Source organism: Pseudomonas sp. RT6P73 (assembly GCF_054897715.1).
The window spans coordinates 2,502,812-2,618,154 of record NZ_JBUBUV010000002.1 but is presented as its reverse complement, the minus strand read 5'-3'; the positions used below and the strand labels follow the sequence as shown (position 1 = coordinate 2,618,154).

Below are 115,343 nucleotides of genomic sequence, written 5' to 3'. Positions count from 1 at the left end.
TGCCCTTCCCCTCTTGGGAAGCCTTGATCAACGTGGTTTCCGCCGCGCTGGTGTTGAGTTACGCCGTCGCTCCGGTGTCAGTGGCCGCGCTGCGCCGCAATGCGCCTGATATGCCGCGCCCGTTCAGGGTCAAGTGGATGAGCGTCCTCGGTCCCCTGTCATTCATCATCGCGGCGCTGATCGTCTACTGGTCGGGCTGGAGCACCGTGTCCTGGCTGCTCGGCCTGCAGATCCTGATGTTCGTGGTGTACCTGCTGTGTGGTCGTTTTGTGCCGACCCAGCATTTGAACCTGGGCCAACAAGTACGCTCGTCCGCATGGCTGATCGGTTTCTATGCCGTGACCATCGTGCTCTCCAAACTCGGCAGCTTCGGTGGTCTGGGCGTAATCAGCCACCCCTTCGACACCCTGGTCGTGGCGGTCTGCGCGATGGGTATCTATTGCTGGGGGGCGGCAACCGGCGTACCGGCGCACCTGATCCGTCTGGAAGACGAGGACGATGAAAGCGAAGCCGAGTTGACCCGCGTCGGCACCACGACAGCCCAGCGCCCTGCCCCTGCGCACTTCTAAAGGATAGGTCTATGAAACGGGTTCATGTCATTGACTCCCACACCGGTGGCGAACCGACTCGCCTGGTGATGAGCGGCTTCCCCCACCTGTCCGGCCAGACCATGGTCGAAAAGCGTGACGCCCTGCGCGATCAGCATGACCAATGGCGTCGGGCTTGCCTGCTGGAGCCACGAGGCAACGATGTGCTGGTCGGTGCCCTGTATTGCGAGCCGGTCTCGCCGGATGCCACCTGCGGGGTGATCTTCTTCAACAATGCCGGCTACCTCGGCATGTGCGGTCACGGCACCATCGGCCTGGTCAACTCCTTGCATTACCTGGGGCACATCGCTCCCGGTGTGCACAAGATCGACACCCCCGTCGGACCGGTCAGCGCCACGCTGCATGACGACGGCACGGTGACCCTGCGCAATGTGCCCGCCTACCGCTACCGTAAACAGGTGCCGGTGGAAGTCCCCGGGCATGGCCGCGTTTACGGCGATATCGCCTGGGGCGGCAACTGGTTTTTCCTGGTGTCCGACCACGGGCAGGCGTTGCAACTCGACAACGTCGAAATCCTCACCGAGTACACCTGGGCGATGCTCAAAGCCTTGGAAGCCCAAGGCATCCATGGCGAAGACGGCGCCCTCATCGACCATGTCGAGTTGTTTGCCGACGACGACCAGGCGGACAGCCGCAACTTCGTCATGTGCCCGGGCAAAGCCTACGACCGCTCGCCCTGCGGCACTGGCACCAGCGCCAAGCTGGCGTGCCTCGCGGCCGATGGAAAACTGGTCGCCGGTGAGCCCTGGGTACAAGCGAGTATCACCGCCAGTCAGTTTGTCGGCAGTTACGAATGGGAAGGCGAGCGCGTCCGCCCGTTCATTACCGGCCAGGCCTTCATGACCGCCGACAGCACGCTGCTGATCGACGAACAGGATCCCTTTGCGTGGGGCATTTGAGCGACCACGCAGTACTCCCCTCAATACATTTGAATGAACGCTTCAAGGAGTTACAACAATGAGCGATAGCATCTTCACTGGCTGCATTCCTGCACTGATGACCCCCTGCACCGCCGAGCGCAAACCCGATTTCGACGCGCTGGTGGCCAAAGGTCGCGAGCTGATTGATATCGGCATGAGTGCGGTCGTGTATTGCGGCTCCATGGGTGACTGGCCCCTGCTCACCGAAGCCGAGCGCCAAGAAGGCGTGGCGCGTCTGGTCGCGGCCGGCGTTCCGACCATTGTCGGCACCGGCGCCGTCAACAGCCGTGAAGCGATTTCCCACGCGGCCCATGCGGCCAAAGTCGGCGCCCATGGCCTGATGGTGATCCCCCGCGTCCTCTCCCGGGGTGCCTCTCCCGCTGCGCAAAAAGCTCACTTCGCCGCCATCTTAAAGGCCGCGCCGGAGCTGCCATCGGTGATCTACAACAGCCCTTACTATGGCTTCGCCACCCGTGCGGATCTGTTTTTCGAACTGCGTCGCGAACACCCGAACCTGATCGGTTTCAAAGAGTTCGGCGGTGCTGCCGACCTGCGCTATGCCGCCGAAAACATCACCTCCAAGGACGATAACGTCACCCTGATGGTCGGTGTCGATACGCAAGTGGTCCATGGTTTCGTCAACTGCAACGCCACCGGTGCCATCACCGGCATCGGCAACGCGCTGCCGCGCGAAGTGCTGCAATTGGTGGCCCTTAGCAAGCAGGCGGCCAAGGGCGATGCCAAGGCTCGGCGCCTGGCCAGAGAGCTGGAATCGGCGCTGGCCGTCTTGTCGTCCTTCGATGAGGGCTGCGACCTGGTGCTCTATTACAAGCACCTGATGGTGCTCAATGGCGACAAGGAATACACCCTGCATTTCAACGAGACCGATGCGCTCAGTGATGCCCAACGTCGTTACGCCGAGAACCAGTACACGTTGTTCCGCCAGTGGTACAAAAACTGGTCGGCCGAACAGAACGTTGCCTGATCTCAGCTTGTACGCGCCCGCTGTGAAACCACAGCGGGCCACTCTCTTTTCCAGGAAAGCACCATGACTCTGACAGGCCAGATGCTGATTGGTCAGCACGCTATTACCGGTACTCGCGAAGCAATCCGGGCGATCAATCCCGCCACCGACAAACCGCTCGAACCGGCCTATCCCGGTGGCACTGACGAGCATGTCGAACAAGCCTGCGCTCTGGCGTGTGCAGCCTTCGACAGCTATCGCGAAACACCACTGGCGGCACGCGCGAATTTCCTCGAAGCCATTGCAGATCAGATCGAAGCCCTTGGCGATGAGCTGATCGAGCGCGCTGTCGCCGAGACAGGCCTGCCGCGTCCACGCATCCAGGGTGAACGTGGCCGCACCTGCCAGCAACTGCGCACCTTCGCCCGCACCGTGCGGGCCGGCGAATGGCTGGATGTTCGGGTCGACTCTGCGCTACCGGAACGCCAACCCCTGCCGCGTCCGGACCTGCGTCAGCGTCAGGTCCCGCTGGGGCCGGTGGCCGTGTTCGGCGCGAGCAATTTTCCGTTGGCATTCTCGGTCGCTGGAGGTGACACCGCTTCGGCATTGGCTGCCGGTTGTCCGGTGGTCGTCAAAGCCCATGGCGCTCACCCCGGCACCAGCGAACTGGTGGGCCGCGCGGTAGCCCGTGCCGTGGAAACCTGCGGCCTGCACGAAGGCGTGTTCTCGCTGCTGTTCGGTTCCGGCCGCGAAGTGGGTATCGCCCTGGTCACCGACTCGCGTATCAAGGCCGTGGGTTTCACCGGCTCGCGCAGTGCCGGCATCGCATTGTGCCAAGCGGCCCAGGCGCGTCCCGAGCCGATTCCGGTGTATGCGGAAATGAGCTCGATCAACCCGGTCTTGCTGTTCCCGGCGGCGCTGCAAGCGCGAGCCGAAGCGTTGGCGCAGGGATTCGTCGCCTCCCTGACCCAGGGTGCCGGCCAGTTCTGCACCAACCCCGGTCTGGTGATCGCCCGTCAAGGCCCGGCCCTCGATCGTTTCATCGACGCGGCGGCGGACCTTGTTCAGCGCAGCCCGGCGCAGACCATGCTCACGCCCGGCATCTTCAATGCCTATGAGGCTGGCGTCGGCTCGATGCTTGAGCGTGCCCCAGTGTCCGCCACCGGCCTCAAGGGTGAAACGCCGAACCAATGCCAGGCCCATTTGTTCGTCACCCAGGCAGAGGATTTCCTCGCCGACGCCACGTTGCAGGCAGAAATGTTCGGTGCTGCATCGCTGATCGTGCAATGCGCCGACGACAACCAAATCCGTCAGGTCATCGAACACCTTGAAGGTCAGTTGACCGCCACCCTGCACCTGGACGACGCCGATCTCGATCGCGCCCGGGCGTTATTGCCGGCGCTGGAGCGCAAGGCCGGCCGTCTGCTGGTCAACGGTTGGCCCACCGGTGTCGAGGTGTGCGACGCCATGGTCCATGGCGGGCCCTTCCCGGCCACCTCCGACCCGCGCACGACTTCGGTCGGCACGGCGGCGATTCTGCGGTTCCTGCGCCCGGTCTGCTATCAGGACTTTCCGGACGCCCTGTTGCCTGCCGCGCTCAAGCACAGCAATCCGCTGCAGCTGCGCCGCCTGCTCGATGGCCAGAGAGAAGCCCAGGAAAATGTCTGACTCCCTTGCGACACACAACCCGCACGACAACGCGGACATTGCCGTGGTCGGCGCAGGCATCATCGGCGTCGCCTGCGCTCTGCGGCTGGCACGCCAAGGTCTGCGGGTGGTGGTCATCGACCAGCAGGACCCAGGCCGGGGCGCCTCGTTCGGGAATGCCGGGCATCTGGCAACCGAGCAGGTATTTCCTATCGCTGACCTGTCCATCCTCAAACGCCTGCCGGGCATGCTTATGGACCCGATGGGCCCCCTGCGTCTAGACTGGAAATACCTGCCGCGCGCCCTGCCCTGGTTCACGCGCTTGCTGCTGAATCTGCGCCCGGCCCCCTTTCAACGGACCGTGGCCGGCATCCGCGCGCTCAACGAAAGCAGCCTTGGCGCCTGGCACCGTCTGCTGGGGGACATTGCCCGCCCCGATCTGCTGCGCGAGGACGGCTCATTGCTGGTGTTCGAACGCCCCGAATCGCACTCGGTGATCGAAGCGCTACAGGCACGGATGCGTCAACAACACGTACCGGTCGACTACTGGCAGGCCAAGGCTGTCCGCGAGGCGGCTCCGCAACTCAACGAGGGGATACAGGGCGGGTTGTTCTTTCCGCGCACCGGGCATTTTCTCGACCCCTACCGGGTGGTCTGCGAACTGGTGCATGCCGCCAAAGCCAGCGGCGTGCATTTCCTCAAACAACGGGTGTTGGGCGCAAACCTGCATGAGCACGGCGTGTCGCTCATTACCGACAAGGGTCGTTTGACCGCTCGCCAGACCCTGATCGCCTGCGGCGCCCACTCCGCGAAGCTGACGGCAGCGCTGACCGGCAAAAAGGTGCCGCTGGATACCGAGCGCGGCTATCACCTGATGCTGCCCCATGAACACGGGCGGTTGCCTTTCGCCGTCACCTCACTGGAGCGCAAGTTCATCATGACCCCCATGACCGATGGACTGCGGTTGGCAGGCACCGTCGAATTCGCCGGCCTCGACCGCCCTCCGGCCATGGAACGCGCCTGGCAGTTGCACCGGCTGAGTGAAGGTCTGTTCAAGCGCGACTTGAACGCTGACGCGGCGACGCCCTGGATGGGTTTTCGCCCGTCATTGCCGGATTCCCTGCCGATCATCGACCGGGTGTGCGATGGCAAAGTACTGCTCGCCTTTGGGCACCAGCACCTGGGCCTGACGCAGGCAGCGGTCACTGCCGAACTCATCGCTCAACTGGCTTCGCCATTGACCACCCCCCATTCCCATGAGTTACCGGCCATTGAACCCTACCGGCTGGATCGATTCTGAGAAACACCCGCCGCCGGGCGGGTGTGGCAAGTTTTGAGCACTGACTTACACTGCGTACACCCAATGCACACGAATGACTGTTCAACGGATCGAGAGGTCCCACAGCAATCCGGGCATCACGAAATGATCTGGTTGAAGCCAGCATGAAAACGGTCACGGCCCCTTTCACCTGTCTACTCGCTGCCAGCCTGTGCGCGGCGGTGAGTCTCTGTGCGAATGCAGCGCCCCCTCCCAGTATCGACTGCGCCCAGGCCAAGGCATCCGTTGAGAAGCTGATCTGTCGCGATGCGCAACTGACGCAGATGGATAACGAACTGACGCGCCTTTATCGCCTGGCGCTCACGGATGAACGTTCAGTTCCGCCCCCGGACAAAGTCATCATCGACCAACAGTTCTGGATCGATGCCCGCAATGATTGCCCCTCCGGGCCGGAGCTCAAGACGTGCATCATCCGAAGTTATGCCGAGCGCGCGCACCAGCTACGCCAAGGCTCGGCCATTGTCAGGACCAAGGATCCGGACCGACTCACCGAAGGCCCGCTGGCTTTTCGTTGCGAAGGGTTCAACGCGCTGATTGCCGCCACCTTCTTCAACACGCAGCCGGGCGTCGTGTACCTGAAATGGGCGAACACCGCGATCACCCTGACCCAGGTGCAGAGTGAGTCGGGAAACCGATACATCGGCAAGGATTCCCAAGGGAACTACAGCTTCTGGCAAGACGGCGGCGTGGTGCTTTTCCAGAAGCCTGGCTCAAGGGAAATGAGTTGTACGGTCGAACCGGTTGGCTGATGGTTTTGGCGCAACTCAGTGCCCGCGAATGTAATGCTCCAGCTGCCGAATCAGATCGGCTTGCTCGACGATGGCTTCCTTGACCAGATCGCCAATCGACAGCAGGCCGATCAGTTCACCATCGTCCACCACCGGCAAATGACGCAAATGACTGTCGGTCATGACCGCCATGCAGCGCTCGATGCTCTGCTGACTCGGCGCAGTCACCACGGGCGCGCTCATGATGTCGCGTACCGGCGTACCCACCGAAGAACGCCCCAGCAGCACGACCTTGCGGGCATAGTCGCGCTCGCTGATCACCCCGACCACCTGCCCGTTTTCGATGACGGGAAGTGCCCCGACGTTCTTTTCGGCCATGATCTTCAGGGCCTCCAGAACCATTTCATCCGGCGCGATGCTATGCACCTGACGGTTTTGCACGACCTTGAGTTTGAGCAGCTGTGCGGCTGTTTTCATAAATGGCTCCAATTCTGTGGCGCGATGCCGTTAATGACCTTTAAGCCACTCCGACTTCCACCACCCCACCGTTCAACCGCACCGGCCAGACCCGCAAACGCTGTTGCGGGTACTCCAGGCAACTGCCGTCCTCAAGACGGAAATGCTGTTTGTAGATTGGCGACGCAACGACCAGATCACCCTTGATGCTGCCGACCAAGCCGCGGCCGATGACATTCGCCCCGGATTGCGGATCATGGTTGTCGATGGCGTACAGGGTCTTGCCCTCGGCACCCGGCAGGTAAAACAGCGCCACTTGCGCGCCGTCGAGCCACACGACCACGCCGGAGTTGTCGACCAGGTCCTGTTGCTCGCACACGATTTGCCAGGCGTCGGTGTTTTTCAGGGAAGCAATGCGGCGGGTAGTGGGCTGGCTCATCAGGCAATCTCCTCGGTGACAGGGATAAGGTTGAGTTCGGCGGCCATGATCGGGCGCCGCTGGCCGCGTTCCTGGACAAAGTGGATGTCCGGGTCCGGGCGTTTATCGTTGACGAAAGTGCGGAAACGCTTGAGTTTTTCCGGGTCCTTGAGGGCGTTGGCCCACTCGCATTCATAGCGGTCGACCACCAACTGCATCTGCGATTCGAGTTCTTCACCCAGGCCGAGGCTGTCGTGGATGATCACGTCCTTGAGGAAATCGAGACCGCCCTCCAGGCTTTCGCGCCAAACCGAGGTGCGCTGCAATTTGTCGGCGGTGCGGATGTAGAACATCAGGAAGCGGTCGATGTAGCGGATCAGGGTTTCATCGTCCAGGTCGGTGGCGAACAGCTCGGCGTGACGCGGGCGCATGCCGCCGTTGCCGGCGATGTAGAGGTTCCAGCCTTTCTCGGTGGCGATCACGCCAACGTCTTTGCTCTGGGCTTCGGCGCACTCGCGGGTGCAACCGGACACGGCGAACTTGAGCTTGTGCGGCGAACGCAGGCCCTTGTAGCGGTCCTCGATAGCCAGCGCCATTTTCACGCTGTCCTGCACGCCGTAACGGCACCAGGTGCTGCCGACACAGGACTTCACCGTGCGGGTGGATTTGCCGTAGGCATGCCCGGTTTCGAAGCCCGCTTCAATCAGCTCGGCCCAGATGTCCGGTAACTCGTGCAACTGCGCGCCGAACAGGTCGATCCGCTGGCCACCAGTGATTTTGGTGTAGAGGTCGTATTTCTTCGCCACCACGCCGATGGCGATCAGTTTGTCGGCGGTGATCTCACCACCGGGAATACGCGGCACCACCGAATAGGTACCGTTTTTCTGCATGTTGGCCATAAAAGTGTCGTTGGTGTCCTGCAGCGGCACCAGCGAGGCGTCCATGATCGGCTGGTTCCAGCACGACGCGAGGATCGAACCCACTGCGGGTTTGCACACGTCGCAACCGGTGTGGCCACGGCCGTGTTTGGCCAGCAGTTCTTCGAAGGTGATCACCCCTTCTACCCGCACCAGCGCATAAAGCTCCTGACGGGTGTACGCGAAGTGTTCGCACAGGCTTTTATCGACACTGACGCCACGGGCAATCAGTTCATGCTCGAAGACCTGTTTGAGCAGCCCGGCGCAACCGCCGCAGCCGGTGCAGGCCTTGGTCTGCGACTTGAGCAGGCCGAGGTCGGTGCAGCCGCCGTCGATGGCCGAGCAAATCGAGCCCTTGGTGACGTTGTGGCACGAGCACACCGTGGCCGACTCGGGCAATGCGCCCGGGCCCAAGGTCGGTGCGCCTTCGGGGGACGGCAGAATCAGACTGGCGGGTTCCGCTGGCAGCGCAATCGCGTTCTGCATGTATTGCAGCAGCGTGTCGTAATAGCTGTTGTCACCGACCAGCACCGCGCCGAGCACGTACTTGCCGGTCGCATCCACCACCAATCGGCGGTAGCTGGCGGTGGTTTCGTCGATGAATTGATAACTACGCGCGCCCGGCGTGCTGCCGTGCGCATCGCCGATGGAGCCGACATCGACGCCCAGCAGCTTGAGCTTGGTCGACATGTCCGCGCCCATGAACGGCTCGGCGGCCTCGTTGCACAACAGTGCGGCCACACCGCGCGCCATCTGGTAACCCGGGGCGACCAGGCCAAAAATGCTGCCGTTCCACGCAGCACACTCGCCGATGGCGTAGATGTGCGGATCGCTGCTCAGGCATTGGTCGTCAATCACGATGCCGCCACGCGGGCCGACTTCCAGCGAGCACTGGCGGGCCAAGGTGTCTTGGGCGCGGATACCGGCGGAGAACACGATCAGGTCGGTTTCGAGAAATTCGTCATTGGCGAAATTCATCCGGTAGCGATATTCCTCGCCGACACTGATCGATTGAGTGCCACATGACAGGTGAACACCGACGCCGAGACGTTCGATCTGTGCCTTGAGCGCACGACCGCCCTGCTCGTCCAGCTGCACCGGCATCAGACGCGGGGCAAACTCCACGACATGGGCTTCCAGGCCCAGGCTTTTCAGGGCGTTGGCGGCTTCCAGCCCAAGCAAGCCACCGCCGACCACCACGCCACGTCGGGCATTGGCCGCAGCGGCACGGATCGCATCGAGGTCTTCAAGGGTGCGGTACACCAAGCGCGAATCGCCCTCGGCGCCTTCGATCGGCGGCACAAACGGATAGGACCCGGTAGCCAGGACCAATTTGTCGTAGGCGACGCAACCTTGAGCGGTGATCACCTCGCGCCGGGTGCGGTCGATTTCCAGCACCGGCACACCCAGGTGCAAGGTCACGCCCGGCGTCTGGTACAGCGAGGCTTCACCCAAGGCGAGCGACTCGGCATCACGGCCGGTGAAGTATTCGGAAAGGTGCACGCGGTCGTAGGCACGCATCGGCTCCTCGCTGAACACGTGCAACTGATAGTGATCAAGGGCGCCGCGCTCTATCAGCTGTTCGACACAATGATGCCCGACCATGCCATTACCGATCACGATCAGCGTTTGCAGCTTGTTCAACGCGGCCACATTGGAATTCATAAGAAGCACCCGGCTCAGTTCAAAAAGCAAAAAAAAACGCCTGAAACCTTGCGGTTCCAGGCGTCTTTGCCTGTTCTTTTGCGGTGTTGAAACCAGACGTCTATGCCTGACCCACCGATGTTGCCCACGAATCGATCGTCGTTGACCGAGGGGGCTACCCACTCGACTGCGATTGCGGTGGGCCTGATCGATGTAATGCAGCGATTGTGCCAAGCGCTGATTGTCGCGGTTCTACGGCTCCCGTCGGCGCTTAAAGGGTATGAACTCTGCAGTTTCTGCCTTGGCTTAGTGCATGCAGCAGCACGAAAGCTTTATTAAAGTGCATCGGCATGCCTGGATTACAGATACCAGCGATACTCCCGCGCACTGATCTCCTGCATGAACGCCAGATGATCCTGGCGCTTGTTCTCGCAATACACATCCACGAACTCCGCGCCGAGCCCTTCGCGAAGGTGCGGTTGATGCTGCATGGCGCGCACCGCTTCGAGCATTTCCAGCGGGAAATCGACTCCACTGTTGCGGTCTTCGTTGAGCGGCTGGATCGGCTCGTTGCCCGCTTCCAGGCCATGTTCCAATCCCACCAGAATCGCCGCCAACACCAGGTATGGGTTGGCATCGGCGCCGGACAGGCGATGTTCAATGCGCAGGTTTTTCGCATCGGATTCCGGAATGCGCAGGCACGCATCACGATCCTCAAACCCCCAGCTCGCCCGCGTGGCGATGTTCGTCGTGCCGCCCAAACGGCGAAACGCGTTCTGGTTGGGCGCGAAGATCGGCATGCAATGCGGCAGCAGCTCCAGACAACCCGCCACGGCATGACGCAGCGATTGCTGCTGGTTCGCCGCGAGGATGTTATTGCCAGCCGCATCGTAAAGGCTGACATGCACGTGCATGCCGCTGCCGGGGTGCTGCAAGTAAGGTTTGGCCATGAAACTGGCGCGGTAACCGTGTTTCAGGGATACGCCACGGCTGCTGCGACAAAACAAGGCCGCCCAGTCCGCCGCGCGTAAGCCATCATCGAGATGACCGAAATTGATTTCGAACTGACCCGGGCCGAGTTCGGCAGTGATCACCGTGCTATCGATGCCTTGCGCCCGAGACGTCTCGACCATGTCATCGAGTACCGGGGCAAAGCGTGACAGGCGTTCGATGTGCATGTTCGGTTGATCATCGGCATCGTCGGTCAGGCCATCACGGGGAAATTGCGGCAGCCCGTCGCGCAGCTTTTTATCGAACAGATAGAACTCCAGCTCGAACGCCACCACCGGATGAATGCCTTTGCCCGCGAGCCGGTCCAGCACCTGCGCCAGAACCTGGCGCGGCTCGAAAACAATCGGATTGTCAGTGCCGTCGGAGGTGATCAGCATTTGCCCCAACGGTTGCCCCTCCCAGCTCACCGGTTTGAGTGTGCCCGGCACCAGCCGGCGCAGTGCATCCGGGTCGCCGTCGTTAAAGCAGTAATCGCCAATCTTGAACAACCCGCCCTGCACGCCCAGCAGCACACAGTTTTGCGGCAGTTTCAGCGCGCTGCCGGCCGCGACCTTTTCCAGCATGTCCACGGGGTAGCGCTTGCCGTAGAAGTGCCCCGGAATGTCCAGGGAAATCAGGTCGACGTAACGTACATCAGGGTAGCGTTGGCGGAAGGCTTGCACCTCGGCCAGCAGATCAGCGTCCATCATCGTTGGTCCTATTGTGGTTATCAGGTGTAAACCCAAAGCACTCGCGTGAGGTGCTCGGTGAGGTTGCCGTAACGGCATCGGGTATGGCTGTCGAACTGAAAGCTGTCGCCGGTCTGCAAGGTGACGGCGTCGTCATCACCCAACCACAGCGTCAACTCGCCTTCGAGCACGTAACCGCCCTGTTCCGAGCTGTCAGTCAAATGCCGCTCGCCACTGCTGGCGCCGGCTTCGAGGTGACTTTCGAGCATGGAGAATGAAGCGCGCATTTTCGGCGACACCAGGATGTCGGTGATGCCATTGGCGTAGTACAACGTGCGGCGTTCATCCGGCCGGGTGACCCACGGCAGTTCCTTGGGTTTTGGCAAGCTGTAGAAGTAAGTCGTCGGCACGCCCAGGGTTTCGCTGATCGCCGTCAGGTCGGCCACGGTGGGCCGTGACAGGCCGCGTTCGACTTGCGAGAGAAAGCCTACGGAGCGACCGATCTGGTCGGCCAGGTCCTTCAAGGTGTACTTCTTGTGCTTGCGCAGATCGTGAATAAGGATCGCCAGCGCAGCGATTTCTTCTTGCTTGTTCATGCCTGGATTTCCGCCAAGTAATTCATCAAATGCTGTCGCGCAGTCGATACCACGCCTTGCCGATGGCTTCCAGCGGCGCCGCCAGGTGTTTACCGCCGGGGAAGCTGGGGTTGCTCAACCCCTGATACAACGCCAATTCATCCGCTTGACCGAGAATCGCGTCGGACACGGCGCGGGCGGCGGCCAGCGTTGGCAGCACGCCATGCCCGGAGTAGCCCTGGAGCCAGTAGCGATCACCCCATCTGCCAATGTCCGGCGTGCGTTTGAGCGTCAGGTCAATATGCCCGCCCCAAGCGAATTCCAGCTCTACGCCTTTGAGCTGCGGAAAAACCCGCTCCAGAAACGGCCGGGTCGCGCCGGCAATGTCCTTGGGCATGCCGCCCAGATACGTGCAGCCACCGCCGAACAGCAGACGGTTGTCCGGCGTGCGACGGAAATAGTCGAGGACGAACTGGTTGTCGGTGACGCAGACGTTGCTCGGCAACAGCGCAGTGGCCTGTTCGGCCGTCAGCGGTGCGGTGGCAACTTGGTAAGTTCCCACCGGCAGCACGCAACTGGCCAGTTGCGGGTCGAGCCGGTCAAGGTAGGCATTGCAGGCCAGCACCAGCACATCTGCGCGAATCGACCCGCGTTCGGTGTTCACCAGGAACTGACCGCCCTCTTCTCGATAACTCAACGCCTTGCTTTGTTCATGGATACGGCCGCCCGCCCGTTCGATGGCGGCGGCCAGGCCGAGGGCCAGTTTCAGCGGGTTCAGGTGGGCGCCCTCGGGGTCGTAAAGCCCTGCCTGGTAGCGCTCGCTGGCCACCCATTCCGGCAACTGCTCACGGCGGATGAACTGCAAGCCATCGTGGCCCCACTTGTGACTGGCTTCGTGCTGCCACTCAGTCAGCAGACCGACCCGACGAGGCATGACCGACGTCCACAAATGGCCGGCGCGGTAGTCACAGTCAAAACCGTGGCGAGCCGGCAACTCCCGCAGTTCTTGCGCGGCCCAGCGCATGCCGTCCCACAACCGCCGCGCACGTTCATAGCCCAGCGCTGCTTCCAGCGGTGGCATGTCGCACGACCAGCCAAGAATGGCCTGACCGCCATTGCGCCCTGACGCTGCCCACGCCACGCGGCTGGCTTCCAGCAGTGTCACGCGTTTGCCGGCCAAGGCCAGACGCAACGCGGTGTGCAGGCCGCTGAAGCCGGCACCGATGATCACGATCTCGGTGTTTTGCTCACCGTCAAGCGCCGGCCGGTTGGTCAGGCGATCAGCGCAACTGTGGGCGTAATAGCTGGCGACATGCTGCGTGGACTGCTGAAACATACAAGCCTCATGAAATTATCTTTTTATAATTTCATGAAAAACTACAGCATAAATTTCATTCTGACAACTCACGCGTTTGGCGATTTGTGCCAGGGATAGCCTTTCGCGCTGAGTTGATAGGCGTAATCGAACAGACGTTTCATGTACTCGCCGTCGAATTTCTGATTGCGCGGACACATAAAATCGGCGCCGATGTACGCCAGATTGAACTCCGCCCCATCCTGCTGGGCGATGCGGTAAATGCGATCGAGGTCGCTGATCCCCTGGGTCTGGATCAAGGTGCTGATGGCGCGACCGCCAATGCTCAAGGTTCGGCGCTTGGTGCCGGACCATTGCGGCACCAGTTTGCCGTTGCGAATGACATAGAAATGCCGCTCCCGACGTATGCGCGCGCCGGTTACGCTGTTCAGCGCCACCACGGTGCCCGGCGGGTAAAGGAAAACCTGAGTGAGGACGCCTCCGTCCACGTGCATTTCCTGAAACTGTTTGCCGTCGACCTCCACATCGATCATCACTGGTGAGACGGCGCCGGGAATGCTCATCGACGCGATCATGATGTTGCGAAACAGGTGCAGCGCTCCCGGTGCTCCGCTGGACGCAATCGCGCCCATGTTCCAGGTGACAGGCCGTCCGGCATCCAGATCGGTGGTACCGATCATCAGCAGTCTTCCCTTGGCGTATTGCGCGGCGATAGCCGCGAGCACGTCGGCGGTGATGTACTTGGCAATGAGCCGTGCCAGTGGCTTGCTGTCCGCGATACCGTCGCTGGCCAGGCGAGTCAGCACACTTCGCGAATGGAACACGTCTTTGGGACCGATCGCGCTGCAGATCCCCAGAATGACGCTGTCGTACTCAGGCCCCAGGTAAGCGAACGGGGCGACCAGGGCGCCCGCGCTGATGCCGGTGACGACCTTGAAAGCAGGTCGGCTCCCATGCAAGGTCCAGCCCGCAATGATGCCTGCCGCGAAAGTGCCGGCGTCGCCGCCCCCCGAAATGGCCAGGTAATAGCCCCGTGGCAGCCTATCGGGCGGCAACGCTGAGTCGGCGAGCGCCTCGACCTCTCGATCATTGGCTAAAGTCGCGTCCCGAATGAACAGCGTCAGGTCCTGGTCCAGCCAGTAGCGCGCATTCGGGATGCCCGGGATGACCGCTTGTTCCGTCAGCGCTTGCGGCACCGCGTCACGGCGTTGCAGGCAGCCCTCACGCAGCATGTTCATCGTTGAGGCGCTGGGCCTGGGCAGAAATGGTTTCACAACGCTTCCTCCTGTCCCTGCCATCGACAGAGCACGCGCTTGACTGACTCGGTGAAATTGGCCTCAGCCATCATGCGCGCGCCCCACACACCCATGACTACTTTTCAGTCGGGCGGTGGTCTCCTGAAGACCAGCAGTTTGCCGGTGGCTCGCTGCACCACCTTGTCATTCTGATTGAGGGTTTCCATGAACATCGTCACCACGCCCCGGTCGGGCTTGGTGCTGGACGGGTCGATGGCCTGCACGGTGCATTGCAGGCGCAACAGGTCGTCGGGATAGGTCGGCGTCGGCCAGCTCAGTTCGATGCCCAACCCGATGATGCCGTCCGCCAGCGGTACGCTTTCCACCAGCAGCTTCATGGTCAGGGCGGCGGTGTTCCAGCCGCTGGCGGCCAGGCCGCGAAACAGACTCAGCTCGGCGGCTTCAGGATCGAGGTGGAACGGTTGCGGGTCATACTCCTGAGCGAAGGCCAGCATCGACGCTCGATGGACGCGCAGGCTGTCGCTTTCGAACTGCTGACCCAGGCTCAGGTCATCGAGGTAGAGTTTTTCCCAGGAATGTACGGTCATGATTCATCCCTCCGCGGAGTATTACGAATAGCCGAGTTCGCTGAGATCGATCGCCACCAGCAGGGCCTCCTTGTCAGCCTGGCCGTTCTCTGCGCGTCGGTAGGCACGCCGCTTGCCGGGCATGCGCAGCCCGTCAGCTTCGATGTAGTCAGACAAATATTGGGCAGCTGGCATACCACCACTGACGTCGACGGTGTAGTCGTGTCGGCGCAACAGGAAGTCTTCGCCGAAGTAGAAATCCTGTACGGCGCAGTGCGTGGCGATGCTTTCGGGAAAATGCACCCGCAAGCGGCGCCAGCGCTGTGCTGCCTCTTGCCAGGGTTCGATCTCCTCGGTCACCACACCCGGTAACATGAACAGGAACGGCATGGTCAGGTAGGACCAGAGCGCATAGCCGTTAAAGTACGCGCGATGCAGTGGATCCCAAGGGGTGTTTTCGTCGTGGTCGCGGAAGGATTCCCGGGGCGCCTGGCGCTCGGCAACCACCTTCCCGTCGGTGGTTTCGATGGCGATTCTGTCGGGTGTGTAGGCCGTACGTTTGTCCGGACCACCGAAGGGAGTCACCGAGGCTTTCTGTTCGTGCAGCCACACAGTCATCTGTCGGGGGGCGCTGTCCTGCGTCAGCCCTTTCGCGCCCCAGAGCGAACCACCGGTCACCAGCGTGGCGCGTACGGTGTTGAAGCTGTTCCAGCGGTCCAGACCACCGTGGGCGATCAGCACCTGATCCAGCAGTTGATATTCCTGCGCACTCACAGTGGCGGCCCTCCTTCCTCCAGTGGTCGATCCTGCACCCATTGCCAGAATAATTGATAGCCGACGGCAAGCACTACCGGCCCGATGAACAGCCCGATGATGCCGCTGGTGACCATGCCGCCCAGGGCGCCAATCAGCACCACCGGCATCGGCACATCGACACCGCGGCCCAACAGCAAGGGTTTGAGGACGTTGTCCACCAGGCCGGCAATGAACACATAAATGGCAAAGATGATGGTCGCCGTGCTGGCCCCTTCGGTGGCGAAGACAAAGCCAATCACCGGCAGCGTAATCAGCGACACAGGCAACTGCATGATCCCGAGCAGCAGCACCGCCAAGGCCAGCAAACCGGCACCGGGCACACCCTTGAAGACAAAACCGAGGCCCACCAGCAGCATCTGGATGAAGGCGATGCCGACCACGCCCAGTGCTACAGCACGAATCGTCGCGGTGCACAGTTCGGCGATTTTCGGCCCTCTGGCCGGACCACTGACTCTCGAGGCAATCTGGACCGCGGCGCGGCTGCCGCCTTCACCATGGGCCATGAAAATCCCGGCAATGATCAAGGCGAAGATAAACGTGAGGAAGCCCATGCCGACGCCGGCGAGTTTGCCCAACAGGCCCAGGCTGGCGTGTTTGATCTGCGGCACGTATTTCGCGGTCAGATCGGGAAGATTGGTAGAGGCCTGCAGCCATAAATCAGAGAGTGGCTGGCCTACCAGCGGCCAACTGGCGACTGAGTCGGCCGGCGGCGGAATGTGAAAGCCGCCGCCCTTGACGATTTCCATCGCATGCTCGACTGAATCGGCAATCGAGGTGCCCAGCAAGTAGATCGGCACCATCAGAATGACGATGGCGACCAGGATGATCAGCGTCGCGACGTGCCCCGGTTTGTGCGTCCCCCGAATCCGCTCTTGCAGCGGATAGAGGGTGATTGCCAGGATCAGCGACCACAGCATCAAGTCGCGGAACGGGCTGAATATCTCGAAGCAGAACAGCACCAGGACGGCGATCAGCCCGGCACGAATCAGCACATCGAGCAGCGTGTGAGTGAGCGTTTTCTCGGAAAAAGGCGTGGGCTCCACAAATGCCTCCTTGCAGGTCACTGCAACGGTAGCGGATCGGTTAGCCCAGCATAGACGCTCAAGACCCGACGCGAATCCTCATCGCAGTTTCAGCGGGTCGACCAGTTCGGCGGCAATGGCCATGCCGACCAGGTCCGGCAGGGTATTGGCCTGCATGCGCTTCATCACGCGCGAGCGATACAGGTCGACGGTTTTCGCGCTGACGCCCAGTTGCTCGGCGATTTCGCGGGTGGTGTAACCCTGCACCAGCGGCAGCAACACATCGCGCTCCCGCGGAGTCAGCGTCAGCAAGCGGGCCTGTAAGGCTTCATGGCCCTGATTGCCCGAACGGTTGGCGGCGCAGTTGCTGAGTGCCTGTTGCACGCTGTCCAGCAACAACTGCTCGTTGTAGGGTTTCTCGATGAAGTCGTGGGCGCCGGCCTTGAAGGCACGCACCACGATCGGCACATCGGCGTGGCCGCTGACGAAAATGATCGGCAGGTTCAGCTCACGTGCGCGCATTTCTTCCTGCACGTTCAAACCGCCCATGCCAGGCATGCGCACATCGAGCAGCACACAGGCATCGAGCGTGGCATCACAGGCACTGAGAAACTCCACGCCACTGGTAAACGGCAAGGCCTTGAGCCCGACCGATTCCAGTAGCCAGACCGTTGAATCGAGCATGCCCTGGTCATCGTCGACCACATACACCACGTGCTCCGTCACACCTGCCATTGCATTATTCCTGTTGTTGTTTTGTTGGGCCGGCAAGCGGCAAGCGGCAACTCATCAGCAACCCGACCGGCCGGCGTCGGGCCTGCAGTTCACCGCCAAAACCTTCGATGATGCTGCGGCTCATGGACAAGCCAAGGCCCAGCCCTTCGGCCTTGCTGGTATAGAACGGGGTAAATATCTGCTCCAGTTCGGGCTCGCTGACGCCCGGACCCTGGTCTTGCACACTGATTTCCACCGTTGCGCCACCGCCCTGCTCCGCCGCCATGACGATCAGCGATGGCTGCCCCGGATGTTGTTCGCGGTTGGCGTCGATGGCATTGCGCAACAGATTGAGCAGTACCTGCTCCAGCAACACCCGGTCGGCATAAACGGGCGGCAGATTATCCGGCAGTCGATCCTCGATTGTCACTTGGCAATTACTCGCCTCCCAGGCACACAAACGCACGGCTTCGCGGGCGACGTCGGTAAAATTCAGCGCCTGCATGCGGCGTTGGCCCTTGCGCAGAAACGCCCGTAGACGCTTGATCACTTCCGAGGCATGGGTGGCGTGATGGGTGATGCGTTGCAGCCCCTGGGCCACTCTTTCGGCGGCCTGCGGGTTGGTATCGAGTGTTAGTAGATAGCGCTGGCTGGCATTGGCGTAATTGACCACCGCGGCCAATGGCTGGTTGATTTCGTGGGCAATGCCCGAGGCCAGTTCACCCAGCGTGACCAGCCGCGCGGTGTGGGCCAATTCGTCTTGATGGCGGCGCTGTTGTACTTCACGCAGTTCATGCTCGGTCATGTCCCGCGCCACCAACGAGTAATAGCGCTCGCCGCCGGCCGAACGGTGCGCCAGCAGCACCAGTGACACCGGCACTGAAGTGCCGCCACCGGGTGGTTGCAACCGCGCATCGGTGCTCCACACGCCGTCGCGCTCGGCGCTGCTCCAGCCGTCACGTTGCAGGCGCGTCAGGTCTGCGCTGGAAAACAATTGCGCCAGGGCCGGCATCGGTTGTTCCTCGTCGATAACGAGGATGCGCCGCGCCGCCGGGTTGAGGTAAGTCACTTGCCCGTCAGGGTCGATGAACAGAACCGGATCGGTGTTGGCCTCGACGACTTCGGCCAGGCGCCGCTTGTTCTCCTCGGCTTGCACGCGGGCAGTGATGTCCCGGGAGACGCTGACCACTTCGACCACCGCGCCGGTGTAGGTTTCACGAATCGCCCGACTGGCGGTTTCGAACCACAGGTAATGACCGGCACGATGGCGGATGCGGTACGTCATGGTGTGATAACCGTCCTGCTCCAGAGCGTCTCGCGCGCGCTGCACCAGGTTGGCGAGGTCCTGGCCATGGAACAGACCCTGGGCCATTTGCCCGCGCAACTCCTCTGGCCAATAGCCGAGCAATGTCCAGGACGCCGGCGAGGCATCGAGAAAACGTCCGTCCGGGGTGTGCCGGGAAATCAGGTCGGTGGTGTTCTCGATGATCAGCCGATACAACCGGCGTGCCGTGGCTGCTTCACGTTCGGCCAGCACTTGGACCGTGGCATCGCGGCATCGAGCGAGCACGCGGTTGTCCTGGGGATCGGGGATAAAGGTCCAGATCAGAATCTGCGCCTCGAACTGAGCTTCCACCCCTTCGATGGCGCGCTGCTGGTCCAGGCAGGCGCGCACCAGCACCCGGTGATTCACTGGCAAAAAGCCCAGCACCTCGGTCAGTGATTTTTCTGCGAGTAAGGCCAGCAACGCCGCATTGAACTCCAGCGGCCGGCCCTGCGCATCGAGCAACAGGCTCGGTTGCGGGTCGTGACCCAACAGCGGCGAACCCCGCAGCATGCCATTGACGCTACTGAGCAAGGTCGTCAGCAAATCCTGCACCCAACCGAGCCAGTCAAGGCTCACGCCGTCACAGACTTCCACCAACAACAGGCCTGCCTGCCCCGCCTGCAAGGCCAGATCAAACACCTGGCCATGGCTGATTGCCGCCCGGCGCAACCGGCCGGACAGCCAGCAATCGAGCTGCCGCACTTGCGCCAGGTCCAGGCGCCCCGTCTCGATCAGCCGATCAAACAGCAACTGATCGCTGGCCAGCGACGGATCGCCCAGGCCGGGAGGAAAATGCTGGGCCGCGCCCTCGTGGCTGTAAATCCGCGCATTGGGTTGCCAGCTCAGGTAAACCGCCCTCCGCACCTCGGGACATTCCTGCAACGCACGGCACAACGCATCCGCCCGGGCGGCCAGAGACACGCCTTCGCGTTGCAGGCGCAACCAGCTGTGCAATCGAACGGGGGTCAGGGTCATCACGGGTCCGCTTTGTCGGGGGAGCCAAGAATATACTGGCTCTAGAGGTATCGCCGCATTCATTTGGAAGCCGAAGAATCAAATATAGTACATCTACTATACTGCGTAGGTTGTACTTCCATATGCGTGGCAGATTGTTATATAAAGCAAGCCTGACAAAAAGGATGACTTCAGCGGCTACGCTGAACAGGCCATCCATAGAGCTAACAATCAGCCACCGAGTACCCGTCATGTCGATCTATGAACAAGGGCTAGGCCCTTCGGCTGTCAATCACATTGCCTTGTCTCCGCTCAGCTTTATCGAGCGCACCGCCAGCGTTTACCCTCACTACCCGGCCGTCATCCACGGTTCGATTCGTCGTACCTGGGCGCAGACCTACACCCGTTGCCGACGTCTGGCCTCGGCGCTGGCCGGTCGCGGCATCGGCATCAACGACACCGTGGCGGTGATGCTGCCCAATATCCCCGAGATGCTTGAAGTGCATTTCGGCGTGCCGATGATCGGCGCCGTGCTCAATCCGCTCAACGTGCGCCTGGATGCCGAAGCCATTGCCTTCATGCTGCAGCATGGCGAGGCCAAGGTACTGATCACCGACCGTGAGTTCCACGACGTGATTCACGCGGCCATCGGCATGCTCGATCACCCGCCGCTGGTGATCGACGTCAATGACCCGGAATACGGTGAAGGCCAGGCCGTCAGCGACCTTGACTATGAAGCGCTGCTGGCCGAGGGCGATCCGGACTTCGCCTGGCAATGGCCGGCCAACGAGTGGCAAGCCATTTCGCTGAACTACACCTCCGGCACCACCGGCAATCCGAAAGGCGTGGTTTACCACCATCGCGGCGCGTACCTGAACTCGCTGGGCAACCAGATGACCTGGGCCATGGGCAACCATCCTGTGTACCTCTGGACCTTGCCGATGTTCCATTGCAACGGGTGGTGCTACCCGTGGGTCATTACCGCAATGGCCGGCGTGCATGTGTTCCTGCGCCGGGTCGATCCGCAGAAAATCCTCACCCTGATCCGCGAGCATCAAGTGACGCACCTGTGTGCTGCACCGATTGTGCTGAATGCCTTGGTCAACATGCCGGAATCGGCAAAAGCGGCCATCGATCACCCGGTCAACGCCATGGTGGCGGGTGCTGCACCGCCGGCCAAAGTGATCGGTGCCGTGGAAGAAATGGGCATCAAGGTCACTCACGTCTATGGCCTGACCGAAACCTACGGCCCGGTGACGCTCTGCGCCTGGCATGCCGAATGGGATGAGCTGCCGCTGGATGACCGAGCGCAAATCAAATCCCGTCAGGGCGTGCGCTACCCGACGCTCGAATGCGTGATGGTCGGCGATTCGAAAACGCTGGAACCCACTCCGCGTGACGGTCAGACCATCGGTGAGATCTTCATGCGCGGCAACACCGTAATGAAGGGCTACCTGAAGAACCCGACCGCCACCGCCGAAGCGTTCGAAGGCGGCTGGTTCCACACCGGTGACCTGGCGGTGTGTCATCCCAATGGTTATGTCGAGATCAAGGACCGACTCAAGGACATCATCATTTCCGGCGGCGAGAACATTTCCACCATCGAGCTAGAAGGCGTGCTGTATCGCCATCCGGGCGTGATGGAAGCGGCCGTGGTGGCCCGTCCCGATGAAAAATGGGGCGAAACCCCTTGCGCCTTTGTCACCTTGAAGGCTGATCACCAGGACGTTCGTGAGGCCGACATCATCAGTTTCTGCCGCGAGCATCTGGCCGGTTTCAAAGTCCCGCGCACGGTGATCTTTACCCTGTTGCCGAAAACATCCACCGGCAAGATCCAGAAGTACGTTCTGCGCGACAGGGCTAAAGCGCTCTAACCGAACCGACGTTTTACCCAACAAGCGGCAGGTGCCTTTACCTGCCGCTTAGGGTTCGTGCAGGCCGAATTCGGCGCTGCCCTGGCCCCGGACACATAACAAAAACAAGGTGGAGCCACCCATGATCGACATCCATTCAACCGATACCCAACGTTGCGAACGCATTCGGACCAACCCGAAATTCCTTCAATTGGTGAGCAGTCGTTCGCGCCTGGCCTGGTCGCTGAGTGCCGCCGTACTGTGCACTTACTACGGGTTCATGCTGGTGGTGGCGTTTGCCCCGCAGTGGCTGCATGCGCCGATCGCCGAGCATCGGATGTTGACCCTGGGCATGCCGGTGGGCGCGGCGATCATCATTTTTTCCTGGCTCCTGACCGGTTGGTACGTCTACCGCGCCAACACGCGCTTCGATGCACTGGGCGCCGCCATCCTCGAGGAGAGCAAGTGATGAACCTGTTCCGTACGCTCATCCTCGCCACTGCCGGTCTGTTGCCGGCCTCCGTCGCCCTCGCCGCCCCGGTCGTAGGCGCGGTGGAAAAACAACCGCTGAACCTGCATGCCATCGGCATGTTCTTCGTCTTCGTGCTGGGTACGCTGGCGATTACGTGGTGGGCCGCGCGGCAAACCAAATCCACGTCTGACTTCTACACCGCAGGCGGTGGCATTACCGGGTTCCAGAACGGTCTGGCGATTGCCGGCGACTACATGTCCGCGGCCACGCTGCTGGGGTTGTCCAGCCTGGTATTCGCCAAGGGCTACGACGGCTTCATCTACACCATCGGCTTCTTCGTCGGCTGGCCGATCATCACTTTCCTGATGGCCGAACGTCTGCGCAACCTGGGCCGCTACACCTTCGCCGACATCGTTTCCTATCGACTGGACCAGAACAAAGTGCGGATCTTCGCCGCGTTCGGTTCGCTGACGGTGGTGTGCTGCTACCTGATCGTGCAGATGGTCGGTGCCGGTCAGTTGATCAAGTTGCTGTTCGGTCTCGACTATCCGGTTGCCGTGGTGATCGTCGGTGCGTTGATGCTGGTCTACGTGATTTTCGGCGGCATGATCGCCACCACGTGGGTGCAGATCATCAAGGCTGTTTTGCTGCTTGCTGGCGGCACGACCCTCGCGGTCATGGCCATGTCGCAGTTCGGTTTCAGCTACGAAACCCTGGCGGACAAAGCCGTCCAGGCCCATGCCAGCGGCTGGAACATCATGGGCCCCGGCTCGATGCTCGCCGACCCGATCAACACCGCTTCGATGTCACTGGGCCTGGTGTTCGGGATTGCCGGTCTGCCGCACATCCTGATGCGCTTCTTCACCGTGCCGAACGCCAAGGAAGCGCGCAAGTCGGTGTTCTACGCCACCGGTTTCATCGGCTTCTTCTTCCTGGTTGTCTGCACCCTGGGCTTTGCCGCGATGGTGATCATCGGCACCGACCCGCAGTACTACGTCAATGGTGAAGTCGGCGGCGCCTTGATCGGCGGCGGCAACATGGTCGCCATGCACCTGGCCAAAGCGGTGGGTGGCAACCTGTTCTTCGGTTTCCTCTCGGCCGTGGCCTTCGCCACCATTCTTGCGGTGGTCTCCGGGCTGGCACTGGCCGGTGCTTCAGCGATTTCCCATGACCTCTACGCCACGGTGTTCAAGAAGGGCAAAGCCAGCCAGAAACAGGAAATGCGCGTGACCCGCATGGCCACGGTGGGCCTTGGCATCATCGCGATTCTGCTGGGCATTCTGTTCGAGAAGATGAACGTCGCTTTCCTGGTAGGCCTGACCTTCGGCATCGCCGCGTCGACCAACTTCCCGGTGCTGATCATGGCCATGTACTGGAAAGGCCTGACCACCAAAGGCGCGATCATCGGCGGTTTCGCCGGCCTGATCTGCGCGCTGGTACTGGTGATCCTGTCGCCAGCGGTGTGGGTCACCGTGCTCGGCCATGCCCACGCGATCTTCCCGTACGACCACCCGGCGCTGTTCTCCATGCCGCTGGCGTTCTTCGTGATCGTCATGGTGTCGAAACTCGACCGCAGCGTGCGGGCCGACAAGGAGCGCGATGCCTACGCTGATCAGTTCGTTCGCGCCCAGACCGGCCTCGGCGCCGCCAGCGCTTCCGCTCATTGATTGAAAGGGCACGGCCCGCCGTTGCTGCGCCGTGCCCATCGCACACCTTTTGAGGTTCACGTTATGCCCGAATTCAACGCCCCGCTGCGCGACATGCGCTTTGTGCTGCATGAAGTGTTCGACGCCCCGGCCCTGTGGGCACGCCTGCCGGCCCTGGCCGACAGCGTCGATGCCGCCACCGCTGACGCCATTCTTGAAGAGGCGGCGAAAGTCACCTCGCACCTGATTGCGCCGTTGAATCGCAGCGGCGACGAAGAAGGTGCCCAGTGGCTTGATGGCCAGGTCAGCACGCCGATCGGTTTCAAACAGGCTTATGCCACCTACATCAAAGGCGGTTGGGTGGGCCTTTCGGGTAACGCAGATTTTGGCGGCATGGGCATGCCGAAGATGCTCGCCGTGCAGTTCGAAGAAATGCTCTACGGCGCCAATTCCAGCTTCGCCCTGTATTCGGCGTTGAGTTCCGGTGCCTGCCTGGCGCTGGATGCCCACGCCAGCGAGACCCTGAAAAATCTGTATTTGCCTCCGATGTACGAAGGCCGTTGGGCCGGCTCCATGTGCCTGACCGAAGCCCACGCCGGCACCGACCTGGGGATCATCCGCACCCGCGCCGAACCTCAGGCCGACGGCAGCTTCAACATCACCGGCAGCAAGATCTTCATCACCGGTGGCGATCAGGACCTGACCGAAAACATCGTTCATCTGGTGCTGGCCAAACTGCCGGACGCGCCGGCCGGGCCGAAAGGCATTTCACTGTTCGTGGTGCCCAAAGTGCTGGTGAATGCCGACGGTTCCCTCGGCGAGGCCAACGCCGTGAGCTGCGGTTCGATCGAACACAAGATGGGCATCAAGGCCTCGGCCACCTGCGTGATGAACTTCGACGGCGCCAGTGGCTGGCTGGTCGGCGAAGCCAACAAAGGCCTGGCGGCGATGTTTACCATGATGAACTACGAACGCTTGTCCATCGGCATTCAGGGCATTGGCTGCGCCGAGGCGTCCTATCAGAGCGCCGTGGCTTACGCCCGCGAACGTGTTCAGAGTCGCGCGCCGACCGGTGCGATTGCCCCGGACAAAGTGGCGGACCCGATCATCGTCCACCCGGATGTGCGCCGCATGCTGCTGAGCATGAAAGCCATGACCGAAGGTGGCCGCGCGTTCGCCAGTTATGTCGGGCAGCAACTGGACCTGGCGAAGTTTTCCGATGACGCCAAGGAGCGGGACAACGCCCAAACCCTGGTCGCGCTGCTGACCCCGGTGGCCAAAGCGTTCTTTACCGACACTGGCCTGGAAAGCTGCATCAACGGTCAGCAAGTGTTCGGCGGCCATGGCTACATCCGCGAATGGGGCCAGGAACAATTGGTCCGTGACGTGCGCATCGCGCAGATCTACGAAGGCACCAACGGCATTCAGGCCCTGGACTTGCTGGGACGCAAAGTGCTCGCCGATAGCGGCGCCGCGTTGCGCCAGTTTACCGGTGAGATCCGTCATTTCGCCCATCAGCCCGATGCGCCCTACTCCGTCCAGTTGTTCGATGCCGTGCAGCGTCTGGAAGACCTGAGCGACTGGCTGCAGGATCAGGCGGCGACCAATCGCAACGAGGTCGGCGCGGCTTCGGTCGAGTATTTGCACCTGTTCGGTTACGTCGCTTACGCCTGGCTTTGGGCGCGCATGGCTCAGGTGGCCAAGCAAAAGCTGCACGAGGACCCGAGGTTCTACGGCGCGAAAATCGCCACCGCCGATTTCTACATCCATCGCCTGCTGCCGCGCATTTTGAGCCTGGAGCAATCCATTCGCGCGGGCAGCGCCTCCTTGTTTGGCCTGAGCGCCGAACAGTTCTAACGATTGAACCGCACGCGGCGCCACGCTCCTCTCGATTCGGCGTTCGCGTTTTTTTATTGATAAGCCCTCGCCCACTTGGCGAGGGCCGCGGGACCTGTCTTTCCATAATAAAAACAAAGGGGCTACACCATGGACCGCAACACCCGCACCCTCGCTACCCGACTGTTGCTGGCCGGCGGCGTCATCAGCCTCTCGGCCCCCGCCGCTGCTGACTTTGTCAAAGACAGCAAGGCCAGCCTCGAGCTGCGCAACTTCTATTTCAACCGTGATTATCGTCAGAACAACGCCGCCCAATCCAAACAAGAGGAATGGGCCCAGGGATTCCTGCTGCGCTATGAGTCGGGCTTCACCGACGGTTTGATCGGTGTCGGTTTCGATGCCATCGGCCTGGTTGGCGTCAAGCTCGATTCCAGCCCTGATCGCGCGGGTTCCGGCCTGCTCAAACGGCATCGCGACACGAGCAAAGGGGCGCAGGACGAGTACGGCGAACTGGGTTTGACCGCCAAACTGCGCGCCTCCAAAAGCACGCTGAAACTCGGCACGCTGCTGCCGAAACTGCCGACGGTGCTGGCCAACGATTCACGGCTGTTGCCGCAAGCCTTCAAGGGCGGTCAGTTGACCTCGCTGGAAATTGAAGGCCTGACCGTGGATGCCGGGCGGCTGACCCAGGTCAACCAGCGTGACTCTTCCGACTACGAGGACATGGGCATCACCCGAACCGGAGCCAAAGGCATCACCACGCGGCATGTCGACAGCGACAGCTTCGATTTCGCCAGCCTGAACTACAAATGGACCAACAATCTCGCCACCGGCTACAGCTACGGTCACCTCGACAACTTCTACAGCCAGCACTTGGTGAACCTGACCTACGTGATGCCGGTCACGACAGGCCAATCGCTCAAGACCGACCTGCGCTTTGCCCGTTCCACGGATGATGGCGGCAGCAATGTCGACAACAATGCCATTGGCGCGATGTTCACCTACAGCCTCGGCGGGCACGCGTTTGGCCTGGGTTATCAAGGCATGAGCGGCGACACCGGTTTTGCCTACGTCAACGGCACCGATGCGTTCCTGGTGAACTTCGTGCAGATCGGTGACTTCGCCAGCAAGGACGAAAAATCCTGGCAGGCGCGTTACGACTACAACTTTGCAGCCATGGGCGTGCCGGGGTTGACCTTCATGACTCGCTATATCACTGGCGACAATATTGACTTGGGTGGCAACCGTCCGGAAGGCAAGGAATGGGAGCGGGATACGGACATTGGTTATGTGGTTCAGAGCGGTCCGCTGAAAAATGTCGGGGTGAAATGGCGTAATGCGACGGTGCGTTCGACTAATTTTGGCAGCGATCTCGATGAGAATCGCTTGATCGTCAGCTACACCCTGCCGATTTGGTAAAACTGCATAACGGCCACCACCGCTTCGCCAGCAAGCCGGCTCCTACAAGGTTTGTGTCGTTCATAAAACATCGGCACACCGGGATTCTGTAGGAGCCGGCTTGCTGGCGAAGGGGCCTTCAACGACTCCCGGAATGTCGGCCCCGACCTCTCCCCCTCCCCGACACCATCCCGCGGCCGTAGCCATAGTAGGTTAAGATGCCTGCAAACCAGGCTCGCCACGAGACGCCCCGCATGCCAGATAACAGTCGGAACACGCCCCGTCTGATCAAGAAATACCCCAATCGCCGACTGTATGACACCCACACCAGCAGTCATTTGACGCTGGCGGATGTGCGCCAATTGGTCGTCGATAAAATTGCGTTTCAGGTGGTCGACGCCAAGAGCGGCGAAGACCTGACGCGCAGCATTCTGCTGCAAGTGATTCTGGAAGCCGAAAGCGGCGGTGAGCCGATCTTCACCAGCGAGATGCTGATGGGGATTATCCAGTTTTACGGTCCGTACCAAGGCGTGCTCGGCAGCTACCTGGATAAAAGCATCCAGACCGTCATCGACATCCAGTCCCAGACCGGCGCTCAGTCCTCCGAAGCCTGGAGCGACTTTATGCATCAGCAGGCCCCGGTCATGCAGGACCTGATGCGCCAGTATGTCGACCAGTCCAAGGCGTTGTATCTCAATACCCAGAACCTGTTCGGCATGTTCGGCGCCAAACCTGGCACCGATAGCGGGCCGAAAAAAAATGGCGATGGGGAATAAACCCATCGCCATTTTTTGTGCCGCTGGCCTGATCTGACTTACTTACCGCTGGTTGCCTTGGCGCCCGCTTCCGGCGCTGCTTTGGCGGCAGCGGCAGTGGCGGCGTCAAAATTGCTCTGAGCCACATCGGATGCCTGTTTCACCGCTTTCTGTGCGCTTTCAAACACGGTGCCGGCATTCGCCAGGCCCGACTTGAACGCAGCCACTACAGGCTCGGAGCCGGCCGGTGCATTCTTGCTGATCGCTTCAACAAACTCATTCACCTGCTGGGTGCCCGCCTCGACCTGACTCGACGTCAGTTTGGCAATGTCCGACTGCGTGCCCACGATCAGCGCTTGAACCTGACGATTGAACTCCGCCAGACGTTCGGTCTGCGCGCTCGGCTGGGTGAACGACGCCTGCAAATCAGCAAAACCTTGTGGATCACGCACGGCCAGCAGCTTGCGCACGCCTTCGAAGTGCTCTTCGGTGGAGTCGCGCAGTGCCTTGAACTGCAACTGGCTCAGCTGTTCAACGCTGGCGAAGACTTTGCCGCTGATTTGCTGCAAAAGATCGAGGTTGGCTTTCTGAGCGGTTTGCAGTTTTTCCGAATTGAAAAAAGACATGCTTGAATCTCCTGGTACTGGAAGGCCCGGATGGACCTGAGGACGCGATAGCGATCCTGCCAGACATCGCGTTAGCCTTGATATTGCAGTGCACAAAACCATTTGGCAACGTCTATTTTGTGCAGCGCACAATAAAACCCCTTCCTCGGCTGATATTCCCTATACACTCGTGAAAATCGAATGACCGGCCTGGCTTCTACTGGTCAGGGCGACATTCCCACGCATGGCGTCAGGAGTTCACGATGGGTCAGGAAGAAAATATTGCGCTGCAAGATGAAGGGCTTTCGTCTCCGTCCGGTTTATTCGAACACCTGAACCATCTGCAGCGCCTCAATACCCGCAATGTGCTCGACGCCGTGCAACAGCGCCAGGCCAAAACCTACGCGCCTTCAAGCCTTGGGCTGCTCAAACAGCCGACCGCCGCTGACTGGCAGGAATACCTCACCGACCTCGGCCAACGCAGCGTGCTGTTCTGGGACACCTTGCGTCAGCGCGGCGATAACACCCTGGCCCACGAACGCGCCGGGTATCCGCTGCTGCTCAAGTTCAATCATGAAACCCTGGTTGCCGGCGAAGACCTGCCTCGCCCGGTCAACTACTCGCTGCTGCAGATCCTCGCGGGCCCCGGGCAACGGCTCGACAGCAAAAAACAGCCGGTGATCATCATTGACCCACGGGGCGGCCACGGCTCGGGGATCGGCGGTTTCAAACAGGATTCGGTCATCGGCGAAAGCCTGCGCGCCGGGCACCCGACCTATTTCATCTCGTTCAGCCATTCGCCACGCCCGGGGCAAACCCTCGAGGACATCGTTGAAGCCCAGGCGCGGTTCATCGAAGACGTCAGCGCCCGACATCCCGCCAGCGCCAAACCCGTGGTGATCGGCAACTGCCAGGCCGGTTGGGCATTGATGGGCCTGGCGGCGACCCGTCCGGAACTGCCGGGACTGATCATCGTCAATGGCGCGCCGCTGTCGTACTGGGCTGGGGTCAATGGACGCAATCCGATGCGCTACACCGGCGGTTTGCTGGGTGGCGGCTGGATGGCACGACTGGGCAGCGACCTGGGCAATGACCGTTTCGACGGCACCTGGCTGGTGAGCAATTTCGAAAGCCTCGACCCGGCCAACGCCTTGTGGGGCAAGTACTACCACTTGTTCAGCGAAGTCGACAGCGAGGCCCCACGCTTCCTCGACTTCGAACGCTGGTGGGGCAGCCCGACGCTGCTCAATGGCGAAGAGATCGAGATGATTGTCGATGACCTGTTCATCGGTAATCAGCTGTCCGGCGGCCTCGGGCGCAAGAGCAGCGGGCTCGACCTCAAGCGCATCGAAGTGCCGGTGGTGGTGTTCTGCTCCTATGGCGACAACATCACCTCGCCGCAGCAGGCGCTGGACTGGATCACCGACGTCTATCCCAGCGATCTCGCCCTGCAAAATGCCGGGCGCACCATCGTGTACCTGCGGCACGCGAGCATCGGTCATCTGGGCATCTTCGTGTCCGGTGAAGTCGCTCGCCGTGAACACCGTGAGTTACTGGGCGCGGTCGACGCGATCAATGAACTGCCGGGCGGGCTGTATGAAATGCTCATCGAGGACCAGCCGGAAAACTCGCAAACGCCGTACGCCGTGCGTTTCGAGCCCCGGCGTATCGCCGACATCCATGGTGAGGTGCAACCGCCCCGTGACGACGATCGCGAATTCGCGCTGGTCGAGCGTGCCTCTGATTTCAACAATACGCTTTACGACGGATTTGTACGGCCGTGGTTGCGTCAGTTGATCAATGAACCGGCCGCCGAACTGATGCGCAAGGCCCATCCGTTTCACCAGCAACAAGTGATGTGGAACAGCCTGAACCCGGCGCTCTGGTGGCTGGCTGGTAGTGCCGCGCAAGTGAGCAAGGATCGCCATCGCGCCAGCCCGGCCAATCCATTGCTGGCCTGGCAGGATCTGTTTTCCAACCAGATACAGGACGCCTTGAACGCCTATCGGGACCTGCGGGATGCCGCTCAGGAAATGAGTTTTTACGGCGTGTATGGCGTGCTCAACAGCCTCACCGGCAATACATCGGGGCGAAATCTCCAGGCCCATGCCGAACAGCACGATAAAGTCCTGATCGAACGCCTTCAGGACGCCCTGCCCCTGGGCGGTTTGATGGAGGCCTTGATCCGGATCCTGTTCCTGCTGGGCCGCGACAGCGATGAGCCGGGCAAGCAAAGCGTCGAGAGGCTGATCCTGCAATTGCAGGTGCTGCTCCAGGATTACAGCGCCGAGCCGCTGGACCTGCGCGAAACCCTGCGACTGCAAAAACTGCTGGTCGCCACCCACCCGCAGGAAAGCCTGCACAGCCTGCCCCTGATGCTGTCCGAGGTCGAAGAACGCCAACAAGTGTTGGCGGCCGTCGCCAATTTGCTGCCGGAATTGTTGACCAGCGGCGCAGATAACCCGTTCTGGTGTGAGCTGCACACGCTGCTCGATGTGCCGCTGCCGGGTTTCAATCTGACTCAGCCTCCTGGCGAAACCGATGTGGTCGAGGAGAACGTCCCGGCGATAACCCCGGAGCCGATCACCCCGATAACGCAGGTGAAAACACGCAAACCTGCCAAGGGCAAAAAAGGTTCAAAAAAACCGCCAGCACCATGATGAGCAACCTGTGGGAGCGGGCTTGCCCGCGATAGCGGTGGGTCAGGCGACATCAATGTTGAATGTGAAGCCGCTATCGCGGGCAAGCCCGCTCCCACAGGGGATTCGTTGCTCACAAAATGGTGGAGCCGGCTCAAGCGCTGACAAGCACCGCGTCAAACCGGCGCGGCTTCCTCGAGTTCAAACGATTCATCGGAGCGATATTGCCCCGGTGTCATGCCAAACCAGCGGCTACAAGCTTTGTTGAAGCTGCTGTGGTCATGAAAACCAAGGAGATACGCGACATGCTTCATGTTGAAGTGAGAATGGCGCAGGTAGAAATCGGCCAGTTGCCGGCGCACCGCGTTCAGCACGTCCTTGAATTGCGTCCCTTCCTTTTCCAGGGCGCGTTGCAGCGTGCGCTTGCTGATGTTCAACGCCGCCGCGATCGACTCCATGTCGCACTGCCCCTGGCTCTGACTCAATCGCTCGGTAATCAGCGCGCGAATCCTGCCGACAATGCAAAAACCAAACAACAGGTCCAGTTGCGCCTCGGCAAAACTGTCATGCAGCACCGCCAACGCTTCGTTGGCCATGCTCAACGGCCGCATCAATTCCTGCCCGTCAAACAAAATGCTGTCGTAAGGCGCGTCGAAATGCAGATTGCAGCCAAACAGCCGCCGATGCTCGGAGATGTCTTCAGGCTCGGGATAAGTGAACTCAACGCTCAAGGGATGCGGTGCGTCGCCGCCCAACAGCTTGCGGCAGAAACCCAGCAATGACGCCAGACCGGCATCGGTGTACTGGCGCGGTTTGACCGAACCATGCTGTTGATGGTCGAGGCCGGACAGGCGGTAATGTTGCTGTTCGGCGGTAAAGAAAAGGCTGAACCCGGTGCCAATCAACGGACTGAAACGGACCAGGCGTTCAAGGGCCTTTTTCAGATTCAGGCTGGACATCATGGTGTAGCCGACGATCTGAAAGCTGCCGGGGTGGAAACTGCCATAGGCCCGTAAGCCAATGTCCGGATCGCCCGAGGCCTGTGCGGCCAGGTCCCATAATCGATAGATGGCCTTTCGCTCGCAAAACGCTCCTGGTTTGTTCGCGAGATTAATGTCTAGTCCAGCCTCCCGACACAGACTGGCAACTTCCAGTCCTTGAGCCGAGAGCGTATTTACCAGCACGCTGGCATAGCCTGAACTCATTCTATACATGGCGTCCTCAATGACCTGTGGAACCGAACATCCTGTCCGGAGCCATGACTGATCTGCGATGAATCAACACTCTAACGGGGTGTTTCGTTGCCAATATTGATCCCAGTATAGGTAACTCTCATTTTTAGCCACTGCTTGCGGCCATTCGTCGCTTTGTAGCAGCTGCCGAGCAACGCGAGGCTGCGTTCGGCTGCGAAGCAGTCGTGAAGTCATGCGCTGCGGTGTATCAGGAAAAACGTGCATTCAGGGTTTACGACTGCTGCGCAGCCGAACGCAGCCTCGCAGGCTCGGCAGCTGCTACACAAGCCAGCGGCGAAGGCGCATGGCACCGTTGGACACCACACCGTCACCTCCCAACACTTCCGCATCCCCCGCCAATACCGAACAATCCTTGCATCTTGCAGCGCAAAAACCAAAAAGGAACGAAGCTTATGAAGTCGCTTGGTCGTATTGCGTTGGTCACGGGTGGTATGGGTGGGATTGGTACGGCGATTAGCCAGCGCCTGTACAAGGAAGGATTCAAGGTCATCGTCGGTTGCAGCGCGGATTCCGCCCGCAAGAATGACTGGATTGCCACTCAATTGGCGGCGGGTTATCAGTTCGAATGTATCTACGGCGACATCACCGATTGGGAGTCGACGCGCAAGGCCTTCGAGATGGCGCGTGAACAATTCGGCCCGGTCGATGTGCTGGTCAACAACGCCGGCATCACTCGCGATGCCTCCTTTCGCAAGCTGACGCCCGAAGACTGGAACGCGGTCATCGGCACCAACCTGACGGGCCTGTTCAACACCACCAAGCAGGTGATCGAGGGGATGTTGGCCAAGGGTTGGGGACGGGTGATCAATATCTCCTCGATCAACGGTCAGCGTGGCCAGTTCGGCCAGACCAATTACAGCGCGGCCAAGGCCGGCATCCATGGCTTCACCATGGCACTGGCGCGGGAAGTGTCCGGCAAGGGCGTGACCGTCAACACCGTCTCCCCGGGTTACATCCAGACCAGCATGACCGCGGCCATCCGCCCGGACATTCTCGACACCATGATCGCGGCGACCCCGGTCGGGCGCCTCGGCCAACCTGAAGAAATCGCCTCGATCGTCGCCTGGCTGGCTTCCGATGAATCGGGCTACAGCACCGGCGCCGACTTCTCGGTGAACGGCGGCATGAACATGCAGTAGACCTATCAGGGCATGGACGCCCTGCTCCCGCTCGACAACATTTTAATGAGGTCACGCATGAACGAAGTCGTAATCGTTGCCGCTACTCGTACCGCCATCGGCAGTTTTCAAGGTGCCCTGTCCGCGATTCCAGCCACTGAACTGGGCGCAGCAGTCATTCGCCGTCTGCTGGAAGAGACCGGTCTGGACGGCGCGCAGATCGATGAAGTGATCCTCGGCCAGGTGCTCACCGCAGGTTCCGGGCAAAACCCGGCACGCCAGACGGCAATCAAGGCCGGCCTGCCGTTCACCACCCCGGCCCTGACCCTGAACAAGGTCTGTGGCTCAGGCCTCAAGGCTGTGCAACTGGCCGTCCAGGCGATCCGTTGCGGCGACGCCGAACTGGTGATTGCCGGCGGTCAGGAAAACATGAGCCTGGCGCCCTATGTGTTGCCCAAGGCACGCACCGGTCTGCGTCTGGGTCATGCGCAATTGCAAGACAGCGTGATTCAGGATGGTTTGTGGGACGCCTTCAACGATTACCACATGGGCATCACCGCGGAGAATCTGGCTCACCAATACAGCATCAGCCGAGAGGCACAGGACGTCTTCGCCGCCGCCTCGCAACAAAAAGCTGCCGCGGCCATCGAAGCAGGCTATTTCAAACGTGAAATCACCCCGATCCTGATTCCCCAGCGCAAGGGCGACCCGCTGGTGTTCGACACGGATGAACAACCGCGCCCGGACAGCACGCTGCAAGCCTTGGGCAACCTCAAGCCGGCGTTCCAGAAAAACGGCAGCGTGACTGCCGGCAACTCGTCGACCCTCAACGATGGCGCCGCCGTGTTGCTGCTGGCCAGCGCCGCCAAGGCCCAGGCCCTCGGCTTGCCGGTACTGGCGCGCATCAAGGCTAACGCCAGCGCGGGCGTGGACCCGTCGATCATGGGCATCGGCCCGGTCCCGGCCACCCGCCTGGTGCTGGAGAAAGCCGGCTGGAGCCTGGACGAACTCGACCTGATCGAAGCCAACGAAGCGTTCGCCGCGCAATCCTTGGCGGTCGGCAAAGAACTGGGCTGGGACACCGCCAAGGTCAACGTCAACGGTGGCGCCATTGCCCTGGGTCACCCGATCGGTGCCTCGGGCGCGCGGATTCTGGTGTCGCTGGTGCACGAACTGATTCGCCGTGACGGCAAAAAAGGCCTGGCCACGTTGTGCATCGGTGGCGGCCAAGGCGTCAGCCTGGTCATCGAACGATAACAAGAAACACAGGACTGCTTGCTTGACTGCTGACGCGGTGCCGAATTGCGGCACCGCGGTTTTTTTCTGCCCGGTTTACCGATGTGGGCAAGGAGTTCCATGGACAATAACGCGCACACTTTCAACACCTTCTGGTCCGGCCAGGTCCCGTTCATTGCCTCCTTTGCAGTGCAACAATTACGCCTGTGGGTCAGCACCAATCCATGGTTCACCGGCCAGGCCTACGACGAGTGGTTCGACCTGCCGCGAACTACGCTGGAAAGCCTGCAAGCCGAGTATCAAACCCAATGGGGTGATCTGGGCCAGCGTTTGCTGACCGGCCAGCCGTTCTCCTTTGAAGATCGACGTTTTTCCAGCGGCAACTGGAGCACGCCGCTGTTCGGCTCCCTTGCGGCGTTCTACCTGCTCAACGCCGGTTTCCTGCTGAAGCTGCTCGACAAACTGCCGATCAAAGACAAGAAACCCCGCCAGCGCCTGCTGTACCTGGTGGAACAAGCGATTGCCGCCGGAGCGCCCAGCAACTTTTTGGCGAGCAACCCCGATGCCTTGCAGCGCGTCGTCGACACTCAGGGCGGCAGCCTGTTCACCGGTTTGTTGCACCTGGCCAGCGACCTGCAAGAAGGCAAGATGCGCCAGTGCGACAGCGGCGCTTTCAAGGTCGGCGTCGATCTGGCCAACACCCCCGGCGAAGTGGTGTTCGAGAACGAACTGTTCCAGCTGATTCAGTACTACCCGCAAAGCGAAACCCAGTACCGGCGCCCGGTGTTCATCGTCCCGCCGTCGATCAACAAGTACTACATCCTCGACCTGCGCCCGGACAACTCGATGGTTCGCCATCTGCTGCAACAAGGCCACCCGGTGTACCTGATGTCGTGGCGCAACTTCGATCAGGCGCACGCCGGTACTACCTGGGATGATCTGATCGAAACCGGCATCATCAAAGGCCTGCAAGTGACCCGCGAGATCAGCGGCGAGCAACGCCCCAACTGCGTAGGTTTCTGCATCGGCGGCACGTTGTTGAGTTCGGCGCTGGCGGTTCTGGCGGCGCGCGGCGACAAGGACATCGCCAGCGTGAGCTTGCTGACCACGTTCCTCGATTACCTCGACACCGGTCCCATCGACATCTTCGTCGACGAGCAACTGGTGGCCTACCGCGAACGCACCATCGGCGGCCTGGATGGCCCCATCGGCTTGTTCAAGGGCGAGGACATGGGCAATACGTTCTCGCTGCTGCGCCCCAACGATTTGTGGTGGAACTACAACGTCGACAAATACCTCAAGGGCCAGAAGCCGATCCCCCTCGACCTGCTGTTCTGGAACAACGACAGCACCAATCTTCCGGGGCCGATGTACTGCTGGTATCTGCGCCACACCTACCTGCAAAACGACCTGAAATCCGGCGAGCTGGACTGCTGCGGGGTCAAGCTGGACCTGCGCGCCATCGATGCGCCGGCGTACATCCTGGCCACCCATGACGATCACATCGTGCCGTGGCGCAGCGCTTATGCCAGCACCCAATTGCTCTCCGGGACCAAGCGCTTTGTGCTGGGTGCCTCGGGGCATATCGCCGGGGTAATCAATCCGCCAGCCAAGGAAAAACGCCATTACTGGACCAACAACCGGGTCACGAAGGACCCTGAGTCCTGGTTCATGAATGCCCAAGAGCATGCCGGCAGCTGGTGGAATGACTGGTTCGTCTGGCTCGCGGAACAGGCCGGCGAGCGCCAGCCTTCGGTGCTGCACACTGGTAACACGCAATACCCGGCGCTGGAATCGGCACCCGGGCGTTATGTGATGCAATGACGGACAGCCCCGCGCGGCGAAAAACCCGGGCTCAGCGCCTACCTTGTAGCAGCCTGCGCCCGGCTCTGTAGCAGCTGTCGAGCTTGCGAGGCTGCGTTCGGCTCTGTAGCAGCTGTCGAGCTTGCGAGGCTGCGTTCGGCTCGGTCCGCGCTCGGGCGCAGCAGTCGTAAGGTCAGACAATGCGGTGCATCAGACTCACCGCGTACTCAGGTTTTTACGACTGCTGCGCCCGAGCGCGGACCGAGCCGAACGCAGCCTCGCAAGCTCGACAGCTGCTACAGAAGTGGCGTTCCGAAAAGCTCCCTCGCTCTCCGCAAAAAAGCGCCAAACACAGCACACCGACTCAATATTCCCGACACAATCCCGGCGACCATGGCCTCCTCACTCACCCCGTAAGGACCTCGCCATGGCCACCGCCAAAGCTGTTCCCGGCAAAACCCTGCTGACCCCGACCGACCACACCCTGATCATGATCGATCACCAGTCGCAGATGTCCTTTGCAACCAAGTCGATCGACGCCGTAACCCTGCGCAACAACGCTGCGCTCGTGGCCAAGGCTGCGCGTGGCTTCAAGGTTTCGACGATCCTGACCACCGTCGCCGAGAAGAGCTTTTCCGGCCCGATCTTCGACGAAATCAAGTCGGTGTTCCCGGAACACAACGTCATCGACCGCACCAGCATGAACACCTGGGAAGACGAGCGCATTGCCGTCGAAGTCAACGCCTTCGGCAAACAGAAAATCGTCCTCGCCGGCCTGTGGACCTCGGTGTGCATCGTCGGCCCGGCGCTGTCGGCCATCGACCAGGGTTTCGAGGTCTACGTGATTGCCGATGCCTGTGGCGACGTCAGCACCGAAGCTCATGAAATGGCGATGCAGCGCATGATCCAGATCGGCGCCCGTCCGATGACTTCGCTGCAATACTTGCTGGAACTGCAGCGCGACTGGGCACGTACCGAAACCTACGAAGAAACCGTGAAAACCTCGATTGCCAACGGTGGCTCCTACGGCCTTGGCCTGATCTACGCCAAAACCATGTTCGGTGCCTCGGAAGGCCACTAAGGTTTTCCTATAAAAGCGCGGCTGCGGACATTGCGCAGTCGCTGCTGCATGGTGATTGACGATGAAGTTTCGCAAGCAAGACCTTCCCTTTTGGTTGTCGATGCTATTCGCCGGGACAGCCTTGGCTGATGAACCCGCACAAGGGTTTCTGGACGGTGCGACGCTTGAAGTGCTCAGCCGCAACTTCTACCTCAACAGCGACTACCGATCCCCTTCGCCCACAGGAAAAAGCTATAAAGCCGAGTGGGCTCAAGGCTTTATCAGCGCTTTTGAATCTGGTTTCACACCCGGCACACTTGGCTTTGGCCTGGATGCCCACACCTTTCTGGGATTGAAACTGGACGGTGGCAAAGGACATTCCGGGACAGGATTGCTGCCGGTCGACGATGACGGTCGTAGCGAAGACAACTATTCCAGTGGCGGCGGCGCACTGAAAATCAGAGCCTCCCGAACCAGCCTGGCCTTCGGCGAAATGATGGTGGAAACCCCGGTGTTCGACACCGCGGACAAACGCCTGCAACCGGAGTACGCCACAGGCTTCCTGCTGAACAGCCACGAAATCGACGGCATGAATCTGGTTGCCGGGCATTTCACGGCGTTCAAAAATCAGGACAGTTCTTCGGGCAAGGGCAACTTCTACGGCTACGGCGCCAGCACCGAAGCCGGCGGCATTACCTTTCTCGGCACCGACCTGTTCACTCAAAGCCCTGTCGGCGGCGCGCTCTACGCCTCAGAACTGACCGACACCTGGCATCAGTACTACGCCAACCTGCACCTGAAGCAGCCCGGGGTGTTGCTCGACGCCAATCTCTACCACACGCAAAACACCAGCAAAGCGCTGGCCGGCGCCATCGATACCACCGCATTCAGCCTGTCGGGCAAGTACACCGTCGATGCGTATGCCTTCACCCTGGCTTATCAAAAAATCAATGGCGACACGCCGTTCGATTTTGTCGGCGGCGACTCGATCTACCTCGCCAACTCGATCAAGTACGCCGACTTCAACGGCGCCCACGAACGCTCATGGCAGGCGCGTTACGACCTCGATTTAAGCACCTTCGGGATTCCCGGCCTGACATTCATGACGCGATACGTCATGGGCAGCCAGATCGACGGCACCCATGCGCCCAAGGGCGGCGCCTACAACCCTTTTGATGAGTCAGTCGGTGAATACGTGCCGCAACAAGGCGATGGCGGCCGGCATTGGGAGCGCGACATAGACCTGCACTACATCGTGCAGTCCGGCGCGGCCAAGGGCTTGTCCGTGCAACTGTCCCACGTGTCGCATCGGGCCAACACGGCGCAGGCGGGGGATGATATTGACCGGGTGTACGTGGTCATCCAGTACCCGCTGAACTTCGGGCATCTCTGAAGGGAATGTGATGCAGTGACCACCGTCCCAGTGTGGGAGCGAGCCGGCTCCGGGCGGCGTTCCGACGATGGCGTCAGCTCATTCGACATCGATGCAAACTGACCCACCGCCATCGCGAGCAGGCTCGCTCCCACAGGAGATAAAGGGTGCACGGGATAATGGCGGAAGGCAGCCGGAGTCGAACCTGCCCGGGAACGGATGCCGTCCCCAACCGGGTTTGAAGCCCGGCCGCGCCACCGGGCGCGATTGCCTTCCTTGAAGTCAGTGTTCTGATGCTTGGGCCAGGGCATTATCGAGACGGAGATGACGCGTGTCGCCAAAGCGTCGGGTCAGGCCCAGTCGGTCGAAGTATTCGAGAATCTGGATGCTGCGCTTGCGCCCCAGGCCCACCGCATCGCGAAACGCTGCGACCTGAATCACCGGGTTCTGGGCCGCCAGTTGCACAAGCATAGCCGCCAATCGGCGGATGACTGCGTCGGTGTAGAACAGGTCGCGGACGATCTGGTGCACCAGTCCCAGCCTCGCCATTTTGCGCAGCAGCAGGCGCACCGCCGCTTCGTCATGGCCAAGATCACGTACCCACGGCGCATTGAAACCGGCCTGTTCGAACAACGGCTGCACCTGATGCCACAGGGCTTCATCGTCTTCACTCAAGCGCACCTGATGCTCGGGTAAATGCAGCCACGGCCCGCTGGCAGCCATGGCGCCGCTGGCCAGTAATTCGTCGAGCAGGCTGATGAACGTCGGCCGATCCAGCGCGGTACCGGTGAAGCGGCGCAGGCGATCCCGGTCGGGCCCCATCTGATCCGGTTCGAGTTGATGGAAACGTGCCAGATGCTCCAGCAACGGCGCTTTCAGGGATTCCCAACGCACGGCGCTAAACAGCAACGGGCCTTGGCGCGTGTTGATCAAGCGCACATCGGCGGGCAGGACCCAGGTGTCACGCGGCCGATTGAACTGTCGCTCCAGGTGCTGCGGATCGAGCCCGGTTTCGCTGTTCACCAATAACGCGGGCAACACGGCTTCCAGATCACTGCATGTGGCGAGCGCCTGCAGTTGCGCCAATCGCTCGGGGCTGCGACGGTGTCGGGTCGGCGCGAACGGGTCGAGCACCCGACCACCGCCGAGGGTCCGTTGGGCGCTCTGGTCACGCAGAATCAAAGGGTCGCCCTTCACCGCCTGCACCGGCACATTCAACAGGATCTGCGCAAGCATTCGCTCACCCGGCGCAACGCCGGAACCTTCTAACAGCGCCACTCGCCCCGTGACGTCCTGAGTCCCTAAGTGAACATGCACCGGCTGAAAATGCTCGAAGGGCTTGGGTTCGCTGACCAACAATTGCATCTCGATATCCAGGCGCTGGGTCGGTGCATACAGCCATTCGGCCACCAGCCAGTGACCACGGTGAATCTGCTCCAGTGCCAAGCGCTCGGCACTCAGGTTCAGCGCGACTCGCTGACCTGCAAACCCAGTGTCAGCGGCTTGATTCTGCGCATGCAAGCCACGCACCCGCACGGCTTTGCCCAGCGGACCGAGCGTCAGTGTGTCGCCCACGGCAACCTGTCCGGACAGCGCCGTGCCGGTCACCACAATGCCGGCGCCGGCCACGCTGAACGCACGATCAATCGCCAGACGAAAACCGCCGCTCGTGCTGCGCGAAAGGACATCACGCTGCGCGTCCAGCAACGCCTGTCGCAATGTCTCGACGCCCTCCCCGGTCACGCTCGACAGCGCGATCTGCGGCGCGCTGGCAAAAGGACCGGGAGCCAACAAGGTTTCGATCTGTTCGCGTACGGCTTGCACCCGAGCCTGATCGACGCGATCGCATTTGCTGATCGCCACCAAGGCCCGAGGGATGCCCAGCAGTTCGACGATCGCCAGATGTTCGCGGGTCTGAGGCATGACGCCGTCATCCGCGGCGACCACCAGCAACACCAGATCGATGCCCTGAGCCCCGGCCAGCATGTTGTGGGTGAAGCGTTCATGACCGGGCACGTCGATAAACCCGGTCAGTGCCGCACCCGGCTCCAGCGCTGCGTAGAGATAACCGAGGTCGATGGTCATGCCGCGTTCGCGCTCTTCCCGCCGGCGGTCGCCGGCCTGGCCGGTCAACGCCTGGAGCAACGCTGTCTTGCCGTGGTCGATGTGCCCGGCAGTGCCGACAATCACCCTGGCACCTGCAATTGATCGAGCTGCTCCAGCCACGCGGCTTCGTCATCCAGTTGGCGCAAGTCCAGCCACAGCGCGTCGTCGTCAAGTCGGCCCAGCACCGGAATGGCCAACTGACGAAATGCGGCCTCCAGCCCCAGTAATTGCCGTCCGCGCAAGCGTTTGGACACATTGGGCCGCAGGCATAACGCCGCGCTCGGCAGGCGAGCCACCGGTTGGCTGCCGCTGCCAATCATGCCCAACGCCGGCACCGCGCTGACGTTCCAGCCGTCGCCCACGGCCTGCGCCAATGACGGTTGCAGGCGCTCTGCCTGGGCGAGGATGTCGGCTTGCGCTCGGGTCAGTAGGCGCAGACTCGGCAGCCGTTCGGCCAGTCGGTCGGGATTGCGGTACAACCCCAACACCGCTTCCAGGGCCGCCAAGGTCAACTTGTCGACCCGCAACGCACGCTTGAGCGGGTTCTTTTTGATCTTCGCGATCAGGTCTTTGCGGCCAACGATCAACCCGGCCTGAGGCCCCCCGAGTAACTTGTCGCCGCTGAAGGTGACGATGTCCGCACCATCGATCAGCGCCTGACGCACCGTGGGCTCGGCGGGCAAACCCCAACGAGTCAGGTCCAGCAGACTGCCGCTGCCGAGGTCCTCGAGCAGCGGCAGCCCGTGTTTATGCGCTAGGTCAGCCAATTCGGCTGTCGGCACGCGAGCGGTGAAACCTTCAATGGCGTAATTGCTCGCATGCACCCGCATCACCAACCCACTGCGCGGGCCGATGGCCGCCTCGTAATCCCGGGCATGGGTGCGGTTGGTGGTGCCGACCTCATGCAGCCGGACGCCGGCCCGGGCCATGATGTCGGGAATGCGGAACGCGCCGCCGATTTCGATCAGCTCGCCCCGGGAAATGATCCCTTCCTTGCGCGCGCCCAGACTGTTGAGCGTCAGCAGCACCGCGGCAGCATTGTTGTTGACCACGGTCACCGCTTCGGCACCGGTCAATTCGCGGATCAGGCCTTCGATCAAGTCGTCGCGATCGCCGCGTTTGCCGCTGTGCAGGTCGAATTCCAGATTGAGCGGGTAGCGGGCGGCCATTTGTACGGCTTCGATGGCTTCGTCCGGCAGCAATGCTCGACCGAGGTTGGTGTGCAGCACCGTGCCGGTCAGGTTGAACACCCGGCGCACGTGGCGGCGATGCTGGAGGGCCAGGCGCTCGCCCGCTCTGCCGGCCAAGACTTCGGGGGTGATTTCAACGGCGTCGAGCTGGCTCAAAAGCACCGGTTCGCGCAGGTCATCCAGCAGTTGCCGCAGACTCGCCAGCAGCGCGTCACGCCCATACCGTTCGGCCAATGGCTGACACGCCGGATGGCGCAACAAACTGTCGATGGAAGGCAGCCGCAAGGCTGGGCTGGCGGATCTGGCAGACATCAGGCGCTCCCGCAAACGTTGACCGTCGCGCCTGAGTGTAGCCGCTGTACTTATTCGCCTCCGGGAGCCAGCAGAAGATTCGGTGCGGGGCGCACGTAACCTTCCTGTTCCAGACGCATGTCCAGCATCAGGCTGGTCAGGTCGGTCGAGAGCGCTTCGGCCTCGGCGTCGTTTTCCAGGTACAACAGTTTCAGGTAGCTGTGGCAACCGGGGCAGGTTTCGGCGCGCAACGGCGCCTGATTGGCGGCATGACGGTCGTCATCGAGGCTGACGTATTCCAGTCCTTTGCTTTGTTCGCAATACACGCATTTGACCCGCACCACATGCCATTCGCAGGCGCACAACGAGCACACCAGATAACGCAAACCGTTGTGTTTGCCGCGATGACGAATCACCCCGACCATCGCAGGTGAACCACAGGCCGGGCATTGGCTGAGGCTGTCGCCGGGTTTCAGTGCCAGGCCTGGCCTGTTCAGCAGCCAATGACTGAAGGCGGCCTGCAACGCCGCGCCGAGAAACGGCACCAGCGCCGCCGGCAGCAGTGAATACTGGCCGCTGACCAGGGCAATCGCCCAGGCTTTGCGTTGGCCGTTATTGGCGTTGCGCAAGGATGCGACGGCTTTCTCGACAGCAGAGTTTGTCGGTGGCGAATATCGCTGCAACAAGGCGTCGAGATACGGCAACCAAGTGTCCTCGCGCACCAGGCTGTCGGCGGCGAACGGTGGCAAGCCGTGTTGCTGGCACACTCTTAGGCGGTCGCGATCAAGCGGCGCAGCATTCGGTGGATCGTCCAACAGGTTCTGCTGAACACGGCACAGTTCGACCACCAGTCGCAGGTAATCGGCCAGTGGGTGCCCGTCCGCCAGTTTTTCCAGACGCAGCGCCCGCAACGCGAACAGGTTGTTCGGTGGCAGGTGCAGGAACGGCGGTGAACCGGCCGCCGCTTCGATCTCTCCAGGCTCAAGAATGGTTGCCAAGGGGTCATCCTTTTTTGCGGATCGGGTGATCAGGGTTTTCGTCCCGGGTCACTTCCCGATACCAGAGTGCATGGTGCTTCCTCGCCCAGGCGCGGCTGACCCAGCCATGCACCATGGCGCTGACCGAGCCTTTGATCCAGATGCCAGCGTAGATGTGGATGATGATGCTCAGCACCAGCACAAACCCCGCCAAGGCATGCAGCAACATCGCCCAGCGAATCGAGGTGATGCCGAAGTATTCGCTGAAATACGCACGCCAGATCACCAGCCCGCTGAACAGCAACACCAGCATGCAAAGCAGCAAGATCCAGAACAGTAACTTCTGTCCTGGGTTGTACTTGCCAATCGGCGGCACGCCCTCCTCCTCGTTGCGCATGACCCGCCCGACGCGCCGGAGCCACAACCGGTCATTGCTGATAAAGAAGTTCGCCCGAAAGAACTGAATCACCAGGCCGAGGAACAGCACAAACATCACCACGCCCATGAACGGGTGCAGGATGCGCGTCCACGACCCGCCGCCGAACAGGTGGCTGAGCCAGAACAACGCCGGATGAAACAGGGCCAGCCCTGACAGCGCGGCCATGAAAAACAGGATCGCCACCAGCCAGTGGTTGGTGCGCTGGTTCGAGGTATAGCGCAGGATCTGTCTGCGGATCATGGTCTGTCCTCCCCACGCGGATCAAAGGTGTGCACCGATGGATCGACTTCATGCACCGCCGGGTCCTTGAGCGGCGGCAATTCATCCTCTTCAACCAACTGCGGCCCGACGCGCACGTAATGGAAGAACCCGGCCAGCACCGCCAGGCCCATGGCCAATAATCCCAAGGGCTTGCTCACGCCCTTCCACAATTCCACCAACGGACTGATCGTCGGACTGCTCGGCAAACCGGCGTAGAGCGTCGGCGTGTCCGCGTGATGCAGCACGTACATGACATGCGTGCCGCCCACGCCTTCGGGGTCGTACAGGCCGGGGTGATCGAAGCCACGGCTTTTCAGGTCGACGATGCGTTCGGCGGCATGTTCCTTCATGTCTTCCTTGCTGCCGAACACGATCGCGCCGGTCGGGCAGGTTTTCACGCAGGCCGGTTCCAGCCCCACTGCCACCCGGTCCGAACACAAGGTGCATTTGTAGGCCTTGTGATCCTTTTGCGAAATCCGCGGAATGTTGAACGGGCAGCCAGTGATGCAATAACCGCAGCCGATGCAATGGTCCTGATCGAAATCGACGATGCCATTGGCGTGCTTGATGATCGCCCCCGGGCTTGGGCACGCCGCCAGGCAACCCGGCTCGGCGCAGTGCATGCAGCCGTCCTTGCGGATCAGCCACTCAAGGTTTCCGGCGACGGTTTCATGCTCGGTGAAGCGCATCAAGGTCCAGGTTTCTGCGCTGAGGTCTTGAGGGTTGTCGTAGGTGCCGAGGTTGTGGCCGACATCGTCGCGCAACTCGTTCCATTCCGAGCAGGCGACCTGGCAGGCCTTGCAGCCGATGCACTTGGTGGTGTCGATCAGCTTGGCCACTTCCTCTTGATTGCGCACCGATGGCGAGACCGTGGTAGTGGCCGAACGGGCGATGATGTCTTGGCTGGCCATTTAGACTTTCTCCACGTTGACCAGGAATGACTTGGATTCCGGGGTCTGTGTGTTGCCATCGCCGAGGAACGGCACCAGTGTGTTAGTCAGGTAACCGTGGCGCGTGAGGCCGGTAAACCCCCAGTGCAGCGGGATGCCGATCTGATGCACCACTTGATTGTTGACCTGCAGCGGACGGATCCGCTTGGTCACCACCGCCACCGCTTCGATGTGCCCGCGCTTGGAGCTGACGCGAACCCGGTCGCCGGCCACGATGCCTTTCTCCTTGGCCAACACTTCACCGATCTCGACGAATTGCTCGGGTTGGGAAATCGCGTTGAGCTTGCAATGCTTGCTCCAGAAGTGGAAATGCTCGGTCAGCCGATAACTCGTCGCCGCGTACGGATAATCCTTGGCCAAGCCGAGGGAATCCCACACCGAATCGAAGATCCGCGCCGCCGGGTTGCTGGTGGCTTTCTTGTTTTCCGGGTGCAGCGGGTTGATGCCGATCGGGGTCTCGAACGGCTCGTAGTGCTCGGGGAATGGGCCCTCGTTCATCTTGTCGACGGCGAAGAATCGCGCCACGCCTTCGGGGTTCATGATGAACGGATTCATCCCGGCTTCCGGAGGCGTGTCGGCCTTGAAGTCCGGCACGTCGGTGCCGCCCCAGGCTTTGCCGTTCCACCACACCAGGCGTTTTTTCTCGTCCCACGGTTTGCCTTGCGGGTCGGCCGAAGCGCGGTTGTAGAGAATCCGTCGGTTGGCCGGCCAGGCCCAGGCCCACCCTTGATGTTGATGCATGCCATAAGGGTCGTTGTTGTCGCGCCGGGCCATCTGGTTGCCGGTCTCGGTCCAGCTGCCGCAGAAAATCCAGCAACCGGAAGCCGTGCTGCCATCGTCCTTGAGCTGACCGAAACCGGCCAGTTGCGCGTTGCTCTTGATCGTCGCGCCGGTGGCATCGGTGAAGTCAGCGGTGGCATAACCGTTGATTTCCCGCGCCAGTTCTTCCGGCGTGGGTTCGTCGGCGATCTTGTACGGCCACGACAGTTTGAGGATCGGATCGGGATAGGCGCCGCCCTTGGCTTGATAGCGTTGACGCAGACGCAGGAACAGCTCGCTCATGATCGCCACGTCGGTGCGCGCTTCGCCCGGCCCGTCGGCGCCTTTCCAGTGCCATTGCAGCCAGCGGCTGCTGTTGACCAGCGAGCCGTCCTCCTCGGCGAAACAGGTGGTGGGCAGGCGAATCACTTCGGTCTGGATACCGGCGGTTTCCACGTCGTTGTACGGCCCGACATTGCGCCAGAACTCCGAGGTTTCGGTGGACAGCGGGTCCATCACCACCAGCCATTTCAACTTGGCCAGCGCCGCCATCACGCGGTTCTTGTCGGGCAGCGCCGCGATGGGGTTGAAGCCCTGGCAAAAGTAGCCGTTGACCTTGCCCTGGCCCATCAGGTCGAACACTTTGAGGATGTCGTAGTTGGGAATGTCCAGTTTCGGCAAATAGTCGTAAGCCCAGTTGTTCTCGAGCGTGGCGTTGTCGCGGTACCAGGCTTTCATCAGGCTGACATGGAATTTGCTGTAGTTCTGCCAGTAGGACAGTTGCCCCGGACGCAATGGCATTTGCGTGCGCTTGGTGATGTAGGCGGTGTAATCCTGCTCGGCGTCGCCCGGCAAGGTCAGGTAGCCCGGCAGCGAGTTGGACAGCAGCCCGAGGTCGGTCAGGCCCTGAATGTTGGAGTGCCCGCGCAAGGCATTGACCCCCCCGCCCGGCATGCCGACGTTGCCCAACAACAGTTGCACCATCGCTGCGCTGCGGATGATTTGCGAGCCGATCGAGTGCTGGGTCCAGCCCAGCGCATAGAGAATCGTCATGGTCTTGCCCGGTTGCGAGCAGGTGGCGATTTCTTCCCAGATTTTCTGCATGGCATCGACCGGCATGCCGCAAATCTGGCTGGCCAACTGGATGTTGTAGCGGCTGTAATGCTGCTTCATCAATTGATAGACGCAGTGCGGGTCGTGCAGGGACGGGTCGACCTTGACGAAACCGTCCTCACCGAGTTCATAACCCCAGCCGGATTTGTCGGTATAGGTGCGCTTGGCGGCGTCGTAACCGCTGAAGATGCCGTCCTCGAAGCCATACCCGGCTTTGACGATGAACGACACGTCGGTGTAATTGCGCACGTATTCGTGCTGGATCTTGTCCTCGGTCAGCAGGTAATTGATTAACCCGCCCATGAAGGCAATGTCGGTGCCGGTGCGAATCGGCGCGTAATAGTCGGCCACCGAGGCAGTCCGGGTAAAACGCGGATCGACCACGATCAGCCGCGCCTTGTTGTGCGCCTTGGCTTCGGTCACCCATTTGAAACCGCACGGGTGCGCTTCTGCTGCGTTGCCGCCCATCACCAGGATCAGATTCGCATTGGCGATATCGGTCCAGTGATTGGTCATGGCACCACGGCCGTACGTCGGGGCAAGACTTGCCACCGTCGGGCCGTGTCAGACACGCGCCTGGTTATCAAACCCCAGCATGCCGAGACTGCGAATGACCTTGTGGGTGATGTAACCCGCTTCGTTGGATGCCGCCGAAGCCGCGAGGAAACCGGTGGTCAACCAGCGGTTGACCGTTTCGCCCTTGTCGTTCTTCTCGATGAAGTTTGCATCGCGGTCGGCCTTCATCAGGTCGGCAACACGATCCAGCGCTTCATTCCAGGAGAGGCGGGTCCACTCGGTGCTGCCCGGTTTGCGCACTTGCGGGCATTGCAGGCGGCCGGGGCTATGAATGAAGTCCAACAGGCCTGCGCCTTTGGGGCACAGGGTGCCGCGGTTGACCGGGTGATCGGCATCGCCTTCGATGTGGATGATGCTTTGCGCGACGTTCTTGGCGTTATCGCCCTGGCTGTACATGATCAATCCGCAGCCGACCGAGCAGTACGGGCAGGTGTTGCGGGTTTCATGGGTGTGGGCGAGTTTGAAATGGCGTACTTGCTCGGCGAAGGCAGGCGCGGGAAGCATGCCCAGCGCGCCGAGGCTCGAGCCCGCAAGGCCGATACCGGCGACCTTGAAGAACTGACGACGGTTGAGGTCCATCGTGCACTCCTGATCAGGTGGAGACCCGGTACTTTTGCCGGGTTTTTCTGGACGATCACGGTGGCGGCAGCGTGGCTACCGACCTTTGAAACTTTAGCCAATGGGAGAACTGACTGCATGAAAACCGACCATCGGACAACACAGCAATATCAGCCATCACCCCGAACCTGTGGGAGCGGGCTTGCCCGCGATGGCGTCGGCACAGCCAGCACTAATATTGACTGCCCCTCCGCTATCGCGGGCAAGCCCGCTCCCACAGGTTTTATGATGTTCGGGCGATTACCGTCTCGCTCCCACCGGGGCTTGGCGATTATCATGGGCGCCATACCCAACCGGCCTTTATGAGACTGAGCATGACCTTCGATTTTGATCAGGTGTTCGACCGCCACGACACCGGCAGTACCAAGTGGAGCCGCTACCCGGCCGACGTGTTGCCGATGTGGGTCGCCGACATGGACTTCGCCGCGCCGCCGGTCATCCTGGAAGCCCTGCGCAAACGCCTGGAACACCCGATGGTCGGTTACAGCGTGCCTCAGGAAAATTTGCTCGCTGCCATCGTGGCCGACCTCTGGAACAAATACGCCTGGCGCGTATTGCCTGAAGAACTGATCTTCCTGCCGGGCGTAGAGTCGGGTTTCAACATGGCCCTGAAAGCGCTGATCGAGCCGCAACAGAACGTTGTGGTCCAGGTGCCGAACTACCCGCCGTTGCGCCATGCACCGAGTCATTGGGGTTTGAACAAGGTTGAACTCGAATTCGACGCGTCGGCTGACGGCACGTATGACACGCCGCTCGCGGCCTTGAGCCAGGCATTGACCGGCGGCGGTGCGTTGCTGCTAAGCAACCCGCATAACCCGTTGGGCAAAGTTTTCCCACGGGAAGAACTGCAAGCGGTGGCCGACATCTGCCTGGAACAGAACGCCTGGATCATCTCCGACGAGATTCATGCCGAGTTGTGCTTCGACGGGCGTGTGCACATTCCCACGGCATCGCTCAGCCCGCAGATCGCCAAGCGCACCATCACCCTGATGTCGGCGAGCAAGGCTTACAACATTGCCGGCCTGAAAACCTCCTTCATGATCATTCAGGACGCGGCGTTGCGAGCGAAGGTCAACCACGCCCGCTGCGGCATGGTCGACAGCGTCAACCCATTGGGCATGGAAGCGACCCGCGTTGCCTACAGCGAAGGCGGCCCGTGGCTGGCCGGGTTGAAGGCGTACCTGCAAAGCAATCGTGATTACCTGGTGGAAGCGGTTCGCAGCCGTTTGCCGGGTGTGACGATCAACATCCCGCAAGGTACGTACCTGGCATGGCTCGATTGCTCCGCCCTGGGGCTGGACAATCCGCAGCAGTTCTTCCTCAACCAGGCCAAGGTAGGCCTGAGCCCCGGCCTGGATTTCGGCGACAACGCCCGGCAATTCGTGCGCCTGAACTTCGGCTGCCCAAGGGCGTTGCTTGAAGAAGGTTTGGCGCGTATGGAGCAAAGCTTGCGTACTCTAAAAATCTGAATAAATCCCTGTAGGAGCGAAGCTTGCTCGCGAAGGCGGCGTACCAGTCGACACATGTATGACTGACACACCGCCTTCGCGAGCAAGCTTCGCTCCTACAGGGGATTTGGGTGGGGTCGGGTATTCGGGAACTCGCTGAAATCCAACCGAACTCAAGGCAAAACACCAGGGTCAACCCTTTGAATCCTGTGCCCAGAGATCGGAGATTTCCCATGACTGACTATCCAAAACCACCCTTCCCCAAGCAAGGCCAGCCTGTTCCCGGCTCCCAAAAGAAAATGGACCCGTACCCGGACTGTGGCGAACAAAGCTACAAAGGCTCGGGCCGGCTGGACGGCAAGATCGCGCTGATCACCGGGGGCGACAGCGGCATCGGCCGAGCGGTCGCCATCGCCTTCGCCCGTGAAGGGGCCGACGTCGCGATCGCCTACCTCAATGAACATGAAGACGCGCAGGAAACCGCACGCTGGGTCGAACAGGCCGGTCGTCAATCCCTGCTACTGCCCGGCGACCTGGCGCAAAAAGTGGAATGCCAGGCCCTGGTGGACAAGACGGTCGAGCGCTTTGGCCGGATCGATATTCTGGTCAATAACGCCGCGTTCCAGATGACTCACGAGAATTTTGAAGACATCCCGGACGAAGAGTGGGTGATGACCTTCGACGTGAACATCACCGCCATGTTCAGAATCTGCCAGGCCGCGCTGAAGCACATGAAGTCGGGCAGTTCGATCATCAATACCAGTTCGGTCAACTCGGACATGCCCAAGCCCACCCTCCTCGCTTACGCGACGACCAAGGGCGCGATCGCCAACTTCACCGGCGGTCTGGCGCAGCTGCTCGGGCCGAAAAACATTCGGGTGAACTGCGTGGCACCGGGGCCCATCTGGACGCCGCTGATCGTCTCGACCATGCCCGATGAAGAGGTGCAGAATTTCGGCTCGCAAACCCCGCTGGGCCGCCCGGGACAACCGGTGGAAGTGGCGCCGATTTACGTGCTGCTGGCGTCGGACGAGGCCAGTTACATCACCGGGCAGCGCTACGGAGTGACCGGCGGTAAACCGATGTTGTGACCAACCGCTTGTAGCAGCTGCCGAGCAACGCGAGGCTGCGTTCGGCTGCGCAGCAGTCGTAAATCCGGCATACACGGTTTTTCTGATACTCCGTGGTTGAATGGTTTTACGACTGCTGCGCAGCCGAACGCAGCCTCGCGTTGCTCGGCAGCTGCTACAAGGATCTCAGCGGAATAGCGAAAAAATGAACCCCCGACAAATCTCCCCGCTCAATACCTTTAGGGCCCCATCACGGGCCGCTCGAGGAGGTCGTCATGTCCGCACCTATCGTCAAACTCTTCACTCAGCCCAACTTCGCCTGGACGGATATTCGCCGCGAAGAGGAAGCGCACCCGCGCCATTACCTCGCGCACTTGCTGCTGCTCGCGTTGATCCCCGCCGTCTGCCTGTTTATCGGGACCACCTATGTAGGCTGGAGCCTGGCCGAGAACGAAACCGTCAAACTCAGTACCCATAGCGCGCTGCAACTCTGCGTGCTGCTGTACGTCACTATCCTCGCGGGCGTGGCGGTGATGGGGGGATTCATCCGCTGGATGTCGCGCAGCTTCGACGCGCGGCCGACCCTTAATCAATGCATCGGTTTTGCTGCCTACACCGCGACGCCGTTCTTCCTGGCCGGGTTTGCCGGGCTGTACCCGAGTCGTTGGCTGGCGATCATTGTGCTGATGGCGGCTTCGGCCTATTCGACGTTTTTGCTGTTTGTCGGCCTGCCGACGTTCATGCACGAGCGCAAGGAACAAGGCTTGCTCAACGCCACGTGCATTTGGGGCGTTGGGCTTCTGGTATTGGTGACTATGCTGGTGACGATGATTCTGCTGTGGTTCAACGTGCTCACGCCTGAATACCTGCGCGCGACAGTCGGTTGATTCCCAGAGGCCCACAAACGCGGCCCACCCCCAGCGAGAACCGAGCATGAGTTTCATTTTATGGGTGGCCGTATTGGGTGCCGTACTGCTGACGCTGGCGCTGACCTCGTCATACCTGCGATGGATGCCGGTGACCACGTCGGCGGTGTGCCTGGTGCTGGGTGTCGGCATCGGGCCGTCCGGGCTCGGGCTGTTGAAGCTGGACACCGGTGACGCCTCGATCTGGATGGAGCACCTGACGGAAGTCGCGGTGCTCTTTTCTTTGTTTGTCTGTGGCTTGAAATTGCGCTCGCCACTCAAGGATAAAAAATGGCGGGTCGCCTTCGGCCTGGCCGGCCCGGTCATGCTGCTGACCATTGGTGGCATCTGCCTGTTGCTGCATTACGGACTGCAATTATCGTGGGGCGCGTCGATGCTGATCGGCTCGATCCTCGCGCCTACCGATCCGGTGCTCGCCGCCCTGGTCCAGGTCAACGACGCGCGGGATGACGACAGCGTGCGGTTTGGCCTTTCCGGTGAAGCCGGGCTCAATGACGGGATTGCGTTTCCGTTCGTGATCCTTGGCCTGCTCCTGCTGCAACACGACGGCAACCCCGGCTGGTTTGGCGACTGGGTGCTGCTCAGTCTGCTCTGGGCGGTCCCGGCCGGTTTGCTGACGGGTTACTGGATGGGACGCGGCATTGGGCGTCTGACATTGGTCCTGCGGATCAAGAACGATGACAGTACGCTGTCCCCGAATGATTACCTCGCCCTCGCCTTGATTGCCTTGGCGTATGTCGGGGCCGAGTCAATCCATGCTTACGGCTTTCTGTCGGTATTCGCCGCCGGCCTCGGACTGCGGCAGGAAGAAGTCAAGTCAACGGGCAATGCCGAGCTACCTGCCGAGCATTTGGTCCAGCCCGTCGTCGGGCACCAGAACGTCGAGCCGCAGCACGCGGTACATGGCGATACCGAACACCTTGAAGACACCCAAGTCGCTGCAGGCATCATGATGGGAGACATGCTCGCCTTCGGCAGTCTCGTGGAACGGGCCATGGAAGTGTTTCTGGTGACGCTGCTTGGCGTTGTACTGGTCGCTCATTGGGACTGGCGCGCCCTGCTGGTCGGCGGGGTGTTGTTTTGCGTTATTCGTCCTTTAAGTGTCGTCGTTATGCCCTGGGGTCGATTGCTCGATTGGCGCCAGCGACTGTTGATTGGCTGGTTCGGCATACGCGGCATCGGCAGCCTTTATTACCTGTTCTATGCCTTGAATCACGGGCTGGGCCAGTCGGTCGCGACCCTGTGCACCGACCTGACTTTGTCCGTGGTCGCGTTAAGCATCCTGATCCACGGAATCAGCACGCAACCCACCCTCGCCCGTTATGAACGGCGCAAGAAACAAATTATTTGATTATTTATCCAAGCATTTATGGGCGGATCAAACGAATTTTCGCCTTCAAAAATTTGAAATCCCTGCACAACCCGGTAGTCACAACCTTAATTCCGCCTGGTTTTCTTGCACGGCGGGACCCGACAGGTTCGGTTCCACTGTGGCAACGACGCCGTTCAAAAGGGACCTCGGAAAAGATTAAGGTGCCGGTCATGATTCATTGTTCAACCCCCGATCAAATCAAAGCCTGCCGGGCGTTCGCCCTGGAATCCAATCGCCTTATGTTCGAAGAAGCCCAGTCGCTGAGCCGCTGCGCCTTTGAAATGCTTGAGGCCGGCGATATGGACCTGGAACTGTTTGATCGCTATCAGGCCATGCGCAGGAAGGCTGATCTGAAATTCCAGGAAGCGATTGAGCACCTGCGATTGCTCAACGAAGACTTTCCGCCGATCCCGATGTCCGTGAACAACTCCCACCGGTTGCACCAGCAGCTCGAAGAGCGGGTTTGAGCCCGGCTATTCGCCGTTACGCAATCTCTGTAGCAGCTGGCGAAGCCTGCGTTCGGCTGCGTAGCAGTCGTGAAATCAGACGATGCGGTGTATCAGGAAAACCGCATTCTCAGGATGTACGACTGCTTCGCAGCCGAACACAGGCTTCGCCAGCTGCTACAGAAATCGCGTTGCCGCAGAAAGCACTCTCTGCAACCCCATTTTTTACGAGACATAACACCACGCCGCGAACTGCATGAGTCAATTTCCGGACTCATGCAGCCTGCACGACCTCAATGCGCCATCAACCGTCTCAACTTATTGGTTTATATAGCGTTACTGAAACTACAAAAGTAGGCACGACAAATGCTCCAGGTCTATGAGCGACCTACGGCGATGAGACCGTTTGCGCCCACCCCCGTGACTACTATTTGAGAGACTCGACCATGAACGCCATCGACCTGTTGAAAGCCGACCATGAACGCGTGAAGGGCATCCTGACTCAGTTAAGCGAGTCCACCGAGCGTGGTGTTAAAAAACGCACCGAGCTGCTGGCCAAGCTTGAAATGGAAATCGCCATCCATACTCGCCTCGAAGAGGAAATCTTGTATCCGGCGTACAAAAAGGCCGGAGGCAAGGAACAGGAGGTCATGTACTACGAAGCCAAGGAAGAACACCGCACCGTGGATTCGCTGGTGCTGCCGGACCTGAAAGCCACCGACCCTTCCACCCCGGAATTTTCGGGTCGAGTGAAAGTTGTCAAGGAGCTGCTGGAACACCACATCGAAGAAGAGGAAACAGAAATGTTCCCAGAAGCCAAAAAGCTGCTGGGCAAAGCCACGCTGGAAGAGTTGGGTGCACAGATGGAAACGCTTAAGGCGCAGTACAAGAAAGAAATGGGCACGTCTAATATGGCGGCTTGATTCGGTTGTCTGACGTAAAAAAGCCCGGCGTTTGCCGGGCTTTTTGTTTTTGCGTGTCAGCCACCGGGGTTGGTGACCTGGATGTAAACCGCGTAGCTGCCCAGCAACACCCAGAAAGTTGCGAAGATCCACGGCGTGCGCACCGAAAACAGCAGTGATTTACGGTAACCCTTGTGCGACGACTCCATTTCGCTGAACAGTGGCGATTCATCGTAAGCCAGGCCCATCAATGGCTCGCTGCGCAGCAACTCACTTTGCTTGAAGTGCCAGTGATCGATGATGTCGTAGGCCGCACGAATGCCCGGCCAGGCGTTCAGCGAACTGAGTAACCCGAGCAGTGCAAGGAACGGTGGCACCACCAGGGTGAAGAGTTTTCCCCACTCGGGATTGAGGTTGGACATGCAGGAGGCGAAGGCAATCACCAGAAACGATTGCGCTGCCAGGTAAGCATCGGTTCGATTGGCGAGGATGCTGGTTTCGTACTGTATTTCACGACGGTAGAAATCCAGGCGCTCCTTGGGCGAGCCGAACATCTTGGCATTGTGTTGGGACAAGGCTTCTTCGGCAGTGGGTTCGGTCAGTATTCTGGGCACGGGACATACGCATGGGCTGGGAAAGCGTTTAGAAGAAACCTTCCCGGGCAAAGTTCAGCCGGATTCAATGCGCCTCGCTCGAACGCTACTTCGCCGCCGTGGTCCTTCAGATACAGACTCTGATTTTAAGGACCGCGAATGGACGCTCTCGATTGGGTGCAATGGCCAGCGATGTTGGTCACGGTGCTGGCGGCGTGGCTGATCGGCTCGCAAAAACCTTCGCACAGGGTGTGGGGGTTCAGTTGCTTTATCGTCAGCAACCTCTTGTGGGTGATTTGGGGTTACCACACCCACGCCTATGCATTGATCGTGTTGCAATTTTGCCTGTGTGCCATGAACCTGCGCGGTTTCAAGAAGAACGCGGACGGCTGAGCGCGACGCCAGTCACTTCATCGCCAAGGCAATGACTTCTACCAGATTGAGTTGGGTAAAGGGTTTGGACAAGCGCGGGAGTTTGGTGGCGAAACCTTCGAGGCGCTCGGCATAACCCGTGGCGAGGACAATTGGCAGGTCTGGCTTTAAGGTCCGGATGGCCTGCGCCAATTGCGCACCGTTCATTTTTGGCATCGCCATGTCGGTAATGACCAGGTCAATATTCTGCTCGGTGTCAAACAGCTCAAGCGCTTGTGCACCGGACACCGCGGTGACCACCCGGTGGCCGAGGTCCTCCAGCAACAGGCCGGTACTGGTCAACACCAGGCTGTCATCGTCCACCACCAATACGCACAGTTGAGCCACCGGCGGCGCTTCCACTTCCGCTGCTGCGGGCTTGGCGACCGAGTCAGCCGTGGCGACCGGTATCCACAGTTCGGCGACAGTACCGATGTCCTTCTGGCTCTTGAGAATGAATCGCCCGCCCAACTGCTCGATGAAGCCATGAACCATCGACAACCCCAGCCCCGTGCCTTTACCGACCCCTTTTGTGGTGAAAAACGGGTCCATCGCCGAGGCCAGGATGAGTTCATCCATGCCCTCGCCCGTATCGGTGACACTCAGGCAGACATATTGGCCAGCCGGCAGCAGCAAACTTGATTGGTCGAGGACGTCTTCGGTCCTGGCGCTGATGACGATTTTACCGCCGTTGGGCATGGCATCCCGGGCGTTGGTTGCCAGGTTCAGCACCGCCAGTTCCAGTTGATTGACGTCGGCCATGACCGGTACGAGATTGGGGAAAAATCGTGTTTCGAGCTGCACGGCTGGCCCGAGGGAGCTGCGCAGGAGCCCAGTGATCCCTTCCACCAGCGCGGGGATCTCGACGGATTCGGACTTGAGTTCCTGACGCCGGGCGAACGCCAGCATGCGTTGGGTCAGGGATACACCGCGCAAGGCACCCTGGGTGGCGTTGTCCACCAATCGAGTGACTTTCGGATCTTCGCCCACGCGTTTGCGCACGATTTCCAGGTTGCCAAGAATAACCGTCAGCAGATTATTGAAGTCGTGGGCAATCCCTCCACTGAGTTGGCCGATGGCCTGCATCTTCTGCGCCTGGAACAGCGCCTCTCGAGTTTTTTCCAGATCCTTCTGAGCTTGCGTAGCTTCGGTGATGTCACGGGTAATTTTGGCAAAGCCCAACAACGTGCCGGTTTCACCCCAAATCGGATCGACCACGACATGGGCAAAAAACCGCGTACCGTCCTTGCGCACGCGCCAGGCCCTGTTTTCAAAGCGCCCCTCGCGCATAGCCGTTTCCAACGCGCGTTGCGGTTCCCCGGCTTCGCGGTCTTCGGGGGTGTAGAAGATCGAAAAATGCTGACCGATGACTTCTTCGGGCCGGTAGCCCTTGATCCGCTGGGCCCCCAGATTCCAGTTGGTCAGGCGTCCATCCGGGGCAAGCATGTAGATGGCATAGTCAGTGACGCTTTGAACCAGCAAACGAAACTGCTGCTCGCTTTGCTTGAGGGTTTCTTCGGCCATTTTGCGGTCGGTAAGATCCCGGGTGATCTTGGCAAAACCCAACAGCTTGCCTGTCGGATCGATGATCGGATCGATCACCACATGGCACCAGAAGTGCGTACCGTCCTTGCGAACCCGCCAGCCTTCGCCCTCGAAACGACCTTCGCGAATCGCCGTATCCAGCGCACGCTGGGGCATACCGACACGGCGATCCTCTTCGGTATAAAACCGCGAAAAATGCTCACCGAGGATCTCCGCCTCCTCATACCCCTTGAAACGCCTGGCGCCAGAGTTCCAACTGGTGATGATGCCGTCTGGATCAATCATATAGATCGCATAGTCCACCACGGCATCAATCAGCAGGCGAAAACGCATTTCCTCGATGGAGTAGGTTTTAGACTTGTTATCACTCATCGATCACACCTGTGATTGTTGTTTTTATGGAGTATGCGACAAACCGTCGGTTTGGAAAGCCAGAAAACGGCCGCACACTGGAGCATAACGCTCTGACCACCTATTCTCGACGCCAATCGCCACTCCTGGCCGATTCAAGGCGCCCCGATGATCCTCATTCTGTTGCCCACCTCTGACTACGATCCCACTGAGAGCAGCGTTCCATGGCAAGCCATGCGCGAGGCCGGCATCGAGGTGCGCTTCGCGTCTCCCGAGGGCCTGCCCGCCTACGCCGACTCGCGCCTGGTGGATATCGGCTTCGGCCCATTGAACCCGTTGCTGATGACGCGCAAGGCCGACCTTGCAAGCTACGCCCGGATGATCGAAGACCCGTCATTTCGCAAACCGCTGTGCTATGACGAGATTGACCCCAGCGAGTTCCAAGGGCTGCTGATTCCTGGCGGGCATGCCAAGGGCATGCGCAGCCTGTTGGAGTCCGAGCAGGCCCGGCGGATCGCCCTGCACTTTTTCAAGGCCGACAAACCGGTGGCAGCGGTCTGTCATGGCGTGCTGTTGCTCGCCCGCACGCTCGACCCCGTTTCCGGGCTTTCGGTATTGCAGGGACGTAAGGTCACCGCACTGGTGGCCAACACCATGGAGCTGCCTGCCTGGGCAATCACCGCCGCCTGGCTCGGGCGCTACTACCGAACTTATCCTCAAACCGTCGAAGCGGAAGTCACCGCCGCCCTGTCCAGCTCGACGGACTTTCTGCGAGGGCCAGTCCTGGCAATGCGTGATTCGGCGGACCAGCCACAACGAGGTTTCGTCGTCCGCGATGGACAGTTTCTGACCGCTCGCTGGCCAGGAGACTGTCATCGCTTCGCCGCCGAATGGGTTCGAATGCTTAGCGGTTTACGTATTTGACGATGTAGGCGTACAGATCGTTGTAGACAAAGTCAGGGACAACCTGGGCATACGTTTGAATTTTGAGTAACGCCAAGTGGCATTCTTTTACCACCTCATTACGATCACTCAGGGTGCAGACCTGATTATTAATGATGCTGCCATAAGCGCTGTACACCGTCGGCGCCGTCGAAGGCGTCACGCCAGCGGTTGTGGTGTAGGTGATATGAGCACGTGAGACTCGTTCTTTCAGCGCGCCGTACCCGCGTTCATACACAGTGATTTGGGAACAGTCGACAGCCTTCGAGGCGGTTTCGAAGGCCAGGATGATCGCCTGCACATGACTCATGCCGGCCTCCAGCGCCGATAACGGGACAAACCTTTCGAGTTCGCGATTTTCCAGGCTTTTGAAGGCTCTCTTGATGCTCGAAACATGAGCAAACTCCAGGGTGCAGCCAACAATATGCGTCTCGAACTGATAGCCGGCCGCTGTCGCCAACGGCGGAAACGCGGCGAAATCGAGGCTGTCGAACGCACACTCCATAATGATGTTGTATTTGAGGGTAAAGGCTTCGGTGAAGATTTTGGCGCTGACTTCTCGGACGAAGGCTTCCGTATGTTCGTACGCATGCAGGACGCCGAGTTTGATCATCTCCGCGTATTGGGGGTGTTTTTGTCGGTATTCGGGCAGGTAGAGACGAACATATTTGTCGTAGCGCCGGGTCGGCAGGAGTTTGTTTTCCAGCAAAAAGGTTTTGCCCGACCCTTGCAGCCCGGCAACTACCAGGATCCTAGGCGTTACCTCGGCCGTGATACCGCGGAACAGCGTGGTTTTGATTTCATTGAACGCTGCAGTGACCTGCTCTGGGGTGTAAGCGTAATTCGGTGCGGGGGACATGCCTTGATTTCCTTATCAAAGAGCCGGCTGAATTTGAGTGCCTGCCCTTTGAATAAAGCTGTGTTTCGCCCTTTGTTCAAATGAGCGTGTTTTTCAAGGTATGTCACTGTTTTAAAAGGTAAAGGATCCTACGTAGCAGAGTGAAAATGCGTCTGCTCAACCGACCACCAGCGCGGCAGCAAATTTTTCACTTTGCTGTCGCCGAACCGGTCATCAATCAACATCACCACCCCTTGATCCTGCTGAGTGCGGATCACCCGTCCTGCCGCCTGCACCACTTTCTGCACGCCGGGATACAGGTAGGTGTAGTCATAACCGGTACCGAAAATCGCCGCCATCCGATGCTTCAACTGCTCGTTGACCGGATTGAGCTGCGCCAGCCCCAGGGTGGCGATGAACGCACCGATCAGGCGGGCGCCGGGCAAGTCGATGCCTTCACCGAACGCTCCGCCCAGTACCGCAAAACCGACGCCCTGGCTGTGCGCGGTGAACTGATCGAGAAAGGCCTGACGCTGCCCTTCCGCCATACCCCGGGACTGCGACCACAGGTTGATCTGCGGGTGTCGTTCAGCCAGCAACTGTGCCACCTGCTGCAAATAATCGAAGCTGCTGAAAAACGCCAGGTAGTTGCCGGGGCGTTGGCTGAATTGCCGGGCGATCAGTTCGACAATCGGCTCGAGGGACGCTTGCCGGTGAACGAATCGGGTCGATATCTGGCTGACGATGTGCACCTTCAACTGGTCGGCATGGAACGGGGATTCCACATCGATGCACACCGTGTTCGGCGGTGTACCCAGCAGGTCCGCGTAGTAATGCCGAGGGCTCAGCGTCGCGGAAAACAGCACCGTGCTGCGCGCAGCGCTCAGGCGCGGGCGGATGAAACCGGCCGGCACCACGTTGCGCAGGCACAGTTGCGACAGGTTCTGTTTGCGTTCGAGGTCGCGCTTGCTGATGTCGAACAGGAACTGCTCATCGAAGAGCTCGGCCACGCGACAGAACTGCAGCATGTCGAAGTAAAATCCCTGCAACGCGCTGTCCAGGCCTTGAGGATGATCGTTGAGATAATCACCGATGCTCGCGCTGCACGAAGACAGGGCTTGGAGGAGTTTTTCCGGGGCCTTGGCGTACGCCTGATACGCGGCCAGTTGCAGATTGTGCAGGGCATTCCACTCTCGATTGACCCGCTGCAACGGTTTTTTCAGCGCGTCCGGGGCGGTTTTTCGCACCCCGTTGAGGGTCGACTGGTCGAGCGTGGCGCTGTACATCTGCCGGCCGCGCTCCACGAGGTTATGCGCCTCATCCACCAACACCGCGACTTTCCAGTTGTTGGCCTGAGCCAACCCGAACAGCAGCGCACTGAAATCGAAGTAATAGTTGTAGTCGGCGACCACCACGTCTGCCCAGCGAGCCATTTCCTGACTCAGGTAATAAGGGCAAACCTCATGCGCCAATGCCACCTCGCGCAATGCGCTCTGGTTCAGCAGGCTCAGCTCACTGGCGGCCTGGCGAGCGGCCGGCAAACGATCATAAAAACCCTGGGCCAACGGGCACGATTCGCCGTGACAGGCTTTGTCCGGGTGCTCGCAGGCCTTGTCCCGGGCGATCATCTCCAACACCCGCAGTGGCGGCGCATCGGCGCTTTCAAGAATCACTTGCGCAGCGTCCAGTGCCAGTTTGCGCCCCGGCGTTTTCGCCGTGAGAAAGAACACCTTGTCCAATTGCTGCGGCGCCAGCGCCTTGAGCATCGGAAACAGCGTGCCGACGGTTTTACCAATGCCGGTCGGCGCCTGGGCCATCAAGCAACGACCGGTGCTGACCGCTTTGAACACCGACTCCGCCAGGTGCCGTTGCCCCGGACGAAAGTCGGCATGGGGAAACGCCAATTGCTGCGCCGCGCGATTGCGTCCTTCGCGATGAGCCATTTCCTGCTCGGCCCACTGCAGGAACATCTCGCAATGATGCTCGAAGAACTGCTCCAGCTCGCCGGCGCTGAAGGCCTCGACCAGACAGGTTTCCTTTTCGCTGACGATATCGAAGTACACCAGCGCCAGATTGATCTGCGCCAGCTCCAGCTTCTGGCACATCAGCCAACCGTAGACTTTGGCCTGCGCCCAGTGCAGTTGCCGGTGGTTGGCCGGTTGCTTGCTCAAGTCGCCGCGATAGGTTTTGACTTCTTCCAGGCAGTGTTGCGCCGGGTCGTAGCCGTCCGCCCTGCCCTTGACCTTCAAGGTTTTGTACAGGCCTTCGAGGGCGACTTCGCTTTGATAGCCCTCGCTTCGGCGCGAAGCAACGGTACGGTGACCGACGATGCCCTCCAGCGCGGTCGGCGACGGTGTGAATCGCAGGTCGAGGTCGCCGACCTTGGCGGTGAACTCACACAGCGCCCGCACCGCAATGCTGTAGCTCAAGCGCTCTGCTCCGCCCATTGCACATAGCAGACGGCGATGGGCATCTGATGTTCATGACAGAACTCCAGCCAACGCAATTGGTTGTCTTGCAGGCGATCGCCGGGGCCTTTGACTTCGATCATGCGGTAGGTCTTGTGCTGCGGCCAGAACTGGATCAGGTCCGGCATGCCGGCACGGTTGGACTTGATGTCCAGCAGCAGACGATTGAACCAGTGCTTGAGGTGTTCGGCCGGCAGGCAGTCGAGTGCCTGGTCCAGCAGTTCTTCGCTCAGCGCACCCCAGAACACGAAGGGCGACTGCACACCCCACTTGGCGACGTAACGTTCACGGATGGTCTGGAGGTAGCGGCCGTCATCGAGTTCGTCGAGACAGGCCTGAAACAAATCCGCCCGACGCCCATGGAAGTCTTCATTGAGCAAGTCCACCGGTCCGCGCTGGAACGGGTGGAAAAACGCTCCCGGCAACGGTGCAAAGATCGCCGGCCAGCACAGCAGCCCGAACAGCGAGTTGATCAGACTGTTCTCGACGTAATGCACGGGCGCCGAATCCTCCGCCAGATGCGCCTGGACGTAAAACTCAACCGACAACGCCAAATCGGTCCTGGGCAATTGGAGGTCCAGTCGCAGCATTTCCCGAGGGGATGGCCGCTTCATCGCCGGGCCCCCCAGTTTGCGCCGCAACCTGGGCAATACACGCAGTACATGCTGATGCTCGGTGGCACTTTCCGGCGATTGCTCCGCGTGCGTGGCCAGATGCAGGGCCAACTGATATTCACCGCAGCGCTCCAGCACACGAATAAGGCGCGCGCGTGCACCGGGGTAAGCGCAATCGCGGTAAATGGTCAGCGCCGTGGAGAAATCCGCCATGCGTTCGCAGTGCTGGCCAATCTGGAACAACAGCTTGCCCCGACGTCGTTGCAGCCACGGGTTGTCGAGTGCCAGTCCGTTGACCTGCTCGACAATGGTCGCCACCGCCTCGCCGGCCTCGAAACGCTGCTGGCAGTGATGCAGGAACAGGCAGGCCTCCACGTCTTCACGGCAGCGCAGGCCCCGGGACTCGGCGCAGAATTCGACTTTTTCATAGGTAAAGATGCCGAGATCGGCCAGCACAAACTCCGACCAGTCCTGATAAAGGTTGCCGAAGAACATCAGCCGCAAGCGGTCACACAGGTCCATGATGGTCAGCGTGAACAGCCGGTCGTTCAGTTGCGGGCACCACTGCGCGAAGCTTTGCTCCTCGCACAACTGCTCGCTCAGGGACGCCAGCCATTCGGTCTTTTTGCCGTTCGGTTGCTCGATGGCAGCACCGAAGCAGTGAAGAATCTCGGCCTTGAGCAGAACGTCGAACAGTTCGCCGATCGGCAAGGGTGACTGCTCATCAATCCAGCCTGCCGCCAGCAACGGCTCGGCAGCCCGGGCGATCTCACCGATTTCGACGTAACTCAATTTGCCGGCCCTGAAATGCACCCCCTTGCGCATCACCATCCTCACCAGCAGCGCCCGGGACTCGCGGGGTTGCCGACTGAAATCGCGGATGAAGGCCTGCTCCTCGACGCTCAGCACATCGGCGTAGCGATGCTCAAGCCAATCAAGCACTTGCATGAAGTTGTTCAGGTAGTAGAACGGGTCGTCGAGAGGATTTACAGTCACAGGGAAAATGGGCCATGGCGAGCGAGTACTGGTTATGCGTACAGATACCAGCTACGGCGTATCCGGTGCAAACGGAAAAAGATAAGCGGCGGCGCTATTTGGCTATTTTCGCGTGGCCATCGAACTTTCTGCCGATCCATGGCACCAACCGGCATAGCGGCTTTTTTTAGCATTTTTTGAGAGGTGGGTATGAATATCAAGACTCTGGGTTTGCCCTTGGCAGCGGCGGCCTTCCTGGCCCTGGCCGGTTGCTCGACGCCAACGGTCGTGACGCTGCAGAACGGCACCCAGTATTTGACCAAGGACATGCCGAAAACCAAGACCAAGGACGGGTTTTACGAGTTTGAGGATATTTCTGGCGCGAAAGTGAAGGTCAATGCCAACGACGTGGCCACGGTTCGCGAGGAAGACTGAAGACCGAGTTATCGTTATTCGCGGGCAAGCCTCGCTCCTACAAGGACTCGTACAACTCTGTAGGAGCGAGCGGTTCGGCGTCCCGACTTGCCCGCGAAGAGGCCCTCACAAATACCGGAAATCTACGGCATCCACGGCGTACCGTTATCGCAGGAGATGAACTTCCCTCCCCGCAGCCTCAATTCTTCATGAATCTTCCGGCAGCGGTCGTAATCCTGCTGCATCGCGTGATCGATGCTGATGTTGCCGGTGATCTCCGGTTGCTTTTCCCCCGAACGCAATGTCAAAAAGGGCTCTTCCGGCTGGAGCTGGAAACGGCTTTTCTCTTCCAGGGGCTCGACGGTTTCCGGCGATGCCGGTGCCGGCAGTTGATCTGGCGTCATGCCATAGCGGCTCAAAATCGAGCTGTGAGGCAATTCTGCGGCGGCACTTGCCGAAAAAAGAGCCAGTGCCAAACCGATGATGTGCCTCTTGCGGTTACTCACGTTCCTTAATCTCCTGATCCAGTACTTAATCCTGTTGTTGCAAGGTATTGGAGTCCGCAGGTGACTGTCGGGTCACGTGTTCCAGGCAGGTTTACGCGTTATCGTTCATCGCGGGCAAGCCCGCTCCCACAAGGATTTGCGAACGACGAAGATCCTGTGGGAGCGGGCTTGCCCGCGATGGGGACCTTACAAACGCCAGATTACTTTCAGGCGATTATGATCCCTGAGCCAGACAAGCTATCCAGCCCAACCCCCACCAACGTCACCGAATCCCCACCAAACGTCAGCACCGTATCCTGCCCCACCGCGCTGGCATGAGCCCGAAAGTCATCATTCGGCGCCACCCCCTGAACCCCGACAAATACCAGCTTGTCGTTCACCTGATAACCAAGAACCCGGTCCTGACCAAACGCACCGCTGAACAGAAACGTATCAACCCCGCCCCCCGATTCCATCAGGTCATTCCCCGCCCCGCCCACAAACACATCATTGCCTTTGCCGCCGATCAAATGATCGTTGCCGTCCAGGCCGAACACCCAGTCGCCCGTCACATGCGCCATGAGCGTATCGCCCCCCGCGCCGCCCTTTACCGATGACGCGTACTGGGTCAGGTTGTTGCCGACTGCAAGGCCATTAGCCGTGATGCTGTGCGTCACGTCATCCTTGAACAGCCCCCACAAGAACCCCGGTTCCTTGGTGACAATGCTGCCGATGTCCCGGGTGATGCTGATGCCGCCGCTGGCATCACGGACGTAGAGGTTACCGGCGCCGTCATTGGCAAAGTCGAAGCTTTTCACTGACTGCTGCAAGTCCAGCACGTTGCTGCCCTTGCCACCCAACAGGATGTTGTAGCCGCCACCGTCACGGAAACTGTCGTTGCCGTCGCGACCCTCCAGGTAGTCATTGCCCTTGCTGCCCTGAATCAGGTCGTTGCCGTCGCTGCCGATGATGAACGTGCTGCCCTTGTGGGTTTCAGCGTTGCGATTGAGGTCCTGAACCCAGGTGTTGGCGCGCGCCGGGTCCGAGAGATTGGCAACGACAATCGTCGAGTCTTTGCTGGTGAGGTCGTAGAACTTCGATTCGATCACCCGGTTCATGCCCTCGCCATAGGCGGTCGGCAAGTGCGAGATCCAGGTCGGGATGTTGAGGATGGAGAACGGCAGCACATTCCACGCCGTCGAGGCGTAGTGGTCGTTGAAGCTGACGATGTTATCGGTCGCCGAGGCCTTGGCGGCATCGTGCACGCCTACCGACGACAGGTTGAAGGATGAACCGTCTAGGGCTCGAAACACCGGGTCGTTTTCATAGCCGACGTTGAGCACTTTGTCGGTGCCGCTCTGGGTCGGGGACGCGTACGCGATGTAGTTCGAATCCTTGTAGAACCCGGACCACTTGTTCGTGCTCAAATCCGCCAGGCTGTTGACCGCCAACCCGCCAAGGCTATGGCCGCTGACCAGCACGTTTTTGCCCGACAGGCCATTGGCCTGGGCAAACGCCATGACGTCGCCGAGCAGATTGCCGAAGGCTTCGCCCACATAGTTTTTCGCATAATCCTTGGGACCGAACGCCGCCAGCAGATCGTTGATCACGTCGCCGAACGAATCGCCGATCAAGGTTTCCCGTGGGCCGCTGGTGCCGCGAAAGGCGATGCCGATTTCGGTCAGATGGCCCTGAGCATCGTACTTGCCGAGGATCTCGACCTGCGCGCTGGTGTACCCGGCCTTCTCGCCGAAGAACGTTCCGCGAGCGTCGACCTTGCCGTCATAGCCCAGCTGCGAGGCCGTGATGGGCGTCCAGCCGGCTTTTTGCACGGCCTCCAGTGCGGCTTTTTCCGAATCGGGGTTCCAGGGAATACCGGGAATCACCCCCTGGGAATCGGTGCCGCCCAGCAGTGCAGTGACCAGGGTCGCCGGCAAGCCAAGGCCGAAGCCGTTGTGCTGGTAACCCGTGGCAAAGCCATTGTCGAGGTTGTGGTAGGAATACAGCGTGATCGCCATCGCGTCGGTAAACAACGCTTTGGAATCGGCTGTGCCGAAGTTTTTGTAGTCATACACACCCATTGGTATTGCCTCTCTTTTGTTGGAATTGTCAGAGATAGCTCACAACCAGGACGCCTCGCTCCCGAGGCGCCCCGGAGCATCTAGTGCATGCAGCCTTTACGCAAACGTAATGCCTGAAGCCGACAGGTTGTCCAGCCCCACTCCCACCAGGGTCACGGCAAAGTCGCCCACCTTCAGCACCGTGTCATGGCCCGACTGCGAAGCGTGTTGCTTGTAGTCATAACCCTGCCCCGCGCCCTGAACGCCCAAAAACACCAGTTTGTCGTTGCCCTGGTAGCCATTGATCGCGTCGAAACCGAAGGCGCCGCTGAACAGGAACGTGTTGTTGCCACCCGAGGCGTGCAACACGTCATTGCCTGCGCCACCGACGAAGGTCACCTGGCTTTTGTCGCTGCGCAGCAGGTCGTCACCGGCATTGCCGAACAGCCAGTCGCCGTCGACGCTGGCCGCCAGCGTGTTGCCGTAGGCGTCCCCGTTCAGCGAGTGGTTGTAGTGGGTCAGTTCATTGCCGTTGAGCAAACCGTTGGCGGTGACGCTGTAAGTCACCTCCTTGCTTCCCCACCACGAACCCGACTCCTTGCTGACCAGCGCGCCGATGTCGCGGGTCATGCTGATGCCGCCATAGGCATCACGCACGTACAGCGTGCCGTCGCCATCGTTGGCAACGCTGAAGTTCTGCAACGGCTTCTGCAATTCGAAGGTGTTGCTGCCCTTGCCGCCCAGCAGGAAGTTGTAGCCACCGTCATCGCGGAAGCGGTCGTTGCCGTCGCGGCCTTCAATGAAGTCATTGCCGGCATCGCCCTTAAGCAAGTCGTTGCTGTCGGTGCCGATGATGAAGGTGCTGCCGGTGTGGGGCTCGCCGCTGCGACCAAGGTCCTCGACCCAGGTCGTGCCCCGGGACGATTCCGCCAGGTTGGAGACGATCAGCGTCGAGTCCTTGTCGGTGAGGTCGTAGAAACGCGAGTCGAGCACCCGGTTCAGACCGTCGGCATAGCCCAACGAGCCATGGGCCGACCAGTTCAGCGGATTGACGATGCTGAACGGCACAAGGTTCTGCGCAGTGGACGCGTACTGATCATTGAAGTTGACGATATTGTTGGTCGCCGATTCCTGATGACCGTCGTGCTTGCCCAGGGAACCGCTGCTGAACGTGGTGCCATTGAGCACCCGGAATACCGGGTCGTTCTCGTAGCCGATGTTCAACACGTTGTTGCCGGTGGCGCTCTGGGTCGGTGAGGCGAACGCGATGTAGTTGGCGTCCTTGTAGAAACCGCCCCAGTTGCTGCCGCTCAGCTCGGCGAGGCTGTTGACCCCCAGCCCGCCGAGGCTATGGCCGCTGATCATGACGTCCTTGGCGCTCAGACCGTGGGCGATCGAAAACGCGGCAACGTCCTTGAGCAAGGTGTCGAAGGCGTTTTTCGCATAGTTCGTCGCGTAATCCACCGGGCCGACGGCGGCCAACAGGTTGTTTTTCATGTCGCCGAAGGTGTCGCTGTAACCCAGGCCGCCGGTGCCACGGAAGGCAATGCCGATACCGATCAGCTTGCCCGCCCCGTCGTACTTGCCGAGTACTTCGGCCTCGGCGCTGGTGAAGCCATCCTTCTCACCATAGAAGGTGCCCGGAGCACCGACCTTGCCTTGATAACCCAGCTGCGTAGCGCCAATCGGCGCCCAAGCGGTGGCCGGCAGCGGCTGACCGGTTGGCGTGTACGCATACAGCGTCAGCGCGATGGCGTCGCTGTACAACGCCTTGCCGTCCGCATTTTTGTAATCAAACAGTCCCATAGACTTGCTTTCCTTTGCGTTAAATCAGAACTGCCAGTCGAGTGTCAGACCTACACCGTGGTCTTTCTCGTTGGAGCCCAGCAGTCCGTTGTAATCCAGGCTCACCCGCGCATTCTGAGTCACAGACAGACCGGCGCGCGCACCCACAATGGCGGCGTTTCGATCCAGGGACACGCTCTGCACGCTGAACCCGGTGTTGCCGTTGGCGAAGGCCAGATGATCTTCGGAACGGGTGTTGCTCAGGTTGTGCTGCCAGCCCAGCGTGCCGGACAGTTCCAGCTGCTGTTTGTCCGACAGCGCAACAGCTTTGCTTGCCCGCACACCGAGGGTCGAGAGCACGGCGTCACGGTTGTCTTCGCCACCCTTGAGCGCTGCGGCATCGCCTTTCTCGGTGAAGCTGTCGCGGTTCAGGTGCACGTAAGCCAGGTTGGCGAACGGCTCCAGTGCCAGCGGTTGCAGGTCCAGGCGATACGCCGCTTCGGTAAACAGTTGCGCGGTTGTCGCATCGCGTTTGGATTTCTGCTTGCCGCTGACGTCGCCGAATTGCAGGTCACGTTTCACGTCGATGCGATGCCAGCTGTACGCGCCGCCGACACTCAAACGCAGTGCATCGATTTCATGGCCCAGGTAGGCACCCAAGTGATAGCTGTCGACAGAGGTCGATGAATGCGTGCCATCGCCCATGCTCAACGAACTGTCGCTATAACCGGTAACGAAACCCAGCCGCGTATCTTCAGTGATCAGACCATCGACACCGGCCAGCAAACCGCCGATGGAGCTGTTGGAACTGGCGTTGTCATGCCCGCCATCGCTCTTGCCCCAGGCGCCGAGGACTTTGACCCAGGCGTTGCTGCGGTCATCGGTCGGTGCTGCGGCATCGAACAGATCACGCTCACGCAAACGTTCGCCAACGGCATCGCGCAGGTAACGGCTGTCGTTGATCAGCAACGTGCCGATCGCCGGGTGAATCTCACCGGACAGTTGCTGGAAGGCTTGTTGCGCGACGGCGGCGGTCGGCGACAGCAGCAGGGTTTCATAGAGCGGATTGCCCACGCCCAGTTGCTCGGCGGCGGCGGCGACAGCGCGTTGGTTCGGGGTTTGGCCAACGCTGGCGAAGGACGCTGCGTTGCGTTCTACCGCCAACTGGATGCCAGTGGCCGAGTAGTCGAGTGTGCCGCCGATGAACAGGTAATCCGGCAGCACCGCGCCGAAACGCCCTTCGATGCCGCCGGCTGCTTGCAGAATGTTGTATTGATTGCCAAGCAGGGATTGCACTTCGCTGGTGGTCAGCAAAGTCAGGCTGTTTTCCAGGGACAGGCTGACAGTCGCGCCGTCGATCACGGCTTTACCGCCCGCGATGATCTGGTCACTGCTGGTCGGCGACAATTCCACGGCGTAAGTCGAGCCTGGCTCGAAGATTACGTCGCCCGCCACTTGCAAGGTGCCGATCGAATTGCCGGGCGCCACGGTGCCGCCGCTTTTCGCGGTCAATGCGCCGATGCGGCCGTTACCGCCGAGAATCCCGCTGTCGTTGACGGTGACCGCCGAGAGCAGCGAGCCGTTGATGGCCAACCGGCCCTGATTGACCAGGGTCGGGCCGGCGTAGGTGTTGGCGCCGGTCAGCACCAGTGTGCCGATGCCCTGTTTGGTCAGGCCGCCATGGCCGGAAATGTCGTTGCGCCAGACGTCCCGTCCGCACTGCACGTCGTTGCACACGCGTTCGGTGGGTTTGCCCGCATCGATAATCGCGCCGATGCCCGGCAAGTCCGCCACAAACTGGCTGGAACCGTAGGCCCCCTGGATGCGGAATTCCTCGGGTATGTCTTGCTCGGTGACAAACATCCCCGGGCCATCGATGCCTTTGCGCAGGTTGATCATGCCCCAGCCGTACAGCGCGTCGACACCCGGTGCGCCCATGTCGGTGGCCGTGGTGCGCAGCACGCTGGCAACCTGGGCACCGGTCATGTACGGAAAGCGTTCCATCAGCACCGCCACCGCGCCCGCGACGTGCGGTGCTGCCATGGAGGTGCCGTTTTTGTTGGCGTAGCCGATGGTCATGTTATCGGCATTGGTGCCGCCGATGACGGCGCTGAAGATCTTGCTGCCCGGTGCCGACACGCAGAAACTCGCGGTGTAGCCGCAGCGCGACGAGAAGATGCTGATGTTGTAGAGGTCCGGGCTGTTGAGGTCCGGGTTCTTCTGCAAGGCCGCGACAGTCATCCAGTTCGGCGCAATTTCCGGGACGAAATAACCCAGGCCGGCAATCGCGTCCGGGTTATTCAGGTTGTAGTCGTTGCCGGCGGCGAAGATCGTCACGATGCCGCTGCGAGCGGCCGCGATGGCACCGTCGTAGGCGCCGCCCTGGCGCGTGCCGAGGATGGGCTGGATCTGATTGAACTGCAGCTGCGCGTCCTGCACGGTGAAATGCGGATACGCCGGGTCGCGCCCGCCCAGATCGAAGCGATCGGTGATGCCGATGCCCCAACTGTTGTTGATGATCCGCGCACCGCTGGCGATCAACGCATCCCAACCGGCCTTGTATACCGCGCCGTCGTTGCCGAGGATGATGCCGTCTTCCGGGCCCGGGTCGCCGTTGTCGGCGCTGATGATTTGCGCGCTGTACGCGACGCCGTGCATCGGGTTGCCGTCGCGGCTGCCGGCGGCGATCCCGCCAACGTGAGTGCCGTGGGAACCGAGCTTGCCGTCGTAGCCGACCGTGGGCGAACCGTCATACAAAAACGCATCGCCGGCTTTGACCGGAATGTAGGGGTCGGTGTATTCGCGGATACCGCTGGTGACCAAGGTGACCACTTTGTTGGCACCGGAAAATTCCGGGTGCTGGGCGTAAACCGGTTGATCGAAGATCCCCAACTTCACGCCTTTGCCACTGTAACCGGCGGCGTAGGCATCCTGCGCGTTGATGGCGCCCAAGCCCCAGTCAGCGTTGAATTCAGCGCTGCGCCAGCTGTTAGGATCGCCTGCTCGACCGTTTTCCACGTAGGGTGCGGCTTGCGCGGTGCCTGCCGAGGCTAATGCGCAGAGCAAGGCAAGGTTGTTGTACTTCTTATTCATCCAGCTACCGTCCTTAGTTGTGTTGCGAAAATTCTTGTGGCCGAGGCGCGCAACTTGTAGGAGCGAGGCTTGCCCGCGAAGGCGGTGTGTCAGCCAACGTCAATGCTGAATGTCACGGCCCTTTCGCGGGCAAGCCACGCTCCTACAGGGGGTGCGGTGTTCCAGCCCTTTACCGCGTTAAAACTGCCAATTGAGGCTCAGCCCTACGCCATGGCTTTTCTCGCGGCTGGCCAGTTGGCCGGTGTAATCGAGGTTCACGCGAATATCCCGGCTCAGGGCCAGGCTGGCATGGGCGCCTACCAGCGCCGCATCACGCACCATGGGCGAACTCTCTACCGAGAACGCCGTGCTGCCGCTGGCAAACGCCAGGTGCTGTTCGGCATCGGTGTTACTCAGGTTGTGCTGCCAGCCGAGACTTCCTCCCAGCTCAAGCTGCTGCTGGCCGGACAGGTTCACGGTTTTCAACGCGCGCACGCCCAATGTGCTGAGCACCGCATCCCGAGTGTCGCCGCTGCTTTTCAGTGCGGCGGCATCACCTTTCTCAGTGAAACCTTCGGTGTCGAGGTGTACGTAGGCCAGGTTGGCGAAGGGTTCGATCGCCAGCGGTTGCAAGTTCAGGCGATACGCCGCCTCGCCGAAAACCTGGGTGGTGCCGGCATCGACCTTGGCTTTCTGCTTGGCGCTGACGTCGCCGTATTGCAGGTCACGTTTGACGTCGGCGCGATGCCAGCTGTAAGCGCCGCCGGCACTCAGGCGCCAGGCGCCCAACTCGCGGCCCGCATAAGCGCCAAGGTGATAGCTGTCGACCTTGGCCGATGAATGAGTGCCCGAGCCCATGCTCACCGAACTGTCGCTGTAGCCGGTGACCAGGCCGATCCGGGTTTGCTCGTCGATCGCGCCATCGACACCGGCGAGCAAGCCACCAATCGAGGTGGTGTAACCGGCAGTGTCATGGCGATCATCGGTCTTGCCCCAGGCACCCAGCGCCTTGATCCAGCCATTGCTTTGATTGCCTCTGGCGTCGACCAGTCGCTCGCCGACCGCGTCACGCAGGTAACGACTGTCGTTGATCAGCACCGAGCCCAACGCCGGATAAATTTCTCCCGACAACTGCTGGAACGCCTGCTGTGCAGACGTCGCGGTGGGCGACAGCAACAGACTTTCGTAAACCGGATTCCCTGCCCCAAGCCCTTCCACGACGGAGGCGACGGCGCGCTGGTTCGGCGTCTGGCCGACGCTGGCGAAAGTCGTGTCGTTGCGCTCCACACTCAGTTGAACACCGGTGGCGGCGTAATCGAGGCTACCGCCGATGAACAGATAATTGGGCAGCACCGCACCAAACTGGCCTTGGATACCGCCGGACGCTTGCAGGATGTTGTATTGATGACCGAGCAAGCTTTGCACTTGTTGAGCGCTGAGCAAGGTCGGGCTGTTTTCCAGCGACAGGCTGACCGTCGCGCCGCTGACCGTGGCCGTGCCACCTGCGATGATCCGGTCGCTGGCGGTCGGCGACAGCTCCACCGCGTAGGTCGAGCCGGGTGCAAACGTGACATCGCCCGCGACCTGCAAGGTGCCAATGGAATTGCCCGGCGCGACGGTAGCGCCGCGGTTGGCCGTCAGTGCGCCGATTCGTCCCGACCCACCCAGCGTGCCGCTGTCATTGACGGTCACCGCTGATGAAAGCGAACCGTTGACCGAGAGCAGGCCGCCATTCACCGTGGTCGACCCGCGCCAGGTGTTGTCGCCGATCAGCATCAGCCGTCCGGCACCGGATTTGATCAAACTGCCTTCGTAGATTCGGCTTGCAGCGGCTGAATCGCGAGCCATGCCGACGGCGTAATCCGTCTGATCCTGCTGGCTGGCACCGACCGGCACGCCGTTCTGCCAACCTTTGGTGCTCAAGGTCTGTTGCCAGGCACTGCGTTCGGCCGCGTCTTCGCCCTGCCGCTGGATCAGCGCGTTGTCCGAAATGTCATTGCTCCAGACATCGCTCTGCCCTGCCCCCAGATTGGCATCAAAGCGCCCGAGCAATTGCCCCGGCCCGCGCATCGCCCGTTGGAGGTTGGCCACTCCCCAGCCGATGCGGGTATTCGGTGCCTGGGTGATTGAACCGTCGAGTTGAGTGGCGGTGGTCAGCAGGGTTTCCAGCGCCTGCTGGTTGGTCATGTACGGATAGCGTTCCATCACCAGTGCCAGGGCGCCGGTGGCATGCGGCGCGGACATGGAGGTGCCGGACTTGATCGCATAACCGCCGTCTGGAATGGTGCTGTCGATCTTCGCGCCGGGGGTGGTGATGCACCAATACTTGGCGATCCCGCACTGGTTGTACTTCTGCTGGTTGCTTTGATCCAGCCCGGACACCGCCAGCCAATGACCTTCCAAATCCGGCTGGAAATACGGCAAGGCCGAACGCACGCTGGCGTTGGGGTAACCGCTGTTGCCGGCACTGAACACGTTGATTACGCCGCGTCGGGAAACGCCCGCCGCCTTATCGAGCCAGGTGCCTTTGTTCCAGTGTTGCGCGTAAGCGGCGTGCAGATCGCCGAGGGTGCGGTAACTGACGTCCGGTGGTTGGCTGCCCCAGCTGTTATTGATCGCCCGCACGCCAGCGTCGGCCAAGGCGTTATAGACCGCTTTGAAGTAGCGCGGATCGGGGTTGGGACCGAACAGGAAACTGTCGTTCTTGTTGGTGTTGCCGACGTAGACCTGCGCGTTATACGCGACACCGTGCATGCCGGTGCCATCGCGGGAGGCACCGATGGTGCCGGCGACATGGGTGCCGTGAGAATCGTTGTTGGTGTTTAGGGTGCCGTCGACATTGAACTGTGAACCGTCGACGTAACTGCCGCGGGCCAGCACCGCGTGATAACGGTCGGTGGCGAATTCGGGATGGGCCGCATCGAAGCCTGAATCGAGCTCGCCGATTTTCACGCCTTTACCGGTGACGCCGACGGCGTAGGCTTGGTCGGCCTGCATGCGGGCCAGTCCCCAGTCGCGCTGGAATTCCGCGGTACGCCAACTGGCGGCATCACCCAGGGTGCCGGTTTCCTGATAAAGCGCCTGGGCCGAGCCGGGCGCTACTGAAATCCAGAGCAACAACGTGCCGACCGACATCGGCTTGATCTGTACATCCATGTTTATCACTTCTCGCATTTTTGGCGTTTTTAGAATTCTGGTTGCCCATCAGGGACCGCAACGCATACCCCTGTAGCAGCTGGCGAAGCCTGCGTTCGGCTGCGAAGCAGTCGTAAAACCTGACAACGCGGTTTGTCAGATAGACCGAATGGCGACTGCTGCGCAGCCGAACGCAGGCTTCGCCAGCTGCTATGTATGGACTCGCCCCCACTGTCTACCCGCTTTTGAAAAACCGCCGCCCCGTTGCATCTATGTATTAGGCCTATTCGAGGAAGCCGTCTTCGGCTTCTGGCCAAAATTGGAAGAGCTCGTGGTATGCCGATTACAGTCAGGCCTCGAAGGCCAGTAGCAGCTTAGGCATCAATCCACGCCGGTCTTACCTGGGGTCAATTTTTTTTCAGCAAAGGGCCGGACAGTTAGTACCTCGGTGGCAGAACTCTGTCGCTCAGTGGCTCATCGTCGCTTGCTGGCCATCACCCGCCTGGCGACGATAAGTCTGGTCATTCTGTAGAAGCACCCAGACGATTCGCAGGTTGCGGTTGGCCAACCTGACCGCAGCCTCCTTACGGCCCAGTCGGCTCATCCAGCGCAACAAGCGGCGGTCATCGGGTTGCTGGGAATCAGGTCGTAGTTGTTGCAGCACGGCATGGGCTCCCTGGATCATCAGGCTGCGTAAATAAACATCGCCTCGCTTGGTCATGTCCCCCAGCCGGACCGTCTGCCCGCTGCTGTGCTGGTCAGGCACCATGCCAAAGTACGCGGCAAACTTGCGGGCATTGGGAAATCGCTCAGGCTTGGTTTCCTTGGCCACCAGTGCCGTGGCAGTGACTGGGCCGATGCCGCGCACAGTCATCAGTCGCTTCGCCGTCATGTCGGCGTTGGCGGCCACTTCCAGGCGCCCCGTCAGCACGCTGATGCGTTCGCCCAAATGGCGCCACTCGGCCAACAGTTCGTCGATCAGTTCACGCAGCACGCCCGGCACCGGCTGGGTGGCATCTTCCAGTACCCGCGGAATTTTCTGGCTGATCGCAACATCGCCCTGCGCCAAGGCCACGCCATGCTCGAGCAGCAGGCCGCGCATCTGATTGCTCACCGCCGTGCGTCGACGCACATAGCCCTGGCGGGCGCGATGCAACGCCTGCATTGCCAGCGCCGCAACGCTTTTGACCGGCACTGCGTAGATCTTTTCATCGCGACCAGCCCGCAGAATCGCCAGCGCATCGTTGCGATCATTTTTAGGCCCGCTGCGATGTGTGGCCACCAAACGGGCTGGAAGAATCCGCGCCAGATTGCCTTGGTCTTGCAGCTGCCGGGCCCAGGCTTGAGCACCCGGACCGGTCTCCATCAGAACCACGACATGAGGCGGCAACTGGCGGAGAAACGCATAAAACGCCTCGCGCGACTTGATCCGCTGCTCGTAGTGCACCTGGCCGAGGACATCCTCCCCGGCGACCTGAAAGACCTGCTTGGCCAGATCGACCGCTACGGTTGTGCAGGCCGACAAATCGGAAGAAGACAGGGATTGATCAACCGAAGTATGCTTTTTCATGGACTCGCCCTCGCTGTCGTTGGCTGTTTAGACTGCCACCGTGGCGCATTGACGCCTCGGCTTGGGCGAGTCCATCCAATTACACGTTCATCATTAAGTCCGTGGGCCTTGGCCGAACGCTTCGTCCACCTTGGCCAGATCCTGCTCGGTCAAGGTCCCGGCGTAGTAATGCAATTTGGTCCAGGCCATCAGGTAGTCATACCTTGCCTGCGCCAAATCCCGGCGGGTGGTAAATAGTTGTTGTTCGGCATTCAACGCATCCAGGTTCACCCGCTCACCGCCCAGGATGCTTTGTTTGGTCGAGACCACCAGCGCTTCGGCCGACTTCAGGGCTTTCTGATAAGCCCGAAGTTTGTTCACCCCCGACAGGCAGGCACTGAATTGCCGCCGCAGTTCGATCAGTGTTTCCCGGGTCTTGCCATCCAGTTCGTACTCGGCCTGCTCCATGGTCCGGCTGGCCTGACGGGTCGACGCCGACACCCCACCACCCGCGTACAACGGCACGCTGACTTCAATGCCGATGGTGTTGGTGTCGTAACGCTGGTTGTAGGTGTTGCCGCTTTCCGATTCGTTCTGGCGCACCGACGCGTAGGCACTGACTTTCGGGAAGTGCCCGGCGCGGTTACGTTCGACTTCATACCGCGCGACGTCCACCGCCTGGCGCTGGGAAGCCAGGTTCGGGTTGTTGGCCACGGCCATCTCGTGCCAAGTGTCGTAGTTGGCCGGCTGCAGGCTGAAGGTCTGGAAATTCTGGTCCAGCGGCGCCAGGTCCGTGATGTCGACGGCGGGCACACCAATCAGCGCTCCCAGTTCGCGCAAGGACGCGTCCTGCTCGTTGCGTGCCTCGATTTCCTCGGCGGTCGCCAGTTCGTAACGGGACTCGGCCTCGAGAATATCGGTGCGCGTGCCCTCGCCCTGACGGAACATCTGCTCGTTCTGGCGGAACTGCTGTTCGAAGGCTTTCTTCTTGGCCAGCGCGATGTCGATCTGATCCTGGGCGAACAGCGCATTGGTGTAGTTTTCCAGCACACGGACCAGCAGTTCCTGGCTTTTGCCGCGGAAGGCTTCGTCGGCAAACAACGATTGCGCCACGCCTTTGCGGTACGCCGCGTAGGCTTCGTAATCGAGCAACGGCTGCTGCAAAGTCAGGTTCGAGCCGTAGCTGCTGTAATTGCGGTCCTCGGTGAAGTCCGGCCGTCCTTCATTGAGTTGGGTCACCTTGGAGGTGTTCCGCCCCTTGTTGTAGGTGTAACCGATCCTCGGCAACAGCCCGGACCGGCCAATGATGCGGTTTTCCAGGCCGGCATCGCGCTCCTTCATCGCCCCCAGGAACACCGGGTCATTGCGCAACGCTTGCTCGTAGATATCGAACGGCCCCATGGCAGCCATCACACTGTTGCACGTCAGCAACGCCAGGGTGGCGGCGAGCATTGAAAACTTATTCATACAGCCGAACATCCTTATTCCTCGGTCAACGCGGAGCCTGCCCGGTCGAGCAGCGGTTTGAACAAATAGTTGAGGAGTGAACGTTCACCGGTCCGCACGAACATTTCCGCCGGCATGCCGGGCTTGATCACCAGGCCGTTGAGTTTTTCCATGGCCTGGTCGCTGACGCTGCTGCGCAGCACGTAGTACGGCGCGCCGGTTTTCTCGTCGATCATCTGGTCGGCAGAGATCAGGCTGACTTCGCCCGGCACACGGGGTGTACGGCTCTGGTTGAACGCGGTGAACAGAATGTCCACCGGCAAGTGAGTGCCGACCTTGTCGATCAGGTTGATCGGCAGGTGCCCTTCCACTTCCAGGCGAGTGCCTTGCGGCACGATCTCCAGCAAGGTTTCGCCCTGGCGGACCACCGCGCCTTCAGTGTGAACCCCGAGGTTGACCGCAATGCCGTCGGCGGTGGCGATGATTTCGCTGTGTTGCAGATCGAACCCGGCGGAGGTCAGTTGCTCCTCAAGGGTCACGCTCTTGAGTTGCGCGTCGGCCAGTTGGGTGCGGACTTCTTTCTGGTATTCCTCGATGTGCTGTTGCACCTTCAGGCGCGATTCGAGGATGCCCTGCTCGACCCGGCCGCTTTCACCACTGTTTTCCGCCAATTGCTGTTGCACCTGCGACAGTTGCCGCTGGAACTCCATCAACCGGTTGCGCGGGATATAGCCGTTGTCCGCCAGCGGCTGCAGATTACTCAGTTGTTGTTGCAAGGAGCTGGCCTGAGCCGTCAGGTCCGTACGCGCGCGGCGCATACCCGCCAGTTGCGCGCCGGCGCCTTCGATACTGGCGCGCAAGCCAGCCTGCTCGCGGGAAAACGCTTCGCGGCGGCTGCTGAACAATTGCCGCTGGCCTTCAAGCACCAGGGCCAGGCGTGGGTCGGGATCGTTGCTCAGTTCGGCGGGGAAATTCACCTGCTTGAGGTTGTCCCGTTCGCTCTGCCAACGCGCCAGGCTGGCCCAGGCCATGCGGTATTGCGCTTGCAGCGATTGCACGTCGGCCGCGACCTGGGTCTGGTCGAGTTGAAACAGCGGCTGGCCTTGCTTCACCACTTGACCCTCGCGCACCAGAATCCGGCTGACCACGCCGTTGCTCATCGATTGCACGGCTTTGCGCTTGCCCGATACCACGACCGTGCCTTGCACCGGAATGCCTTGGTCGAGCGGCGCCAGGCTTGCCCAGGTAAAGAAACTGCCGGCGCCGACGATCGCCAGAATCCAGCCCATGCGGGCGAAGAAACGCGCGTCACGCTCCGGTCGTTCGGCGATGTAATCGTGTTCCATCGTCGCTTCGTTTTCAGTGTTCATGCGAGCGCTGCTCATACACCCGAATTCCTTGTCGTGGGCTGATACTGACGACTCATGCTGAGCCCGCCCGGTGCTTGCGGGGTTCTTTCACGTTGCTGTTCCTGAGCGCCTGACGGGTTACCGGCAAGTGCCTTGAGCACTTCCTGGCTTGGGCCGAACGCCTGCAAACGGCCGTCGTTGAGCACCAACAGTTTGTCGGCCTGGGCCAAGGCCGAGGAACGATGGGTCACCAGAATCACGCTGGTGCCTTGGGCTTTCATCTGAGCAATGGCGCCGGCCAGTGCCGCTTCGCCCACGGTGTCGAGGTTGGAATTGGGTTCATCCAGCACCACCAGGCTTGGTTTGCCGTACAGCGCGCGGGCCAATGCCACCCGTTGCTTCTGGCCGCCGGACAAACCACTGCCGTCCTCGCCAAGCAGCGTGTCGTAGCCTTGCGGCATGCGCAGGATCAATTCATGGACGCCCGCCTGTTGCGCGGCTTCGACGACTTTTTGCGGATCGGCCTCGCGAAACCGGGCGATGTTTTCGGCGATGCTGCCGCTGAACAATTCGATGTCCTGAGGCAAGTAACCAATGTATGGACCGAGGTCGTCGCGGTTCCAGCGGTGGATGTCCGCGCCGTCGAGCCGCACGGTGCCACCGAGGGTTGGCCAGACGCCGACCAGCACCCGGGCCAGAGTCGATTTGCCGGAACCGGAGGCGCCGAGCACGCCCAACACTTCGCCGGCGCCGAGGCTGAAATTGACCAGGTGCAGGGTCGCCGCACGCTGCCCCGGTGGGCCGGCGCTGACTTGTTCGAAGGTGATCTGCCCCTTCGGCGCCGGCAGCGCCATGGCCTCGTCACTCGGCGGAAAGGCTTGCAGCAGCGAATCAAGACGACGGTAAGCGAGCTTGGCGCCGCTCCACTGTTTCCAGACCGCAATCAGCTGATCGATGGGGCTCAGGACGCGGCCCATCAGGATGGAACCGGCGATCATCATCCCGGCGGTCATGTCGCCCTTGATCACCAGCAACGCGCCGAGACCCAGGACCAGGGATTGCAGGCACAGCCGCAAGGTCTTGCTCAGGGAACTGATAATGGCGCCAGTGTCGCTGGCCTGATTCTGCAGGCCGAGGAAACGCGAATGCACCTGGAACCAGCGCTTGCGCAACACCCCGAGCATGCCCATTGCCTGAATGGTTTCGGCGTTGTGCAGGTGACTGGTGGCCAGTTGGCTGGACTTCTGAGAGAACCCGGCAGCTTCGCCCAAGGGCTTTTTGGTCATCGCCTCGTTGAGGCAAGCGAGGCCAATCAACACCATCGCGCCCACGGTCGCGAACACGCCGAGCCAGACATTGAACAGGTAAATCACGAAGAGGTAGACCGGAAACCACGGCGCATCGAAGAACGCGAACAGCGCAGGTCCAGTGACGAATTGGCGAATGTGGGTCAGGTCCCCGAGCGACTGCCCGGCGTTGCCCTCGCCCTTGAGCAGGTTGCGCTCGAACGCGGCCTGATACACCCGCAGGTTGAAACGGCGCTCCAGTTGGCTGCCGATGCGGATGACGATGAAGCTGCGCACGATCTCGAGCAAACCGATGAAGGCGAAAAATCCGACCACCATCAGCGACAACATGGCCAGGGTGGTTTCGTTTTGCGAAGACAGCACGCGGTCGTAGACCTGGAGCATGTAAATCGACGGGACCAGCATCAGCACGTTAATTAACGCAGTGAAACAACCGACGCTGATCAGGATGCTTTTATAGTCGCCCAATGCCTTGAATAACGGTGCGGTGGCCGGGCTCTTTGCCATCTTCATGGGTTCTTCCTGAGGTGTTATTCCTCGTCATGCCTGACGAAGTTTGCGTTAACTTTCCGCGCAGACGCGGATACAGGTTTGGCGCACTAGCGCTTACAAACCAATCACAACTTTTAATCTGGTTTGGTGCTTATAACGATAATGGCCGTCGCTCTTTTAGCCGTAGCCTGTTAATTACTGCGCCTGGCGCACAAGTGTTATGACCAGAGCGGATTTCAATGTGGCTTTATATGAGCCATCACGCTGCCGGCTGAGAAACATAATCTTCGAACCTTCTTTGCCGGTGATCGCAATGCCGTCTGGTTCCGGGAACCAACCGATAGCGGTTTCGCCGTTCAACCAGGCGCTGAGGCAACTGGCGCCCTCGCCCAGTGTTTGGTTGTTTTGAAAATTGATGACGCACACATTGGACGGTTTGTCCTGCAACGCCTGAGATTCTGGAGAGTCGTCCTTGGCGCTCAGGGTCGCCTGCCATTGGCCGGCCAGTTCCGAGGGATCTGCTAATTTCAGGCTGCTCGCCATGGCTGTCTCTCCAAAAAAAATCATCAACGTCGCCAGAAGCCACGCGGTTGTTCGGTGGGAAAAGGCGTTTTGAACCATCACTTGTTTTACTCCGGCTTGCGGACTTTGGCACAGAGGGCGGCGCATCGGCGCCACCCTCCTTGTCGCGTTACATCACGCAGCGATGTCCGAGAACGCCGCCTGGCCAACGGTGCTGACCAGGAAATCAGCCACGCCGTGCCCAGAGAAGTCCACCGACAACTGGCTGTTACCACCCGAAGAGGTCAACACTGCATCGCCTGCCGCACCGGTGAACGAGTTCACGAAGTGCAGGCCCGCGCCTTTGGTGATGGCGGTCAGGTCGATCTTGTCCAGGCCGCTGACAAAATCGAGGATCTGATCCGCTACGCCCGGCTTGGAATCGCTGCTGGCCGCGAACACAAAGGTGTCCGAGCCCGCACCGCCCCACAGCTTGTCCGCACCGCCCGCGCCGAAGAGGATGTCGTTGCCGGCACCGCCCTTCAGTTCGTTGGACACGCCATTACCAATCAGCAGGTCGCTGCCCGAACCGCCAATCGCGTTCTCAATCGTGGCGCCCTTGGCAATGGACACGTTGCCAACCAGGCCGCCAACGTCAGAGAACGAGGCCTCATTGAGGTTGATCTTCTGGTTTTGGGTAAAACCGGAGAAGTCCAGCGTGTCCTTGCCGCCCGCATCCCACACCGAAAACACAACCTTGTCCGACGACGAAGACGCGCTCAGGAAATCGCGACCGGCGTTGGAGTTGAAACCGTAAGTAGTGTCACCGGTGCGGGTGGTGGTATTGGCACCGTAGAGCTTCTGGATCGCGGCGATATCGTCCAGCAGCGGACCGGACGCATAGGCCTCGACGCCGGCCTTGCTGAAGTTCTGGTCGGTATTGCTCTCACTCCAGTAGCTCATGAGACTGTAACCGCGGGTGTCTTCCGCGTAGGTCGCGTCGTTGTAAGTCGGCGCGCCCTCACCGGCGTTGTAGTCGCCGGGGTGGGCTAGGCCCAGGCTGTGACCGATTTCGTGGGTCAGGGTTTGACGACCGTAGTTGTTCAGGTCCGGCGTCTTGTTTGGCGTGTAGCTGCTGTTGGTCAGATACCAGGAAGTACCGTCATAACCAGCACCGGTGCCCGGCAGGTAGGCGAATGCCGCTGCGCCGTCCTGGCCGCTGCTGTAGTTGCCGAAGGTCATGTGACCATCGCCGCCTGTGGCTTTCTCGGTGAAAGTGACTTTGGCCACATCGGCCCAGGATTGCATGGCGAGCGCGGCCTGGGCTTTCTGCTGGGCGCTGAACTGACTGAAGCCGGAAATCCCGTGCTTGTTCATGGTGCTCGACGACGCCGAGGTCAGGAACGTGTAGGTCAGTTCGATTTTGCCGCTGCCGTCCTTGTCCTGGTAGGCAGCCCCGTCGCGCAGCAATTGAGTCGCTGCCTCGTCGACGGAGTATGAGGGTTTGCCATTGACCGTGAGATTGCCACCCCGGTCATACTGATGGCTGAAGCTGTCGATCTGGTTGTACGCGGAACTGGGCGCAGCCAATGCTTGCAATGGCGAAAAAGCCTGTTCGGCAAGATCAATAGCGTTATTTTTAACTTTCGACATAAACACACTTCCTTGTTTAGCAATGGAACAGTTTTTGTCAGATAGCGACAATCTCTGGCGAGATCGTCCTATCACTCGCCCAATGAAGGCGAAAGAAAACTGACACAATTCGAAATCAAACGTCTACATTTTTTTTGACGTCAAATTGTGCAACTCCAGCAAGTACCCGGAAACAATGCCTGCGCTGGCGAAATATAGTTTGAAGTTGAGGGTTTCGGACTAATTGTCTGACAATTGTGTATTTAAATATTAAATATGGGTAAGTTGTTTTTTGTCGAAGGCGTCTCGTTTTTTTGGACTTATTAGTATGAGTGCCAGTGGATTGATATCAGACGGATTTGTGTTGGATTTTAAATTTTAACGACTGCTTCGCAGCCGAACGCAGCCTCGCGTTGCTCGGCAGCTGCTACAAAGATTGCGGTGTCCACGGATCCTGTAGCAGCTGCCGAGCCCGCGAGGCTGCGTTCGGCTGCGAAGCAGTCGTCAGATACTCACAACCAACACGCATCCCACAGCGGATAATCATGAACCCGCGTCACTAGCCCCGCTCGTATTGGGTTGGCCACGACATACCTCGCAAGATCTTTCACATCCTCCTCCCGCCGGACTGCGCGGTCGTGATAGCCCTTTTGCCACAACCGCCCTCGCCGACCTAATGCCTGATTGACCGCCAAACTGCTACGAGACTTGATTCGGCACATCAACTCCGCCAGCGTCTTGTCGTGCAGTTGCACCACGCAATGCATATGATCCGGCATCACAACCCACGTCAAAAAATCGGCCCAACCTTCCTCCTGCGCCATGCGCAGCTCCTGAACAACCAACCTTCCCAATCGCCAATCAATAAAAAACGGCCGTCGTTGGTCAACGACAGCCGTTAGCAGATAAATACGTCCTGACTCAGAGAAGCGACCGACACGTAGCTGGCCCGCATTTGTACAAACAGGCATTCCATTGCCTCCTGACCCATTGAAAGGAGGCCTGGAAGCTACAGCGTTGCCGGAGAGCCCGACATGTCGCAACGACGACAAAATATGACCCTCAACTCCCCGTCCGAATTCTGTTCCACTCCCGCGTCCAAATCCGGTCAATGTTCAGAGAAATCGCCTTCAGCGCGAACAGGCACCGATCATTTCCGATGCTTCAATGCTTTATCGCTGACGCGATCAGGTCGCAGGTAACCATAAACGCCCACGCTCAGCGGTCGATGACGCTGAAGCTTGAGGGTAGCCTGTGATCGCAAATGTCACGTCTACGGCGTAGTGAACATCGCCGATAGTTTTCGTTTTGAAGAGTAATCGGCCGTTAATTTCGTCCTGGCCCTCGCCTCTCTGAAACACGACGTTTCCCGATGCAGCGTCGAAATAAACGTCCTTATCGTATTGCATGTAGAAGAGATGCAAAATTCTTGGGTCACCCACCTCAAATTCGCCGCTTGCCTCATCGTGTTTACTCAGTTGAAGCCCCACAGATACATATTTTTCCGGTATTTCCGGATTCTTCATTGATCCATGAAATCGCAGTGTCCCACCTTGTTTATCGCGGTAGATGTATGTTGCAAAATAGTCGTACGATTCGGCCGTCCGAAGGTTTATCAGCGTTCCCTTCATGGTTCCGGTGGGTTCTGTGTTTGAGCCGCTTTCCCGCTCAGTAGGCAATAGATTTTTGCTGGACATTATTTATCTCCCTGATATTGGAAGGGCGACCTCTCACCCCTCCTCGCCCAGCTAGTTAACTGTAATTCCAAACCCATGTAACCTGTCATAAATGACAGGTATAAGAAGTTAATTTTTATTACTATCAGCTATTAGCAGCCCCAATTCCGAATAGCCCACAGCTAACAAGGATTAGCACCCTCCAACACGGTCTACGCCCTCAACTCCCCGTCCGAATCTTGTTCCAAACCCGCGTCCGAATCCGGTCAATATTCAGCGGCATCGCCTCAAGAGCAAACAGCTTGCCCATCATTTCCGGGCTCGGATAAACCTTGGTGTCGTTCTTGATGGCCGGGTCGATCAGGCTGTCGGCCTGTTGGTTACCGTTGGCGTAGTGCACGTGGTTGCTGATGCTGGCCATGACGTCCGGGCGCAGCAGGTAGTTCATGAATGCGTAGCCGGCCTTTTCGTCTGGGGCGTCGGCGGGCATGGCGACCATGTCGAACCAGATGGCGGCGCCTTCCTTGGGGATGGCATAGCCGATGTCGATGCCATTGTTGGCTTCTTTGGCACGGTTTTCGGCTTGCAGGATGTCGCCGGAGAAGCCGACGGCCACGCAGATGTCACCGTTGGCCAGGTCGCTGGTGTATTTGGACGAGTGGAAATAGCTGATGTACGGCCGGACTTTCATCAGCAGCGCTTCAGCTTTTTTGTAGTCTTCCGGGTTCTTGCTGTGATGCGGCAGCCCCAGGTAGTTCAGCGCGGCCGGCAGCAGTTCGGGTCCGTTGTCGAGGATGGCGACGCCGCACTTTTGCAGTTTTGCCATGTTCTCGGGCTTGAAGATCAGGTCCCAGGAATCCACTGGCGCGTTGTCGCCGAGTACGGCCTTGACCTTGGCGATGTTGTAGCCGATGCCGGTGCTGCCCCACAGGTACGGGAAACCGTGCTCGTTGCCCGGATCGTTGGTCTGCAACGCGGTGAGCAACACCGGGTTGAGGTTCTTCCAGTTCGGCAACTGGCTCTTGTCGAGCTTCTTCAGTGCCCCACCCTGAATCTGCCGCGCCATGAAATGGTTGGACGGGAACACCACGTCGTACCCGGATTTGCCGGTCATCAACTTGCCATCAAGGGTTTCGTTACTGTCGTAGACGTCGTAGCTGAAGGCAATGCCGGTTTCTTTCTGGAAGTTTTTGGTGGTGTCCGGGGCGATATAGTCCGACCAGTTGTAAATCTTGACGGTCTCGGCGGCGTGGCTGAGGGACGCGACGAGCGCAAGGGGTGCCAGGGTCAGTGTCTTTCGGATCATGAGTCGATTCCTGTATGGGCTTTTGTGCTTTTTATTGGAGGGCGGGCAGGCAATCAAAAGATCAAAATTCAAGCAGTCAGAAAATCAAAACGTAGGTCTTGCGCACGGTTTCCTGGATGTCCCAGATGCCGAGGCTGTTGGCCGGCAACATCAATGCATCGCCTGCTTCGATGTAGAGGGTTTCACCGTCGTCCGGGGTGAAGGTGCAGCGGCCCTGGATGAAGTGACAGAACTCCTGCGCAACGATCTGTCGGCGCCAGCGGCCGGGCGTGCATTCCCAGACGCCGGTTTCGACGCCATCGTCGCGTTCGACGCTGGTGGTCGAAGCCACCGCCACCGGCGTTCCCAGCGGCACGGCGACGGGGTTCGACTCTTCCAGTTCCAATATTGCGGTGTTCTTGAATTGCGTGATGCCCATGGGAGTACCTGTCGATTGAGCCTATAGATGAAGAGCGCGCCGTTTACTGCATGAAACCTTCCATGAACCCCGCCACCTTGCTCGCCAGTTTGCGGCGCCAAGGGGCCGTGGTCGGGTTGGCCAGGGTCTGGTCTTCGTGGACGAAGCTGCGGATGATCGCGTTGTAACCCAGCCAGCGACAGGGTTCTGGCTCCCAGGCCCTGAGCGTGTCGAGACCGCCCTGGGGGATAACCCAAGGTTGGTGAACCAGTTCGGTATCGCGCTCGAGAATCAGATCCGCCAGGGTTCTGCCACCCAGGTTGCTGGCGCCCACGCCCTCCCCGCCATAACCGCCGGACAAGGCAATGCCGCTGGCCTGATCACAAAGCATGTGCGGCTTGAAGTGCCGGGACATGCCCAGGTTGCCGCCCCACGCGTGGGTAATCCGCACGTTCTTCAGTTGCGGGAAGAGTTCGCCGAACAGGTACCGCCGCAACTCCACTTCGCTGGTGGTCAGGTCAAAGTCATGGCGCAACTTGCCAGCAAACTGATAGCCGCCCCGGGCGCCGAACACCAGGCGGTTGTCCGCAGTGCGCTGGCCGTAGGTGACCTGCCGGCTGCTTTCGCTGAACGCCTGGCCGCGGCTCAGGCCGATTTCATCCCAGGTCGCGGCGGACAGTGGTTCAGTGGCCACAATCAGGCTTTGTACCGGTAGCTGATAGCGCCCAAGTGGTGGCAGAGTGACCGAATATCCCTCCACCGCCGGCACGATCCAGCGGCTGCGAACATGGGCCTTGGCAGTACGCAAACTCCCCGACTGCCACTGCGTGACCGCGCTGTTTTCGTAGATGTTGACGCCCATGCGCTCGACCGTTTCTGCCAGACTTCGCACCAACTTTGCCGGGTGAATGGTCGCAACGTGCGGTGCATAAATACCGCCATAAGGCTTCGCAACTCTGATCTGTTGCGCCAGCTGCTCCGGGCTGAGCCAGCGATAATCGCTTTCGGTCAGGCCTTGGCTGTAAAGCTTGTCGAGGTAGCTCCGCAGACTGGCTTCCTGCTCGGGATAGCGTGCGGCGCAATACAGCACGCCACCTTTGCGATAATCACAGTCGATGCCCTCACGTTCGATGACAATCTCGACCTCATCAGGAATGCTGTGCAGCAGATCGAAAGATGCGCGGCGTTGCTCCGGCGGCAAACTGGCCAGCAGACGGTCTTCGCCCAGCAGGTTACCCATCAGCCAGCCGCCGTTACGGCCCGAAGCGCCAAAACCGGCGGTTTGCGCTTCGATGATGGCGATGTCCAGGCCTGGTGCCAGGCGCTTGAGGTAGTACGCGGTCCAGAGCCCGGTGTATCCCGCGCCGATGATTGCCACGTCGACGTCCAGGTCCTGTTCCAGCGCCGGACGCGCCAACAAGGGCTCGTCGAGTTGATCCATCCACAAACTGATAGTGCGCCACGCCGACATGCAAGACTCCGCCACTCAAACTTCGTTGGCGTCGATCCTAGTGCGTGGGCTCAGGGGCTGTCGTGCGCGCGTGCACGCAAAGAAATTTGTTTGACGTAAGCCTTGGGCGACAGCCCCGTGTGCTGACGGAAACAACTGTAGAAAGCCGATAACGAATTGAAGCCGGCGGCAAACGCCAGTTCATCAATGCGCAACGGTGACGTGGCGGCGTCCAGCGCCTGGAGCAAATGCTGCAGTCGCGCCTGGTTCACGTAGCGATAGAAACTCTGGCCCAACACTTGATTCAGCAGGTAGGAAATCTGATTGCGGCTGTACCCGCACTCCTTCGCCACCCGTTGCAGGTCGAGTTCGGGGTCCAGATAAGGCTGCTGACGCTGGAAGTACTGTTGCAGGTCCTCAGCCATGAAACTCAACTGTCGTGGTGAAAGCCCGAGGCGGCTGACGGCCGGGCGCAGATTCGCGGCAGTGCTTGTTTGCGGCTGTTCGCGCACCAGGGACGCGTATTCGTTGACGCGCCAGATCAACCCGTCGCGCACCGTGATCGCCTCACTGGAACGGAACGACACCAGCCCCTCACCGCCGCGCAACGTCATCTGGTACTGGATGAACGCGGTGTTGCCGTCCAGGCGTATGCGATCCGAATGCTCCAGCGCTTCGTCCGGGTTACGCGGCATGCTGCCACGCACGTACTCGCGCAACTCGTCCAGGCCCATGACCCGGTTCTGGAAAAAATCGTTGTACTGAATGTCCGGGTGATACAGCGCCATGACACCGTCCAGATCCCGGTGTTTCCAGCACAGGTGGTAGCGCATGACCGTCTCGCCCGTAGCCTGGGTTTGCAGCGGGCCATCATCATCGGCGTGCATAAAGGACTCGACGAAAAAAACCGAGCTTGCCCAAGTTCGGCCACCGCTTCAATGACCAGACCGAATCGGCAGAAGAGCGAGCCAGCCCCGGCACGTGACCCACATCAAAAAAACGCAAGCAATCGCCAAACGGACTGAAAAAAATCACATGGCTTTCACATCTGGATGCTACTTTTAAAGGCAGTCACCGGTTGAGCCATTGAAGGCTCTTCCCTCCTAACATGAGCTAAAGGAAGCGCTCGATGAAGAAGGCGGGCAACACATGAATAAAGGGTCTTTCAGCAAAGTTACGTTTCCAAACGCCTGCCAGCTGATGCGCTGGCATTTTCATCCCATGGGATTCGAGGCGAGCATGGACGCGCCGGGCAGCATGATTGCCCGCCTGTTTGACCGCGCCAGTGGCGAGACCATGATCGCCATTGCAGGCATTCCTTGCGCTACCGTGATGAATGCCGCGGACGTAGAACGAATAATCGAAGCCGTGGAAGACGAACTTGAGTCTTTCATTCCTCCAGTGGCCCTCAAGAGTTATGCCTGAAGGTCAATGCCCAGCAAAAAGCCCACATCTTGTGGGCTTTTTTGTGGGGCTCGGGTTCAAGCCAGTTTTTGACCCTGGCGGTGATCCGCGAAGAACGGTTTGTCCTTGCCAACCCGGTCAGACGCCTTCGGCATATTCGCCGCCTGAGCGTCCTGCCCATCGACATACCAATAGCAATGACTCACCGCCCGAGTGATGCCGACGTAAGCAAGTCGCAGGATTTCGTCTTTCTGTGCGTTGTCATACGGCTCGTTGTCACCCGACTTGCCCAGTCCGGCCATCCGATAGACCTGGTTCTTGTAAGGAGAGCTGGTCAGGTGCTGGCAATCACCGAGCAAAAACACCGCGTCAGCTTGCAGGCCTTTAGCGCTGTGATACGTCAGTTGTTTGATCCGGCGTGCTTCATACGGCAAGCTAGAATCAACATTAACTACAGACTGAATATGCTGTTCTATCAATAACTTATCGCTGCTTTTTCGATACAGCATCAAGATTGAATCGCCCTGTCTGTAATGCTGGATCAGGCGCTGGGCCATTCCTTGATCGTCCCTATCCATGACGTTCACCGGCAACAGTGCCTTGGGTTCACCGCTGGCCTTGGCCTTCTTTCCTGCGATCGATGGTGCTGCGCGGACGATATGCTCGGCAGCATCAATAATGTGCTGATGACTTCGATAGTTGTCGCTGAGCATCACCTTCGTCGTGCTCGGAGACGGGAATTCCTTATTGAACTCCATGAAGTACGACGGGGAACTGCCGCGCCAGCCATAAATCGACTGCCAGTCATCGCCGACGCAGAGCAAAGATGACCGTTGCGCGCCACGCCCCACGTGCATCGCCGGGCCACGACTGCGGATCTCGGCCAAGCTGGCGCGGATCCACGAGACAATTTGCGGCGATACGTCTTGAAATTCGTCGATCATCAGATGAGACATAGGCCTCAGCAGTTCATCGCTCAGCAATTTCAGGTTTTCCGGGGAATGTTCGCTGAACAGGGCAAACATCCGGTTGTAGGTCATTACCGGTGGTTTTTGGTCGAGCAAGTGATCTTCCAGGGCGCGCCAGAACAGGCTCAAGGCCTCGAAGAAAAACCGGTCCGGGTCATCTTTGGCGAAACTCATCTGGCCGACGGCATTCGGCACGTCCAGCCCCAGGTTCTCGATAAACCCCGCGGCAGCCACAAAACAGTCCAGCAAGGGAGCCGATCCCAGCTCCCCTTTGACCTTGTAATTAAAGCCAGGCCCGGCACTGGCATCGCCTGCGAGGGAGGCTAAAACGCGCTTCGATGATTCATAACTATCGAACCATATCAATGGCTTATGGCAGAAAGCTTGAAACAAGGTTCGCTTTACTGCCCATTCCGCACGAACGGTTAACTTTGCATTCGGGCGGCTGACCTGCGGATTTTCCCGAGGGTCAAACCCCAGCACCACCCAGGCATCCAGCGTCGGGATGTAGCCGTGACAATGGAAGGTCGCACCATTGATGTCGAAGGTCTGCCGATTGGGCTCGATGCCTTTGATCGGCCAAGCGCCGGCGCGAAACCACAGATCTTCAATGGTGTCGCACAGCTCCTCGTCACGTTTGGCCGCCAACTCTGTCACGGCCATGCGCTTCTGCACGTCGGGGTGATCGCGCTCCAACTCCTTGAGTTGCAAAGCGTGACGGGACAATGGCTTGATCAGTTCGCGAAAACGCTCATCGCGGGTGTGCAGGCCGTGAAAACAGGCATTGAGTTGCTGACGCTGGGCCTCGTTGATGCGCAGGTCGAAAGGATTGCTGTCGACCTCCTCATCGCCGTTGTGCGCACGATTGCTGAGGTTTTCGAACGCTTGCAGACGCTCGAAGCCCGGCAGGCTGCGAACCATCGGCAGAATTCGCGAGTGGAAGGTGCGTACCAGATCCCGCGCCTCTTTGAGGCTCAACGCCCGGCCCCACAGTGCAAACAATTCGATCAGCTTATTAATGAAGTCTTTGCGCGACTCGCGGGTGAAGGTCACCACGGTCATCGAACTCAGCTCGAACCCTAGATAATGGGTCAGCAGCAGGATACGCAGTACCAAAGTCGTCGACTTGCCTGCTCCGGCCCCGGCAATCACCGACGTCGAAGGCGTTTCGCTGAAAATCATCTTCCACTGGGCAGCGCTTGGCTGGGCGTGCGGTGGCAGCAGTCGGGCGACATCGGCCTTCATGCGCTTCTTCAGCTCGACGCTCAATGGCAGGCGCCAATCATCGAACAAGCTGTCGTCCACGTTAGGTGGCCGGTGCTCGGTTGAGCGCGAGTCGCGAATCAACAGAACTTGCCGACCTTCTTCCAAACCCTCGGCTTTCCCTTCTTTATAGCCGTAATCCACCCCGGCGCTGTGACCACTGCGAAAGCCGTCGGCTTGCCCGTGCAGCCACGACGCACGGTGTTGCGCTCGCAGTCGGGTAAGGCCATGACCGAAGAACCGGGCGGCCAGGCGCTTGAGCAATGGCATCTCGGCCAGGGGACGAAGTTCGGGAGGAAGATCGGGGGTGTGTTGCGGCACGCGGACTGACTCCAGGGTGTGAGGCTGTTGAGGGCTATGGTGTCCGTATTTGCCTTTGAGTTCTAGTGAAATGCTTACAGGTCATTGGCTTATACGATGAAGTGAAGGCTGGGTGAGAATGTTTCGAGGTTATTTGTTATCGATTTATTCGATCATGATGAGGCATTTTTTACGCTTTTTATCGATTAGTGCCTGATAGATGATGCCCGCCATCAACCACCGGTTCTCGTTTCGTGGCTCAGGCGCTATGCCCCATGACGAACCTTTTCAGGAGACGATCATGCTTGAACTCAGACCTTTCAACTCGCTGGGCGGCGCCCACCATGGCTGGTTGGATGCGCATCACCACTTTTCGTTCGCCGAGTACCACGACCCGAAACGAATGAATTGGGGCAACCTGCGAGTATGGAACGACGACGTGATCGCCTCGGGCACCGGGTTCCCGAAGCACCCGCACCGGGACATGGAAATCATCACCTACGTTCGTGAAGGTGCAATTACCCACGAAGACAACCTTGGCAACAAGGGTCGTACCGAAGCGGGCGATGTTCAGGTCATGAGCGCCGGCACCGGGATCGCCCACAGCGAATACAACCTGGAAGCGGGCGAAACCAGGATTTTCCAGATCTGGATCATCCCGAATGAGTCCGGCCTGGCCCCCTCCTGGGGCGCCAAGCCTTTCCCGAAAGGCCAGCGCGAAGGTTTCGTGACCTTGGCCAGCGGCAAGACGGGTGACGATCAAAGCCTGCGCATCCGTGCCGATGCGCGGCTGGTGGCGGCGAACCTGAAGGCCGGCGAGTCCGCCGAATATCGCCTGGACAGCGGCCGTCGCGCGTACCTGGTTCCGGCCACCGGCGTCATTGAAGTCAATGGCTTGCGTGCACAAGCTCGAGACGGTGTGGCAGTGGCGGATGAGCAGGTGTTACGGGTGACTGCGGTTGAGGACAGCGAGATCGTGTTGGTGGATCTGGCTTGATCAAGTAAACGCAAGGCAAAAAAAGGGGCGACCGGTAATGGTCGCCCCTTTTTACATCTGAATTTTGAGTGGCCGTGCTGGCGTCTTCGCGGGCAAGCCTCGCTCCTACAAGGTAAGTGTCGCCCACAATCATGTGATCGACTCCGACCTTGTAGGAGCGAGGCTTGCCCGCGAAGGGGCCCTCAAATCACTTCGCAGAAATCGCGCCATCCACCAGCGTTTGAGCTTCAGCTACCAACTGCTTGAGGTGGTCATCACTGACGAAACTCTCGGCGTAGATCTTGTAGATATCCTCCGTCCCCGAAGGACGTGCCGCGAACCAGCCGTTCTCGGTCATGACCTTCAAACCGCCGATGGCCTGGTCGTTGCCCGGCGCATGACTGAGGATGCTCTGAATAGCTTCGCCGGCCAGTTGGGTTGAGGTGACCTGATCCGGCGACAGCTTGCTCAACAAGGCTTTCTGTTCAGGATTGGCCTTGGCGTCGACGCGTACCGAGAACGGTTCGCCGAGTTCGTCGGCCAATGCACGGTAGGCCTGGTTTGGGTCGCGACCGGTGCGAGCGGTCATTTCTGCGGCCAGCAATGCCGGAATCAAGCCGTCCTTGTCGGTGCTCCAGACGCCGCCATCCTTGCGCAGGAACGAGGCACCTGCGCTTTCTTCGCCGCCAAAACCCAGCGAGCCGTCGAACAGACCGTCAGCAAACCATTTGAAGCCGACCGGTACTTCGTACAGGCGACGGCCCAGACGCTTGGCCACACGATCGATCATGCCGCTGCTGACTACGGTTTTGCCCACGGCAGCGTCGGCGCGCCACTGCGGACGGTTCTGGAACAGATAGTCGATAGACACGGCGAGGTAACTGTTCGGGGCCAGTAAACCACCGGACGGCGTCACGATGCCGTGGCGATCGTGATCCGGGTCGCAGCCGAACGCTACGTCAAAGCGATCTTTGAGACCGATCAGGCCTTGCATGGCATGGCTCGACGATGGGTCCATGCGGATTTGCCCGTCCCAGTCGACCGTCATGAAACGGAACGTCGGATCGACCTGTTTGTTGACCACTTCCAGGTCCAGACGGTAATGCTCGGCAATTGCCGACCAGTAGCGCACCCCTGCTCCGCCCAGCGGATCGACACCCAGATGCAGCTTGGCATCACGGATGGCGTCGAAGTCGATCACGTTGATCAGGTCGGCGACATAGGTGTTGAGGTAATCGTGGCGGTGGGTCGTGCTGGCCTTCAACGCCCGCTCATAGCTGATGCGTTTGACGCCGGCCAGCTTGTTGCCCAGCAGCTCATTGGCCTTGGCCTCGATCCACTTGGTGATGTGAGTATCGGCCGGCCCGCCATTGGTGGGGTTGTATTTGTAGCCACCGCTTTGCGGCGGATTGTGCGACGGAGTGATGACAATACCGTCCGCCAGGCCCGAAGTACGGCCGCGGTTGTAGCAAAGAATCGCATGGGAAATTGCCGGGGTCGGCGTGTATTCGTCACCCTCGGCAATCATCACGGTGACGCCGTTCGCGGCCAGCACTTCCAGGGCGCTGGCGCCGGCCGGAGTGGACAGCGCGTGAGTATCGATGCCGACGAACAGTGGGCCGTCGATGCCCTGGGCTTCGCGGTACAGGCAAATCGCCTGGCTGATCGCCAGAACGTGCCATTCGTTGAAACTCAAGTCGAACGAGCTGCCTCTGTGCCCGGACGTGCCGAAAGCAACGCGTTGGGTAGAGATGGCGGCATCAGGCTGGCCGGTGTAATAGGCCGTTACCAGTCGCGGGATGTCGACCAACAGTTCTGCCGGTGCCGGTTTGCCCGCAAAAGGACTGAGTGTCATGCAAAACCTCTGGAATAGAGTGGTTCAGGAATTGGAACGCAGTTTACTGGCAGTTTGACCGCAGCGCGACGTTATCGATCCCGAGCGAAATGTTATCAATCTCCAAAGTCACCGGCCCTGCTCAATCGATAGCTTCCAGTCGCAACGCATCCCCCAACAAACCCATGGCCGCCGCGAGATCGTGGTCGCCGCCGAAGGTATGACTCAAGCGCAAGTGTTGTGCGTGCAACCCCTGAAGGCTGAACAGCTCCCCTGGCGCGATCACCACCTGGTGTCTGAGCAGACGCTGGAACACCCGGCGCACATCGACCTGGCGCAATGACCGGACCCAGATCGTCGCACCGCCCAAGGGCTCGACGAAATGCAAGGCATCGCCCAGGCGCTCCTGCAACAGCTGGGTCATGTGCACTTTGCGATCCCTGAGCAGCCGTCGCAACACCACCAGGTGCTGATCGATTCGCCCGTTGCTGTACAGCCGTGCGATGGCTTTCTGGCGAATCGGCGATAACCGGAACGAACGCAACAGGAAATACCGCTGCAGTTCGACGCTCAGTTGCCGCGAGAGCAGATAGCCGTAGGGTGCCTCCGGCCCGATGGATTTTTCGAATGTCGAGAACACGATCAGTCGATCCGGGTTCAGCAGGTCGCGAAAACGCGGGCCTTCGGCCTCGAATTCGAGTTCGCCGTAGCAGTCGTTCTCCAATACCCAGCTGCCATGACGCTCCAGTAGTTGAGCGGCAGACTGCCTGTTGCACTGGGAAGCCACGCTTCCACGCGGCATGTTGAGGCCGGATGAAAGCATGACCAGTCGCACCGGCTCGGTCTCCAGCAGTTGCGTCAGTTGCTCAAGGTCCAGGCTGCCATTGGCTTGCAAGGGCAGCTCGATGACGTGGACGTCAGCGTCCTGGAGCAAGCGCAGAATCGTCCAGTCGCAGGGCGATTCGACGACAACCTTGGCGTCTTTGAGACACAGCACCGCGATCAGTATTTCCAGCACCCCACGCAAATCGGCGCCGATATAGACATCATCGGCGTGCCAGCAGCGTGCTGGAGAGGAGGTATAGCGCGCGGCCAGAGCGGCGCGCAGCTCCAGCTCGCCGCAAGGTTGTGAAGTCGGTTGCGGCTGGCGCGGATACTGACGCAGCAGTTCTCTTTCAAGCAGCAACAACGGGCTGTCCAAGGGCTGTAACAACGCCGGCTCATCCGCGCTCAACACCAACATTCCCGGACGCCTGGCGTTCACATAGACAGTTTCGAGCAGGTCATTGCCGCTGCTGAGCGGGCGTATGGACGACACGGGCAGCGCGTAATAACCGGACTTGGCAACCGAATAAACCCGCCCTTCCTTTTCCAGCAGCGAATAGGCGTACTGAATAGTCGAAATCGACACACTCAGACGGTCCGCCAACTGCCGCAACGAAGGAAGACGGACTCGCGTGTCGCTAACCGGTTCGTTGATGAGGTTAGTCAGGTAACGGTACACCGCCTGATAAGCGAAGTCGGTTTCGCGTGGGCCTTTCATGGGTAATGACCGAAGACGCAGCGCTTATGGGTGGACGCGGTAAAACCGGGCACTTTCAATGACCCGCTGACCGTTCGCCATTCGCGGCGGCGCCCGCGTCGAGGTCCAACGCTTGCACACCCGAATCGTCGATTGCCGTGCCGGGTTCCTCGCCCCTGGCCACCGGCCCCATGCGGTAAAGCGTGCCGATCAAACTGACGGGCAAGCCGCTGACGTCAACCATCCATTGCAGAACCTGCTCGGGCGCCGGGTTGCCCTGCATCGCCCGGTGCAGATCAGGCAATGCCACGAGCATCCCGGGGTGGCACTGGCGCAGAAAACGCTCCAGCGAGGCGCCGTTCTCGACAAAGGGCGCGAACAGCAAACACACCAGTTGAGCCTCGCTCAAGCCGAGACTCTTCTGGGCCTCGGCCGTCGCCAATGCACGCTGGTCGGACATTGTCGCCGGGGTGCCAAGCGCCTCCATTGCCATCTCGCAAAAGCGCTCGGGAATGTGTTTGCGACGCATCATGACCAAGGCTCGCTGCACGTATTCGGCAACGCCCGCGTCATACGTGCGACCGTGAATGAAACAAGCCTCCAGCCCCCGAACGTGCGCGGAAACTGGAAGACTGATGAATTCGTTATCGCTGAGCTGAGCAGCCAGTTCGTCAGGTTGAAACCCGAGGAAATCGGTGAGCAGTGGCCAGCGATCTTCCAGGTTGCTGACCAGCATGTCGTGGATATCGATGAAGGTCGTGCGCCGGCACGCCTCAAAACATTCGGCTGGGCGCCACTCGGCCTGGGCATGTTCAGGATAAAACTCGCGGTAGCAATCGCTGCCCAGTTCATCCAGGCGTGCGAACAGCGCCTCATAACCGGATTCAGGGTAACTCGACGCCTTGAGACCGGCCTTTCGCGCCGCCCGGTGCAACCCATCCATGAATTGCTTTTGTTGACGAGGGGTATCGCTGCTGACCAACGCATCGACGCCCCGCTCCCAACGGGAGATTTGCCCGTAAAACTCGCCGGCTGCCAGGTACCCGTCGTCCCACAGGTCAAGCGGTCCGTTCCAGGCTCGACGGTGGCCGACCATCAATAGATTGAGGCGATTTGACTCGCGGCCTGCTTCGGAGACCGGCGTCAGATGGCTGAACGGCAGGACTTCCCGGTTATCGACCATCACCACTTCGACCCGAGGATCGTCGTAGAGAAACAACGCGCTGCAGCTGTGATGGATGTTTTCAAGGGCTATCGAGCTTGCTCCGTTCGTGCGCAAGGTCGCCACCCGCAGCTGGAACGTCGCAGGTGCCCGACCGGCGATGCTCAATTGCGCGGCACGCAGCAGCGCAAGCGTGTAACAACTGTCGCGACTTCCGGACTGGATCGCCAAGACCTTGTATTCGCCAATACGCTCCATGCCACCCGCGGCGACCACCAGACGCTGAATCATCAGCTGCAATGCGGTGCGCTCGGCGCGTGAGAAAAAACTCAGCAATCGCTGCAATACTTGCTGATAAACATAGTTCATTGCCTGTTCATGGGTATGGGTCATCATTGTTTACCTGTTACGCATAGGTTCGATGTCACGCAAACAACTGTATGCATTGCGCAAACGGCTGCCTGTCATGATTAAAGTGTCGTGCTTGATATCAAATGCTAACACTTAGTTTTTCGGTAATTATTTGAAATGAATCGTGCTTACTGGTGATCCTGCCAACGAGCGATTGCCGCAAAGCCCCACAGAGCAAGCGCTTTGAGGCCGCTCGCGATATCCTAGGAAATATCCGACAGCGTCCCACAGACATGTAGCACGAGAAATAAGGAAAGAAGTCGCCATTAATTTTTCGGCAATTGATCGATAACGCGCTATTTGTCGAGTTTGTATTGCCGGAGCGCGATGAACAGTATCTATCCGATACCCAGCCATAGCTCATTCCTTGAGATGAAAGTAATCATTCAATTATCGGGGCTTATATGCTGATTAGAAGATACAGATTGAGAGCAAAAACCAGTTCAGTTGCTGAACTGACCCGTCGCAGGTTGACGGGACGTCTCGGATTCTCGGAAGGGAAATGAAAAAGTCCGTGCAAGCACGGACTTTTTCAGGGGTATCAGGCCGGTTCGACCTGGAGGGCGACCCGTTCGCGACACGGGCATTCGTCCATGTAGCGGTGTGCTTCGACAAACTCGGAAAACGGGAAGACCCGAGTCTTGAGCGGCAGCAGCACGCGGTCAGCGGTCAGCTGGTTGATGTCACGCAAGGCACGTTGCAGTGCGACCTGATCCTGGATGATGCCCAGTTCCGGCTTGCCGGTGAAGTTGCCGATACAGTGAACGAAGAACTGAATGTTCTTCTGGAACGCTGCGCAGGCCGGGAACGGCGTCTGGTTACCGCCTTGCAGGCCGTACAGCACCAGGCTGCCACGAGGCGCAAGCACATCGCCGAGCAGCGACATCTGCGGACCGCCAAGGCCATCGAACACCACGTCCACGCCGCGGTTGTCGGTGATCTTGTTGATCTGCATCAGCAGATCCTGTTCTTCGGTGACGATGACTTTCTCGGCGCCGAGGGACAGCAGGTATTCACGCTCCTCCGACGTCTTGGTCGCGGCAATGACCCGGATACCCAATGCCTTGCCCAATTGTACAAAGGACGGACCGGCACAGTGGCTCGCGTCGGTCACCAAGGCAAATTGCCCGGGTTTGACCCGTGCCAGATCGACATAAGCGAAGTAGGCGATCAACAGCGGCGTGTAGTGCACGCTGGCTTCAATCGGGCTGAGCACGTCCGGATAACGGGTCAGTGCCGATCGCGGCAACACAATCTGCTCGCCGTAGACCGGATAGTCGTTCGGGCTTTCAGCCGGGAAGCTGGCGACCTTGTCACCTACCGCCAGGTCATCGACGCCCTCGCCGACCGCCGTTACGACGCCGGACATTTCATGGCCAAGGCCAGAAGGCAGGCGAGCGTGGGATGAGGCCAGATTCTGGCGCCAGAGAATGTCGTACCAGCTGATGCCAATCGCCTCGACGCGCACCTGCACTTCGCCCGGCGCAGGGAGAGCGGCCGCATGCTCTTCGCATTTGAGCACCTCGGCTGGACCAAACTTGTGAAAACGAATCGTGCGGGACATCGCAAACCTCGTCAAAGAAACCTCTAATGCCCTGAACTCTATCTGGGCTTTCTACCCAAGACTATCAGTGGCTATTAATAGTCGACATGCCTGTCATTGATTCCGCAGCATCCACAGGATCAACGGTTATCGTAAAAATCCGGAGCAGCCGCAGGGAAACTGAATTATTCGGTGCAGAGTAGCAGCCTTTCCCCGTAAGATTCATGCCGGCCATTGTTCTCATATGGCCGCTCTCGTCAAGCTTGATGACTCTGCCAGGACTCCAGATGAATCGTAATGACCTGCGTCGTGTCGACCTGAACCTGTTGATCGTTTTCGAAACATTGATGCATGAACGCAGTGTGACCCGTGCTGCGGAGAAATTGTTCCTTGGCCAGCCGGCCATCAGCGCGGCGCTCTCGCGCCTGCGCGGGCTGTTCGATGATCCGTTGTTCGTGCGAACCGGGCGCAGCATGGAGCCTTCTGCCCGCGCGGTGGAAATCTTCGCCCTGCTCTCTCCGGCACTGGATTCGATTTCCACCGCGGTCAGCCGTGCGGCGGAATTCGATCCGGCTACCAGCACCGCGGTGTTCCGCATCGGCCTGTCGGACGATGTCGAGTTCGCGCTGTTGCCGATGCTGCTCAAGCGCTTGCGTGCCGAGTCACCGGGAATCGTGCTGGTGGTGCGTCGGGCCAACTACATCCTGATGCCGAGCCTGCTGGCCTCGGGCGAGATTTCCATCGGCGTCAGCTACACCGCCGACTTGCCGGCCAACGCCAAGCGCAAAGTGCTGCGTCGCAGCATGCCGAAGCTGTTGCGTGCCGATACGGTGCCGGGGCCGTTGAGCCTGGACGACTTCTGCGCCCGCCCCCATGCACTGGTGTCATTTGCCGGTGACCTGAGCGGCTTTATAGATGAAGAACTGGAAAAGCTCGGGCGCAAGCGTCATGTGGTGCTCGCGGTGCCGCAGTTCAACGGGCTCAGCACGCTCATCAGCGGCACCGATATTGTCGCGACGGTGCCGGATTACACGGCTGATGCGTTGACAGCGGCTGGCGGTGTGCGGGCTGAAGACCCGCCGTTGCCGGTGCGCAGCTTTGAATTGCACATGGCGTGGCGCGGGTCGCAGGACAATGATCCGGGTGAGCGTTGGTTGCGGTCCAGGATTCAGATGTTCTTCGGGGATCCGGATAGTCTGGCCTGACACTGACTTTGTGTTGGGGCTGATGGCCTCTTCGCGGGCAAGCCTCGCTCCTACATTGGAATGCATTTCACTGTAGGAGCCTGCCCGCGATGGCCTTAGCATGGTTTCAGGATTTTTCTTTGCATCGGCTGCAACACTGAATTGTCATGAATCCAATTGATTGCTCCTCAATGCAAGGCGCATGCTAGAGGGCTTGCTTCAGACTCATATCATTCCGAATGATAGTTACCTTCGCTTCATTTGATTCGTGCGATACCACCCCGCCGCTCATCATCCGCCCATCTCAATACATTGGCGGATGCATCCATGGAACAGTCACTCAAACATTTGCGCTTCCCGTTGGCCATGTTGGCCGTACTGGTGATGAGCGCTTGCGGCAAGGCTCCGGAGTCTGCCGCTACCATGCCTGCGGCGAAAGTCAGTGTCGCCAAGGTACTGGAACAACCGGTCAACGAGTGGGACGAATTCACCGGGCGCCTTGAAGCGCCAGAAACCGTAGAAATTCGTCCACGGGTCTCCGGCCAGATTGATGAAGTGGCCTTCACTGAAGGTGCACTGGTCAAGAAAGGCGACTTGCTGTTCCAGATTGATCCACGTCCCTTCCAGGCCGAGGTCCGCCGCCTCGAAGCACTGGTTGCCCAAGGTCGCGCCAACGCTACCCGCAGCGAAAACGAAGCCCAGCGCGGCGAACGCTTGCGCACCAGTAATGCAATCTCTGCTGAACTCGCCGATTCGCGCACCAGCGCTTCCCAGGAAGCTCGCGCTGCCGTCGGGGCGGTCCAGGCTCAACTGGATCTGGCCAAACTGAATCTGAGCTTCACCCGCGTCACCGCGCCCATCAGTGGTCGCGTCAGCCGTGCGGAAATCACCGCTGGCAACCTGGTGACCGCTGATACCACCGCGCTGACCAGCGTCGTTTCCACTGACAAGGTCTACGCCTACTTCGACGCCGATGAACGTGTGTTCCTCAAATACACCCAGCTCGCTCGTCAGGGCAAACGCGGCGCCACCACCCCGGTTTACCTCGGCCTGTCCAACGAAGACGGCAACCCGCACCAGGGCGTGATGAACTTCGTCGACAACCAGGTCAACCCGAAAACCGGCACCATCCGCGGTCGCGCTGTTTTTGATAACGCCGACGGACAATACACCCCTGGCTTGTATGCCCGTTTGAAACTGGTCGGCAGCGGCACCTACTCCGCCGTGCTGATCAACGACGAAGCCGTCGGCACCGATCTGGGCAAAAAATTCGTGCTGGTGATGGATGCCGACAACAAGACAGTCTATCGCGCCGTCGAGCTGGGTCCGAAAATCGAAGGTTTGCGCATCGTGCGCAGCGGCCTGAACAAGGATGACACCGTCATCGTCAAGGGTCTGCAACGGGTTCGCCCTGGCTCGCCGGTCACCCCTGAAGTGATCCCGATGGCCAGTGAACAAACCCTCGCGGCACTCGCACAACAACGACAAGCGCTGGAAGCCAGCAACCTGCCCCAAGTCGCACCTGCCAAGGTCGCGCCGGGTTCGGTTGTGAAACTGGCTGCTGCGACTCCACGCGGTTAAGGGACGACAACTCCGATGAATTTTTCCCAATTCTTCATCTCACGGCCGATCTTCGCAGCGGTACTGTCGCTGCTGATCCTGATCGCCGGTGCCATCTCGCTGTTCCAGTTGCCGATCAGCGAATACCCGGAAGTCGTGCCACCGACCGTTGTGGTCCGTGCCAACTTCCCCGGCGCCAACCCAAAAGTCATCGGTGAAACCGTGGCCGCTCCCCTGGAGCAAGCCATTACCGGCGTCGAGAACATGCTGTACATGTCCTCTCAGTCCACTGCTGACGGAAAGATCACCCTGACCATCACCTTTGCCCTGGGCACCGACCTGGACAACGCACAGGTACAGGTGCAGAACCGTGTGACCCGGACCGAGCCGAAACTTCCAGAAGAGGTGACGCGCATCGGTATCACCGTCGACAAGGCTTCGCCCGACCTGACCATGGTTGTGCACTTGACCTCGCCGGACAAACGCTACGACATGCTCTACCTGTCCAACTACGCCTTGCTCAACATCAAGGATGAGCTGGCGCGTCTGGGCGGTGTCGGCGACGTGCAGCTGTTCGGTATGGGCGACTACTCACTGCGGGTCTGGCTTGATCCAAACAAAACCGCTTCGCGCAACCTGACCGCGACCGATGTAGTGACCGCGATCCGTGAACAGAACCGTCAGGTTGCTGCCGGTGCACTGGGTGCGCCGCCTGCGCCGAATGCCACTGCGTTCCAGCTGTCGGTCAACACTCAGGGCCGTCTGGTTTCTGAGGAAGAGTTCGAGAACATCATCATTCGCTCCGGCGACAACGGTGAAATCACGCGCCTGAAAGACATCGCTCGGATTGAATTGGGTTCTAGCCAATACGCGTTGCGTTCGCTGCTGAACAACCAACCGGCGGTGGCGATCCCGATCTTCCAGCGCCCTGGTTCGAACGCGATCGAGATCTCTAACGAAGTTCGCGACAAGATGGCCGAACTGAAAAAGAACTTCCCGGAAGGCATGGACTTCAGCATCGTCTATGACCCGACGATCTTCGTGCGCGGCTCCATCGAGGCGGTGGTTCACACCCTCTTCGAAGCGCTGATCCTCGTTGTGTTGGTGGTGATCCTGTTCCTGCAAACCTGGCGCGCCTCGATCATTCCGTTGGTGGCGGTGCCCGTTTCGCTGATCGGTACGTTTGCCGTGATGCACCTGTTCGGCTTCTCGCTGAACGCCCTGTCGCTGTTCGGATTGGTACTCGCCATCGGTATCGTGGTGGACGACGCCATCGTGGTGGTGGAGAACGTCGAGCGAAACATTGGACTGGGACTGACACCGGTCGAAGCAACCAAGCGGGCCATGCGTGAAGTGACCGGCCCGATCATCGCGACCGCGCTGGTGCTGTGTGCCGTGTTTATCCCGGCGGCGTTCATCTCGGGCTTGACCGGTCAGTTCTACAAACAGTTCGCCTTGACCATTGCGATCTCGACCGTGATCTCGGCGTTCAACTCACTGACCCTGTCGCCTGCACTGGCTGCTGTGTTGCTCAAAAGCCATGACGCACCGAAAGATCGTTTCTCCAGGGTCCTCGACAAGATCTTCGGTGGCTGGCTGTTCCGTCCGTTCAACCGTTTCTTTGACAAGGCCAGCCATAGTTATGTCGGCACGGTAGGCCGGGTTATCCGCAGCAGCGGTATTGCCCTGCTGCTGTACGCAGGCTTGATGGTGTTGACCTTCTTCGGTTTCTCCAGCACCCCGACCGGTTTCGTACCCGGCCAGGACAAGCAATACCTGGTGGCTTTCGCGCAACTCCCGGACGCCTCGAGCCTGGACCGTACCGAAGACGTGATCAAACGCATGTCCGACCTGGCCCTGAAACAGCCTGGCGTGGAAAGTGCGGTGGCCTTCCCTGGCCTGTCGATCAACGGCTTCACCAACAGTCCTAACGCTGGCATCGTTTTTGTGACCCTCAAACCGTTCGACGAGCGCAAAGACCCGAGCATGTCCGCCGGTGCGATTGCCGGTGCACTGAATGGCCAGTTCGCCGGGATTCAAGAAGCCTACATGGCGATCTTCCCGCCGCCACCGGTACAAGGCCTGGGCACCATCGGTGGTTTCCGCCTGCAGATCGAAGACCGGGGCAACCTGGGTTACGACGAGCTGTACAAAGAAACCATGAACATCATCACCAAGAGTCACAACGTGCCGGAACTGGCCGCCCTGTTCACCAGCTACACCGTGAACGTGCCGCAGGTCGATGCCGCCATCGACCGGGAAAAAGCCAAGACTCACGGCGTGGCCGTCAGCGACATCTTCGACACCCTGCAGATCTACCTGGGTTCGCTGTATGCCAACGACTTCAACCGCTTCGGCCGTACCTACCAGGTCAACGTTCAGGCTGAACAGCAGTTCCGTCTCGAACCGGATCAGATCGGTCAGCTCAAAGTGCGTAACAACAAAGGCGAGATGATCCCGCTGGCGACCTTCATCAAGGTCAGCGACACCTCGGGGCCGGACCGCGTGATGCACTACAACGGCTTCATCACCGCTGAAATCAACGGTGCGGCAGCCCCCGGCTACAGCTCCGGCCAAGCCGAAAAAGCCATCGAGAAACTGCTCAAGGAAGAACTGCCTAACGGCATGACCTATGAATGGACCGACCTGACCTACCAGCAGATTCTGTCCGGCAACACCGCGCTGTTCGTGTTCCCGCTCTGCGTATTGCTGGCGTTCCTGGTGCTCGCGGCTCAGTACGAAAGCTGGAGCCTGCCACTGGCGGTGATCCTGATCGTACCGATGACCCTGCTGTCGGCCATCACCGGTGTGATTGCTTCGGGAGGCGACAACAACATCTTCACCCAGATCGGATTGATCGTACTGGTGGGACTTGCGTGTAAGAACGCGATTCTGATCGTCGAGTTTGCCAAGGATAAACAGCAGGACGAAGGCCTCAGCCCGCTCGCCGCGGTATTGGAAGCCTGCCGTCTGCGTCTGCGTCCGATCCTGATGACCTCCTTCGCGTTCATCATGGGTGTTGTGCCTCTGGTGTTCTCCAGCGGCGCCGGTGCCGAAATGCGTCATGCCATGGGTGTGGCGGTGTTCTCCGGGATGCTCGGGGTGACCTTCTTCGGTCTGTTGCTGACGCCAGTGTTCTACGTATTGATTCGTAACTTTGTGGAGCGCGGTGAAAAGCGCAAAGCGGCCAAGGCACTAAAACTGGAAAAGCAACTGGAGGCGCAGCAATGAGCCTGAAAGCCTTCCTGCCGAGTCTTCTGGTACTGGCCCTGAGTGCCTGTACCGTCGGCCCGGACTACAAGACCCCAGCCACTGAGCCGGCAAACATCACCACCGCTACCGATGGTGCTGCCGGCCAGAAAAACTTCGACCGCACGCGTTTCGAAGGCATCTGGTGGCAGCAGTTCGAAGACCCGACCCTCAACCAGTTGGTGACTCAATCGCTGCAAGGCAACCGTGATCTGCGCGTAGCCTTCGCCCGCTGGAAAGCGGCCCGGGCGATTCGCGATGACGTCAGCAATGACGCCATGCCAACCATCACCAGCCGCGCCAGCAGTGACTTGGGTAAAGGCCAGATTCCAGGCGAGACCACCAAACGGGTAAACAGCGAACGCTACGACCTGGGTCTGGACATGGCCTGGGAACTGGACCTGTTTGGCCGTATCCAGCGCAACCTGGAATCCAGCGACGCCGAACAGCAAGCGGCCGAAGCCGATCTGTACCAATTGCAAGTCACCATGATTGCTGAACTGGTGGACGCCTACGGTCAACTGCGCGGTGCACAACTGCGTGAAAAGATTGCCCTGGCCAACCTGAACAACCAGCAGGAATCGCGCAAGATCACCGAAAGCCTGCGTGATGCCGGCGTCGGCGATCAGCTGGACGTGGAGCGTGCCGACGCACGCCTCGCCTCGGTAGAAGCCAGCGTGCCGCAGTTGCAGGCCGAACAGGTTCGGCAGAAAAACCGTATCGCCACCTTGCTGGGTGAACGTCCGGACAAACTGACCGTCAACCTGAGTCCAAAAGACTTGCCGGCCATCGCCAAGGCGTTGCCGATTGGTGATCCGGGTGAATTGCTGCAACGTCGTCCGGACATCCTCAGCGCCGAGCGCAAACTGGCCTCCGCCACTGCCCGTATCGGCGTGGCCAAGGCTGATTTGTTCCCTCGGGTCAGCCTCAGCGGCTTCCTGGGCTTCACCGCCGGGCGTGGTTCGCAAATCGGTTCCGCGGCAGCCAATGCCTGGGCGCTCGGCCCAAGCATTACCTGGGCAGCGTTTGATCTGGGCAGCGTCCGGGCCCGCCTGCGCGGCGCCGATGCCGATGCCGAAGGCGCGCTCGCAACCTACGAGCAGCAAGTGCTGCTGGCACTGGAAGAATCGGAAAACGCGTTCAGCGATTACGGCAAACGTCAGCAACGGTTGATTTCGCTGATCCGTCAAAGCGAAGCAAGCCGTGCCGCCGCAGACCTGGCCGAAATTCGCTACCGCGAAGGCACCGTGGACTTCCTCGTCCTGCTGGACGCCCAACGTGAGCGCCTGGCAGCCGAAGATACCCAGGCCCTGGCCGAAACCGATCTGTACCGCGGCATTGTCGCGATTTACAAAGCCCTTGGCGGTGGCTGGCAACCCGAGACGGTCGCCAGCAAGTAAGTTTTTAAAGAGCTCCTTTGGTTGGCCGCAACCGACCAATTTTTTAGCCCTGCGCCTCATTCGGTCGCGGGGCTTTTTTTTATCGGTCGTGAAATCAATACAAATCCCCTGTGGGAGCGAGCTTGCGCGCGAAGACGACGCTTCGATGGGTTTCAATGTCGACGCGACCTGTAGGCAAAATCGCCGGCATTGAACTGAGTCAGGGTTTGACTCACACGCCCACCTGACCGAAGCTGACAGCTTTGCAAAAGCCGCCAGCCCCCGGATTCCTGCATGCCCCAGTCCCGCCGCTACTTGCTCATCAGCCTCTGTGTCCTGTTCGCCATAGCTCTTGCCTGGTTTTTTCTGCGTAGCACGACACCCGTGGTGCCGGAAGCCATCAAGCGCGGATACAGCGAAGCGTTGACCCAGGCGCGCGCCGGGCAACCGGGGGCCGCACGGGTTCTGTACCAGCAATTGGGTCGCCCAGACCTGTCGCCCAAACGTCGTGTCTGGCTGCATGCCGAACTGCCTAATTACCCCAGCCCACAAGCCCTGAAACTGGCGGACGCAGACCTGCAAAACTCCTCGCCCGACGTGCGCATTGCGGCGATAAAAAGCATCGGCGGACTGGTGCCCAGCGGGCAGCGCAGTCTTCTGATCGGGCCGTTGCTGGATGACAGCGAACAAAGCGTTCGGTCTGCCGCAATCAACGCGCTGTTGGGCTTGTCGCCGGATGACCTGGGCTTGTATTTCGGGCCGTTGCAGCAAGCCATCGATGCTTGGGAACAGGTCCTGAAGAGCCAGCCGGAAAGCGCCGAAACCCAATACCAACTGGCCCGCCTGCACCTGCACAACAGCGAATTGAAAGAGGCACAGCAGGCGCTGGAACGCTCGTTGCAGCTAGCCCCGGTCAATCTGCCGGCGCTGGTCATGCAGATTGAAGTCCTGGATAAACAAGGCCAAAGCGACGCAGCCCGGCAATTGCTGGCGAAACAGTTGAAGGCTCAACCCGACTCGGCCTACCTGCAACACGCCTTGGGGCTTTGGTTGCTGCATCACGGGCAAAGCGAGTTCGCCCTGCTCGGTCTGTCCAAAGCGGTCGAGATTGATCCGAACAACAAGGATTACCGCTACGACCTGGCGACCACCCTGCATGGGGAGCAAGAACTGGAAGCGGCGCAAAAGCAGTTGCAGGAAATCGTTCAGCGCCATCCGGCCGATCGCAAGGCGCGGGTGCTGCTGATCAATTACTGGAAGGAAAGCGGACAACTGCAGAACGTACAGATCCTTTTGGCGCAGCTGGAACAGCTCAATCCTGATGATCCAGCGTTGCAGCAGGGCTTGTAACGGCACCCTCCATCACGCCAACAAAAAGGTTGAACCGTCGCATCGACAAAAGGTCAAGTGATCAGGCAGTCCATTCAGGCACTTCAGGCCTGCTGCCTCGCTTCCCCTAGTCATGAGAGGGTTTTTTTTGTCTACATCTAACGAGTTGTTCAGTGCAAAAGCCGCCACCGGCATCGAAGGTCTGGATGACATCCTGGCCGGTGGATTGTCCCGCGGCCATGTGTTTTTGCTGGAGGGTGAACCTGGAACCGGCAAAACCACCATCGCATTGCATTTTCTGTTGGCCGGCGCCCGTGCCGGCGAGCGCTCGTTGTACATCACGCTGTCGGAAACCGAGCGCGAGCTGCGCCAGGGGGCGTTGTCCCACGGTTGGGAGCTGGATGAAAACATTCACATCTTCGAGCTGACACCGCCAGAAAGCCTGCTCAATGCCGACCATCAGCAAAGCCTCCTGTATTCCTCGGACCTTGAGCTGGGTGAAGCGACCAAACAGATTTTCGAAGCGGTCGAACGGGTCAAACCGACCCGAGTGGTGCTCGACAGCCTTTCCGAAATCCGTTTACTCGCCCAAAGCTCCTTGCGTTATCGCCGACAGATTCTGGCGATCAAGCACTACTTCGTGCGTTACAACGCGACCGTACTGTTGCTGGATGACCTGACCACCGAATCCCTCGACAAGACCGTCCACAGCGTGGCGCACGGGGTGGTTCGCCTCGAAGAACTGACGCCCAACTATGGCGCCGAACGCCGGCGGATCCGCGTCGTGAAATACCGTGGCCAGAAGTACCGCGGCGGTTTTCATGACTTCACCATCATGGGCGACGGCGTTCACGTGTTCCCTCGTCTGATCGCGGCTGAACACCGTGGCGGTTACACCCGCCAGCAGTTGACCAGCGGCATCGACGAAATGGACGCGCTGCTCGGCGGCGGCATCGAAACAGGGTCCAGCACGCTGATCCTCGGCCCGGCCGGTACCGGCAAGTCGCTGATCTCGATGATCTTCGCTGCGGCAGCTGTCGCTCGGGGTGAGAAAGCCGCGTTGTTTATCTTCGACGAAGAGCTGGGGCTGCTGTTCGAACGCATGAACAACATGGGCATCGATCTGCAGGCGCTGCAAGACACCGGCAACCTGCTGATCGAGCAAGTCGACGCCGCCGAACTGTCCCCCGGCGAGTTCTCCCACCGGGTTCGTCGCTGTGTTGATCAGCGTGAGATCAAAACGGTGGTGATCGACAGCATCAACGGTTATCAGGCTGCGATGCCCGAGGAAAACGCACTGGTGCTGCACATGCACGAGCTGCTGCTGTACCTCAATCGCCGAGGCGCCGCGACGTTCATGACCGTGGCCCAACACGGGCTCGTCGGGGACATGCAGGCGCCGGTCGACATTACTTATCTGGCTGACACGGTGATTCTGTTGCGTTACTTCGAAGCCCTGGGCAAGGTTCGCCGGGCCATTTCAATTATCAAGAAACGCACCGGCAGCCACGAATCGACCATTCGCGAATACCGCATCGGCAGCACGGGCATGACCATCGGTGAACCTTTGGATGCATTCCAGGGCGTATTGCGCGGCGTGCCGACCTATATGGGCGCCAGCCAGCCACTCCTCAAGGATGATGTCCGGTGAGGGTTGTCGAGGCGATGTCCGAGCGCGCGATCATTCTCGCGCCGCTGGGGCGCGACAGCCAGATTGCGCTGATGATGCTCAACGAGGCGGGTTTCGAAGGCCTGGTGACCCGGGATCTGGGCACGCTGTGCAGCGAGCTCGCGCAAGGTGCCGGCCTGCTGGTGATTGCTTCGGAAGCCTTGCTGGGTTGTGATCTCGAACCGCTGCTGAGTTTGATCGAGCAACAACCGGCCTGGTCAGACCTGCCGATCGTACTGCTGACCCACCACGGCGGCCCGGAACAGAACCCCGCATCGCGTCTCGGCCCGCAGCTGGGCAACGTGACCTTTCTCGAGCGCCCGTTTCATCCGGTGACGTTGATCAGCCTCGTCACCACTGCGTTGCGCGGACGACGACGGCAGTATGAAGCCAGGGACCGGTTGATTGATTTGAGCCAAAGCGAACTGCGCCTGCAAAACACGTTGGAAACCCTCGAGCAACAGGTCGAGGAACGCACCGCCCAACTGCGACACAACGAAGAAGCCCTCAGGCAGTCGCAGAAAATGGAAGCGGTCGGCCAACTCACCGGCGGCATCGCGCACGACTTCAACAACATGCTCACCGGCATCATTGGCAGCCTGGAGTTGCTGCGTCGACGCCTGGCCCGGGGGCGCACTGATGACCTGGACGGCCTGATCGATCTGGGGGTGACCTCCGCCAATCGCGCGGCAGGCCTGACTCATCGTCTGCTGGCGTTTTCCCGACGCCAGTCGCTGGATTCCAAACCCGTGGACATGAACACCCTGGTGGTGTCCATGGGTGAACTCTTGCAGCGCAGCATCAACGAAAGTATTCATCTGGACATGCAATTGAGCGAGGACCTGTGGGTGGCCGAGGCCGACCCCAATCAGCTCGAAAGCGCCCTGCTCAACCTGGTGCTGAACGCCCGTGACGCCATGCCTGAAGGCGGAAAACTGGTGGTCAACACCTCAAATCAGCACCTGGACAAGGGCTTCACCCAGGTCCACAGCAACTTGCAACCGGGTGATTACGTGGTACTGCGCGTGACCGATACCGGCTGCGGCATGCCGGAGGGCACGATCAGCAGGGCCTTTGATCCATTCTTCACGACGAAACCGATCGGCCAGGGCACGGGCTTGGGCTTGTCGATGATTTACGGTTTCAGCAAACAGTCCCACGGCCACGTGACCATCGAGAGTGAAGTGGGTAACGGCACGACGGTGAGTCTGTATTTGCCGCGCTATAACGGTGATCTGGTCGAGGATACGCTGGTCGATATCGCACACGCGCCTTACGCCCAAAAAGGCGAAACCGTGCTGATCGTCGAGGACGATCCGGCGGTTCGCGTGCTGGTCAGTGCGGTATTAAGTGAATTGGGCTATGCCTTCGTCGAAGCCGGCGATGCCGATAGCGCGGTGCCGATTCTCGATTCCGGCCAGCGTATCGATCTGTTGATCAGCGATGTGGGGTTGCCCGGAATGAATGGCCGGCAACTGGCAGAAATCGGTCGGCAGTATCGGCCTGATCTGAAAGTGTTGTTCATCACCGGTTATGCCGAACACGCGGCGGTGCGCGGCGGCTTCCTCGACCCGGGGATGCAGATGATCACCAAACCGTTCACCTTCGACCTGTTGACGGCCAAGGTGCGGGAGATGATCCGTATCTGAAAGCCCCCACAACAGGGGCTTCGGGGCCTTTTACGAGAGCATTTCCTGCATGATCTCTTGCAACACATCCAGATCGAACGGCTTGCCGAGGATCGGCGCCTTGCGCGTGATCGGGCTGTCGGTCTCGCGTATTTCCTGCGGATACCCGCTGATAAAAATCACTTTGAGTTCCGGTCGCAGCTTCACGGCAGGCTCGGCGATCTGTACGCCGGAAATCCCGCCGGGCAGGCGAAAGTCCGTGATCATCATGTCCAGGTGTGGCTTGCTCGCCAGTATTTCAAAGGCCTGCTCGCCGTTTTCGGCCTGCAGCACCCGGTAACCCTCACCCGACAAGTAAGCGGACAATACCATCAGAATCGAGGGGTCATCCTCGACAATGAGTACTACATCTTGTGCATCTTCACTCATGGGAAGCCTTTGTTCGGTCAATAGCTGCTGATACGACCATGGGGTCGTTCAGAGGTTGCGTTTATCCGGCTGTTTTCCTACAGCGGCAGACAAACGCGAAATAAGGCGCCCTCGTTGATCTTGCTCTCGACGGCGATGGAGCCGCCATGGGCGGCGACGATCTGCTCCGAAATAAACAGCCCCAGTCCCAGCCCCGCGACCACGGTCTTGGCTGACACCCGTTCGAACTGTTGAAAAATACGCTTCTGGTTTTCTTCACTGATACCGATCCCGCGATCCTGCACTTCGACCCGCGCCTGACCCTCGTGACTGTAGACCCGTACATCGATCCGGCTCTTGCCACCATAACGCAAGGCATTGGTCAGCAGATTTGAAATCACTTGTTCGATACGAAATTCGTCCCAGTTGCCGACCACTGGCGCTTCAGCTGTAAACGCAACGGAACACTCGGCGGCGTCGACCTGCGGCGCAAAATTTTGCAACAAATTGCTGACCAATTGCACGAGGTCAAATCGGCTCGTACGAATCGACAGCTTGCCGGTGCGGATGCGTGAAACATCCAGCATGTCTTCAATCAGACGGATCAGGCTTTTGATCTGCCGCTCGTCCCGGTCGACCATGGCGTGCATCTTGTCGAGGGTGAACGCTGACGCGTTGTCACGGGCCAGGTGCATCTTGCGCAACTGGGTTTCGAGGATCAGGCCATTGAGCGGCGTGCGCACTTCGTGGGCGACAATCGACATGAAGTCATCACGCATGCGCACCGCTTGCTCCAGCTCATTCTGGGTGGTTTGCAATTGCTTGAGCAGCGCTTCCTGTTCGCGGCGAGCCTGTTCCAGTTCTTCGACTTGTTGCTTCATCGCCTTGCTCTGGCGATACAGGTCGACGAATACGTTGACCTTGCTCTTGACCGCATGAATGTCCAACGGCTTGTGCAGGAAGTCCACGGCACCGCTCTCGTAGCCCTTGAACGCGTAATTCAATTCGCGGCCGGCGGCACTGACAAACACGATCGGGATGTTCTTGGTTTTTTCCGTGCCGCGCATTAACTCGGCCAGTTCAAAGCCGTTCATGCCCGGCATCTGCACATCGAGAATGGCCATGGCGAATTCGTGTTGCAGCAGCAACGACAAGGCTTCGTCGGCGGACAAGGCTTTATAGACAATGCGGTCTTCACGCTTGATCAATGCCTCAAGCGCCAGCAGGTTCTCGGGCAGATCGTCGACAATCAACAATTTGGCTTGGATGTTACTCAGCATGCTATTCGTTCCAGCTCGACAAGCAGACGGCCGATGCCGCGTATAGGGAGAATGTGATCCGGGTAATGCAAATCCAGCGCTGCCCGAGGCATGGTTGCGACCTGGGCTTCGTTTGGGTCCTGCACGATGGTCAGGCCCCCGTGACGCTTTACCTGAGCCAGACCGCTGGCGCCGTCGCGGTTCGCGCCGGTCAGCAGCACGGCGGCCAGGGTCGGGCCGTAGGCATCGGCAGCCGACTCGAACAGGAAATCAATGGCGGGCCGTGAATAATGCACGCGATCCTCCAGGCTCAGGGAAAAGGTGCGGTCGTGCTCTACCGACAAGTGATAGCCGGGCATGGCGAAATACAGCGTTCCCGCTTCGATCTGTGTCTTGTCACGGGCCTCCTGAACACGCATGGCCACGCGCCGATCGAACACTTCAGCCAAGTGGCTGCGACGCTCGTCCGGCAGGTGCAGCACCACAATGATCGGCAGCGCGAAGCCTTCGCGCAGCGGGCTGAGAATATCCAGCAACGCCTCCACGCCTCCAGCCGAAGCACCAATCACGATAGCCTCCACAGTAGGCAAATCCGCTGCATTATTCATGATTTACGGTAGATCCGTTCTTGCTTGACCAAGGGCACAAACTGGTTGCCGAAGGCCGAAAAATCCGGGGTTTCCTTACTGCCCAGCACCAGGAATCCACGATGACAAAGGGATTCATGGAACAAACCGAACGCACGGTCCTGAAGCTTTTTATTAAAGTAGATCAAAACATTACGACACGAAATTAATTGGGTTTCTGAGAACACGCTATCGGTCGCCAGACTGTGATCGGCGAAGGTCACGTTCTCACACAACGTCTTGTCGAAAATCGCGTAGCCATACGCTGCCGTGTAGTAGTCGGCGAACGAACGCTGGCCACCTGCCTGCTGGTAGTTATGAGTGTAGGCGCGGACGTTTTCCATGGAGAAAATCCCCTGCTTGGCCTTCTCCAACGACCGCGGATTGATGTCGGTGGCGTAAATGATAGTGCGATCGAGCAAGCCTTCTTCGCGCAGCAGAATCGCCATCGAATAGACTTCTTCGCCCGTGCTGCAACCGGCAATCCAGATCTTGATCGACGGATACGTCTTGAGCAGTGGCACCACTTCCTTGCGGATCGCCAGGAAATGCGAAGGGTCGCGAAACATTTCGCTGACCGGAATCGTCAGCAATTGCAGCAACTGCATGAACGCGGTCGGATCGTGCAGCACCTTCTCTTGCAGGGCCGAAATGGTGTTGCACTCAAATTGCACCAACGCATGCTTGACCCGGCGCTTGATCGAAGCGCCGGAGTAGTCGCGAAAGTCGTAGCTGTACTTGAGGTAGATCGCCTCGATCAACAACCGCAATTCGATTTCGCTGTTTCGCTCCACTGAATTAATGCGTTCCACTAAATGCGTTCCATCTTCGGTAACCACACGCGAATCAGCGAGAACAGGCGATCCAGGTCGATGGGTTTGGCCAGGTAATCGTTGGAGCCGGCTTGCAGGCAGCGCTCCTGATCGTCCTTCATGGCCTTGGCCGTGACCGCAATGATCGGCAGCTTGCGCCAGCGCGGGTCCTTGCGGATCTCGATGGTGGCTTCGAAACCATCCATCTCCGGCATCATCACGTCCATCAACACCAGATCGATGTCCTCGACTTCATTCAGTTTTTCAATCGCTTCACGGCCGTTCCGGCCGATGACCACGACTGCACCCTTTTGCTCCAGCGCGCTGGTCAGGGCGAAGATGTTGCGTACATCGTCGTCCACCAGCAGCACTTTGCGGCCCTCGAAGACCTTGTCGCGGCTGCGCGCGGTCTTGAGCATCCGTTGGCGTTCATGGGACAACCTGGATTCGACTTTGTGCAGAAAGAGTGTGACCTCATCCAGCAAACGCTCCGGTGACCGAGCACCCTTGATGATGATCGAGCGGGAGTACTTGCGCAGTTCGGTCTCCTCGTCCCGGGTCAGGTTGCGTCCGGTGTAGACGATGACCGGCGGGAACGAGCAAATATCTTCGGTCGACATGCGCTTGAGCAGATCGTTACCGAGCATGTCCGGCAGCTTCAGGTCGATGATCATGCAGTCGAAAATGGTCGTACGCAGCAAATCGAGCGCTTCCTGGGCGAAGCCGACGGCGGTGATCTCGATATCTTCGTCGCCGATCAGGCGAGCAATGCTGTCGCGCTGCAAATCATCGTCTTCCACCAACAGCACTCGCTTGACCTTCTGGGTCAGCTTGGCTTCGAGGCGGGCGAACACGTCCTTGAGTTCTTCGCGGGTGGTCGGCTTGACCGCATAACCGATGGCGCCCATGTGCATGGCGGCCTCGACCCGGTCTTCGACGGAAATCACGTGAACTGGAATATGGCGGGTTTCGGCATGTTCTTTTAGACGCTGCAAGACCGTCAGCCCGGAATGATCGGGCAGGCGCATGTCCAGCAGAATGGCGTCTGGAATGAACTCTTTGGCCAGGTCGTAGCCTTCATCGGCGCCGTGGGCGACCAGGCATTGATAACCCAGTTCGTGCGCCAGATCGTAGAGGATGTGTGCAAAGTTTGGCTCGTCTTCCACTACCAGGATGCAACGGGTGGTGAATGGCGCCTTGCTGCGGTCATCGTCGAAACGCGGGATATCGACTTCGGCAATCAGCGGCACCAGCGCAGGCGATGCCGCTCTCGGTGCCATGGCGACGGGCGTGGCCTGCATCGGTGCAACCGGCACTTCGTTCGGCTCAACGTATTGCTGCGGCAGCACTAGGGTGAACACACTGCCCTGCCCCGGCTCGCTGGTGACGCTGATCGAACCGCCCAACAACGCGGCCAGGTCCCGGGAAATCGACAAGCCCAGGCCCGTGCCGCCATAACGGCGATTGGTGGTGCCGTCGGCCTGGCGAAAGGCTTCGAAAATGCTCTCCTGCTGGTGGGCGGCGATGCCGATCCCGGAGTCGCGGACAATAAAGGCGATGCCATCGTTTGGTTGAGACGCCACTGTCAGGCTGACCGTGCCTTTTTCGGTAAATTTCACCGCGTTCGACAGCAGATTCTTGATCACTTGCTCCAGGCGCTGGCGGTCAGTGAACAGCATCATCGGCGAACCGGGCTGCAAGTCGACTTC

General features: G+C 59.9%; 88 protein-coding genes and 1 tRNA gene (2 of these 89 running past the window's edge). 36 read left to right on the top strand and 53 right to left on the bottom strand.

Translation table 11 applies throughout. The features are described from left to right. From ACYZT6_RS12665 to ACYZT6_RS12640, 6 genes are all read left to right on the top strand, one after another. Positions 1-569 carry the 3' portion of an APC family permease gene (locus ACYZT6_RS12665; RefSeq protein ID WP_462027173.1) on the top strand. The gene continues 1,066 nt to the left of window position 1, outside the view, so the window shows 569 of its 1,635 coding nt (coding positions 1,067-1,635); the start codon falls outside the window, past its left edge; its stop codon occupies positions 567-569. An 11-nt stretch (positions 570-580) separates the two neighbouring features. Then, positions 581-1,507: a 4-hydroxyproline epimerase gene (locus ACYZT6_RS12660; protein WP_462027172.1), complete on the top strand. Its 927-nt coding sequence runs from the start codon at positions 581-583 to the stop codon at positions 1,505-1,507. A 58-nt stretch (positions 1,508-1,565) separates the two neighbouring features. After that, complete coding sequence (locus ACYZT6_RS12655) at positions 1,566-2,513, top strand: dihydrodipicolinate synthase family protein (RefSeq protein WP_462027171.1); 948 nt, start codon at positions 1,566-1,568, stop codon at positions 2,511-2,513. Positions 2,514-2,576: 63 nt separating this feature from the next. Continuing rightward, on the top strand, positions 2,577-4,160 hold the full coding sequence (locus tag ACYZT6_RS12650) for an aldehyde dehydrogenase (NADP(+)) (protein ID WP_462027170.1): 1,584 nt from the start codon (positions 2,577-2,579) through the stop codon (positions 4,158-4,160). Next, entirely contained in the window at positions 4,153-5,439 is a 1,287-nt protein-coding gene (locus ACYZT6_RS12645; protein ID WP_462027169.1) for an NAD(P)/FAD-dependent oxidoreductase, read from the top strand. The genes ACYZT6_RS12650 and ACYZT6_RS12645 overlap by 8 nt, the downstream gene beginning before the upstream one ends. A 143-nt stretch (positions 5,440-5,582) precedes the next feature. Then, positions 5,583-6,227, top strand: a complete 645-nt coding sequence (locus tag ACYZT6_RS12640; RefSeq protein WP_462027168.1) for an MliC family protein — start codon at positions 5,583-5,585, stop codon at positions 6,225-6,227. Between the two features lie 15 nt (positions 6,228-6,242). On the opposite strand, the gene ACYZT6_RS12635 is transcribed toward ACYZT6_RS12640, so the two are convergent. From ACYZT6_RS12635 to ACYZT6_RS12580, 12 genes are all read right to left on the bottom strand, one after another. Continuing rightward, the gene (locus ACYZT6_RS12635; protein WP_462027167.1) at positions 6,243-6,683 is read right to left on the bottom strand and encodes a CBS domain-containing protein; all 441 of its coding nucleotides are present in this window, start codon (positions 6,681-6,683) and stop codon (positions 6,243-6,245) included. 40 nt (positions 6,684-6,723) lie between these two features. Further along, positions 6,724-7,101 carry a nitrite reductase small subunit NirD gene (gene nirD / locus ACYZT6_RS12630; RefSeq protein WP_462027166.1) on the bottom strand — a complete coding sequence of 126 codons (378 nt, stop codon included), beginning with the start codon at positions 7,099-7,101 and terminating at the stop codon, positions 6,724-6,726. Then, complete coding sequence (gene nirB, locus ACYZT6_RS12625) at positions 7,101-9,662, bottom strand: nitrite reductase large subunit NirB (RefSeq protein WP_462027165.1); 2,562 nt, start codon at positions 9,660-9,662, stop codon at positions 7,101-7,103. The genes nirD and nirB overlap by 1 nt, the downstream gene beginning before the upstream one ends. A 338-nt stretch (positions 9,663-10,000) precedes the next feature. Next, positions 10,001-11,341 carry a glutamine synthetase family protein gene (locus ACYZT6_RS12620; RefSeq protein WP_462027164.1) on the bottom strand — a complete coding sequence of 447 codons (1,341 nt, stop codon included), beginning with the start codon at positions 11,339-11,341 and terminating at the stop codon, positions 10,001-10,003. Positions 11,342-11,361: 20 nt separating this feature from the next. Continuing rightward, the gene (locus tag ACYZT6_RS12615; protein WP_131058527.1) at positions 11,362-11,916 is read right to left on the bottom strand and encodes a helix-turn-helix domain-containing protein; all 555 of its coding nucleotides are present in this window, start codon (positions 11,914-11,916) and stop codon (positions 11,362-11,364) included. A gap of 25 nt (positions 11,917-11,941) precedes the next feature. Further along, a complete protein-coding gene (locus ACYZT6_RS12610) occupies positions 11,942-13,231 on the bottom strand; it encodes an NAD(P)/FAD-dependent oxidoreductase (protein WP_462027163.1) in 1,290 nt (429 codons plus the stop codon). A 68-nt stretch (positions 13,232-13,299) separates the two neighbouring features. Next, positions 13,300-14,484, bottom strand: coding sequence for a patatin-like phospholipase family protein (locus tag ACYZT6_RS12605; protein ID WP_462027162.1), 1,185 nt, complete (start codon positions 14,482-14,484; stop codon positions 13,300-13,302). 104 nt (positions 14,485-14,588) lie between these two features. Continuing rightward, entirely contained in the window at positions 14,589-15,053 is a 465-nt protein-coding gene (locus ACYZT6_RS12600; RefSeq protein ID WP_462027161.1) for a MaoC family dehydratase, read from the bottom strand. Positions 15,054-15,074: 21 nt separating this feature from the next. Continuing rightward, on the bottom strand, positions 15,075-15,806 hold the full coding sequence (locus ACYZT6_RS12595; protein WP_462027160.1) for a hypothetical protein: 732 nt from the start codon (positions 15,804-15,806) through the stop codon (positions 15,075-15,077). Next, positions 15,803-16,891 (bottom strand): AI-2E family transporter, encoded by a 1,089-nt coding sequence (locus tag ACYZT6_RS12590; protein WP_462027159.1) that lies wholly within the window; start codon positions 16,889-16,891, stop codon positions 15,803-15,805. The genes ACYZT6_RS12595 and ACYZT6_RS12590 overlap by 4 nt, the downstream gene beginning before the upstream one ends. Positions 16,892-16,969: 78 nt before the next feature. After that, positions 16,970-17,605 (bottom strand): response regulator transcription factor, encoded by a 636-nt coding sequence (locus tag ACYZT6_RS12585; RefSeq protein ID WP_134421877.1) that lies wholly within the window; start codon positions 17,603-17,605, stop codon positions 16,970-16,972. 4 nt (positions 17,606-17,609) lie between these two features. After that, positions 17,610-19,886 (bottom strand): PAS domain-containing sensor histidine kinase, encoded by a 2,277-nt coding sequence (locus ACYZT6_RS12580; RefSeq protein ID WP_462027158.1) that lies wholly within the window; start codon positions 19,884-19,886, stop codon positions 17,610-17,612. 230 nt (positions 19,887-20,116) lie between these two features. On the opposite strand from ACYZT6_RS12580, the gene ACYZT6_RS12575 reads away from it, so the two are divergent. The 6 genes from ACYZT6_RS12575 to phaR all read left to right on the top strand — a co-directional run bounded on the left by ACYZT6_RS12575 (position 20,117) and on the right by phaR (position 27,846). Continuing rightward, positions 20,117-21,739 (top strand): acyl-CoA synthetase, encoded by a 1,623-nt coding sequence (locus tag ACYZT6_RS12575; RefSeq protein WP_462027157.1) that lies wholly within the window; start codon positions 20,117-20,119, stop codon positions 21,737-21,739. Between the two features lie 121 nt (positions 21,740-21,860). After that, a complete protein-coding gene (locus ACYZT6_RS12570) occupies positions 21,861-22,187 on the top strand; it encodes a DUF485 domain-containing protein (protein ID WP_462027156.1) in 327 nt (108 codons plus the stop codon). Further along, on the top strand, positions 22,187-23,857 hold the full coding sequence (locus tag ACYZT6_RS12565) for a cation acetate symporter (RefSeq protein ID WP_462027155.1): 1,671 nt from the start codon (positions 22,187-22,189) through the stop codon (positions 23,855-23,857). Before ACYZT6_RS12570 ends, ACYZT6_RS12565 begins: the two co-directional genes overlap by 1 nt. 63 nt (positions 23,858-23,920) lie before the next feature. After that, positions 23,921-25,693: an acyl-CoA dehydrogenase C-terminal domain-containing protein gene (locus ACYZT6_RS12560; RefSeq protein WP_462027154.1), complete on the top strand. Its 1,773-nt coding sequence runs from the start codon at positions 23,921-23,923 to the stop codon at positions 25,691-25,693. Positions 25,694-25,822: 129 nt separating this feature from the next. Further along, positions 25,823-27,091, top strand: coding sequence for an OprD family porin (locus ACYZT6_RS12555; RefSeq protein ID WP_462027153.1), 1,269 nt, complete (start codon positions 25,823-25,825; stop codon positions 27,089-27,091). Positions 27,092-27,324: 233 nt separating this feature from the next. After that, on the top strand, positions 27,325-27,846 hold the full coding sequence (gene phaR, locus ACYZT6_RS12550; protein WP_462027152.1) for a polyhydroxyalkanoate synthesis repressor PhaR: 522 nt from the start codon (positions 27,325-27,327) through the stop codon (positions 27,844-27,846). 38 nt (positions 27,847-27,884) lie between these two features. Here the strand turns inward: phaR and phaP are convergent, their stop codons facing one another. Next, complete coding sequence (phaP, locus tag ACYZT6_RS12545) at positions 27,885-28,451, bottom strand: TIGR01841 family phasin (RefSeq protein ID WP_462027151.1); 567 nt, start codon at positions 28,449-28,451, stop codon at positions 27,885-27,887. Positions 28,452-28,693: 242 nt separating this feature from the next. On the opposite strand from phaP, the gene ACYZT6_RS12540 reads away from it, so the two are divergent. Beyond that, a complete protein-coding gene (locus ACYZT6_RS12540; RefSeq protein WP_462027150.1) occupies positions 28,694-31,090 on the top strand; it encodes a DUF3141 domain-containing protein in 2,397 nt (798 codons plus the stop codon). Positions 31,091-31,245: 155 nt separating this feature from the next. Here the strand turns inward: ACYZT6_RS12540 and ACYZT6_RS12535 are convergent, their stop codons facing one another. Continuing rightward, positions 31,246-32,283, bottom strand: a complete 1,038-nt coding sequence (locus ACYZT6_RS12535; protein WP_462027149.1) for an AraC family transcriptional regulator — start codon at positions 32,281-32,283, stop codon at positions 31,246-31,248. A 431-nt stretch (positions 32,284-32,714) separates the two neighbouring features. Here ACYZT6_RS12535 and phbB point away from each other — a divergent pair, with 431 nt between their 5' ends. From phbB to ACYZT6_RS12510, 5 genes are all read left to right on the top strand, one after another. Beyond that, complete coding sequence (gene phbB / locus ACYZT6_RS12530) at positions 32,715-33,461, top strand: acetoacetyl-CoA reductase (RefSeq protein WP_461982163.1); 747 nt, start codon at positions 32,715-32,717, stop codon at positions 33,459-33,461. A gap of 57 nt (positions 33,462-33,518) precedes the next feature. Next, positions 33,519-34,697, top strand: coding sequence for an acetyl-CoA C-acetyltransferase (locus tag ACYZT6_RS12525; protein ID WP_462027148.1), 1,179 nt, complete (start codon positions 33,519-33,521; stop codon positions 34,695-34,697). A gap of 99 nt (positions 34,698-34,796) precedes the next feature. Continuing rightward, complete coding sequence (gene phaC, locus ACYZT6_RS12520) at positions 34,797-36,500, top strand: class I poly(R)-hydroxyalkanoic acid synthase (protein WP_462027147.1); 1,704 nt, start codon at positions 34,797-34,799, stop codon at positions 36,498-36,500. 406 nt (positions 36,501-36,906) lie between these two features. Further along, positions 36,907-37,560, top strand: a complete 654-nt coding sequence (locus tag ACYZT6_RS12515) for a hydrolase (RefSeq protein WP_462027146.1) — start codon at positions 36,907-36,909, stop codon at positions 37,558-37,560. 61 nt (positions 37,561-37,621) lie between these two features. Continuing rightward, on the top strand, positions 37,622-38,932 hold the full coding sequence (locus ACYZT6_RS12510) for an OprD family porin (RefSeq protein ID WP_462027145.1): 1,311 nt from the start codon (positions 37,622-37,624) through the stop codon (positions 38,930-38,932). Positions 38,933-39,091: 159 nt separating this feature from the next. On the opposite strand, the gene ACYZT6_RS12505 is transcribed toward ACYZT6_RS12510, so the two are convergent. The 7 genes from ACYZT6_RS12505 to fdnG all read right to left on the bottom strand — a co-directional run bounded on the left by ACYZT6_RS12505 (position 39,092) and on the right by fdnG (position 48,152). Then, positions 39,092-39,187, bottom strand: a tRNA-Sec gene (locus tag ACYZT6_RS12505). A gap of 6 nt (positions 39,188-39,193) precedes the next feature. Beyond that, positions 39,194-41,101, bottom strand: coding sequence for a selenocysteine-specific translation elongation factor (gene selB / locus ACYZT6_RS12500; protein WP_462027144.1), 1,908 nt, complete (start codon positions 41,099-41,101; stop codon positions 39,194-39,196). Continuing rightward, the gene (gene selA, locus ACYZT6_RS12495) at positions 41,098-42,519 is read right to left on the bottom strand and encodes an L-seryl-tRNA(Sec) selenium transferase (protein ID WP_462027143.1); all 1,422 of its coding nucleotides are present in this window, start codon (positions 42,517-42,519) and stop codon (positions 41,098-41,100) included. Before selA ends, selB begins: the two co-directional genes overlap by 4 nt. 50 nt (positions 42,520-42,569) lie before the next feature. Further along, positions 42,570-43,496, bottom strand: coding sequence for a formate dehydrogenase accessory protein FdhE (gene fdhE, locus ACYZT6_RS12490; RefSeq protein ID WP_462027142.1), 927 nt, complete (start codon positions 43,494-43,496; stop codon positions 42,570-42,572). A gap of 4 nt (positions 43,497-43,500) precedes the next feature. After that, positions 43,501-44,154, bottom strand: a complete 654-nt coding sequence (locus ACYZT6_RS12485; protein ID WP_462027141.1) for a formate dehydrogenase subunit gamma — start codon at positions 44,152-44,154, stop codon at positions 43,501-43,503. Continuing rightward, positions 44,151-45,086: a formate dehydrogenase subunit beta gene (fdxH, locus tag ACYZT6_RS12480; RefSeq protein ID WP_462027140.1), complete on the bottom strand. Its 936-nt coding sequence runs from the start codon at positions 45,084-45,086 to the stop codon at positions 44,151-44,153. Before fdxH ends, ACYZT6_RS12485 begins: the two co-directional genes overlap by 4 nt. Beyond that, positions 45,087-48,152, bottom strand: a complete 3,066-nt coding sequence (gene fdnG / locus ACYZT6_RS12475; RefSeq protein WP_462027139.1) for a formate dehydrogenase-N subunit alpha — start codon at positions 48,150-48,152, stop codon at positions 45,087-45,089. It lies immediately after the preceding gene. Between the two features lie 353 nt (positions 48,153-48,505). Between fdnG and ACYZT6_RS12470 the strand changes: the two genes are divergently transcribed. The 6 genes from ACYZT6_RS12470 (at position 48,506) to ACYZT6_RS12445 (ending at position 54,376) form a co-directional block, all read left to right on the top strand. Next, positions 48,506-49,660, top strand: coding sequence for a MalY/PatB family protein (locus ACYZT6_RS12470; RefSeq protein ID WP_462027138.1), 1,155 nt, complete (start codon positions 48,506-48,508; stop codon positions 49,658-49,660). A 212-nt stretch (positions 49,661-49,872) separates the two neighbouring features. Beyond that, positions 49,873-50,730, top strand: coding sequence for an SDR family oxidoreductase (locus ACYZT6_RS12465; protein ID WP_462027137.1), 858 nt, complete (start codon positions 49,873-49,875; stop codon positions 50,728-50,730). 254 nt (positions 50,731-50,984) lie between these two features. Then, positions 50,985-51,596: a Yip1 family protein gene (locus ACYZT6_RS12460; protein ID WP_462027136.1), complete on the top strand. Its 612-nt coding sequence runs from the start codon at positions 50,985-50,987 to the stop codon at positions 51,594-51,596. Positions 51,597-51,642: 46 nt separating this feature from the next. Further along, complete coding sequence (locus ACYZT6_RS12455) at positions 51,643-52,986, top strand: cation:proton antiporter (RefSeq protein WP_462027135.1); 1,344 nt, start codon at positions 51,643-51,645, stop codon at positions 52,984-52,986. Then, entirely contained in the window at positions 52,983-53,474 is a 492-nt protein-coding gene (locus ACYZT6_RS12450; protein ID WP_462027134.1) for a hypothetical protein, read from the top strand. Before ACYZT6_RS12455 ends, ACYZT6_RS12450 begins: the two co-directional genes overlap by 4 nt. 425 nt (positions 53,475-53,899) lie before the next feature. Beyond that, positions 53,900-54,376: a hemerythrin domain-containing protein gene (locus ACYZT6_RS12445; protein ID WP_462027133.1), complete on the top strand. Its 477-nt coding sequence runs from the start codon at positions 53,900-53,902 to the stop codon at positions 54,374-54,376. A gap of 56 nt (positions 54,377-54,432) precedes the next feature. Here the strand turns inward: ACYZT6_RS12445 and ACYZT6_RS12440 are convergent, their stop codons facing one another. Further along, positions 54,433-54,969, bottom strand: a complete 537-nt coding sequence (locus ACYZT6_RS12440; RefSeq protein ID WP_462027132.1) for a hypothetical protein — start codon at positions 54,967-54,969, stop codon at positions 54,433-54,435. A 138-nt stretch (positions 54,970-55,107) separates the two neighbouring features. Here ACYZT6_RS12440 and ACYZT6_RS12435 point away from each other — a divergent pair, with 138 nt between their 5' ends. Then, positions 55,108-55,341, top strand: a complete 234-nt coding sequence (locus ACYZT6_RS12435) for a hypothetical protein (RefSeq protein ID WP_462027131.1) — start codon at positions 55,108-55,110, stop codon at positions 55,339-55,341. Positions 55,342-55,353: 12 nt separating this feature from the next. Here the strand turns inward: ACYZT6_RS12435 and ACYZT6_RS12430 are convergent, their stop codons facing one another. Then, the gene (locus ACYZT6_RS12430) at positions 55,354-57,276 is read right to left on the bottom strand and encodes a hybrid sensor histidine kinase/response regulator (protein ID WP_462027130.1); all 1,923 of its coding nucleotides are present in this window, start codon (positions 57,274-57,276) and stop codon (positions 55,354-55,356) included. Between the two features lie 147 nt (positions 57,277-57,423). On the opposite strand from ACYZT6_RS12430, the gene ACYZT6_RS12425 reads away from it, so the two are divergent. Then, a complete protein-coding gene (locus tag ACYZT6_RS12425; RefSeq protein WP_462027129.1) occupies positions 57,424-58,179 on the top strand; it encodes a DJ-1/PfpI family protein in 756 nt (251 codons plus the stop codon). On the opposite strand, the gene ACYZT6_RS12420 is transcribed toward ACYZT6_RS12425, so the two are convergent. The 3 genes from ACYZT6_RS12420 to ACYZT6_RS12410 all read right to left on the bottom strand — a co-directional run bounded on the left by ACYZT6_RS12420 (position 58,160) and on the right by ACYZT6_RS12410 (position 63,113). Continuing rightward, positions 58,160-59,056: a zeta toxin family protein gene (locus tag ACYZT6_RS12420; RefSeq protein WP_462027128.1), complete on the bottom strand. Its 897-nt coding sequence runs from the start codon at positions 59,054-59,056 to the stop codon at positions 58,160-58,162. The genes ACYZT6_RS12425 and ACYZT6_RS12420 overlap by 20 nt on opposite strands. Before the next feature lie 128 nt (positions 59,057-59,184). Continuing rightward, a complete protein-coding gene (locus tag ACYZT6_RS12415; protein ID WP_462027127.1) occupies positions 59,185-61,464 on the bottom strand; it encodes an ATP-dependent DNA helicase in 2,280 nt (759 codons plus the stop codon). Continuing rightward, the gene (locus tag ACYZT6_RS12410) at positions 61,461-63,113 is read right to left on the bottom strand and encodes a VRR-NUC domain-containing protein (protein ID WP_462027126.1); all 1,653 of its coding nucleotides are present in this window, start codon (positions 63,111-63,113) and stop codon (positions 61,461-61,463) included. The genes ACYZT6_RS12415 and ACYZT6_RS12410 overlap by 4 nt, the downstream gene beginning before the upstream one ends. A 189-nt stretch (positions 63,114-63,302) precedes the next feature. Here ACYZT6_RS12410 and ACYZT6_RS12405 point away from each other — a divergent pair, with 189 nt between their 5' ends. Next, the gene (locus ACYZT6_RS12405; RefSeq protein ID WP_109631133.1) at positions 63,303-63,527 is read left to right on the top strand and encodes a YgdI/YgdR family lipoprotein; all 225 of its coding nucleotides are present in this window, start codon (positions 63,303-63,305) and stop codon (positions 63,525-63,527) included. 122 nt (positions 63,528-63,649) lie between these two features. On the opposite strand, the gene ACYZT6_RS12400 is transcribed toward ACYZT6_RS12405, so the two are convergent. From ACYZT6_RS12400 to ACYZT6_RS12320, 17 genes are all read right to left on the bottom strand, one after another. Continuing rightward, entirely contained in the window at positions 63,650-64,012 is a 363-nt protein-coding gene (locus ACYZT6_RS12400; RefSeq protein WP_462027125.1) for a hypothetical protein, read from the bottom strand. 206 nt (positions 64,013-64,218) lie between these two features. Beyond that, positions 64,219-66,072 (bottom strand): polyurethane esterase, encoded by a 1,854-nt coding sequence (locus ACYZT6_RS12395; protein WP_462027124.1) that lies wholly within the window; start codon positions 66,070-66,072, stop codon positions 64,219-64,221. 96 nt (positions 66,073-66,168) lie between these two features. Beyond that, a complete protein-coding gene (locus ACYZT6_RS12390; RefSeq protein ID WP_462027123.1) occupies positions 66,169-67,857 on the bottom strand; it encodes a polyurethane esterase in 1,689 nt (562 codons plus the stop codon). Between the two features lie 24 nt (positions 67,858-67,881). Next, complete coding sequence (locus ACYZT6_RS12385) at positions 67,882-70,929, bottom strand: autotransporter domain-containing protein (RefSeq protein ID WP_462027122.1); 3,048 nt, start codon at positions 70,927-70,929, stop codon at positions 67,882-67,884. Positions 70,930-71,106: 177 nt separating this feature from the next. Further along, positions 71,107-74,064 carry an autotransporter serine peptidase EprS gene (gene eprS / locus ACYZT6_RS12380; protein WP_462027121.1) on the bottom strand — a complete coding sequence of 986 codons (2,958 nt, stop codon included), beginning with the start codon at positions 74,062-74,064 and terminating at the stop codon, positions 71,107-71,109. A 445-nt stretch (positions 74,065-74,509) separates the two neighbouring features. Continuing rightward, entirely contained in the window at positions 74,510-75,568 is a 1,059-nt protein-coding gene (locus tag ACYZT6_RS12375; RefSeq protein ID WP_462029945.1) for an IS110 family RNA-guided transposase, read from the bottom strand. A gap of 138 nt (positions 75,569-75,706) precedes the next feature. Next, on the bottom strand, positions 75,707-77,071 hold the full coding sequence (locus ACYZT6_RS12370) for a TolC family outer membrane protein (RefSeq protein WP_462027120.1): 1,365 nt from the start codon (positions 77,069-77,071) through the stop codon (positions 75,707-75,709). Positions 77,072-77,073: 2 nt separating this feature from the next. Next, positions 77,074-78,423, bottom strand: a complete 1,350-nt coding sequence (locus tag ACYZT6_RS12365; RefSeq protein WP_462027119.1) for an HlyD family type I secretion periplasmic adaptor subunit — start codon at positions 78,421-78,423, stop codon at positions 77,074-77,076. Further along, complete coding sequence (locus ACYZT6_RS12360; protein ID WP_462027118.1) at positions 78,420-80,207, bottom strand: type I secretion system permease/ATPase; 1,788 nt, start codon at positions 80,205-80,207, stop codon at positions 78,420-78,422. Before ACYZT6_RS12360 ends, ACYZT6_RS12365 begins: the two co-directional genes overlap by 4 nt. Positions 80,208-80,381: 174 nt before the next feature. Then, entirely contained in the window at positions 80,382-80,807 is a 426-nt protein-coding gene (locus ACYZT6_RS12355) for an AprI/Inh family metalloprotease inhibitor (protein ID WP_462029944.1), read from the bottom strand. Positions 80,808-80,882: 75 nt separating this feature from the next. Continuing rightward, on the bottom strand, positions 80,883-82,340 hold the full coding sequence (locus tag ACYZT6_RS12350; protein ID WP_462027117.1) for a serralysin family metalloprotease: 1,458 nt from the start codon (positions 82,338-82,340) through the stop codon (positions 80,883-80,885). A 491-nt stretch (positions 82,341-82,831) separates the two neighbouring features. Then, on the bottom strand, positions 82,832-83,290 hold the full coding sequence (locus ACYZT6_RS12345) for an REP-associated tyrosine transposase (RefSeq protein WP_462027116.1): 459 nt from the start codon (positions 83,288-83,290) through the stop codon (positions 82,832-82,834). A gap of 216 nt (positions 83,291-83,506) precedes the next feature. Further along, complete coding sequence (locus ACYZT6_RS12340; protein ID WP_462027115.1) at positions 83,507-84,016, bottom strand: hypothetical protein; 510 nt, start codon at positions 84,014-84,016, stop codon at positions 83,507-83,509. A 199-nt stretch (positions 84,017-84,215) separates the two neighbouring features. Next, on the bottom strand, positions 84,216-85,301 hold the full coding sequence (locus ACYZT6_RS12335; protein ID WP_462027114.1) for a polyamine ABC transporter substrate-binding protein: 1,086 nt from the start codon (positions 85,299-85,301) through the stop codon (positions 84,216-84,218). 76 nt (positions 85,302-85,377) lie between these two features. Continuing rightward, positions 85,378-85,719 carry a cupin domain-containing protein gene (locus ACYZT6_RS12330; protein WP_462027113.1) on the bottom strand — a complete coding sequence of 114 codons (342 nt, stop codon included), beginning with the start codon at positions 85,717-85,719 and terminating at the stop codon, positions 85,378-85,380. Positions 85,720-85,762: 43 nt separating this feature from the next. After that, positions 85,763-87,169: an NAD(P)/FAD-dependent oxidoreductase gene (locus ACYZT6_RS12325; RefSeq protein ID WP_462027112.1), complete on the bottom strand. Its 1,407-nt coding sequence runs from the start codon at positions 87,167-87,169 to the stop codon at positions 85,763-85,765. A 50-nt stretch (positions 87,170-87,219) separates the two neighbouring features. Then, positions 87,220-88,035, bottom strand: coding sequence for a helix-turn-helix domain-containing protein (locus ACYZT6_RS12320; RefSeq protein WP_462027111.1), 816 nt, complete (start codon positions 88,033-88,035; stop codon positions 87,220-87,222). Between the two features lie 262 nt (positions 88,036-88,297). Here ACYZT6_RS12320 and ACYZT6_RS12315 point away from each other — a divergent pair, with 262 nt between their 5' ends. Beyond that, complete coding sequence (locus ACYZT6_RS12315) at positions 88,298-88,573, top strand: DUF1652 domain-containing protein (RefSeq protein WP_109631085.1); 276 nt, start codon at positions 88,298-88,300, stop codon at positions 88,571-88,573. 56 nt (positions 88,574-88,629) lie between these two features. Here ACYZT6_RS12315 and ACYZT6_RS12310 read toward each other — a convergent pair whose 3' ends face one another. Continuing rightward, entirely contained in the window at positions 88,630-91,104 is a 2,475-nt protein-coding gene (locus tag ACYZT6_RS12310; RefSeq protein ID WP_462027110.1) for a UvrD-helicase domain-containing protein, read from the bottom strand. Between the two features lie 280 nt (positions 91,105-91,384). Between ACYZT6_RS12310 and ACYZT6_RS12305 the strand changes: the two genes are divergently transcribed. Continuing rightward, positions 91,385-92,080, top strand: coding sequence for a pirin family protein (locus ACYZT6_RS12305; protein ID WP_462027109.1), 696 nt, complete (start codon positions 91,385-91,387; stop codon positions 92,078-92,080). A gap of 187 nt (positions 92,081-92,267) precedes the next feature. Here ACYZT6_RS12305 and pgm read toward each other — a convergent pair whose 3' ends face one another. From pgm to ACYZT6_RS12285, 4 genes are all read right to left on the bottom strand, one after another. Further along, positions 92,268-93,914, bottom strand: coding sequence for a phosphoglucomutase (alpha-D-glucose-1,6-bisphosphate-dependent) (gene pgm / locus ACYZT6_RS12300; protein ID WP_462027108.1), 1,647 nt, complete (start codon positions 93,912-93,914; stop codon positions 92,268-92,270). A 121-nt stretch (positions 93,915-94,035) separates the two neighbouring features. Continuing rightward, positions 94,036-95,436 carry an aminotransferase-like domain-containing protein gene (locus ACYZT6_RS12295; RefSeq protein ID WP_462027107.1) on the bottom strand — a complete coding sequence of 467 codons (1,401 nt, stop codon included), beginning with the start codon at positions 95,434-95,436 and terminating at the stop codon, positions 94,036-94,038. Positions 95,437-95,491: 55 nt separating this feature from the next. Beyond that, positions 95,492-96,970, bottom strand: coding sequence for a hypothetical protein (locus ACYZT6_RS12290; protein ID WP_462027106.1), 1,479 nt, complete (start codon positions 96,968-96,970; stop codon positions 95,492-95,494). Between the two features lie 559 nt (positions 96,971-97,529). After that, on the bottom strand, positions 97,530-98,552 hold the full coding sequence (locus tag ACYZT6_RS12285) for a zinc-dependent alcohol dehydrogenase family protein (protein ID WP_131058575.1): 1,023 nt from the start codon (positions 98,550-98,552) through the stop codon (positions 97,530-97,532). Positions 98,553-98,818: 266 nt separating this feature from the next. Here ACYZT6_RS12285 and ACYZT6_RS12280 point away from each other — a divergent pair, with 266 nt between their 5' ends. The 7 genes from ACYZT6_RS12280 to ACYZT6_RS12250 all read left to right on the top strand — a co-directional run bounded on the left by ACYZT6_RS12280 (position 98,819) and on the right by ACYZT6_RS12250 (position 110,550). Next, positions 98,819-99,736 (top strand): LysR family transcriptional regulator, encoded by a 918-nt coding sequence (locus ACYZT6_RS12280; RefSeq protein WP_257605177.1) that lies wholly within the window; start codon positions 98,819-98,821, stop codon positions 99,734-99,736. A gap of 306 nt (positions 99,737-100,042) precedes the next feature. Then, entirely contained in the window at positions 100,043-101,296 is a 1,254-nt protein-coding gene (gene mexE, locus ACYZT6_RS12275; RefSeq protein ID WP_462027105.1) for a multidrug efflux RND transporter periplasmic adaptor subunit MexE, read from the top strand. Between the two features lie 15 nt (positions 101,297-101,311). Then, positions 101,312-104,506 carry an efflux RND transporter permease subunit gene (locus ACYZT6_RS12270; RefSeq protein ID WP_462027104.1) on the top strand — a complete coding sequence of 1,065 codons (3,195 nt, stop codon included), beginning with the start codon at positions 101,312-101,314 and terminating at the stop codon, positions 104,504-104,506. Then, positions 104,503-105,924 (top strand): efflux transporter outer membrane subunit, encoded by a 1,422-nt coding sequence (locus ACYZT6_RS12265; RefSeq protein ID WP_462027103.1) that lies wholly within the window; start codon positions 104,503-104,505, stop codon positions 105,922-105,924. The genes ACYZT6_RS12270 and ACYZT6_RS12265 overlap by 4 nt, the downstream gene beginning before the upstream one ends. 273 nt (positions 105,925-106,197) lie before the next feature. Further along, positions 106,198-107,253 (top strand): tetratricopeptide repeat protein, encoded by a 1,056-nt coding sequence (locus ACYZT6_RS12260; RefSeq protein WP_462027102.1) that lies wholly within the window; start codon positions 106,198-106,200, stop codon positions 107,251-107,253. 127 nt (positions 107,254-107,380) lie between these two features. Next, complete coding sequence (locus ACYZT6_RS12255) at positions 107,381-108,883, top strand: ATPase domain-containing protein (RefSeq protein WP_462027101.1); 1,503 nt, start codon at positions 107,381-107,383, stop codon at positions 108,881-108,883. Between the two features lie 14 nt (positions 108,884-108,897). After that, positions 108,898-110,550 (top strand): ATP-binding protein, encoded by a 1,653-nt coding sequence (locus tag ACYZT6_RS12250; protein ID WP_462029943.1) that lies wholly within the window; start codon positions 108,898-108,900, stop codon positions 110,548-110,550. Positions 110,551-110,580: 30 nt separating this feature from the next. Here the strand turns inward: ACYZT6_RS12250 and ACYZT6_RS12245 are convergent, their stop codons facing one another. The 5 genes from ACYZT6_RS12245 to ACYZT6_RS12225 form a co-directional block, all read right to left on the bottom strand. After that, the gene (locus ACYZT6_RS12245) at positions 110,581-110,958 is read right to left on the bottom strand and encodes a response regulator (RefSeq protein WP_131058583.1); all 378 of its coding nucleotides are present in this window, start codon (positions 110,956-110,958) and stop codon (positions 110,581-110,583) included. A gap of 77 nt (positions 110,959-111,035) precedes the next feature. Beyond that, positions 111,036-112,217, bottom strand: a complete 1,182-nt coding sequence (locus ACYZT6_RS12240) for a hybrid sensor histidine kinase/response regulator (protein ID WP_462027100.1) — start codon at positions 112,215-112,217, stop codon at positions 111,036-111,038. Next, positions 112,211-112,804: a chemotaxis protein CheB gene (locus tag ACYZT6_RS12235; RefSeq protein WP_462027099.1), complete on the bottom strand. Its 594-nt coding sequence runs from the start codon at positions 112,802-112,804 to the stop codon at positions 112,211-112,213. Before ACYZT6_RS12235 ends, ACYZT6_RS12240 begins: the two co-directional genes overlap by 7 nt. Beyond that, positions 112,801-113,634, bottom strand: a complete 834-nt coding sequence (locus ACYZT6_RS12230) for a CheR family methyltransferase (RefSeq protein WP_461958821.1) — start codon at positions 113,632-113,634, stop codon at positions 112,801-112,803. Before ACYZT6_RS12230 ends, ACYZT6_RS12235 begins: the two co-directional genes overlap by 4 nt. Next, positions 113,634-115,343, bottom strand: the 3' end of a protein-coding gene (locus ACYZT6_RS12225) for a response regulator (RefSeq protein WP_462027098.1). 1,782 nt of this gene lie beyond the right edge of the window; 1,710 of the gene's 3,492 nt are visible here — the last part of the coding sequence; the start codon falls outside the window, past its right edge; its stop codon occupies positions 113,634-113,636. The genes ACYZT6_RS12230 and ACYZT6_RS12225 overlap by 1 nt, the downstream gene beginning before the upstream one ends.

Coding starts and splice junctions, on each gene's coding strand:
- ACYZT6_RS12430 (WP_462027130.1), bottom strand. CDS start 57,276: ATGAGTGATAACAAGTCTAAAACCTACTCCATCGAGGAAATGCGTTTT.
- ACYZT6_RS12360 (WP_462027118.1), bottom strand. CDS start 80,207: ATGAAGATGGCAAAGAGCCCGGCCACCGCACCGTTATTCAAGGCATTG.
- ACYZT6_RS12270 (WP_462027104.1), top strand. CDS start 101,312: ATGAATTTTTCCCAATTCTTCATCTCACGGCCGATCTTCGCAGCGGTA.
- ACYZT6_RS12650 (WP_462027170.1), top strand. CDS start 2,577: ATGACTCTGACAGGCCAGATGCTGATTGGTCAGCACGCTATTACCGGT.
- nirB (WP_462027165.1), bottom strand. CDS start 9,662: ATGAATTCCAATGTGGCCGCGTTGAACAAGCTGCAAACGCTGATCGTG.
- ACYZT6_RS12635 (WP_462027167.1), bottom strand. CDS start 6,683: ATGAAAACAGCCGCACAGCTGCTCAAACTCAAGGTCGTGCAAAACCGT.
- ACYZT6_RS12640 (WP_462027168.1), top strand. CDS start 5,583: ATGAAAACGGTCACGGCCCCTTTCACCTGTCTACTCGCTGCCAGCCTG.
- phaR (WP_462027152.1), top strand. CDS start 27,325: ATGCCAGATAACAGTCGGAACACGCCCCGTCTGATCAAGAAATACCCC.
- ACYZT6_RS12465 (WP_462027137.1), top strand. CDS start 49,873: ATGACTGACTATCCAAAACCACCCTTCCCCAAGCAAGGCCAGCCTGTT.
- ACYZT6_RS12445 (WP_462027133.1), top strand. CDS start 53,900: ATGAACGCCATCGACCTGTTGAAAGCCGACCATGAACGCGTGAAGGGC.
- ACYZT6_RS12580 (WP_462027158.1), bottom strand. CDS start 19,886: ATGACCCTGACCCCCGTTCGATTGCACAGCTGGTTGCGCCTGCAACGC.
- ACYZT6_RS12355 (WP_462029944.1), bottom strand. CDS start 80,807: ATGGTTCAAAACGCCTTTTCCCACCGAACAACCGCGTGGCTTCTGGCG.
- ACYZT6_RS12245 (WP_131058583.1), bottom strand. CDS start 110,958: ATGAGTGAAGATGCACAAGATGTAGTACTCATTGTCGAGGATGACCCC.
- ACYZT6_RS12385 (WP_462027122.1), bottom strand. CDS start 70,929: ATGAATAAGAAGTACAACAACCTTGCCTTGCTCTGCGCATTAGCCTCG.
- ACYZT6_RS12510 (WP_462027145.1), top strand. CDS start 37,622: ATGAAGTTTCGCAAGCAAGACCTTCCCTTTTGGTTGTCGATGCTATTC.
- eprS (WP_462027121.1), bottom strand. CDS start 74,064: ATGGATGTACAGATCAAGCCGATGTCGGTCGGCACGTTGTTGCTCTGG.
- ACYZT6_RS12525 (WP_462027148.1), top strand. CDS start 33,519: ATGAACGAAGTCGTAATCGTTGCCGCTACTCGTACCGCCATCGGCAGT.
- ACYZT6_RS12290 (WP_462027106.1), bottom strand. CDS start 96,970: ATGACCCATACCCATGAACAGGCAATGAACTATGTTTATCAGCAAGTA.
- ACYZT6_RS12320 (WP_462027111.1), bottom strand. CDS start 88,035: ATGCACGCCGATGATGATGGCCCGCTGCAAACCCAGGCTACGGGCGAG.
- ACYZT6_RS12575 (WP_462027157.1), top strand. CDS start 20,117: ATGTCGATCTATGAACAAGGGCTAGGCCCTTCGGCTGTCAATCACATT.
- ACYZT6_RS12645 (WP_462027169.1), top strand. CDS start 4,153: ATGTCTGACTCCCTTGCGACACACAACCCGCACGACAACGCGGACATT.
- ACYZT6_RS12395 (WP_462027124.1), bottom strand. CDS start 66,072: ATGGGTGTGTATGACTACAAAAACTTCGGCACAGCCGATTCCAAAGCG.
- ACYZT6_RS12285 (WP_131058575.1), bottom strand. CDS start 98,552: ATGTCCCGCACGATTCGTTTTCACAAGTTTGGTCCAGCCGAGGTGCTC.
- nirD (WP_462027166.1), bottom strand. CDS start 7,101: ATGAGCCAGCCCACTACCCGCCGCATTGCTTCCCTGAAAAACACCGAC.
- ACYZT6_RS12280 (WP_257605177.1), top strand. CDS start 98,819: ATGAATCGTAATGACCTGCGTCGTGTCGACCTGAACCTGTTGATCGTT.
- ACYZT6_RS12390 (WP_462027123.1), bottom strand. CDS start 67,857: ATGGGACTGTTTGATTACAAAAATGCGGACGGCAAGGCGTTGTACAGC.
- ACYZT6_RS12485 (WP_462027141.1), bottom strand. CDS start 44,154: ATGATCCGCAGACAGATCCTGCGCTATACCTCGAACCAGCGCACCAAC.
- ACYZT6_RS12405 (WP_109631133.1), top strand. CDS start 63,303: ATGAATATCAAGACTCTGGGTTTGCCCTTGGCAGCGGCGGCCTTCCTG.
- ACYZT6_RS12560 (WP_462027154.1), top strand. CDS start 23,921: ATGCCCGAATTCAACGCCCCGCTGCGCGACATGCGCTTTGTGCTGCAT.
- ACYZT6_RS12420 (WP_462027128.1), bottom strand. CDS start 59,056: ATGTCCCCCGCACCGAATTACGCTTACACCCCAGAGCAGGTCACTGCA.
- ACYZT6_RS12655 (WP_462027171.1), top strand. CDS start 1,566: ATGAGCGATAGCATCTTCACTGGCTGCATTCCTGCACTGATGACCCCC.
- ACYZT6_RS12660 (WP_462027172.1), top strand. CDS start 581: ATGAAACGGGTTCATGTCATTGACTCCCACACCGGTGGCGAACCGACT.
- ACYZT6_RS12515 (WP_462027146.1), top strand. CDS start 36,907: ATGGCCACCGCCAAAGCTGTTCCCGGCAAAACCCTGCTGACCCCGACC.
- ACYZT6_RS12325 (WP_462027112.1), bottom strand. CDS start 87,169: ATGTCGGCGTGGCGCACTATCAGTTTGTGGATGGATCAACTCGACGAG.
- ACYZT6_RS12540 (WP_462027150.1), top strand. CDS start 28,694: ATGGGTCAGGAAGAAAATATTGCGCTGCAAGATGAAGGGCTTTCGTCT.
- ACYZT6_RS12455 (WP_462027135.1), top strand. CDS start 51,643: ATGAGTTTCATTTTATGGGTGGCCGTATTGGGTGCCGTACTGCTGACG.
- ACYZT6_RS12585 (WP_134421877.1), bottom strand. CDS start 17,605: ATGGCAGGTGTGACGGAGCACGTGGTGTATGTGGTCGACGATGACCAG.
- ACYZT6_RS12570 (WP_462027156.1), top strand. CDS start 21,861: ATGATCGACATCCATTCAACCGATACCCAACGTTGCGAACGCATTCGG.
- pgm (WP_462027108.1), bottom strand. CDS start 93,914: ATGACACTCAGTCCTTTTGCGGGCAAACCGGCACCGGCAGAACTGTTG.
- ACYZT6_RS12250 (WP_462029943.1), top strand. CDS start 108,898: ATGTCCGAGCGCGCGATCATTCTCGCGCCGCTGGGGCGCGACAGCCAG.
- ACYZT6_RS12240 (WP_462027100.1), bottom strand. CDS start 112,217: ATGCTGAGTAACATCCAAGCCAAATTGTTGATTGTCGACGATCTGCCC.
- ACYZT6_RS12535 (WP_462027149.1), bottom strand. CDS start 32,283: ATGTATAGAATGAGTTCAGGCTATGCCAGCGTGCTGGTAAATACGCTC.
- ACYZT6_RS12265 (WP_462027103.1), top strand. CDS start 104,503: ATGAGCCTGAAAGCCTTCCTGCCGAGTCTTCTGGTACTGGCCCTGAGT.
- ACYZT6_RS12365 (WP_462027119.1), bottom strand. CDS start 78,423: ATGAGCAGCGCTCGCATGAACACTGAAAACGAAGCGACGATGGAACAC.
- phaC (WP_462027147.1), top strand. CDS start 34,797: ATGGACAATAACGCGCACACTTTCAACACCTTCTGGTCCGGCCAGGTC.
- phbB (WP_461982163.1), top strand. CDS start 32,715: ATGAAGTCGCTTGGTCGTATTGCGTTGGTCACGGGTGGTATGGGTGGG.
- ACYZT6_RS12370 (WP_462027120.1), bottom strand. CDS start 77,071: ATGTTCGGCTGTATGAATAAGTTTTCAATGCTCGCCGCCACCCTGGCG.
- ACYZT6_RS12435 (WP_462027131.1), top strand. CDS start 55,108: ATGGACGCTCTCGATTGGGTGCAATGGCCAGCGATGTTGGTCACGGTG.
- ACYZT6_RS12315 (WP_109631085.1), top strand. CDS start 88,298: ATGAATAAAGGGTCTTTCAGCAAAGTTACGTTTCCAAACGCCTGCCAG.
- ACYZT6_RS12305 (WP_462027109.1), top strand. CDS start 91,385: ATGCTTGAACTCAGACCTTTCAACTCGCTGGGCGGCGCCCACCATGGC.
- fdxH (WP_462027140.1), bottom strand. CDS start 45,086: ATGGCCAGCCAAGACATCATCGCCCGTTCGGCCACTACCACGGTCTCG.
- ACYZT6_RS12615 (WP_131058527.1), bottom strand. CDS start 11,916: ATGAACAAGCAAGAAGAAATCGCTGCGCTGGCGATCCTTATTCACGAT.
- phaP (WP_462027151.1), bottom strand. CDS start 28,451: ATGTCTTTTTTCAATTCGGAAAAACTGCAAACCGCTCAGAAAGCCAAC.
- ACYZT6_RS12335 (WP_462027114.1), bottom strand. CDS start 85,301: ATGATCCGAAAGACACTGACCCTGGCACCCCTTGCGCTCGTCGCGTCC.
- ACYZT6_RS12425 (WP_462027129.1), top strand. CDS start 57,424: ATGATCCTCATTCTGTTGCCCACCTCTGACTACGATCCCACTGAGAGC.
- mexE (WP_462027105.1), top strand. CDS start 100,043: ATGGAACAGTCACTCAAACATTTGCGCTTCCCGTTGGCCATGTTGGCC.
- ACYZT6_RS12555 (WP_462027153.1), top strand. CDS start 25,823: ATGGACCGCAACACCCGCACCCTCGCTACCCGACTGTTGCTGGCCGGC.
- selA (WP_462027143.1), bottom strand. CDS start 42,519: ATGTCTGCCAGATCCGCCAGCCCAGCCTTGCGGCTGCCTTCCATCGAC.
- ACYZT6_RS12295 (WP_462027107.1), bottom strand. CDS start 95,436: ATGAAAGGCCCACGCGAAACCGACTTCGCTTATCAGGCGGTGTACCGT.
- ACYZT6_RS12610 (WP_462027163.1), bottom strand. CDS start 13,231: ATGTTTCAGCAGTCCACGCAGCATGTCGCCAGCTATTACGCCCACAGT.
- ACYZT6_RS12565 (WP_462027155.1), top strand. CDS start 22,187: ATGAACCTGTTCCGTACGCTCATCCTCGCCACTGCCGGTCTGTTGCCG.
- ACYZT6_RS12330 (WP_462027113.1), bottom strand. CDS start 85,719: ATGGGCATCACGCAATTCAAGAACACCGCAATATTGGAACTGGAAGAG.
- ACYZT6_RS12235 (WP_462027099.1), bottom strand. CDS start 112,804: ATGAATAATGCAGCGGATTTGCCTACTGTGGAGGCTATCGTGATTGGT.
- ACYZT6_RS12345 (WP_462027116.1), bottom strand. CDS start 83,290: ATGCCTGTTTGTACAAATGCGGGCCAGCTACGTGTCGGTCGCTTCTCT.
- ACYZT6_RS12340 (WP_462027115.1), bottom strand. CDS start 84,016: ATGTCCAGCAAAAATCTATTGCCTACTGAGCGGGAAAGCGGCTCAAAC.
- ACYZT6_RS12600 (WP_462027161.1), bottom strand. CDS start 15,053: ATGACCGTACATTCCTGGGAAAAACTCTACCTCGATGACCTGAGCCTG.
- ACYZT6_RS12350 (WP_462027117.1), bottom strand. CDS start 82,340: ATGTCGAAAGTTAAAAATAACGCTATTGATCTTGCCGAACAGGCTTTT.
- ACYZT6_RS12620 (WP_462027164.1), bottom strand. CDS start 11,341: ATGATGGACGCTGATCTGCTGGCCGAGGTGCAAGCCTTCCGCCAACGC.
- ACYZT6_RS12460 (WP_462027136.1), top strand. CDS start 50,985: ATGTCCGCACCTATCGTCAAACTCTTCACTCAGCCCAACTTCGCCTGG.
- ACYZT6_RS12470 (WP_462027138.1), top strand. CDS start 48,506: ATGACCTTCGATTTTGATCAGGTGTTCGACCGCCACGACACCGGCAGT.
- ACYZT6_RS12260 (WP_462027102.1), top strand. CDS start 106,198: ATGCCCCAGTCCCGCCGCTACTTGCTCATCAGCCTCTGTGTCCTGTTC.